Source organism: Pseudomonas panipatensis, assembly GCF_900099785.1.
GTDB lineage: Bacteria > Pseudomonadota > Gammaproteobacteria > Pseudomonadales > Pseudomonadaceae > Pseudomonas > Pseudomonas panipatensis.
In genome coordinates this window covers 112913-198211 of sequence record NZ_FNDS01000010.1, presented here as the reverse complement: position 1 = coordinate 198211, position 85299 = coordinate 112913, and the positions used below count along the sequence as shown (strand labels likewise).

The 85299-nt window shown below is 67.6% G+C and carries 66 protein-coding genes (1 of these 66 running past the window's edge); 29 read left to right on the top strand and 37 right to left on the bottom strand.

Annotated elements, in window-relative coordinates; genetic code table 11:
- The 4 genes from BLQ74_RS27585 to BLQ74_RS21995 form a co-directional block, all read left to right on the top strand.
- Positions 1–197 (top strand): hypothetical protein (locus BLQ74_RS27585; RefSeq protein ID WP_212633157.1); only part of this gene is annotated, 197 nt, incomplete at its 5' end.
- Between the two features lie 63 nt (positions 198–260).
- Positions 261–851, top strand: a complete 591-nt coding sequence (locus tag BLQ74_RS27185) for a hypothetical protein (RefSeq protein ID WP_139199101.1) — start codon at positions 261–263, stop codon at positions 849–851.
- Between the two features lie 383 nt (positions 852–1234).
- Positions 1235–2956 carry an ABC transporter permease gene (locus tag BLQ74_RS22000; protein WP_090266415.1) on the top strand — a complete coding sequence of 574 codons (1722 nt, stop codon included), beginning with the start codon at positions 1235–1237 and terminating at the stop codon, positions 2954–2956.
- 9 nt (positions 2957–2965) lie between these two features.
- Positions 2966–4264, top strand: coding sequence for an ABC transporter ATP-binding protein (locus BLQ74_RS21995; RefSeq protein WP_090266412.1), 1299 nt, complete (start codon positions 2966–2968; stop codon positions 4262–4264).
- Positions 4265–4280: 16 nt separating this feature from the next.
- Here the strand turns inward: BLQ74_RS21995 and BLQ74_RS21990 are convergent, their stop codons facing one another.
- The 12 genes from BLQ74_RS21990 to BLQ74_RS21935 all read right to left on the bottom strand — a co-directional run bounded on the left by BLQ74_RS21990 (position 4281) and on the right by BLQ74_RS21935 (position 25833).
- Complete coding sequence (locus BLQ74_RS21990) at positions 4281–5018, bottom strand: substrate-binding periplasmic protein (protein ID WP_090266409.1); 738 nt, start codon at positions 5016–5018, stop codon at positions 4281–4283.
- A gap of 72 nt (positions 5019–5090) precedes the next feature.
- The gene (locus BLQ74_RS21985) at positions 5091–9581 is read right to left on the bottom strand and encodes a PAS domain-containing hybrid sensor histidine kinase/response regulator (RefSeq protein WP_090266456.1); all 4491 of its coding nucleotides are present in this window, start codon (positions 9579–9581) and stop codon (positions 5091–5093) included.
- A 54-nt stretch (positions 9582–9635) separates the two neighbouring features.
- Positions 9636–11348 carry a putative bifunctional diguanylate cyclase/phosphodiesterase gene (locus tag BLQ74_RS21980; RefSeq protein WP_090266406.1) on the bottom strand — a complete coding sequence of 571 codons (1713 nt, stop codon included), beginning with the start codon at positions 11346–11348 and terminating at the stop codon, positions 9636–9638.
- Between the two features lie 157 nt (positions 11349–11505).
- Positions 11506–12438 carry an NAD-dependent epimerase/dehydratase family protein gene (locus BLQ74_RS21975; protein WP_090266404.1) on the bottom strand — a complete coding sequence of 311 codons (933 nt, stop codon included), beginning with the start codon at positions 12436–12438 and terminating at the stop codon, positions 11506–11508.
- Between the two features lie 101 nt (positions 12439–12539).
- Positions 12540–13586: an HlyD family secretion protein gene (locus BLQ74_RS21970; protein ID WP_090266401.1), complete on the bottom strand. Its 1047-nt coding sequence runs from the start codon at positions 13584–13586 to the stop codon at positions 12540–12542.
- 7 nt (positions 13587–13593) lie between these two features.
- Positions 13594–15720: a TolC family protein gene (locus tag BLQ74_RS21965; RefSeq protein ID WP_090266398.1), complete on the bottom strand. Its 2127-nt coding sequence runs from the start codon at positions 15718–15720 to the stop codon at positions 13594–13596.
- Between the two features lies 1 nt (position 15721).
- A complete protein-coding gene (locus BLQ74_RS21960) occupies positions 15722–17050 on the bottom strand; it encodes a glycosyltransferase family 2 protein (RefSeq protein ID WP_090266395.1) in 1329 nt (442 codons plus the stop codon).
- Positions 17051–17057: 7 nt separating this feature from the next.
- Positions 17058–18320 (bottom strand): TackOD1 domain-containing metal-binding protein, encoded by a 1263-nt coding sequence (locus BLQ74_RS21955; RefSeq protein WP_342028964.1) that lies wholly within the window; start codon positions 18318–18320, stop codon positions 17058–17060.
- Positions 18321–19056: 736 nt separating this feature from the next.
- Positions 19057–19458 carry a hypothetical protein gene (locus BLQ74_RS21950; RefSeq protein WP_090266388.1) on the bottom strand — a complete coding sequence of 134 codons (402 nt, stop codon included), beginning with the start codon at positions 19456–19458 and terminating at the stop codon, positions 19057–19059.
- 199 nt (positions 19459–19657) lie between these two features.
- The gene (putA, locus tag BLQ74_RS21945; protein ID WP_090266386.1) at positions 19658–23596 is read right to left on the bottom strand and encodes a trifunctional transcriptional regulator/proline dehydrogenase/L-glutamate gamma-semialdehyde dehydrogenase; all 3939 of its coding nucleotides are present in this window, start codon (positions 23594–23596) and stop codon (positions 19658–19660) included.
- A gap of 441 nt (positions 23597–24037) precedes the next feature.
- Positions 24038–24919, bottom strand: a complete 882-nt coding sequence (locus BLQ74_RS21940; RefSeq protein ID WP_090266383.1) for a DMT family transporter — start codon at positions 24917–24919, stop codon at positions 24038–24040.
- Between the two features lie 245 nt (positions 24920–25164).
- Complete coding sequence (locus tag BLQ74_RS21935) at positions 25165–25833, bottom strand: alpha/beta hydrolase (RefSeq protein WP_090266380.1); 669 nt, start codon at positions 25831–25833, stop codon at positions 25165–25167.
- Between the two features lie 159 nt (positions 25834–25992).
- Here BLQ74_RS21935 and BLQ74_RS21930 point away from each other — a divergent pair, with 159 nt between their 5' ends.
- The 5 genes from BLQ74_RS21930 (at position 25993) to BLQ74_RS21910 (ending at position 29252) form a co-directional block, all read left to right on the top strand.
- Complete coding sequence (locus BLQ74_RS21930; RefSeq protein WP_090266377.1) at positions 25993–27054, top strand: DMT family transporter; 1062 nt, start codon at positions 25993–25995, stop codon at positions 27052–27054.
- A gap of 316 nt (positions 27055–27370) precedes the next feature.
- A complete protein-coding gene (locus BLQ74_RS21925) occupies positions 27371–27559 on the top strand; it encodes a YgaP family membrane protein (protein WP_090266375.1) in 189 nt (62 codons plus the stop codon).
- Between the two features lie 38 nt (positions 27560–27597).
- Entirely contained in the window at positions 27598–28038 is a 441-nt protein-coding gene (locus BLQ74_RS21920) for an OsmC family protein (RefSeq protein WP_090266372.1), read from the top strand.
- Between the two features lie 161 nt (positions 28039–28199).
- A complete protein-coding gene (locus tag BLQ74_RS21915; protein WP_090266370.1) occupies positions 28200–28433 on the top strand; it encodes a metal-sensing transcriptional repressor in 234 nt (77 codons plus the stop codon).
- 279 nt (positions 28434–28712) lie between these two features.
- A complete protein-coding gene (locus BLQ74_RS21910; RefSeq protein WP_090266368.1) occupies positions 28713–29252 on the top strand; it encodes a cysteine hydrolase family protein in 540 nt (179 codons plus the stop codon).
- 122 nt (positions 29253–29374) lie between these two features.
- Here BLQ74_RS21910 and BLQ74_RS21905 read toward each other — a convergent pair whose 3' ends face one another.
- From BLQ74_RS21905 to BLQ74_RS21890, 4 genes are all read right to left on the bottom strand, one after another.
- Positions 29375–31960 carry a sensor domain-containing protein gene (locus tag BLQ74_RS21905; protein WP_090266366.1) on the bottom strand — a complete coding sequence of 862 codons (2586 nt, stop codon included), beginning with the start codon at positions 31958–31960 and terminating at the stop codon, positions 29375–29377.
- 379 nt (positions 31961–32339) lie between these two features.
- Entirely contained in the window at positions 32340–34538 is a 2199-nt protein-coding gene (locus tag BLQ74_RS21900; RefSeq protein ID WP_170842842.1) for a putative bifunctional diguanylate cyclase/phosphodiesterase, read from the bottom strand.
- Between the two features lie 254 nt (positions 34539–34792).
- Positions 34793–35881: a hypothetical protein gene (locus BLQ74_RS21895; protein WP_090266361.1), complete on the bottom strand. Its 1089-nt coding sequence runs from the start codon at positions 35879–35881 to the stop codon at positions 34793–34795.
- 81 nt (positions 35882–35962) lie between these two features.
- On the bottom strand, positions 35963–37372 hold the full coding sequence (locus tag BLQ74_RS21890; RefSeq protein ID WP_090266451.1) for a DUF2252 domain-containing protein: 1410 nt from the start codon (positions 37370–37372) through the stop codon (positions 35963–35965).
- A gap of 361 nt (positions 37373–37733) precedes the next feature.
- Between BLQ74_RS21890 and ppk2 the strand changes: the two genes are divergently transcribed.
- Both ppk2 and BLQ74_RS21880 read left to right on the top strand, forming a co-directional pair.
- Complete coding sequence (ppk2, locus tag BLQ74_RS21885; protein ID WP_090266358.1) at positions 37734–38564, top strand: polyphosphate kinase 2; 831 nt, start codon at positions 37734–37736, stop codon at positions 38562–38564.
- 123 nt (positions 38565–38687) lie between these two features.
- The gene (locus tag BLQ74_RS21880) at positions 38688–40433 is read left to right on the top strand and encodes a SulP family inorganic anion transporter (RefSeq protein ID WP_090266356.1); all 1746 of its coding nucleotides are present in this window, start codon (positions 38688–38690) and stop codon (positions 40431–40433) included.
- A 9-nt stretch (positions 40434–40442) separates the two neighbouring features.
- On the opposite strand, the gene BLQ74_RS21875 is transcribed toward BLQ74_RS21880, so the two are convergent.
- Positions 40443–40634: a hypothetical protein gene (locus BLQ74_RS21875; RefSeq protein WP_090266353.1), complete on the bottom strand. Its 192-nt coding sequence runs from the start codon at positions 40632–40634 to the stop codon at positions 40443–40445.
- A gap of 102 nt (positions 40635–40736) precedes the next feature.
- Entirely contained in the window at positions 40737–43022 is a 2286-nt protein-coding gene (locus BLQ74_RS21870; RefSeq protein ID WP_090266351.1) for a heavy metal translocating P-type ATPase, read from the bottom strand.
- A 247-nt stretch (positions 43023–43269) separates the two neighbouring features.
- Here BLQ74_RS21870 and BLQ74_RS21865 point away from each other — a divergent pair, with 247 nt between their 5' ends.
- Both BLQ74_RS21865 and thiM read left to right on the top strand, forming a co-directional pair.
- Positions 43270–44400: a hypothetical protein gene (locus BLQ74_RS21865; RefSeq protein ID WP_212633156.1), complete on the top strand. Its 1131-nt coding sequence runs from the start codon at positions 43270–43272 to the stop codon at positions 44398–44400.
- An 89-nt stretch (positions 44401–44489) separates the two neighbouring features.
- A complete protein-coding gene (thiM, locus tag BLQ74_RS21860; protein ID WP_090266349.1) occupies positions 44490–45353 on the top strand; it encodes a hydroxyethylthiazole kinase in 864 nt (287 codons plus the stop codon).
- A 4-nt stretch (positions 45354–45357) separates the two neighbouring features.
- Here thiM and BLQ74_RS21855 read toward each other — a convergent pair whose 3' ends face one another.
- From BLQ74_RS21855 to BLQ74_RS21835, 5 genes are all read right to left on the bottom strand, one after another.
- Positions 45358–45813 (bottom strand): cell division protein, encoded by a 456-nt coding sequence (locus BLQ74_RS21855; protein ID WP_090266347.1) that lies wholly within the window; start codon positions 45811–45813, stop codon positions 45358–45360.
- A gap of 21 nt (positions 45814–45834) precedes the next feature.
- Positions 45835–46176 (bottom strand): FKBP-type peptidyl-prolyl cis-trans isomerase, encoded by a 342-nt coding sequence (locus BLQ74_RS21850; RefSeq protein WP_090266345.1) that lies wholly within the window; start codon positions 46174–46176, stop codon positions 45835–45837.
- Between the two features lie 88 nt (positions 46177–46264).
- Complete coding sequence (locus tag BLQ74_RS21845) at positions 46265–46621, bottom strand: YajD family HNH nuclease (RefSeq protein ID WP_090266342.1); 357 nt, start codon at positions 46619–46621, stop codon at positions 46265–46267.
- A gap of 57 nt (positions 46622–46678) precedes the next feature.
- Positions 46679–47083: a YbaN family protein gene (locus BLQ74_RS21840; RefSeq protein WP_090266339.1), complete on the bottom strand. Its 405-nt coding sequence runs from the start codon at positions 47081–47083 to the stop codon at positions 46679–46681.
- Between the two features lie 387 nt (positions 47084–47470).
- Entirely contained in the window at positions 47471–48331 is an 861-nt protein-coding gene (locus tag BLQ74_RS21835; protein ID WP_090266335.1) for a LysR substrate-binding domain-containing protein, read from the bottom strand.
- A 142-nt stretch (positions 48332–48473) separates the two neighbouring features.
- On the opposite strand from BLQ74_RS21835, the gene BLQ74_RS21830 reads away from it, so the two are divergent.
- From BLQ74_RS21830 to BLQ74_RS21820, 3 genes are all read left to right on the top strand, one after another.
- Positions 48474–49589: a 2-aminoethylphosphonate--pyruvate transaminase gene (locus tag BLQ74_RS21830; protein ID WP_090266333.1), complete on the top strand. Its 1116-nt coding sequence runs from the start codon at positions 48474–48476 to the stop codon at positions 49587–49589.
- A gap of 58 nt (positions 49590–49647) precedes the next feature.
- Complete coding sequence (phnX, locus tag BLQ74_RS21825) at positions 49648–50475, top strand: phosphonoacetaldehyde hydrolase (protein ID WP_090266331.1); 828 nt, start codon at positions 49648–49650, stop codon at positions 50473–50475.
- Positions 50476–50610: 135 nt separating this feature from the next.
- Positions 50611–52158, top strand: a complete 1548-nt coding sequence (locus tag BLQ74_RS21820; RefSeq protein WP_090266329.1) for an alkaline phosphatase D family protein — start codon at positions 50611–50613, stop codon at positions 52156–52158.
- 12 nt (positions 52159–52170) lie between these two features.
- Here BLQ74_RS21820 and BLQ74_RS21815 read toward each other — a convergent pair whose 3' ends face one another.
- Positions 52171–52761 carry a helix-turn-helix domain-containing protein gene (locus BLQ74_RS21815; RefSeq protein WP_244507242.1) on the bottom strand — a complete coding sequence of 197 codons (591 nt, stop codon included), beginning with the start codon at positions 52759–52761 and terminating at the stop codon, positions 52171–52173.
- Positions 52762–52813: 52 nt separating this feature from the next.
- Between BLQ74_RS21815 and rhtA the strand changes: the two genes are divergently transcribed.
- The 3 genes from rhtA to BLQ74_RS21800 all read left to right on the top strand — a co-directional run bounded on the left by rhtA (position 52814) and on the right by BLQ74_RS21800 (position 55552).
- Positions 52814–53707 (top strand): threonine/homoserine exporter RhtA, encoded by an 894-nt coding sequence (rhtA, locus tag BLQ74_RS21810; RefSeq protein ID WP_244507241.1) that lies wholly within the window; start codon positions 52814–52816, stop codon positions 53705–53707.
- Between the two features lie 231 nt (positions 53708–53938).
- Positions 53939–55081, top strand: coding sequence for an AI-2E family transporter (locus BLQ74_RS21805; RefSeq protein ID WP_090266322.1), 1143 nt, complete (start codon positions 53939–53941; stop codon positions 55079–55081).
- Between the two features lie 21 nt (positions 55082–55102).
- Positions 55103–55552 carry a potassium channel family protein gene (locus BLQ74_RS21800; protein ID WP_090266319.1) on the top strand — a complete coding sequence of 150 codons (450 nt, stop codon included), beginning with the start codon at positions 55103–55105 and terminating at the stop codon, positions 55550–55552.
- Between the two features lie 78 nt (positions 55553–55630).
- Here the strand turns inward: BLQ74_RS21800 and BLQ74_RS21795 are convergent, their stop codons facing one another.
- From BLQ74_RS21795 to BLQ74_RS21765, 7 genes are all read right to left on the bottom strand, one after another.
- Positions 55631–56527 (bottom strand): LysR family transcriptional regulator, encoded by an 897-nt coding sequence (locus BLQ74_RS21795; protein WP_090266318.1) that lies wholly within the window; start codon positions 56525–56527, stop codon positions 55631–55633.
- Positions 56528–56619: 92 nt separating this feature from the next.
- A complete protein-coding gene (locus BLQ74_RS21790; RefSeq protein ID WP_090266315.1) occupies positions 56620–57522 on the bottom strand; it encodes a hydroxymethylglutaryl-CoA lyase in 903 nt (300 codons plus the stop codon).
- Between the two features lie 141 nt (positions 57523–57663).
- Entirely contained in the window at positions 57664–59622 is a 1959-nt protein-coding gene (locus BLQ74_RS21785; RefSeq protein WP_090266312.1) for an acetyl/propionyl/methylcrotonyl-CoA carboxylase subunit alpha, read from the bottom strand.
- Between the two features lie 74 nt (positions 59623–59696).
- Entirely contained in the window at positions 59697–60497 is an 801-nt protein-coding gene (locus tag BLQ74_RS21780) for a gamma-carboxygeranoyl-CoA hydratase (RefSeq protein WP_090266310.1), read from the bottom strand.
- Between the two features lie 10 nt (positions 60498–60507).
- The gene (locus BLQ74_RS21775) at positions 60508–62115 is read right to left on the bottom strand and encodes a carboxyl transferase domain-containing protein (protein WP_090266308.1); all 1608 of its coding nucleotides are present in this window, start codon (positions 62113–62115) and stop codon (positions 60508–60510) included.
- Between the two features lie 106 nt (positions 62116–62221).
- A complete protein-coding gene (locus BLQ74_RS21770) occupies positions 62222–63385 on the bottom strand; it encodes an isovaleryl-CoA dehydrogenase (RefSeq protein WP_090266305.1) in 1164 nt (387 codons plus the stop codon).
- Between the two features lie 88 nt (positions 63386–63473).
- Positions 63474–63872 (bottom strand): MerR family transcriptional regulator, encoded by a 399-nt coding sequence (locus BLQ74_RS21765; RefSeq protein ID WP_090266302.1) that lies wholly within the window; start codon positions 63870–63872, stop codon positions 63474–63476.
- Between the two features lie 244 nt (positions 63873–64116).
- Here BLQ74_RS21765 and BLQ74_RS21760 point away from each other — a divergent pair, with 244 nt between their 5' ends.
- Genes BLQ74_RS21760 through qhpG form a run of 4 tightly spaced genes read left to right on the top strand, consistent with a single transcriptional unit; the run spans position 64117 to position 69746 of the window.
- Positions 64117–66021 (top strand): sigma-54-dependent Fis family transcriptional regulator, encoded by a 1905-nt coding sequence (locus tag BLQ74_RS21760; RefSeq protein ID WP_090266300.1) that lies wholly within the window; start codon positions 64117–64119, stop codon positions 66019–66021.
- Positions 66021–67757: an ABC transporter ATP-binding protein gene (locus tag BLQ74_RS21755; RefSeq protein ID WP_090266297.1), complete on the top strand. Its 1737-nt coding sequence runs from the start codon at positions 66021–66023 to the stop codon at positions 67755–67757. The genes BLQ74_RS21760 and BLQ74_RS21755 overlap by 1 nt, the downstream gene beginning before the upstream one ends.
- Positions 67747–68418, top strand: coding sequence for a subtilisin-like serine protease QhpE (gene qhpE / locus BLQ74_RS21750; RefSeq protein ID WP_090266295.1), 672 nt, complete (start codon positions 67747–67749; stop codon positions 68416–68418). Before BLQ74_RS21755 ends, qhpE begins: the two co-directional genes overlap by 11 nt.
- Entirely contained in the window at positions 68415–69746 is a 1332-nt protein-coding gene (qhpG, locus tag BLQ74_RS21745; RefSeq protein WP_090266293.1) for a flavin-dependent monooxygenase QhpG, read from the top strand. The genes qhpE and qhpG overlap by 4 nt, the downstream gene beginning before the upstream one ends.
- 97 nt (positions 69747–69843) lie before the next feature.
- Here qhpG and BLQ74_RS21740 read toward each other — a convergent pair whose 3' ends face one another.
- Positions 69844–71229, bottom strand: coding sequence for an NAD-dependent succinate-semialdehyde dehydrogenase (locus BLQ74_RS21740; protein WP_090266291.1), 1386 nt, complete (start codon positions 71227–71229; stop codon positions 69844–69846).
- A gap of 160 nt (positions 71230–71389) precedes the next feature.
- Here BLQ74_RS21740 and ptrR point away from each other — a divergent pair, with 160 nt between their 5' ends.
- Positions 71390–72310 carry a putrescine utilization regulator PtrR gene (ptrR, locus tag BLQ74_RS21735; protein WP_244507240.1) on the top strand — a complete coding sequence of 307 codons (921 nt, stop codon included), beginning with the start codon at positions 71390–71392 and terminating at the stop codon, positions 72308–72310.
- Here ptrR and BLQ74_RS21730 read toward each other — a convergent pair.
- The 4 genes from BLQ74_RS21730 to BLQ74_RS21715 form a co-directional block, all read right to left on the bottom strand.
- On the bottom strand, positions 72278–73243 hold the full coding sequence (locus BLQ74_RS21730; protein ID WP_244507239.1) for an FAD:protein FMN transferase: 966 nt from the start codon (positions 73241–73243) through the stop codon (positions 72278–72280). The two genes, ptrR and BLQ74_RS21730, sit on opposite strands and share 33 nt — an antisense overlap.
- The gene (locus tag BLQ74_RS21725) at positions 73227–75404 is read right to left on the bottom strand and encodes a PepSY domain-containing protein (protein WP_090266289.1); all 2178 of its coding nucleotides are present in this window, start codon (positions 75402–75404) and stop codon (positions 73227–73229) included. The genes BLQ74_RS21730 and BLQ74_RS21725 overlap by 17 nt, the downstream gene beginning before the upstream one ends.
- A 17-nt stretch (positions 75405–75421) precedes the next feature.
- Complete coding sequence (locus BLQ74_RS21720; RefSeq protein ID WP_090266287.1) at positions 75422–75892, bottom strand: DUF2271 domain-containing protein; 471 nt, start codon at positions 75890–75892, stop codon at positions 75422–75424.
- A gap of 89 nt (positions 75893–75981) precedes the next feature.
- Positions 75982–77547 carry a nucleobase:cation symporter-2 family protein gene (locus tag BLQ74_RS21715; RefSeq protein WP_170842841.1) on the bottom strand — a complete coding sequence of 522 codons (1566 nt, stop codon included), beginning with the start codon at positions 77545–77547 and terminating at the stop codon, positions 75982–75984.
- A 428-nt stretch (positions 77548–77975) separates the two neighbouring features.
- On the opposite strand from BLQ74_RS21715, the gene BLQ74_RS21710 reads away from it, so the two are divergent.
- The 3 genes from BLQ74_RS21710 to BLQ74_RS21705 all read left to right on the top strand — a co-directional run bounded on the left by BLQ74_RS21710 (position 77976) and on the right by BLQ74_RS21705 (position 80202).
- A complete protein-coding gene (locus tag BLQ74_RS21710; RefSeq protein WP_170842840.1) occupies positions 77976–78980 on the top strand; it encodes a DUF2860 family protein in 1005 nt (334 codons plus the stop codon).
- A 125-nt stretch (positions 78981–79105) separates the two neighbouring features.
- Entirely contained in the window at positions 79106–79510 is a 405-nt protein-coding gene (locus tag BLQ74_RS27755) for an antitoxin Xre-like helix-turn-helix domain-containing protein (RefSeq protein ID WP_244507238.1), read from the top strand.
- Positions 79504–80202 carry an RES family NAD+ phosphorylase gene (locus BLQ74_RS21705; protein WP_244507237.1) on the top strand — a complete coding sequence of 233 codons (699 nt, stop codon included), beginning with the start codon at positions 79504–79506 and terminating at the stop codon, positions 80200–80202. The genes BLQ74_RS27755 and BLQ74_RS21705 overlap by 7 nt, the downstream gene beginning before the upstream one ends.
- 114 nt (positions 80203–80316) lie before the next feature.
- Here the strand turns inward: BLQ74_RS21705 and BLQ74_RS21700 are convergent, their stop codons facing one another.
- Positions 80317–81810 carry an aldehyde dehydrogenase family protein gene (locus BLQ74_RS21700; protein WP_090266278.1) on the bottom strand — a complete coding sequence of 498 codons (1494 nt, stop codon included), beginning with the start codon at positions 81808–81810 and terminating at the stop codon, positions 80317–80319.
- A gap of 428 nt (positions 81811–82238) precedes the next feature.
- Between BLQ74_RS21700 and peaA the strand changes: the two genes are divergently transcribed.
- Together peaA and peaB are read left to right on the top strand one after the other, a co-directional pair.
- Positions 82239–83816, top strand: coding sequence for a quinohemoprotein amine dehydrogenase subunit alpha (gene peaA, locus BLQ74_RS21695; protein WP_090266274.1), 1578 nt, complete (start codon positions 82239–82241; stop codon positions 83814–83816).
- A 77-nt stretch (positions 83817–83893) separates the two neighbouring features.
- Positions 83894–85299: the 5' portion of a quinohemoprotein amine dehydrogenase maturation protein gene (gene peaB, locus BLQ74_RS21690; protein WP_090266271.1), read on the top strand. Its footprint extends 25 nt past the window's final position; only the first 1406 of its 1431 coding nucleotides appear in the window; it begins with the start codon at positions 83894–83896; its stop codon lies off the right edge, out of view.

Sequence of the window (85299 nt, the reverse complement as noted above, 5' to 3'; positions counted from 1 at the left end):
CATACGATCAAACTACAGGCGAACGGTCCAGACGATTCCAAGGCCTCGGCTTCTGCCTTACCGATCAGAAGCAGATTCTCTGTGGCGTTAGCGAAACGGTCGGCTATGTGGCTTACCCCAAAGCATCAAGCCTGCCGCAAGTGCTCAAACTGCTGGAGAGCATAGAGTTCCTTGAGCCTGCCGCCAAGTCGCCATGATTATCGATGCCTTTGGTGGCGAGCATAGGTAACTGGAAGGCTATGTGCCAAGGAAGATCTAAAATGCTACGTCTTTCTTCAGTTGTCATGCTTTGGGGAATTGCAGTTGGTAATGCCTGCGCGGCTCCTACTAAAGCCATTGTCCATGAGGTGGAGTTCAATGGTTGCCGTTTCAAAATTATGGATAGTTATGGAGGGTCGCTAAAGGTAAGTCGATACTCGCCCCCTAAAATGGCTTTTTATAATTACCCACCGAATCCCAATGCTCGCCACGCGGTTGAGGTTTCAATTCGCTTCACTTGTGACACCAAAGATGGTTGGCGTGCATTTACTGAGCTTGGCTTTGATAAACAAAATGGCAAATGGAAACTCCTTCCGAATAAGTATGACCCGGAAAATAGCGCGAAAGTGAAGTTATATCCCCTGACTGGGAAGGGCACTGACGGTGCAGCATCGACTGACGACCAAACCACGGGAGATGAGAGCAGGCGGACTCAAGGATTGGCATTTTGCCTTACTGACCAGAAGCAAATTCTTTGCGGTACTAGCGAAGCGGTCGGCTATGTGGCTTACCCCAAAGCATCAAGCCTGCCGCAAGTGCTCAAACTGCTGGAGAGCATAGAGTTCCTTGAGCCTAGCGCCACGTCGCCATAAGCCGCAGGTACTGGCGGGCAGCAGGCGGGTGGATATCCGCCAGCCTTGGTGGTTCGGTCGGGCGGGCATCCAGGGCAGTGGTGGCGAACGATAAGACGCTCCGCGCGCGGGCTCGCCGAGGCCCTGCGGCAGCGCGTACTCAGGCCGCGTTTGTCTTCGCCGTGGTGGGCGGTTGCAGGCGTGGGCGTGGTTCGGCCGGGCTGGCATGGGGTAACATTGCCGCGCCTTAAGTCGGGCTTAATCCGCTTCCGGTACTTACACGCCGCCCCGGCGATGCCGGCAGCCTGCGCGGCCGTAATGGCACGGTAAGCTGGCTAGGCCATACTCCTCACCGATTTCGCCCCCCCGAATGCTCGTCCCAGGCTGACGCTAAGAGAGTTTGCATGGCATTCCTATTTTCGAGTTCGTCTGGTATTCGGGACGTCGCGCCCAACCGTTGGGACTGGATTCTGCTGCCGCTGGTGCTCGCGCTGCTGGTGGCCGCCGCCTATGGCGCCACGCAGATGAGCCGGCCGTTCGTGGTCGGCGAGGCGCTGCCGATCTCGCTCGATCCGGTCTACCTGCCGTACTACCTGTTGCGCACCATCCTGCGGATGTTCACCGCGCTGGGTTTCTCGCTGCTGTTCGCCTTCCTCTTCGCCGCCATCGCCGCCAAGTACCGCGCCGCCGAGAAGGCCATGATCCCGTTGCTGGACGTGCTCCAGTCGGTGCCCATCCTCGGCTTCCAGGCCATCGCCATCGCGCCCTTCATCGCGCTCTTCCCCGGCAATCTGCTGGGCGTGGAGTGCGCCGCGGTGTTCGCCATCTTCACCTCGCAGGCCTGGAACATGGCGCTGAGCCTGTATCAGTCGTTCCGCAACGTGCCGCCCGAACTCAACGAGGCGGCGCGTATTTTCCAGCTCTCGCCGTGGCAGCGCTTCTGGCGCCTGGAGCTGCCGTTCGCCATGCCCGGGCTGCTGTGGAACATGATGATGTCGATGTCCGGCGGCTGGTTCTTCCTGGTCGCCGCCGAGGCGATTTCGGTGGCCGGGCAGGACATCAAGTTGCCGGGGATCGGTTCCTATATCGCGGTGGCCATCGATGCGCGCGACCTGACGGCGATCCTCTGGGCCATCGGCGCCATGCTCACCGGCATCCTGCTCTACGACCAACTGTTCTTCCGCCCGCTGCTGGCCTGGGCCGACCGCTTCCGCTTCGAGGAGTCCCAGGGCGATACCGCGCAGCGTTCCTGGGTGCTCGACTGGGGACGGCGCACGCGCTGGCTGCGCTCGCTCAGCCTGCGGGCGATCGGTCTGTTCCAGCGCTGCATGGGCTGGTTTGGCCAGCGCCACGACGGCACCCGGCCGCGCCGCCGCTGGCTGCGCATGCCGGTGTGGTGGCCGCGGGTCTGGGATGTGCTGCTGGTGCTGATCTGCCTGGGCGCCTTCGCCCGGCTGGCGCTGTTCGTGCGCCAGGACGTGGGCTGGGGGGAAACCCTGCACGTGATCGGCCTGGGCGGCATCACCCTGCTGCGGGTGATGCTGTTGATCGCCCTGGCGTCGATGATCTGGCTGCCGGTGTCGATCTGGATCGGCCTGCGCCCGCGCTATTCGCAGAAGGTCCAGGCGCTGGCGCAGTTCCTCGCCGCGTTCCCGGTCAACCTGCTGTTCCCGCTGGTGGTGGTGGCCCTGGTGAAGTACCAGTTGAACCCGAACATCTGGCTCAGTCCGCTGATGGTCTTCGGGACCCAGTGGTACATCCTCTTCAATGTGGTCGCCGGCGCCGCGACCATTCCCAACGAGTTGCGCCTGGCCGCCGACAACCTCGGCCTGCGCGGCTGGCTGAAATGGAAGCGGGTGTACCTGCCGGCGGTCTTCCCCAGCTACATCACCGGGGCGATCACCGCCAGCGGCGGCTCGTGGAACGCCAGCATCGTCGCCGAGTACGTCACCTGGGGCGATACCTCGCTGTCCGCCAACGGGCTGGGCAGCTACATCAAGCAGATGACCGATAGCGGCGATTTCCACCGCATCGCCCTGGGCATCGGGGTGATGTGCATTTACGTGATGCTATTGAACCGTTTCTTCTGGAGCCGCCTGTATCGGCTGGCGGAAACCCGGCGCTGAGGTTTGTCGATGAAAGCAAGTCCGCTGATTGAACTGAAGGCCGTCGGCAAGGCCTTTCTCACTTCCGACGGCACCCCGCGCAACGTGCTCGAAAACGTCGATTTCTGTCTCTACGAGCAGGAGATCGTCGCGCTGCTGGGGCGCTCCGGCTCCGGCAAGTCCACGCTGTTGCGCATCATGGCCGGGCTGGTGGCCGCCGACCACGGCGAGGTCTGCTATCGCGGCCAGCCGATCTACGGGCCGGTCAGTGGCGTGGCCATGGTCTTCCAGTCCTTCGCCTTGTTCCCCTGGCTGACGGTGCAGCAGAACGTCGAGCTGGGCCTGGAGGCGCAGGGCGTGCCGCCGGCCGAGCGCGAACGGCAGGCCGACGCGGCGCTGGAGCTGATCGGCCTGGCCGGCTTCGGCGGCGCCTTGCCGCGCGAGCTGTCCGGCGGCATGCGCCAGCGCGTGGGGATTGCCCGGGCGCTGGTGATGAACCCCGAAGTGCTGCTGATGGACGAAGCCTTCTCGGCCCTCGACGTGCTCACCGGCGAGACTCTGCGCGACGACATGCTCGAACTCTGGGAAGAGCGCCGCATCAGCACCAAGAGCATCCTGGTGGTGTCGCACAACATCGAGGAGACGGTGATGATGGCCGACCGTATCCTGCTGCTCTCCAGCGACCCCGGGCGGGTGCGCTCGGAGCTGCGCATCGACCTGCCGCGTCCGCGCAATGCCGACTCGCCGGAGGTGCGCGCGCTGATCGACCAGGTCTACGAGCTGATGACCCAGCGCCCCGAGCAGGTGGTCGCCAAGGGCGCGCCGCTGGCGGTGGACCTCGGCTACCGCCTGCCCGACGCCGATATCGCGCGTATGGAGAGCGTGCTCGAACTGGTCGCCGGCGAGCCCTTCAATGGCAAGGCCGACCTGCCGCACCTGGCCGAAGAGACGGAGCTGCCCGACGAGGTGCTGATCCCGGTCTGCGAGGCGCTGAGCCTGCTCGGCCTGGCCCAGGTGGTGGCCGGCGACATTCGCCTGACCCGCCAGGGACGCATCTATGTGACCGCGCGCCAGGCGCGCCGCCAGGACCTGTTCGCCCGCCAGTTCCGCGGCCGGGTATCGCTGGCGGCGTTCATTCTCGACAGCCTGAAAACCACCGGCAGCCTCACCGAAAAAGCCGTGCTGGAGCGCCTGGAGGAATTCATGGACGCGGAGGAGGCCGAGCGCGTGCTCAAGGTCGTCATCGAGTGGGGGCGCTATGCCGAACTCTTCGAGTACGACTTCCACACCCGCCGCCTGACCTTGCCGGAGCCGGAAATGCCGGCCTGAAGCCGGCGCGGGGAGATCAGGGCAGCGCCGCCTCGTAGCGACGCAGGATGGCCGCGTAGGCGGGGTCGCGGCGCATGCTCGCGGCGGCCTCTTCGAGGGCGGCGCGCAGGTCGGCCGGATAATTCAGCGGGCCGGCGAGGTAGACGACCTTGCGCTCGCCGATCGGCGGACCGACATGCACCCGCGCCGGGTCGATGCCGCTGGCCTGCAGCAGCGGGCGCAGGGCCAGGTCGGCGACCAGCCAGGCGTCGATACGGCCGAGCATCAGCTTGTTCACGTTGAGGTTTTCGAGCGTCACCGGCTCGACCCGCGGCAAGCCGAGGGCGGGCAGCTCCGGTTCGATGGCATTGCCTTTCAGATAGCCGATGCGGCCCTGGCGCAGGCGTTCGAGCGGCCAGTCGGCGCGCTCCCCGGTGGTCGCCAGGACGAAGCGGTAGGCATACAGCGGAACCAGCCAGGAGTAGTGCGCGCGGCGCTGCTCGGTGAGCGACAGCGGCACGATCAGATCATGCGCGGAGCGTTGCGTGTTCAGTTGCGCCCGCGCCCAGGGGGACTCGCTGAACGTCAGTTTCAGGCGGCCGTCGCTGTGGCGTTCGAGGAGCCTGACCAGTTCCGCGGCGAGGCCTTCGACCTGGGCGTTTTCGCTGAAGATCAGCGGTCTGAGGTCCGGGTGGTTGACCCGGATCGTTTCGCTGGCGCTGAGGCCCGCGAGGGGCGCGATGGCCAGCGCCAGGGCAAGGCAGTAACGAAGCATCGATGATCCTTTCAGACCCGTGTCGCCAGCGCCGGTCACGGCGTTCGACGGTGCCCATTCGCCGGGGCTGTCTCACGGGTGCAGTTCCTTGAGCAATTCCTGTCCGACGCGCAACGCGGCGCGAAAATCCAGGGACTCGATCAATGCGCTGAATTGCGCGAAGTGTGCCGATTCGGCCATGGCCCTCTGTTGCGCGAGGCCTTCGCAATGGCCGATGGCGTCGAGATTACCGGTTTCCAGCAATAAAAGTATGTCAGCCAGGCGCTGGCGAATCTCCGGCTGGCTGAGGTGCCCCGCGCCGGCGCCGTCCGGGCGCAGCGGCGGGCTGTCGAACATGTGCGTCAGGGCCAGGCTGCTGGCAGCGAGCAACTGGCGGAACTCGTCCAGCCGCACGCGGCCCAGGGCCTCCGCCGGCTGGCTGGCGTCGCACTGCGCGAGGTCGGCCTCCAGGGTCGCGGCGCGCGCAGCCAGTTGGCGCGCGCCCATGGTGCCGGCGCTACCCTTGATGGTGTGCAGGGTGGCACCCAGGGCGCGCAGGTCGGCGCTGTCGATCAGCGCTTCCAGGCGTGCGAAATGCTGCTGCATTTCCGGCGCGAAGCTTTTCAGCACGCGGTGGACCAGCCGCAGGTCGCCGCCGAAACGGCCGAGGATGCTGTCCCGCGGTTCGACCAGCGTGGCCGCGCCGTTCGCCGCCTGGGCCGGGTCGGCGGGGCTCTGGGGAATACCGAACTGGTTGAGCAGGCGGCCGACCAGTTGTTCCTTGTCGATCGGCTTGGCGAGGTGATCGTTCATCCCGGCGTCGAGGCAGGCCTGGCGATCGGCCTGGGAGGCGTTGGCGGTCATCGCCACGATGGGCAGTTCGGCGAAGCGGCTGTCCGCGCGTATCCGCCGGGTCGCTTCGAGGCCATCGATGTCGGGCATCTGCATGTCCATCAGTACGGCGTCCAGCGGCGGCTCGGCCTGCATCACCTGGCGCACGCCTTCCAGGCCGCCTTCGGCGAGCAGCACGCTGGCGCCTTCCCCGGCGAGCAGTTCGGCGGCGACCTGGCGGTTCAGCGCATTGTCCTCGACCACCAGCAGGCGCCGCCCGGCCAGGCGCTGGGTCGCGCTGCCGCGCCGAGGCGGGCGTGTCTGCTGCGCTTCGTGGCCGATCGCGCGCTGCACCGAGTCGGCCAGTTGGCGCGGGGTCACCGGCTTGGTCAGGAAGTCGACGAAGGGCGGGGTCGGGCTGTCCTGCTCGTCGGCCAGAATCTCGCGGCCGTAGGCGGTGATCATGATGATCATCGGCGGCGTCGGCGTCCGCGCTTCCTGGCGGATCAGCCGCGCCGCGCTCAAGCCGTCGAGGTCGGGCATGCGCCAGTCCATCAGCACCACGTCGTAGCTCCGGCCCTCGCGCAGCTCCTGGCGGAAACGCTCCACCGCGAAGGCGCCGCCGCCGACCACGTCGGCCTGCCAGCCGAATGCCTGGCAGGTGCGCAGCATCAGCTCGCCGGCGCAGTCGTTGTCGTCGGCCACCAGAATCCGCAAGGGCTTGCCGAGGCCACGGCAGCCGGCGCGCAACGACTCGGCGCTGGCGATTTTCAGCGGGATGTCGAAGCAGAAGCGGCTGCCCACGCCGAGGCTGCTCTCCACCCGCAGTTCGCCGCCCATGAGTTCCACCAGGCGCTTGCAGATGAACAGGCCCAGCCCGGTGCCGCCGAAGCGGCGCGAGGTCGAGGCCTCGGCCTGGGTGAAGCCCTCGAAGATGCGCTGCAACTGATCGGCGCCGATGCCGATGCCGGTGTCGCTGACGCTGACGCGCAGGCGGATGCTGTCGTCGAGGCGCTGCACCTGCTGCAGGCTGACCACCACCTGGCCGTGGCTGGTGAACTTGAGCGCGTTGCCGGCCAGGTTGATGAGAATCTGCTGCAGGCGCAGGCGGTCGCCCTCGACCACGTTCGGCAGCTCGGTATCGAGGTCGAAGAGCATCTCGACATCCTTGGTCCCGAGGTTGCCGGAGAGCACCACGGCGAGGTCTTGCATCAGGCTTTCCAGCTCGAACGGATGCGGTTCCAGGAGCAGCTTGCCGGCCTCGATCTTCGAGTAGTCGAGGATGTCGTTGAGCAGCCCGAGCAGGGAGGTGGCGGCCGAATGCGCCTTCTGCACGTAGTCGAGCTGGCGGCCGTTCAGCTCGGTCTGCTGGACCAGGTGGAGCATGCCCAGCACGGCGTTCATCGGCGTGCGGATCTCGTGGCTCATGTTGGCCAGGAACGACGACTTGGCCGCGTTGGCGGCGTCGGCCTGCGCCTTGGCCTGGCGCAGGGAGGTCTGCAGCTCCTGCTCGCGGGTGATGTCCAGGTTGGTGCCGGTCACGCGCCGGGCCTTGCCGTCGGGGCCGCGCTCGACCTGGGCGTTGGCCTGGATGTAGCGGGTCCGGCCGTCGGGCAGGACGATGCGGAAGACCGCATTGAAGGTGCCGCGTCCGTCCACGGCGTCCTGCATGCAGGCGAGGGTGGCGTCGAGGTCGTCGGGGTGCAGGCGCGCGACCCAGTGCTGGAAGGTCATGCCGGTGGCGCCGAGCGCCGGCGGGTATTCGTACAGCTCGAACATCCGCTCGTTCCAGTGCAGCGAGTCGTCGTCGGTGTGCCAGGCCCAGATGCCCAGGTCGGCGATGCCGGCGGCCAGCATCAGCTGGTCGCGGGCCTGGCGCAGCCGGTCTTCGGCGGCCTTGCGCGCGGTGATGTCGACGGCGATGCCGAGGTTGCCGGCGATCTGCCCGTTGTCCTCGCGAATGGTGGTGACCACCAGGCTCACCGGGACGCGCGAGCCGTCCTTGCGCACGTAGGTCCACTCGCGGGTCTCCGCGCCCTCGCGCTGCGCCTTCTCGGTGAACACCCGGAAGCCCTCGATGGGCTGGCCGTACTCGGCGCTGAGTTCGACGCCGCGCGCGGCCACTTCGGCGTCGACGTGGATCAGCGCCGGGGTGGCCTTGCCGACCACCTCCTGTGCCGAGTAGCCGAGCAGGCGCTCGGCGCCACGGTTGAACACGGTGATGCGGCCGTCGGGATCGGTGGCGATGATCGACACCTCGGAAGCCGATTGCAGGACGCTGCCGAACAGCATGTTGAGCTGGCGCAGCTCGGCGGTGCGCTCGGCCACCTGTTGTTCCAGGTTGCTGTTGAGTTCGCGGATGCGCGCCTCAGCGGCCTTTTGCTGGCTGATGTCGCGAACCGTCTTCGAGGCCCCGACCACGCGGCCGTGGGCGCCGAGAATGGGCGAGACGGTGACGGACACGTCGAGCAGCCGGCCGTCCTGGTGGCGGCGGCGCGTCTCCAGGCTGGCGACGTTCTCGCCGCGGGCGATGCGCGCCAGGATGTCGCGCTCCTCGGCGACCAGTTCGGCGGGCACCAGCAGCTCGACGACGCGCTTGCCCAGCGCCTGTGCTTCGCTGTAGCCGAAGAGCTTCTCGGCGCCGGCGTTCCAGCTGGTCACCACGCCGTCGAGCGTCTTGCCGATGATGGCGTCGCCGGAGGACTCGACGATCGCCGCCAGGCGCGCTTGGTCGTCGATGATCTGGCGGCGCCGCTGGCGGCTCACCTCGGTCACCGCCAGCAGGGTGGCGAGCAGCGCGCTGAGCAGGCAGCCGACGCCGAACAGGAGGTTGGGCGACAACTGTTGCAGGCGCTCGATGAACAGTGGGCGTGCGCTCAGCGCCAGTTGCCAGCGGCGGCCGAACACCTCGCGTTGCACGGTCTGGGTATAGCGTCCGGGGCCGGCCTGTTCGTCGCTGCGGTAGAACGATTGCGGCTGCTCGCCGGTGATATCGCTCAGCTCGAACTGCACGGCCTGGTTGTCGATGTCCAGGCCGTTGAGCACCTCGCTCATCATCAGCGGCGCGACGCTCCAGCCGAACGCCAGGCGCTCGCGCTCGGCGAGGCTCCGTGGCGTGATGCCGCCGCGATAGATCGGCAGCAGCATGAGGAAGGATTGCTGCGGCTTTTCCGTTCCCTGCACCAGGGTGATCGGCGCGGTCAGGCGCGCCTGGCCGCTCTGCACGGCGGCCCAGGCCGCGGCGCGCCGGTTGCTCTCCGAGGCGATGTCCAGGCCCAGCGCGGCGAGGTTGCGTTCTTCGGGTTCGAGGTACTGGATGACGAAGCGCTCGCCGTCCTGCGGCGTCAGTTGCTGGATGCGCAAGTCCGGCGCGCCGTCGGCGCGGGCGCGGCGGAGGAACTCGGCCTCTTCGCCGGGCGCTACCCGGCGCACGAAGCCGAAGCCGCGCGCGCCGGGAAACTCGCGGGCGATGTCGCGGGTCAGGCTGTAGCGGCGGAACAGCTCGCGGCCGATGTCGTGTTCACCGGCGATCAGCACGGCGCCGCGGGTGCCGCGCAGACCGTACTGGTACAGCTGCAGGCGCGCGATCACGCTGTCGCCGACGCGCCGCGCCTCCTGCGCCACGGCGGCAATGGCCTGGCGCTCGTTGCCGCGTTCGAGCAGCCAGGCGCCCAGCCAGGAGCAGGCGATGCCCAGGAGCAGCGCGGCCCAGGCGGCGCTGGGGAGGAAAATGCGCGGTTTCTTCACGTTCAGCCAATCCCTTCCGTTGTCGTGAAAATTCAAACCTTCCGGGGCCGCCGGAGGCGCTTACGGCAGAGGCGCCGACAGCGCGACCGGCACGCCCTGTTCAAGCAGCTCGGTCATCTTCGCGCAGGGCAGCGGGCGGCAGTACAGATAGCCCTGCATCACCTTGCAGCCCAACTGCAGCAGGGCGCGTTCCTGGGCGCAGGTTTCCACGCCTTCGGCGACCAGTTCGAGGTCGAGCGCCTGGCCGAGCTTGATGATCGTCTCGACGATGGCCGAGTCGCTGCGGTCGGTGAGCATGTCGCGGACGAAGCTCTGGTCGATCTTCAGCACGTCGACCGGGAAACGCTTGAGGTAGGCGAGGCTGGAATAGCCGGTGCCGAAGTCGTCGATGGCGATGCGCACGCCGAGGCCGCGCAGGGCGGCGAGGGTCTGGCGGGCGCCCAGGCTGTCGCTGGCGAGCACGCCCTCGGTGATCTCCAGCTCGATCAGCCGCGGATCGACGTGGGCTTCGGCGAGGATGGCGGCGACCTGGGCGACGAAGTTTTCGTCGCGGAACTGCACCGCCGAGATGTTCACGCTGACCGCGATGGCATGTCCGGCGTCGTGCCAGGCCTTGGCGTCCTGGCAGGCGCGCAGGAGGATCTGCCGGCCGATGGGCAGGATCAGCCCGGTTTCCTCGGCCAGGGGAATGAATTCGGCCGGCGATTCCAGCCGGCCCTCGCCGTTGCGCCAGCGGATCAACGCCTCGACGCCGACGATGCGTTGATCCGCGGCCTCCACCTTGGCCTGGTAGAAGACCTCGAAGACGCCGTTCTCCAGCGCCTGGCGCAGATGCCGTTCGAGCATCTGCCGGGCGCGCATGCGGTTCTCGATTTCCGCGGAGAAGAAACAGAAGCCGTTGCGCCCGGCCTGCTTGGCCTGGTACATGGCCGAGTCGGCATGGCGGAAGAGTTCCTCGGGGTCGTTGCTGTCGTCGGGGAACAGGCTGATGCCGATGCTCGCCGTGAGGTGGTAGCGGTCCGCGCGGATCAGCAGCGGCTCGGCGATGTCCGCCAGCAGTTGCGTGGCCAGGTCGCTCACCGCTTCGAAGGAGGTCACCTCCTGCAGCAGCAGGATGAACTCGTCGCCGCCGGGGCGGCTGATGCTGTCCACCAGGCGCCCATGGCCGAGCAGGCGCTGGGCGACGCTCTTCAGGATGGCGTCGCCCACCGAGTGGCCCTCGGCATCGTTGATGGCCTTGAAGTTGTCCAGGTCGAGCAGCAGCATGGCCACCCGCTGGTGGCTGCCGCGCGCGCTGTCGATGGCCTGGTCGATGCGCTCGGCCAGCAGCGCGCGGTTGGGCAGGTTGGTCAGCGGGTCTTGCTTGGCGAGGATGCGCGCCATCTGCCGCAGGCGCACATGGGTGCGGATGCGCGCGCGGGCCACTGGCACGTTCATCGGCTTGGAGATGAAGTCGACGCCGCCCAGGTGCAGGGCGCGCAGCTCATGGGCGACCTGGTTGTAGGCGGTGACGAAGATGATCGCGGTGTCGGCGAGCTTGGGATCGGCCTTGAGCTGCTGGCAGACCTCGAAGCCGTCCATGCCGGGCATCTCGATGTCGAGCAGCACCAGGTCCGGGCGGATGCGCTTGGCCAGGGCGATCGCCTGGGGCCCGTCGGAGGCGAAATGAATGATCCCCAGGCCTTCCGCAGCCTTGCCCAGCAGGCGGATATCGCTGGCCTGGTCATCGACGATCAGTAACACCGACTCATCGTTGAACGCCTGATACTGCATTCCCTCGCTCCTACAGACAGATCCTTCAATCGACATCTAATTTGCAGGAGGCTAGACCATTGCTGGCGATTTGCCTGGGCGCGCCGGCTGTTTCTGGCCCGCGACGGGCGCGCCGAGCGGGCCGGGCCGCCGTCCAGGGCCTGCCGGCGGCGCGGGATCAGAGGCTCTTGAGCAGCCGCGAGAGGCCCTCCGCCAGGCTGGTCGGCGAGTTCAGGCTGAAGTGTTCGAGCAGGCGCCGGTTGTCCGCGCGCGAATGGCGGATGTCGCCGGGGCGCGGCGACTCGAACTGGAAGCTCAAGGTCTTGCCCAGCGCCACGCTCAGTTCCGCGATCAGGTCGTTGAGGCTGATCGACCGGCTGAGTCCGACATTGATCGGCTGGCTGAGCGGTTGCGGCTGCTCCAGCGCCTGGATCAGTATCTTCACCAGGTCGCCGACATAGACGAAGTCGCGGGTCTGTTCGCCATCGCCGAAGATGGTGATGGGCGCATCGTTCCTGGCCCGTTCGCTGAAAATGCTGATCACCCCCGAGTAGGGCGACGAGGGGTCCTGGCGCGGGCCGAAGATATTGAAGAAACGCAGGATGGTCGGTTCCAGGCCGTGCTGGCGGCGGTAGAAGTCCAGGTAGTGCTCGCTGGCCAGTTTATCGGCGGCATAGGGCGTCAGCGGGGCCTTCGGCGTGTCTTCGTGGACGGTCGCGCCTTCGCCGTTGTTGCCGTAGACGGCGGCGCTCGAGGCGAACACCAGCCGTTTCACATTGGCCTGGCGCATCGCCTCGCAGACGTTGACGGTGCCGATGAAGTTGCTCTGATGGGTGCGCAGCGGGTCCTCGACGGAGGCCTGGACCGAGGCGACGGCGGCCAGGTGCACGACCGCGCGGCAGTCGCTCATCGCCCGCTCGACCATGCTGGCGTCCGCCACGTCGCCCACCACCAGGCACAGATTGGGGTTGTCGACCGGCAGATTGGTCAGTTTCCCGCTCGATAGATCGTCCAGCACGCGAACGCTGTAGCCCTTGTCGAGCAGCGTTTCGACGACATGCGAACCGATGAAGCCCGCTCCACCGGTTACCAGAATTCGTTCAACGCTCATGGCAGGTCACTCCAACAGACACAGAATCGTGCACGCCGCCGCGTGGGCGGCGTGTTCATCCCGATTGCCTCGGGTTTAGCGAATGGGCCGTTCGCCCGGCCTCAATGCGACAGCCCCAGCAGGCGCAGCCAGTCGCTGGGAAAGCGCACGCTCAGCGGCAACTGGTCGATGCGCCAGCGCGCCGGCAGGGGTTGATCGAAGCGGGCGGCGACCTGCAAGCCGATTTCGCTGGCGGCGAAGGGGCCGCGCAGAACCACCGGCGTGCGACTGGCGCTATCGACGGCCTGGACGACGTGGGCATCGCGCCATTCGCCATCCGGCATGCGCACTTTCAGCGGCCGGCCGATGCCGGCGTAGCTGATGTTGCGCGGCTCCAGATACACCCAGAGCAAGGGCTCGGCCTGTAGCTCCAGGCGCATCAGCAGCGTTCCCGGGCCGACGTTTTCGCCCGGATTGACCAGCACTTCGGCGACGCGCCCGGTCTCCGGCGTGCTGATCGACAGGGCTTGCAGGCGCGTTTTCAACCATTGCTGCTCGGTGTTCTGCTGGATCAGTTCGCGATCGATGCGGTCGGGCGATTGGCGGGCGATCTGCTCGCGCCGCTCGAAGGCCAGCAGGTCGGCGCGATAACCATCGCGTTCGGCCTGCGCCGCCTGCACCTCGCCACGGGTCGCCGCGCCTTGCTGTAGCAGGCTTTGCAACTGCGCGACGCGCTGTTCCGCACGGCCCACGCGGGCGCTGAGCACCTGGCGCTCCTTGAGCACCAGGCTGGCGTCATCGGCGCGCAGCGATTGCGTGGGCAGGGCGGCCAGTTGCAGCAGGCGGGCCCGCCACTCCGGGTTATCCAGGTCGAGCAGCGGCTGCTGGCTGTGCACCTGCTCGCCGACCGTGACGAAAATCCTGTCGACCCGCCCGGCATCCCGGGCGCGCACTTCCTGGATCGGCAGGTGCAACTGCGCGGGGGCGTCGATCAGCACCAGGCCGTAGACGAAATTGCCGACCAGCCAGATCAGCGGGCTGGCGACCAGGAACAGGATCAGATACCAGCGCAGGCGAAAGGCCATGCGCTTGCCGGGCGCGTAGAGCACATGGATGCCGTTTTCCTGAGTAGGGTTGCGCTCTTTGCCGCTGTCGAAACGAATTTTCATGAGCCGCTCACCGTTTGGGGTAGTCGCGCCAGGCCTGCCAGTCGATGCCGGTCATGCCCAGCGGTTGTAGCTGCGCGCGCCAGGCCGTGCCCTGGCCGCGCAATTGTTCGGCGGAGGCGCCGGCCCAGCTTTCGCTGGACGGCAGTTGCGCTTCGGCACTCTGTGCCAGGCGGAATTGCAGGTCGGGCCAGCGTTTGGCGATCTCCGCGGCCAGTTGCGCGCTGCGTTGCGGGTTGCGCGTATAGATCATCAGGCTGACCCGACGCACGCCGACCGAGGGCAGCGCGCAGGGCACGCAGGGGCGTCCCGGGCTCGCCTCGGCAAACCAGCGGTGGTGGCTGGAAATCTCCACCGGCCACTGGCTGGCGGATGCCGCCGCATGCAAGGTGTCGAGCCAGTCTCTCAGGCGCTGGTCGGGGACCGGCGTGCCCAGTTGCTCCACTTCCAGGTCCAGGTGCAGGCTGGCGAATCCCAGGCCGCGAAGCTTGCCCAGCAGGTTGGTCAGTTGCGCGCGCTGCGCGGGTTCTATCCAGCTCGGATCGCCGAGCAGCAGGCTGACCTGCAGGCCGCTGCGGGCGGCGTCGGCGAGCAGCTGTTCGAGGCGCTGGCGGGTCACGCTCAGGTTGGCCACCTGGGCGGCGTCGAGGCCGAGGTAGATTTTCTGCATGCCGGCATTGCGCAGGGCCTGCAGTTCCGCCGGCCGCTCGCGGGGATCGAGCAGGGCGGCGCTGTTCCAGATATAGGTGGCTTGCAGCCATTGATCCGGCGCGCTCGGCGTTGCCTTGCCCGTGCTCGCAAGGGGCGGGTCGCCATCGGGCGGAGACGCTTGGGTCTTCAGCATCGGCGTCCACTCCATGCGCTCGTCACCGAGCAGCTCGGCGAACTGCGGGCTGTCCTCGGTGAACAGGTTCAATTCGGCCTGGCGCAGCCAGGCGGCATGCCAGGCGGCGATGTACTCGAATCCTGACTGGAAATAGATGCGCTCGGTGCTCAACAACGCGTCGAGGTTGCCATCGGCGCTCAGCCTGCCGCGGCTGTCCTCCTCGTTGAGCGCCAGGGCGGCGGTGCGCCATTGCTGGCCGCGCAGCCTGATCGAGGCTTGCGCGGCATTCTGCGCGCGCAGCGCCTTGCTCAACTCCAGTTGCAAGGATTGCTGTTCGGCCTCGACCCGCTCGGAGGCCGCTTCGTAACGCGCATCGGCGACCTGCTGGCGCGCGCGGGTGTCGCCGACCAGGTCGAACGGCGCCGAGATGACCAGGCTGGCGACCAGGCCGCTACCGGCCTTGTCCGAGCCGCTGCGGTACTCGCGGGTGGCGGCCAGGATCACGTCGGAGTCGATGGCCGAATACCAGGGTTGGTCGCGTTGCTTGTCGGCCAGCTCGCGCAGGCTCTGCTTTTCCACCACGCGCGGATGCTGACTCAACGCGATCCGCCACTGATTCGGCGTTTGCGGCCGGGACGCCAGCGGCTCGGCCACGGCCTCGGCATCCGCCGGTATCGAGGTCTTGCTCAGGTTCGCCAGGTCGTCGCGGACTTCCGCCTCGATGGCGCTCAGCGCCTGGCATTGGTTGGCCAGTCCTTCCCACTCGTTCATCTGCAACTGGCTTTCGGAGGTGCGCGACAGGCCTTTCTTCATGCGCAGGCGAATCGCCTCGGCGGCCTTCTTTGCCGAGGGCTGCAGCGTCGCGCAGAGCGCGACCTCCTGTTGCGCGCGCCACCAGTCGGCGTAGGCGCTGCGCAGGGCCAGGCGTTGGCTGGCGGCGGCCAGGGCGAGGAGCGCCTGTTGGCGCTGGCGCTCGTAATCCTTGGCTTGCAGCAGGTCCAGTTGGCGCTTCAGGCTACCCAGCAGTGGGTGGCGCAGACCGACGCTGAGGTTGCGCCCGTAGTAGTCGTCGCGAATGCTCTGCGTCACCAGTTCGCGGTAGCGCCCCATCCCGCCGCCGGCGACCCACTGCCAGCCGGCGGCGTCCTCGGTGATCTTCGACTCGGCGTCTATGGCGCGAAGTTCGGCCTCGCCGGCGCGCAGCAGCGGGTTGGCCTGTTGCTTGTCGATCAGGGTTTGCAGTGGCAGCGGCTGTGCCAGCACGGCAGCGGATGACAGGGCCAATGTCAGGGTCAGAAGCACCGAGCGCATGTCAGAACCTCGTGGCTTTCTTCAAGACCCACCAGGGCGCCATGCTGGTTTCCTCATGGCCGCGCCGGAACATTTCGTTGAGCATGGCGACTGCGCTCCAGCAGCGCATGAACAGCATGAACAGCGGGTAGATCGGCAGCAGTATGGCGAGCGGTAGGTCTTGCCGTGGCCGGTCGCAGACCATGAGCAACAGGTTGACGAACAGAATGACGGTGATGCTCAGATACAGCAGGTACACCAGCGAGAACAGAATCAGCAGCGTCGAACCGGGCAACAGCACCACTGCCAGCACGGTGTAGCCGACGATGATGAACGGCAGCACCAACTGGAAGAAGAAGCCACTGATCAGGACCATGAGGAACCCGCGCCAGCCCAGCAGGCGCGGGTTGATGCTGTGGCTGTGCTTGCGCACATAGAGGAAGAACAGGTCGCCGTCCCAGCGCAGCCGCTGCATGAGGAAATCGCGGAACTTCACCGGCGCGTCGGTGTGACCGACGGCTTCGGGCTCGAACGGAATGCGCAGGTTGTGGCGGCGGAAGTAGCTCTTGATGCGCAGGGTCAGGTCGAGGTCTTCCGCGGTGTGGGTGTTCCAGCCGCCGATCTTCACCAGGAAGCTGCGGCGGAAGGCGCCGAAGGCCCCCGAGACGTTGTTCACCAGGTTCCATTCGGCCAGGCCGATCTTCGACATATGGATCGACAGCAGGTACTCCAGCGCCTGCATCGCCGTGGTCAGCGAACTCCAGGTATTGCGCACGCGCAGGCTTCCGGCCACCGCCGGCACCGAGGGGTCGGCGAAATTGCGCACGATGGCGCCGACCATGTTGTTGTCGAACGAGGTGTCGCCGTCGAGGGCCATGACGATCTCGCCGCTGGCATGTGCCAGTCCGGCATTCAACGACGACACCCGGCCACCCCGTTGCCACTTGGCGATCGGCCGCAGGTGCCGCCGCGGGTACAACTGCGGATCGACGCGGAAACTGCGCACGGCATCCAGCGTCGGGTGATTCACGGTTGCCCCATCGACCACCGGAATCATCTCGATGTGCCCGGGGTAGGTCTGCTCGCAGAGACTCAGCAGGGTCGTCTGCACGTCCATGCCTTCGCTGTAGCAGGTGATGATGCACGAGACCCTGGGCTGGTAGAGACTCCGCTGCGGAACGGCCGAGCGGCGCCGCACGAACCAGCGCAAGACCCCCACCAGCACCAGCAGGTTGAGCGGCAACTCGAAGAGCAGGAAGAAGGGGAACAGCATGTAGAACAGATGGCTGAGGCCATCCTGCCCGCCCAGTTGGGCGAGGATGTTCTGCACTTGCTCGAAAGGAAGGCTCATCTCGACCTCACGCCATTTCGCTGGCGAGGCGGGCCAGCAGAAGCTCGCCGGTTTCCTGCTCGAGCAGATCCTCGGGCGCGGTGAAGCTGACGATGCGCAGTGAGATCTCACTGACCTCCGGCGAGGAAAACAGCTCGGCGACCTGGCTCAGGCGCTGTTTGACCACGAGCAGCCCGTCCGCATCGGTATGCGGCAGCATGAGCCAGAAGAATTCCTCGGTGCTGCGCGTGCAGCGGTCGGTCTCGCGGACCGCTTCCTGCAAGCGATCGACCAGGCTGTCGACGAACGCATGCCCGCTGTGTTCGCCGAGGCGAACCAGGGTTTCGGTCAGATTGACGAAACGCAGGCCGATCAGCGAGAAGGACGGTTGCCGATAGCGGCGCACCAGTTGCAACTGCCAGCTCAGCAGCTCGTAGAAGTCCTTGCCCGCCAGCAGGTTGAGCCGGCCGAACTGATTGAGTCCGGCGTCCTCGTTGCTGAACCCCTGGCGGCAGCGCAGGCGCCCCGCTTCGCTCAGGCGGAAGTGGCGGATTTCGCGGATGCGCAATTTGTCGGGCGCGTGCGCCGATCCGCAGTCCAGGCAGCGCGCCTCCACCTCGGCGTCGACGAAGAATGCCTGGCAGGAACGGCAACGGTAGTTCTCCAGCGGGCGATCGTAGTCGCTGCCGATATGGCGCAGGCGGTTCAGGCAGTTGGGGCAGAGCAGCATGCCATCCTTGAGGAAGGTTTCCTGAGCGCCGACGTGGCCGCAGGTAAAACAGTGCAGCGACGGCTGGCGGGCGATATCCAGCGTATGGCATTCCGGGCACACATCGACGTAGTTCAAGCGTCCCGAGCCGCAGTCCGCGCAGAGGCGGATGCGATCGACCAGGACGCCTTCCTCCAGCCATTTCTGCTCGGTCATCAGCTTCAGCCAGGCGAAGGTGTTGACCTTTTCGTCCTCGGCCAGGACTTCCAGCAAGGGGTAGCGGTAGTGCTGAGGGACTTCCGGGGCGCGCAGCGCATGCACTTCGGCGCTGGAGCGCAGCCACAGCCAGGACAGTACCCGGCTCTCGAAGCGATCGGCGGTGCCGCTGCGATTGAACAGGCTGAAGCGCGCCTTCCACAGGCGCCAGAGCGGCGCGATCTCCTTCATTTCGGAGGGTGGGGCGCCATCTCCCAGCGCCTCGCACCAGGCGTCCAGATCGCGGCAGCAGTAAATCAGGCTGAAGCGGTAGACAGTGCTCTTGCGTAGCCGGCGAAGTGCCTGTCCCGCACTGCTGCCGGACATGTCGAGCAATAAGACATCGAAGGCCGGCGCTTGCAGAAGTGTATTCAGATCACTGAAGCGGTTTAACTCGGGCAGACCCAGTCCAGAAGTAAAGCTGCCGAGGACTGCAACTCTGGGATATTGGCTTGACATGATGGGGTCCCAAAGGTCAGAAGTGGCGTCATTTCCATGTAAGACCGGGAACAGTAGCAGCGCGCCAGTAGATCGTCCATTTTGCGAAAAAGCGCTTTTGGGGGACTGAAAGAGCCGGAAATTTGGCTTTTTGCAGGGCGGGCATCGATTTCTGATGTCGGCGTTTTGCCGGGTAGTTGTCTGTGTTTTTTGCGTATTTTCAGCGGCGTTTGCCTTTATTTTGCCGGGTTGGTCGGTGCCTTTTGCCGTCGGCAATCTGCCGTGAAAGCGTCGATCAGGGACGGATGACCGTACGTCAGTTTGCTATGTCGTTTTGCACTATCAATTATTCCGCGAAAGAAGAAGTGGGATATCGAATTTGGCTTTGAGTAAACAGGATGGGTGCCGTTTATATGGCTGCTGATTATATAAACGAAACATTATTTTGAGTCTTTTAGTGTGGGGTGGTGTTGTGCGTATTGTTGTTGCTGGCGGTTGTTTAATATCGATAAAGCATTGTCGATTAATTGATTGATGCCTTCTCCGAAGTGCAAAGGATATGCGCTTAAACAAGGAGATATGGACTGATGTTGCAGTCGATTGTGGCGTCGCGTCGGGCGGCGACTCAGGCATCGCGCAACAGGTCGTGGGCGTCGAGCAGGCGCCAGGCGATTTCCGGGCATTTTTCCAGGCCCCGGCGGATCGCCGCCGGGATGTTCTGCCGGGTCTTGCGGCAGAGGCCCGGCAGTTCGTCGATCTGGATGGCGATGCCACGCATGCTGCGCACTTCGTTGTGGCTCGGAGCGATGCGCAGGCGCAGGCCGAGTTGCTCGTACAGGCGCTGCTGCAAGTGTTCGAGATCGGCCAGGCTGTGCAGATTCTCCAGGCGTTCGAGCAGGCGCAGCTCTTCCTGGCGCGTCAGCAGCAGGATGCGCACATCGGCGCCTGGGGTATCCAGCAGGCGTTCACGGTCGCAGGTGCAGGCGCCGGGCGGGCAGGGTTGGCGGAGCGGGGGTGTGGGTGTCATGGCTAGCGATCATAGCCATAGCCGCAGGCCCTTGCCCATGGGCTGCGGAAAACGACCGGCGGGGCTGGTGGCCCCGCCAGTGGCGCCGCCGTGGCGGCCGGCGCCGGGTGCGCGGATAGGCGCTGCGGAAAAACCGCGCCGCCGTGGCGGGTAGCCGCTCCGTCAGGGGAGTGGCGGCGCAGGGTGCCGGGCGGGTGGGTCAGCCGATGGTCATCAGGCTGGCGTTGCCGCCGGCGGCGGCGGTGTTGACGCTCAGGGCGCGTTCGATCAGCAGGCGCTCCAGCGGGATGTCGGTTTCCCCGCGGTTCAGCCCGCAGACGCTGACGATGGCGCCCTTGCGTTGCGCCGCCTGTTGGCAGACCAGGCGCAACTGGTCGGAGTCACCGTGATGGAGGATGGCGTCGAACGGGCTGTCGGTCGCAGTCCAGTCGGCGATCAGGTCGATGCGCTGGCGCGCCGCCTTGGGCAGGCTGGCGATCAGCTCGCTGTGGCTCTGCAGGCAGAGGACGCGGCTGCCCACGCTGAGCGCTGCGGCCAGTTGCGCGAGCAGGTCGGCGCGTTCTTCGGCCAGGCACAGCACCTGTTCGCGCGGCAGCAGGCTATAGCTGTTGCGCTCGCCGGTCGGGCCGTTGAGCACCTGGCTGGTGTAGCTCTGCGACAGCTTGCGATAGTCGGCGATCAGCGCGGCCAGCGCCGGTTCCTGCTGGGCGGCCCACTCGCTGAAGGCGTCGAGGGCTTTCTGCGCCGCCTCCGGGCGTGCCACCGGCTGCGCGCCGTCGCCTTGCAGTTGGCGCGCCACCGCATCGTGCGGACGGGTCGCCAGCAGGCGATAGAGGTACAGCGGGCCACCGGCCTTGGGACCGGTGCCGGACAGGCCTTCGCCACCGAACGGCTGCACGCCGACCACCGCGCCGACCACGTTGCGGTTGACGTAGAGGTTGCCGACCTTGGCGCTGTCCACCACCTGGCCGATGGTCTCGTCGATGCGCGTGTGCACGCCGAGGGTCAGGCCGTAGCCACTGTCGTTGATTTGTTGCAGCAGCTTGTCCAGGTCGGCGCGCTCGTAGCGCACCAGGTGCAGCACCGGGCCGAAGATCTCGCGCTTGAGTTCGTCGAAGCTGTCCAGTTCGATCAGGGTCGGCACGACGAAGGTGCCGCGCTTGATTTCCTCGGCATTGCTGCGCGCGCCCTGGAACACCTTGCGGCCTTTGTCGCGCATGGCCTGGATGTGTTGCTCGATGCCGGCCTTGGCGTCGGCGTCGATGACCGGGCCGATGTCGGTGTGCAGGCGCTCCGGCGAGCCGAGGTTGTACTCGCTCATGGCGCCCTTGAGCATGGCCACCACGCGGTCGGCGACGTCGGCCTGCACGCACAGCACGCGCAGCGCCGAGCAGCGCTGGCCGGCGCTGTCGAAGGCGGAGTTGAGCACATCCACCACCACCTGTTCGGCGAGCGCCGAGGAGTCGACGATCATTGCGTTGAGGCCGCCGGTTTCGGCGATCAGCGGAATGGCGCGGCCCTGGGCGTCGAGGCGTCCGGCGATAGTGCGCTGGAGGATGCCGGCGACTTCGGTGGAGCCGGTGAACATCACGCCACGCACGCGCTCGTCGCCGACCAGGCGGGCGCCGACGGTTTCGCCGCGGCCCGGCAGCAGTTGCACGGCGCCGGCGGGCACGCCGGCTTCGAGCAGGATGCGCACGGCCTGGGCGGCGATCAACGGGGTCTGCTCGGCGGGCTTGGCCAGCACGGTATTGCCGGCGGCCAGGGCGGCGGCCACCTGGCCGGTGAAGATCGCCAGCGGGAAGTTCCACGGGCTGATGCAGACCACCGGGCCCAGCGGGCGGTGGCTGTCATTGGCGAAGTGGTTGCGCACCTGGGCGCCGTAGTAGCGCAGGAAGTCCACCGCCTCGCGCACTTCGGCGATGGCGTTGGCGAAGGTCTTGCCCGATTCGCGCACCAGCAGGCCCATGAGCTGCTGGGTTTCCGCTTCCATCTGGTCGGCGGCCCGTTCGAGGATGGCGGCGCGTTCGGCCGGCTGGGTCGATTGCCAGATCGGCGCGCTGCTCAGCGAGCCGAGGATGGCGCTCTTGATGTCGGCTTCGCTGGCCTCGTGGACGTGGCCGACCAGGTCGCGGTGGTCGGCCGGGTTGCGCACCGGCTCGGCCGCGCCGGGCGCCGGCGTGTCGTAACCGAGGATCGGTTGGGCCAGGTAGGCCTGGTTGGTGCTGCTCAGCAGCGCCGAGGACAGCGAGCCGAGGCGGTGTTCGTTGGCCAGGTCGATGCCGGCGGAGTTTAGCCGGGCCTTGCCATAGAGTTCGCGCGGCAGCGGGATGCGCGGGTGCGGCAGGCCGAGGGTGCCTTCCTGGGCGGCCATCTGCTCGACCTGCTGCACCGGGTCCTGGACCAGTTCCTTGAGCGAAATGGAGTGGTCGGCGATGCGATTGACGAAGGAGGTGTTGGCGCCGTTTTCCAGCAGGCGGCGCACCAGGTAGGCGAGCAGGGTTTCGTGGCTGCCCACCGGCGCGTAGATGCGGCACGGACGGTTCAGCTTGCCGTCGGCGACCTTGCCCACCACCTGTTCGTAGAGCGGCTCGCCCATGCCGTGCAGGCACTGGAATTCGTACTGGCCCGGGTAATAGTTCTGCCCGGCCAGTTGGTAGATGGCCGACAGCGAGTGGGCGTTGTGCGTGGCGAACTGCGGGTAGATGGCTTCCGGCACCGAGAGCAGCTTGCGCGCGCAGGCGATGTAGGACACGTCGGTGTAAGGCTTGCGCGTGTACACCGGGTAGCCTTCCAGGCCGTTGACCTGGGCCAGCTTGATTTCGCTGTCCCAGTAGGCGCCTTTCACCAGGCGGATCATCAGGCGGTGGCGGCTGCGCTTGGCCAGGTCGATGACGTAGTCGATCACATACGGGCAGCGCTTCTGGTAGGCCTGGATGACGAAGCCGATGCCGTTCCAGCCGGCCAGCGCCGGGTCGAAGCAGAGGCGTTCGAGCAGGTCGAGGGAAATCTCCAGGCGGTCGGCTTCCTCGGCATCGATGTTGAGGCCGATGTCGTAGTCCTTGGCCATTTTCACCAGGCCGAGCACGGTCGGGTACAGCTCGTCCATCACCCGGTCGTACTGCGCGCGGCTGTAGCGCGGGTGCAGCGCCGAGAGCTTGATGGAAATGCCCGGGCCTTCGTAGATGCCGCGCCCGTGCGAGGCCTTGCCGATGGCGTGGATGGCTTGTTCGTAGGACGCCAGGTAGCGCTTGGCGTCTTCCTCGGTCAGCGCCGCTTCACCGAGCATGTCGTAGGAGTAGCGGAAGCCTTTGCTTTCCATGGTGGCCGCATTGGCCAGGGCCTCGGCGATGGTCTCGCCGGTGACGAACTGCTCGCCCATCAGGCGCATGGCCATGTCCACGCCCTTGCGGATCAGCGGCTCGCCGCTCTTGCCGATGATGCGGTTGAGCGACGAGGACATGCCGGCTTCGTTGTGCGTCGATACCAGCTTGCCGGTGATCAGCAGGCCCCAGGAGGCGGCGTTGACGAACATCGACGGGCTCTGGCCGAGGTGCTGGCTCCAGTTGCCGTTGCTGATCTTGTCGCGGATCAGGGCGTCGCGGGTGGCCTTGTCCGGAATGCGCAGCAGGGCCTCGGCCAGGCACATCAACGCCACGCCTTCCTGCGACGACAGCGAGAACTCCTGCAGCAGGCCCTGGACCAGGCCCTGGCGGCCGCTGGCGTTCTTCTGGTTGCGCAGCTTCTCGGCGATGCCCAGGGCCAGCTTGTTGGCCGCCTCGGCCTGCGCCTTGGGCAGTCGGGCGAGGTCGAGCAGCATCGGCAGCGCCTCGGTTTCCGGGCGGCGGTAGGCGGCGGTGATGGCGGCGCGCAGCACCGACTGCGGCAGGATGCTCTCGGCGAAGTCGAGGAACACCTGCAGGCCTTGTTCGCCCAGGGCTTCCAACGGCTCCTCGCCGACCGCGGCGGCCAGGCCGGACAGTTCCGGCGGGGTCAGGCCACCCTCGACACGCTCCAGGTAATTGAAGATCGCCTGCTTGATCAACCAGTGCGGGGTACGGTCGAGCAATTGCGCGGCCTGCTTGAGGCGTTCGCGAGTGGCGTCGTCGAGTTTTACGCCGAGCGTGGTGGTAGCCATGGGTAATCCTTTGGAAGGGGTGGCGCAGAAGCATGCAAGTTGGCGCAGAGAATAATCTGCCGACGCTCTTGGGTGCAACCAGGTGCAACCCTTGCTTCGCGGCTTTTTTCAGCGCGGGCGAAGGTGCACCGTGGCAGTGCGAAAAGCCGGGTTTTGGCGGGCTTCGTGCAGCGAAATGGCGCCATTCTCAGGTAATCACAGGGCAGGGTGCGCCCGCCGGACGGGCACGCCAGGGTGCTATATGCCGCTGTGGGAAGCCGCTGGATGGCATTGGGTTGCACCCGCTTGCCCGCGAGTTCTCAGCATAGATTCGCCGGGGCGAACTGTCGTCGCCCCGGCACCGATTTCATGCAGAGGCTCAGCTCTGGCGGGGCGGGTGCAACCGCGTCTGCACGGTCGCCGAGGCAACGCCGTTGCCTGCCGTGCCTTTGGCGGAGCGGATCAGGCCTGCGCCTTGGCGCGCAGCGGCAGCAGGTTGAGCACCAGCGCGCAGCCGCAGAGGATGATCGCCGCGCCGCCGATCTGGACCAGCGACAGGCGCTCGTGCAACAGCCCGGCACCGGCCAGCACCGCGACCACCGTGACCACGAACTCCACGCTGATGGTGCGGGTCGCGCCGATCCGCGTGACCAGGCCGAAATAGATCACGTAATTGAGTGCGCTCATCACGCTGCCGGAGAGCACCAGGTAGAGGTAATCCAGCGCGCTCGGTGGCGCCGGCGGTGGCACCCAGAACAGCAGTGGCAGGGTCAGTAGGCCGCCGACCAGGAAGGCGCCGCTGGTGACTTCCCAGGAGCCCGCGGTGCGCAGGCGCAGGCTCGCGTAGTTGCTGCCGAAGGCCGCGCAGACGGCGCCGAACACCGAGGCGGCGCAGCCGAGCAGGAATTCGTCGGTCACCGGTACCGCCGGGAAGCCTACCAGCAGCAACATGCCGGAGAAGCCCAGGAGCAGGCCGGCCAGGCCGCTGAGGCTGATCCGCTCCAGCCCCCAGAAGCGCCCGATGAGCATGGAGAACAGCGGAATCGCAGTCACGAAGATCGCCGCCATGGCCGTGCCGATGCGCGGCGTGGCGTAGCACAGGCCAATCAACTGCCCGGCCACGGTGGTCGCGCCGACCACGCACAAGGGGCGCCACAGGCCCTGGAACGACAAGCGCCGGCCACACAGACGCGCCGCCAGCAACAGGGTGGCACTGGCGACCAGGGCGCGAAAGGTCACTGCCCCGACCCAGCCGAAACCGGCCACCACCTTCAGCAACACCAGGAACGACAGACCCCAGGACAGCGCGAGGAACAGGTATTCGGCAATATCGCGGGGCTTCATGGGGCTCCTGGAGCGGCAGTCAGGCGAGGGCCGACTATCTTGGCCGAGCCGGCGAACGCAGGGAAGGGCGCGGCCCGTAGGATGGCGTTGAGCGCAGCGATACCCATCGCGTCGCGCCAGGCGCATGGGTTTCGTTCCTCACCCACCCTACGAGACGCGGCAGGCCGCCGGCGGCGCTATGCCGCCTGCCGCGCACGAGGCTTCGCGTTTATGTCCGCGCGCTCATGATGGAGAAGGCTGGAGGCCTAGGCGCTCGTGTCGACCACTGAAGTTGCCTGCGCCAGATGCAACTCGACCGTGTCGATCACTCTGTCGAGGCAGCCGCGAAAGAAGTGGTTGGCGCCTGGATACAGCAGGACCGGGCGCGCGTCCGGGCGTGCCCAGTCGAGCAGGTTGGACAGTGGGGCGATGTCGTCTGCCTCGCCGTGAATCACCAGTGCCCGCTGCGGAACCGGCATGCCGGGATATTCCCGGCCGGCCGCGACGATGCCGACCGGCATGCCCATCAACACGATCGCCTCGACCGCTTGCTCGTGCTCCAGCGCGCAGGCGGTGCGCGCGTAGACGTAAGCGCCGAAGGAAAAGCCGACCAGCGCCACGGGCAGGCCCGGATGGCTGTCGCGCATGGCACGGACCACGCGGAGGCTGTCTTCGGCTTCGCCCACGCCCGCGTCGTACTCGCCCTCGCTGCCCTCGACACCGCGGAAGCTTGGCCGCACGGCTATCCAGCCGGCATTGCGCAAGCGCCTGGCCAGGGCGGTCGGCAGCGGGTGCCGGGGGCTGCCGCCGAGCAACGGCTGCGGGTGACTGATCAGTGCGATGCCCCGCGCGGCGCCGACCGGCAGGTCCAGGGTTAGCTGAATGCGGCCGGCGGCGCCCTGAATGAAATGCAGTCCTCGTTCCTGTTGCACCATGTCGTTGCTCTCGGTGGGCTGTGTCTTCGCCTGCGAAGTTTGCCCGCAAGCCTGGTTGCAGACAAAGCGTGCGAGCGACGGAGTCGGTGCACCAGTCATACGCCACCTGCCGCACGCGCGTAGAATTCCCGGACTGCCCCTGCCTTCAGGTTCTATGCCATGCGCACCCTTCATCACGCCGCCCTCACGGCGCTTCTCGCCGCCGCGCTGTTCGGTGCTACCACGCCCCTGGCCAAGGCATTGCTGGGCTCGTTGTCGCCGTTCATGGTCGCCGGCTTGTTCTACCTGGGCAGCGGTATCGGCCTGGCTCTGTGTATCGGCGTGCTCCGCCTGCGTCGCAGCGCCGCCGAACGACGCAACGAAAGCCGCTTGCACCTTGCAGAGTTGCCCTGGCTGCTCGGCGCCATCGCCGCCGGCGGGATTGCCGGGCCTGCCTTGCTGATGCTCGGATTGAGTTCGACCGCGGCCGCCAGCAGCTCCTTGCTGCTCAATCTCGAAGGGGTGTTCACCGCAGTGATCGCCTGGGTGGTGTTTCGTGAAAACGTCGACCTGCAGATATTCCTCGGCATGCTCGCCATCGTCGCCGGTGGCGTGGCGCTGTCCTGGCAACCGGGCAGCGCGAGCCTGTCGGTCGGCGCCTTGCTGATCATCGGCGCCTGCCTGGCCTGGGCCATCGATAACAACCTGACACGCAAGGTCTCGACCAACGACGCCATGGTCATCGCCTGCGTGAAGGGGCTGGTGGCCGGTAGCGTGAACCTCTGCATCGCTCTGCTGCTCGGCGACCGGCTGCCGGGGATCGCCGGGATGGCGGCGGCGATGGGCACTGGCTTCGCCGGTTACGGGGTGAGTCTGGTGTTGTTCGTCGTCGCCTTGCGTAACCTCGGCTCGGCGCGCACCGGGGCTTACTTCTCGGTAGCGCCGCTCTTCGGTGTCGCCCTGTCGCTCGTCCTCTGGCCGGAGGTGCCGTCGCTGTTGTTCTGGCTGGCCGCCGCGCTCATGGCTTTGGGCGTCTGGTTGCACATCCGCGAGCGGCATGAGCACCAGCACACCCACGAGGCGCTGGCGCACACCCATCGCCATCGTCACGACGAGCATCACCAGCACGAACACGATTTCGACTGGGATGGCGAGGAGCCGCATACCCACCCGCACCAGCACGCCCCCATCACTCACACCCACGCGCACTTCCCGGATATCCATCACCGCCATTCGCACTGAACGCCGCTAACGCGGAAAGGGCGACGGATCGGGGCGCCGCTCCTGGCGCCGAGGCTGCGCCGCAGGTGCGCACGCCCGTGACCGTCTCGCGCTTTTCGCCGCGCTCGGCCAGCGGCGGAAAGCGGCGTGAGTCGAATCGCTGTCGCACTGCTTCGGTCGTCTCCGGGTTCTTGCCCGGTGCGGCAATCGAGCACTCGCCAGGCGGTTGCCTTTATACCCCGCAGGGTATATCTAATCAGTCAGCGGGCGCTGCGATTTGCGGCTCGCCACTGCGGCTACTGGAGCGCCGAATCGGCGTTCACCTGAGGAGAGCCTTATGAAAGCGAATATCGGAAACGTTGATCGGCTCCTGCGCATCGTGCTGGGCGCGCTGCTGATCCTGCTGAGCCTGTTCGGTGTGATCGGCTGGTGGGGGTGGATCGGTGTCGTGCCGCTGGCGACCGGGATCGTTCGGGTTTGCCCGGCCTACTCGTTATTGGGTTTCAATACCTGCAAGCGCTCCTGAATGGAGTGGCTTGCGTTGACTGCTAGAGGGAGTGCGGTATGAGTTTGAAGACCATCAGTGTCCAGGGGACGCTGGGATCGGCGTTTGCCGTCGAGGTGGACTGCGGTACGCACCGGGTTGTCATGGATCAGCCCACCACCGCGTTCGGCGAGGATTCCGGGCCGACCCCCTTGTTGCTGATTCTGGCCGCGCTGGCCGGCTGCTTCGGCACCATCGGGCGCTTCCTGGCGCACCAGCGCAAGATCGAGTTGCGAGGCATGAGTTTCGCCGTCGAGGCGGACTATGACCCGGCCGGCCTGCTCGGACGCGATGCCTCGGTACGTCCGGGCTTCCAGGCGATTCGGTTGCGTGTCGGCATCGATGCGGAGCTGAGTCTTGAAGAGAAGCAGGCCTTCCTCGCCGAGGTGGAGCGCCGCTGCCCTCTGGCCGACAACCTTCTGCATGGCGCCCAACTGCACAGCGAGTTGCTGGCGGGCTGATCGGCTGCCTCGCCAGGGCCGCCACTCGGCAGTGCCGAGGGCATTCCTGGCGAGGTTGCATGGGGGCAACGGCATGCCGCTACGTTACAGCGGAACCGGCGTCGAGACGGGAGGCGAGCAGAGACTTGAGTAGAAAACGCGATATCACCCCGCAAGAGGCCATGCTGAACCGCCTGGCGCGGGTCGAGGGGCAGATTCGTGGCTTGCAGGTGATGATCCGCCGGGGCGACGAATGCGAGTCCATCGCGGTGCAATTCAGCGCCGCGCGCAAGGCCCTGGACAAGGCCTACCAGGAGATGCTCGCGTGCCTGCTGGAGGAGGCCTTGATGGAGCCGGAACAGGATGCCGGCGCGACGCTGAAGCGCGTGCGGACGATCTTCACCAAGTACACCTGAACCAGGCGCAGAGCGCTGCTCGGCCACTCACCACTCGCCGCCGGGGATATCTGCGCCAGTCACCGCCAGGGCGCCCTGCGGGGCGCCAGCCGCCTTGCCGGTGGCATGTCGCGGGTGGTGGTCCCAAGCCGCCAGGCACTTCTATAGTATTCACGCAATGCCACCGCCATCCGCCATTGCCGCTTTCAGCGCCTGGGCGGAGGCCTCCGGCCGCCGCGTGCCCAGCTCGTGCGGTGTGCCGGTGTGGATGCGCCTTCGATTGCCCGAGGAAGCCCGATCATGTCCACCGCGCTGCTGATCATCGACGTACAACAGGCCCTTTGCGCCGGCGACCAGGCCGCGCACGACATCGACAAGGTCGTGCAACGCATCAATGCGCTCAGCGCTCGGGCGCGCGCGGTCGGTGTGCCGGTGGTGCTGGTGCAGCATGAGGAGCCGAGCGGCGATTTCCGACTCGACAGCCCTGGCTGGCAACTGGCCGAGGGACTGGCGGTGGCGCCGGAGGATCTGCGCCTGCGCAAGGCCACGCCGGATTCGTTCCTCGGCACCGGGCTGGATGAATGGCTGCGCGCGCATGGCGTCACGGCGCTGGTGATCTGCGGCCTGCAGACCGATTTCTGCGTCGACACCAGCGTGCGCCGTGCCCTGGCCGAGGGCTATGACGTGGTGCTGGTGGCCGACGCCCACTCGACGCTGGATAACGCCGTGCTTCCGGCCGCGCAGATCATCGCCCACCACAACGCCATCTTCACCAGCATGAGCAGTTTCCCGTCGCGCCTGGCGGTGCTGCCCGCCGCCGAGGTCCGCCTCGGCGACTGAGCGGGCTGCTCCGCGTCGACGCGGCCCCGGCCGCTCAGGTCTTGGCGGGCCAGAGGCTGCGTGGCGAGTCGCCCGTGTAGCGCACCGTGCCGCCGTTCGGCGGGCGGCGGGGACGCAAGGGATCAGCAGGCGGTGTCCGCGTCCTGTGCCTGCCTCCATTCGCCGAGCCAGTGTTCCAGGGCCGCCGGCGCGAGGGGCGGCGAGAACAGGTAGCCCTGCGCCACTGGATAGCCTTGTTCCTGCAGGCGGCAATTCTGCGTGTCGGTCTCGACGCCTTCGGCGACCACCGTCAGGTGCAGGCTCTTGCCGATTCCCAGGATGGCGCTGCTCAGCGCGCGGGCGGCCTCGTCGTGTTCGAGGTCGGCGACGAAGCTGCGGTCCAGCTTCAGTTCGGAAACCGGCAGGCGGCGCAGGTAGCTGAGGCTGGAGTAGCCGGTGCCGAAGTCGTCCATCGACAGGCGGATGCCCTGGGCGTGGACTTCCTCGATGGTCTTCATCGTGCTGGGGTTGGTGTCCAGCAGGATGTTTTCGGTCAGTTCCAGGGTCAGGTCTTCCGGTGCCAGGCGATGGCTGCGCAGGGTATCGGCGATCATGCGCGGCAGGTCGAGGTTGTGGAAGCTGGTCGGCGACAGGTTCACCGCTACCGCCGGCACCACCAGGCCCTTGGCGCGCCAGTCGGACAGTTGCCGGCAGGCCTCGCGCAACGCCCAGCGGCCGAGATCGGCGACCAGTCCGCATTCCTCCGCCAGCGGGATGAAGCGCGCCGGCGAGATCTCGCCGAGTTGCGGGTGGGTCCAGCGCGCCAGCGCTTCCACGCCGTACAGGCGGCCGCTGTTCAGTTCGATCTGCGGCTGGTAGTGCAGGTGCAACTGGTTTTTCTGCAAGGCTTCGCGCAAGGCGGTTTCCAGCGCCAGGCGCTCCTGCGCGAGCTTGTTCATCTCGCCGCTGAAGAAGCTGAAGCAGCCGCGGCCGCTGCTCTTGGCCTGGTACATGGCCATGTCGGAGCGGTGCAGCAGGGTCTCCATGTCGCGGCCATCCGAGGGGTACATGGCGATGCCGACGCTGGCCGAGATCGACAGGTTGGTCTGGGCGATGCTGATCGGCTGGCTGAGCAGCGCCTGGATGCGCTCCACGGTATCGGTGGCGTGCTCGGCGTCGCATTGCGGCAGCACCACGACGAACTCGTCGCCGGACAGCCGCCCGGCGATGTCCGAGGCCCGCAGTTCCTGTTGCATGCGCGCGGCCACCTGGCGCAACAGCTCATCGCCGGCGGGGTGGCCAAGGGAGTCGTTGACCTGCTTGAAGCGATCCAGGTCGATGAACAACACCGCCAACTGCTCGTCGTTGCGCGAAGCGGCGGCGATGGCCTGGTCGGCCTTGGCCTGCAGCAGGCTGCGGTTGGGCAGGCCGGTCAGGCCATCGTAGAAGGCCAGCTGGCGGATGCGTTGTCGCGCGTTTTCCCGCTCCAGCGCCAGCGCGCAGAGGTGCGCGCAGGCATCCACCAGACGCTGGTGGAAAAGTTCGTAGGCGGCATTGCGCGGCTGGCGGAAATAGAAGGCGAAGGTGCCGATGGGGCGGCCCTGGCTGTTGCGGATCGGCGTCGACCAGCAGCCGATGATGCCCACTGGCAGCGCCAAGTGGAGGAAATCGGCCCACAGCGGGTCCTCGGCGATGTTGTCGACCCGTACCGCTTCGTTGCGCCAGGCCGCGGTGCCGCAGGAGCCGACCGCCGGACCGATGCTCAGCCCATTGAGCTGCCGGCTGTATTCCTGGGGCAGGCTGGGCGACGCCAGGGAATGCAGCAGGCCCTGCTCGTCCACCGCGAGAATCGAGGCGGTGATCTCCGGGGCGATGCGCTCCACCTCCAGGCAGATCAGTTCCAGTATTTCGGTCAGCGGCTGTTCCCGCGCCATGGCTTCCAGCACCTGGTGCTGCAAGGCCTCGTGCATCTTCGCCTGGGTGATGTCGGTGAGCAGCGTCACCGTGTGTTGCAGGCGGCCGGCGTCGTCGAAGATCGGGTTGCTGGTGATCTTCGCCCAGTAGCGCTGCCCCTGTTTGCCGGTGACGATCTCCTCGCGCTGCAGCGAGCGGCCGCCATAGAGTTCGGCATGCAGTTGGGCAATGCTCTGCGCATCCAGTTGCGGCGCCAGCAGTTCGACCGGATTGCGACCCTGCACTTCGTCGTCGCGCCAACCGAAGGTCCGCTCGAAGCCGGCATTGGTATAGGCGATGCGGGCATGCGCGTTGCAGATCACCACGGCGGTGTCGCTGACGTCGGCCACCAGCGAGAGGAGCTTCAGGCGCTCCTGCTGGGCGCGTTGCTGTTGCAGGCGCTCCGTGATGTCGGTGGCGATCTTCAGCACCTGCACCACCCGCCCGCCCTCGAACACCGGCGTGTAGGTCGCCTCCAGCCAGCAACTGCTGCCGTTGCGGCGCACGCGTTCCTCGATGCCGGAGCGCGACGCGCCGTCGCTCAGCAGCGACCAGAATTCCGCATAGGCGGGACTGCGCACCAGTGACGGCGGACAGAATGTGCTGTGGTGACGCCCGCGAATCTCTTCGTCGGCGTAACCGAGCAGCGACTGATAGTTGCGGTTGGCGTGCAACACCGTGCCATCCGGAGTGAACTCGGCGATGGCCATGACCCGGTCGAGGGCGGCGAGTTGCGCTAACGAGGTTTCGGTGGAGCGGTTACCGTGGGGCGTCATGGTCTACTCAACGGGGTCCGGCCCACGGGGGGACCGGAGAAAGACAGAGGGCGTGCCTTCGCTGAAGCGGAAGGGGCGGGCGAAGCGCACCGACCGCTCATGCGGACTGATGCCGGCATGATATTGCGCGGCTGAGCGAGGGGTCCATGCAGGGGCGGGAGGCGGCTGCGGCGCGAAGGCGCTGGAGGCGATTTTTCGAATTCGGTAACTCATTGAAATAAATACGTTTTGTTTAGAAAAGCTAAGCGATCGATCGGCTTTATGCGGTTCTCGCCGCTCAGTGGATGCGACCAAAGTCTAATCGTCGAAGCGGCGCTAGCGCTGGATGCCAAGTGCCGTCCTGCGCAGGCATCCACCGCCGACTCCTGGGGGCGCCGCTTCAGGCGGACTGGATGCGTTCCGCGCGGCCGACGTGCAGCAGCGCGGGAATGGCCGCGGGCGGCGCCGGACGCGCCAGCAGGTAGCCTTGGCCCAGGTGGCAGCCCAGGCGCAGCAGTTCGTCGGCGGTGAGCTGGTCCTCGATGCCTTCGGCCAGGGTGTCCAGGCCCAGCGAACGGGCCATGTGGATGATCGCTTCGACGATGGCGTGGCCGTCGGCGGCGGAGATCATGCCGCGCACGAAGGATTGGTCGATCTTCAGGATGTCCACCGGCAAGCGGCGCAGGTAGGCCAGGGAGGAATAGCCGGTGCCGAAGTCGTCGATGGACAGCTTGATGCCGAGCGCCTTGAGGTTGGCCAGGGTGGCCAGGACCTGCTCGGTGTCGGCGATCAGGCTCGACTCGGTCAGCTCCAGTTCCAGCGCCGCGGCCGGCAGGCCGGCGTCGCTCAGGGCCCGTTCGACCACCGCGGTCAGCGAGTGGTGGTGCAACTGAACCGGCGACAGGTTGACCGCGACGCGGGGAATCGCCAGCCCGCTGGCGCGCCATTGCGCGGCCTGCTGGCAGGCCTCGCGGATGATCCAGTCGCCCATCGGCACGATCAGCCCGCTTTCCTCGGCGGCGGGAATGAACAGCGCCGGTGAGATCAGGCCCTGGGTCGGGTGTTCCCAGCGCACCAGTGCTTCGGCACCGACCACCCGGCCGCTGCCGAGTTCGAACTGTAACTGGTAGTGCAGGACCAGCTCCCGCTGCTCGATGGCCTGGCGCAGGCTGTTGAGCAGTTGCAGGCGTTCGCTGACTTCCGCGTTCATGGTCGCGTTGTAGTAGCGCCAGGTCTTGCGGCCCGCCTGCTTGGCCTTGTACATGGCCATTTCGGCGTTGCGCAGCAGATTGTCGGGGTTGTCGCCGTCGTCCGGGGCTACGGCGATTCCGATGGAAACCGAGGCGGCGATCGTCTGCCCGTCGATCTGGAAGGGCGCCGCCAACTGGTCGAGGATGATCTGCGGGATTTCCGCGACGTGCTCGGCGCTGGCCAGGCCGGGCAGCAGGATGGCGAATTCGTCGCTGCCGTAGCGGCACACGGTGGCGGTCTCCGGCAGCCCGCGGAGCAGGCGCTCGCCGATGGCGCGCAGCAGGCGGTCGCCCTGGGCATGCCCCAGGGAGTCGTTGACCAGCTTGAAGGAGTCGACATCAAGGAACAGCAGGGCGACGTGGGTGTCGTCGCGGCGCATGCCGACCAGCGCTTGCCGCGTGCGGTCCTGCAGCAGCGCCAGGTTGGGCAGGCCGGTGAGGCTGTCATGGAAGGCCATGACCTCGATGCGCTTCTCCGCCGCCTGGCGGTCGGCGATTTCCACGGCGAGGCGCTCGTAGGGCTCGCGCACGCTGGAAACGAAGACGAAGCGGTAGATCAGGCAATAGGAGATGACCTTGTACAGGTGGCCGAGCAGGCTGTAGAGCTCGTGGACGTTGCTGTAGGCGGTGAAGCACAGCTCGGCGAGGATGGAAATCAGCGCGGCGGCGAGCAGGCCGCTGGCATCGTATGACAGGGTGCGCCGGCGCGCCTGCCAGAAACGCACGGCGGCAATGGCCAACAGGCCGATGATGACCCACTCGGCGCCGATCTTGAACGGCGTCAGGCCCAGCCCGTCGATGAAGGTGTGCGGCCAGGCGTCGGTATGGAACAGCCCGAGCACGTAGATCAGCGCGACTATCGCCAGGGTCGCGCCGAGCATCAGCAGGCGCGGCGTCGTGCTGCTCAGCGGGCGCCAGGGGCGGATCGAGATGAGCAGCAGGGTGGTGGCGAGGAGCACGCGCGACACCAGCCAGAAATTGATCGCCTTTTCCGGCGAGGCGGGTGTGAAGAACACCGGCATCCCCCGGTATGACAGGGTATGCGCCAGGTCCAGCAGGGCGATGGCGAGGAACGCGCATCCCAACAGCAGCAGGTTGGTCGGCTGCGCCGGCCGGTAGCTGTGCCAGGTGATGGCGAAGACCAGCACGGCAACGGTGAGGGCGAAGATTTCGCTGACCGAATGCACCGCCGCCGGGAACCAGAGGGAATTGCGGTGGACTTCCTCCGGCGCCAGCCAGGCGAGGAACAGAAGCAGCCCGAGCGCGCCAGCCAGGACCAGGCTGGCATTCAAGCGCGGCTCGGGAGCGATGCGGGACAGGGTCGAGGCGAAGCGGCTCTGATCAGTCATAGGTGCGTATAGGCTGTACATCCAAAGGCCGGTGAGATCAGCCGCGGGCGAATCCAATCTATAGGGCAGTATGGCTTAAAGCCATGACTTGTGTAGGTTTATTGGCACAAAGTTATGAACGGTAGGTGGCACCCGAGGCGCAGGTCGACGTCGCGCTGGGGGCGCCGGCGCGCGGGTGCGTCAAGCGGTCGCTGGCTTGAGTGCGGCCGCGCCGGTTTCCGCCCGGTGGCGCCGCCGGCGTTCCGTGCGCCGGACTACTGCGCGGGAATGGTGATCAGCGGCAGCTTTTCGTTGTCTCCGGTTTCCGCCAGGGTGAAGAAGAAAATCGCCGCGCTGAGCGCACGCTTGGCTGCCAGGTTGCTGTCGTCGATCCAGAACCAGTAGTCGCGGTAATACACCGCGGTGTAGGCGTGCTTGGGCTTGGTCTTGCCGCTGCGGATGAGGATGCGTGTTTCCGGTCTGTCGATGTCACCGTTCTTCAAGGACGGCAAGGCACTGTGGTCTTCGAGGTGCTCGGCGGGGATGTCGACGAAGCTGGAGTAGGCCGTCATGATCTGCAGCATCGAGCGACTGCTGACCGCCAGCTCGTTGTCGTCGCCGCGCACCGGCGAATAGCGCAGCACGAACTGCTGGCGCCCCTCCGGTAGATGCAGCAGGCGGCGCACCTCTTTCTGCTTGAGCAGAATCTCCGGCTGGATGTCGTTGCTGCGCATGAAGAGCACGGCGGTCTTGCCCTTGTCCTTGTCGGTCTCCACGCGCATGCCCACGGCGCCGGCGGCCTGGATTTCCCGCAGCAGTTGCAGGGCGCGGATGAACTCGGGGTCGGCCTCGCGGACGATGCCGGCCACCGCCGAGCGATTGCGCACCCCGTTGAGCGCATCGACGGTCAGGCCGAGGACGAAGTCCGCCGCATAACCCGACTGCAGCATGGAGAAGATGTTTTTCGGATCGATCGGTGTGAGCAGCCCGGCAAGGAATTTCTGTCCGGTCAGCGGCACATAGGTGATGGTCGGGCGGTCGGTGTATTTGCCGCTGGCGCCCAGCAGCACGCTGTTGCCTTGTATGGCATCGGCCGAGGAAATCTGCCCGGCCAGGCTGCCGGCGGTTTCCAGCGAGTAGCCGGCGACGATCGAGGAGACGTCGATGAACACCGGCAGGTCCATATAGCGCAGCTTGACGATGTTCAGCAGCAGTTGCTCCTTCCACGACTCGGCGATCGTCGAGCTGTAGTCGAAGCGGTCCACGGTCACGGTATCGGGACCGATGTGGCTGCAGCCGGAAACGCTCACCGCTGCGGCCAGGACGGCCAGTTGCAGGCAGCGCCGGGGGGCGATGAAGGGCATGATCCGCTTCCTTAGCGTCATCGACTGAAAGTCAGGCATCGATGGGATGCGCTTGTCCATCCCCGATCCTCATGGGGGCGGCTATTCCTCTTCGATGAGCGCCTCCAGGTGCCCGGATCTGACCGCCTTCACCAGCGCCGCGTGGTCGCGCACGGTCTGCCTGGCATAGGCGATGGCGAAGTCGCCCAGCGCCTCGTCGAAGGCATCCCCCTTGCCCAGGTAGCCGCTGATGGTGGCGGCATCGCCGGACTTGGCATGGGCGCGGGCCAGGGTCTGGCCACACATCGCGCCGTAGCGTTTGAACTGGGCCAGGGTCACGCTCTCGATGGGGATGGAGAGCTTCATGTCGCGCAACTGGCGGACGAAAAAGTCGCGTCCCGAGCGACCGCGCGCCCAGCCGAGGAAGATATCGCTGGAGGATTGCATCAGCCGTTGGCCCATGACCACGCGCTGGCCCTGGTTGGCATAGCGGCTCTTGCCCGCGTAGGGAGCGAGCACCGAGCGGCAGGATTCCTTGATCTGCAGAATCAGCGGGTGGTTTTCTTCGGAGAACATCAACGCGATCAAGCAGCGCGTGCCAACGCTGCCGATCCCGACCACCTTCAGCGCGGCGTCCACCAGGCGATAGCGGTCGAGCAGCACACGGCGCTCATCGGAGAGCGTCTCACGGTAGGCGTCGATGCCTTCCTGGATCTTCTCCATGAAATGCGGATCGGAAACGTGATAGAGCACCGGCGGCTGGTCGACGATGCGCGGGTGCCCGGCGACGTGGCTGGCGATCTTCGGGAAGACATTCTCGACCACCCGCTCGCGGGCCCTGTCGGCGAACTGCTGGCGATACTTTTTCACCTTCTCATCGGGCGCGTTCTCGATCAGCGTCTGCGCATCCAGCCGCGAGTACCAGACTTCCAGCGGATTCATCTTCGAGTATTCGCGCAGGTTCTCCCGATAGCTGCGGACGCAAGCGATCGCCGCCGCGCGTGCCTGCGCGTCGCTGAGGCGATTGTCGTAGGCGGCCACCGCGAAGCTCGCGGCGAGGCGCTTGATGTCCCATTCCCAGGGCGCGGGGAGGGTTTCGTCGAAATCGTTGAGGTCGAACACCAGGTTGCGTTCCGGGGTGGCGAACAGCCCGAAGTTCAGCAGGTGACAGTCGCCGCAGGCCTGCACGCGAACGCCGATATGCGGCGTGCTGGCCAGGTCGCAGGCCATCAGCGCCGCCGAGCCGCGGAAAAAGGTGAACGGGCTGCGCAGCATGCGCCCGTAGCGGATCGGCACCAGTTCCTTGAGCCGGTCCTTGTTGGATTTTTCCAGGATGGCGATGGGGTCGCGGCTCTTGCCCGGCGACTTCCAGATCGCGTGGCTTTCCCGCGGCACCTTTTCCCGCAACTGCCGACCGGCTTCGATGCGCTCTTCGCGGGAGCGGAACACCGGCTCTGCCTTGGCGGCCTTGGTTGCCTTGTGCTTGCCGCTGGTCTTCTTTCCGGTTGCCATGATCGCCTCTTCATCGCTGTCGCACAGCGTCCGCCCCATCCGGGGATCGTTCGCCGTCGCCGTTGAAATTGCCGTCCCGTTCCCACAATGAAAGCGGCTCTCGGTACTTTCCGCACGCTGGTGCAGGACACCGGTGCGCGGCGCCGGCCCGACCCTCGCCGCTACGCAAATGCCCTGCCACGGGCGTTCGCCCGGCGTAGCGCGGCCTGGCAGATGGCACATTGGGCATAAGCGCGTCGGCATTCTTTGTTGTAGATCAAACGCGCCCATCCTGCGCGGCCTGCAATTCCGCCAAGGCTGGCTATCGTCTGTAGAGGGGCGCCGAGCGCCGATCGCATGCAGGCAGGGCAGGGGGAATCCGATGGCCAAGGGGGCGAAGAAGAAGGACAAGCACGGCAAGGGTTCGGAGGCAGCCGGCCGGCTCGATCGACGGACCTACGAGCAGGAACTCAAACGGCTGCACGTGGAGCTGGTCAAGTTGCAGCAGTGGGTGGTGCGACAGGGGTTGAAGGTCTGCGTCATCTTCGAGGGCCGCGACGGGGCGGGCAAGGGCGGCACCATCAAGGCGCTCTGCGAGCGCGTCAGCCCGCGGGTGTTCCGTGTCGTCGCGCTGCCGGCGCCGACCGAGCGGGAGAAAACGCAGATCTATGCGCAACGCTACCTGGCGCATATGCCGGCGGCCGGGGAAGTGGTGATCTTCGACCGTAGCTGGTACAACCGCGCCGGTGTCGAGCGGGTCATGGGCTTCTGTAGCGAGGAACAGGCGCTGAAGTTCCTCAGTGTCGCGCCGCTGTTCGAGCGCATGATGGTCGACTCCGGGATCATCCTGATCAAGTACTGGCTGGAGGTCAGCCCGGAGGAACAGCGGCGGCGCCTGGAAGACCGCATCAACGACGGGCGCAAAATCTGGAAGCTCTCGCCGATGGACCTGAAGTCGTTCAGCCGCTGGGACGAGTACACCCGCGCGCGCGACGATATGTTCGCCGCCACCGACACGCCCTGGGCGCCCTGGTTCATGGCCCGCTCCGAGGACAAGCGGCGGGTGCGCCTGAACATCATCAGCCATCTGCTCAGGCAGATTCCCTACGAAGACCTCACCAAGGACCAGGACATCAAGCTGCCCAAGCGCGGCGGCATCGGCCGCTACCAGGCGGCGCCCTATCCGTACAAGATGGTCGAGGAGCATTTCTAGCCAGCGGCCGCCGAGCCGTGGCGCGCCTCGCGTCCCTCGACCGCGCGCCGCCGGCAGCCGCCGCCATGGCTAGCGCCGCCCCGCGTCCAGGACGCAGGGCGTGCCGGGAACGAGGAGGGCAGCATGCAACCCAGCAGCGATAGGTCCGACCCCGCCTCAGCGGCGCCGAACGCGGCGGGATGGCTGCGCTGGCTGCCGGGCCTGCTGATGCTCAAGCGCTACCGCCTGGCCTGGCTGCCCAACGACCTGGCCGCCGGCCTGGTGCTGACCACCATGCTGGTGCCGGTCGGCATCGCCTATGCCGAGGCCTCGGGCGTGCCCGGCATCTATGGCCTGTACGCGACCATTGTGCCGTTGCTCGCCTATGCGCTGTTCGGCCCCAGCCGGATTCTGGTGCTGGGGCCGGATTCGGCGCTGGCCGCGCCGATCCTCGCGGTGGTGGTGCAGGCGGGCGCCGCCGATCCGGCGCGGGCCATCGCCCTGGCCAGCATGATGGCGGTGGTCTCCGGCATCGTCTGCCTGCTCGCCGGCCTGCTGCGCCTGGGCTTCATCACCGAGTTGCTGTCCAAGCCGATCCGCTATGGCTACATGAACGGCATCGCCTTCACCGTGCTGATCAGCCAGTTGCCCAAGCTGTTCGGCATCTCCCTCGACAGCCGCGGTCCGCTGCGCGATCTCTGGCACCTGGCGCAGGCGATCCTCGCCGGCCAGGCCAACGGCTACAGCGTCGCCGTCGGTGGCGGCAGCCTGGCGCTGATCCTGCTGCTGAAACCCTTCAAGCGCCTGCCGGGAATTCTCATCGCGGTGATTCTGGCGACCCTGGCGGTGAGCGCCTTCGATCTGGCCAGCGTCGGGGTCAAGGTACTGGGTGAGTTGCCCCAGGGCTTGCCGCACTTCGCGCTGCCATGGCTCAGCGACGTCGACCTGACCCAGGTCGTGCTCGGCGGCTGCGCCGTGGCCCTGGTGTCCTTCGCCGATACCAGCGTGCTGTCGCGCAGCTATGCCGCGCGAACCCGCAGCAGCGTCGATCCCAACCAGGAAATGCTCGGCCTGGGGGCGGCCAACCTCGCCGCCGGGCTGTTCCAGGGCTTTCCCATCAGCAGCAGTTCTTCGCGCACGCCAGTGGCCGAGGCGGCCGGCGCGAAGACCCAGTTGACCGGGGTGATCGGCGCCCTGGCGGTGGCGCTGCTGTTGCTGGTCGCGCCCAACCTGATGCGCTACCTGCCCACCAGCGCGCTGGCGGCGGTGGTCATCGCGGCGGCCATCGGCCTGTTCGAGTTCACCGACCTGATGCGGATTTTCCGCCTGCAGCAGTGGGAGTTCTGGCTGTCGATCTGTTGCTTCGTCGGGGTCGCGGTGTTCGGCGCCATACCCGGCATCGGCCTGGCGGTGGTGATCTCGGTGATCGAATTCCTCTGGGATGGCTGGCGCCCGCACTTCGCCATCCTCGGGCGGGTCGACGGGGTGCGTGGCTACCATGACCTGGAGCGCTACCCGCAGGCGCGGCAGGTTCCCGGCCTGGTGCTGTTCCGCTGGGACGCGCCGCTGTTCTTCGCCAACGCCGAGCTGTTCCAGGCGCGCATCCTGCAGGCGGTCGAGGCATCGCCGACGGCGGTCCGCCGCGTGGTGGTGGCCGCCGAGCCGGTGACCAGCATCGATATCACCTCCGCCGACATGCTCGGCGACCTCAGCGGCACCCTGCGCGAACGGGGCATCGAGCTGCATTTCGCCGAGATGAAGGACCCGGTCAAGGACAAGCTGATCCGCTTCGAGCTGCTGGAACTCTTGGGTGAGCGCATCTTCCAGCCCACCGTGGGCGCGGCGGTGGATGCCTACCTGGCCGATCACCGGGTGGACTGGAAGCCCTGAGCGGCTGGGCTAGCGGCCTGGCATCGGCAGCGACTGAACGCGCGGTTGAATCTGTTGCGAGGGCACCATCTGGTAGCCGGAGCGGGGATTGTCGGCTGCGGGCGGCTGCTTGCCGCTGTCGCTGCCGTAGTCATGGCATGACGAACCGCCGATGGCGATACAGGCGGCGAGCAGGATCGGCGGAATCAAGTGTCTGCGCATTGACGTGCTCCCAGGCGGCGAGCCAGCGGACGTTTGGTCTCGGCATCCTTGAGCCTAGCCGATCGCTGCGCGCGCCCCACGACCGGCCATCCGCTGCCGGCCTCAGCGCTCGTCGAGGTTGTGGTACAGCTCGTCTTCCTGGGCGAAGTGCAGTTCGAGGACGGTATCCAGTTGCAGCAGCAGTTGCTGGAGTTCCTGCGGCGAGATCGCCTTGACCCGCTTGTCGAGGTCGGCGCTGATGCGCTCCAGCAGGTGCACCAGGCGGAAGATTTCGCGGTGGGTATGGCTCATCGCCGAGAGCGGGTCATCGCCGCGCAGGTGAGTGGCCAGTTGCGGGTAGAGCTGGTCTTCGTCGTTGCGCTCATGGGGCAGCAGGTGCTCGCGCAGGTCGCTGACCAACCCGGCCAGTTGCTGCCGCGTCTGCTCGGCGCTGAGGCTGGCGATTCGCGTGGCCAGGTCGTGGACCCGCTCCAGCAGCGGCGCCAGGTCGTCGTGTTCATGGCGCAGGCGATCGACGCTGTCGCCGCCCAGGGCGATGGCGCGGTCCGCGCGCAGGCCGCCGCCGAGGGCGCGCAGGGCATTGAAGATGACCGCCACGTCGATGACTTCCTGGAGGATGGCGCCGGCCAGCGGCGGCAGGTAGCCGAAGGCCGCGACCAGCATGGCCAGCAACGACAGGCCCATGCCGGCGATCACCCCTTGCTGCGCGATCCGCCGCGAACGCCGGGCGATGCGCAGGGCCTCGGCGACCCGGTCCAGGCGATCCACCAGTAGCACCACGCCGGCTGCCTCCGACGATGCCGAGGCACCGCTGGCGCCCAGGGCGATGCCGACGTCGGCGGCGGCCAGGGCCGGGGCGTCGTTGATGCCGTCGCCGACCATCAGGGTGATGCCGTCGGCGCGGCCGGCGCTGACGGCGGCCACCTTGCCGGCGGGATCGAGGGCGGCGCGCACCTCGTCGACGCCGGCGGCGGTGCCGATCACCTGCGCGGTTTCCGCGCGGTCGCCGGTGAGCATGACGATGCGCCGGATGCCGCTCTGGCGCAGTTGGCGCAGCGCGTGGGGCGACTCCAGGCGCAGGCGGTCGGCGAACAGCAGGGCGCCGGCCATTTCGCCGTCCACCGCGATGAAGCTGCCGCCGACCACCTGGTAGTCCATGCGCCGCAGGGCTTGCTCGCTCCAGTGCTGTGCGCTGACCGCGCGCAGCACGTAGCCGTGGCTGCCGAACAGCACCAGGTGGCCATCGACCCGGCCTTTCAGGCCGGCACCCGGCTGCTCCTCGACGTCCTGCGGCAGAGCCAGCGTCAGGCCGGCCTTGTGCGCGGCGGCGACGGCAGCGAGGGCGATCGAGTGCGGCGAGGCCTGCGCCAGCGACGCCGCCAGGTAGAGCAGGCGCTCGCGGGAGTAGGCGCCGGCGCTCTCCACGGTGAGCACGCTGGCGCGGCCGCTGGTCAGGGTGCCGGTCTTGTCGAGGAACAGCACTTGCGCGCCGGCGAGCGCTTCCAGCACGGCGCCATCCTTGACCAGCACGCCACGCCGCGCGCAGCGCGAGATGCCGGAAATGATCGCCACCGGCACGGCGAGGATCAGCGGGCAGGGCGTGGCCACCACCAGCACGGCGAGCGCGCGCAACGGATCGCCGCTGAAGAACCAGGCGAGGCCGGCCAGCGCCAGGGTCAGGGGAATCAAGCCCAGCGCATAGCGGTCGGCGAGGCGCACGAAGGGCGCGCGGCTGCCACTGGCGGCCTCGACCATGCGCACGATGCCGGCATAGGTGCTTTGCGCCGCGACGCGGCTGGCGCGCAGCTTGAACGGCGCGCCGGCGTTGACGCCGCCGCTGCGCAAGGTGTCTCCGGCGTGCCGGTGGACGGGCAGCGATTCGCCGCTCAGCGCGGACTCGTCGAGGGTGGCGTCGCTGTCCAGCAGGACGCCGTCCACCGGCACGACTTCGCCCAGGCGCAGCAGCAGTTGATCGCCCACCGCGACCTGCTCGACCGGCACCTGCTCCAGGCGCTCGCCCTGGTAGCGCCAGGCGACCCGCGGCGCGCGGTCGATCAGGCGGCGCAGTTCACGCTGCGCACGCCGCGCGCTATAGAACTCCAGGGTGCGCCCGCCGGCCAGCATCAGCGCGATCACCGCCGCCACCAGGGCCTGGCCGAGCAGCACCGCGCCGACGATCGAGAGCAGCGCGATCAGGTCCACGCCGACTTCGCGGCGCAACAGCCGGCTGACGATTTCCACGCCGAGGAGCAAGGCCACCGCGGCTGCGCCGCCTGTCCAGAGCGCATCGGCGGCCACGGCAGCGTCCCAGCCATGGGCGAGCAGTCCACCCAGCAGGGTGAACAGCGTCAGACCGAGCAAGGCGGATTCCAACCAGCCTTTGGACATGCGCTTGCTCCCTCCACGGTGTTCGGTTTGTCGAGCGCTACAGTGGCTCCGTGGGGCAAGCGTAGCCGCTCGTCGCGCGCCACGGGTGGGAAGTGCTCAGCCCGGCCAGCCGCCGCCGGGGCGTGGGTGGGGCGCCCTATACTTCAAGAACCCCTGGGCGTTTCCCCTGGCCAGGGGGACGGGGCCGGGCAGGTGAGGCGCCCCGTCGGGTGAAGCGTTGGCCGCAGTGGCCATGGAGCGAGCCGGTATGAGCGTGATCAGCCGCGCGGCGGGCCGCCCGCAAGCGGGCGGGCACGCGCCGCAGTGCCGCCAGGCGTGGGTGGTGGGATTGCTGCGTGCGGTGCTGCTCGGGCTGCTGCTGGCCCTCGGCGGGTGCGCCTCCGGGCGAGGGGGCGCGGGGCCGGCGGTGGAGGTATCGCCGGCGACCTGGGCGCAGGCCGAGCGCGACATGGCCGCTGCCTCGCAAGTGGCCAGGGGCAAGGCCGAGGACTATGCGCGCGAGGCCATGGAGCGTTGGATGGATCTGGTCTACCAGCGCACCGATAACGACTTCATTCCCTGGTTCACCAGCGGCTGGACCCAGCAATGGATGGGGGTCAAGGTCGCCTGGTACAAGTTCTCCGCCGGTTCCGAGCCGGCGGTGGAGCACCTGACTGCTTATATGCAGGAGCAGTACCAGCGCCGTGTGCTGGACCCCGTCGCCGAGCAGATCGACCCCAGCGCGGTGATGGCGGCGGCGACCGGCTATTACGTGCAGCAGCTCGGCGCACAGTTGCGCGCCATCCCGCCGCGCTATGGCATTCCCCAGGCGCAGTTCGACGAGCGCCTCAAGGCGATAGCGGCCATCGACCTGGCGCCGCCGGCGACTTATCGCGCTTCGCTGTATCAGCTCGTGCAGAGCGATCCGCCGACCCGCCTGCCGGCCTATGGGGCGCTGTTGGCGCGGGTGCACGACGCCGCCGGCAAGGGTATTGCCGCGCCGGCATCGGGGGTCTCGGAGGTGGCCAGGCGCACCAGCGAGAAACTGGTCACCGAGGTGACCGCGCGCAGTGCCGCCGGCGCGGTGGCAGCGGCGGTCGGGCGAGTCGCCGGACTGGTGATTTCCCTGGGCGCCACCAGCGTCAGCGCCATGGTCCGCGAGCACCAGCGAGCGGAGGTGGAAGCGCAGCTGCGGCAGAACCTCAACGCCGCGTTCGACGAGACCTGGCTGAAGTTGATGCGCGATCCCGACGGCGGTGTCCTCGCGGGGGTCTGGTATCTGTCCACGCAGATCGACCAACGACTGGCCGCGGACGCCGCGCCGCCGGCCACTCCCGAGGTGCCGAGCGACGGTCAGGCGCTACCGCTGCCGAGCAGCGATGCGCCGCCGGATCAGTAGGCCAAGGTCCACCTGCAGCGGATGGCCGCAGCAGGTAGATTAGGCGCATTGCGGCAGCCTGCCGTGCAACCGTTTCTCCGGAGTCATCGATGCCTTTCGCCTCCATTGCCAAGCGCCTACCGACCCTTGACGACATCGTCGTCGCCCATGCCGCGCTGCGCCAGCGACGGCCCCTGGTGCAATGCCTGAGCAACGTGGTCTCGGCCAATTTCATGGCCAATGTCCTGCTCGCCGCCGGCGCTTCGCCGGCGATGGTCGACAATCCCGAAGAAGCCGCCGATTTCGCCCGGGTCGCCGACGCCGTGCTGGTCAACCTGGGCACACCGACCAGCGCCCAGGTCGAAGCGATGCGCATGGCCGTCGCTGCGGCGGTGGACGCCGGCCGCCCCTGGGTGCTCGACCCGATCGGCGCCGGCGGCCTGGCCTGGCGCGGTGGCATCGCCGCCGAGCTGTTGCGCCTGGGGCCGGCGGTGGTGCGCGGCAATGCCTCGGAGATCATCGGCCTGGCCGGTCAGGGCGAGGGCGCGCCGGGGTTCGACAGTTCCGACGATCCGGCGGCGGCGGTGCCGGCAGCGGTGGAACTGCTGCGGCACAGCCTGGCGGTCTCCGCTTCGGGCGCGGTGGATCATCTGCTCGGCTGGGTCGGCGACGAGTTCGGCAGCGCTGTGCCGCGCATGCTGCGGATCGCCGGCGGCAGCGCCTTGCTGCCGCGGGTGACCGCCTCCGGTTGTGCCCTCGGCGCGCTGGTGGCGGCCTACGCGGCGGTCAGCGAGAACGCGTTCATCGCCCTGGCGGCGGCCCATGTGCATTTCGCCGTGGCGGCCGAAGCCGCCGAGCGCGGCAGCCGTGGGCCGGGCTCCTTCGTCCCGGCGTTCATCGACGCCCTGGATGCGCTGGATGCCGAGCAGATTCGCCGCCATGGCCAGTTGTTGCCGGTGCTGGCCAGCATCTGAGCGCTCAGGTGGCGGCCTGCGCTCGCCGATCGTGGGCGTAGAGCCAGGCCAGTGGCGGTAGCAGCAGGCACAGGGCCAGGCCGTCGGCCCAGAGGTGCGACAGCGCGCCCTGTTGCAGCGACAGCGCGATGTCCTGCGGCGCCCAGAGCAGGATACCGGCGATCAGCCAGGCCCAGGCCGCCGGTTTGCCGCTGCGGTTGCCAAGGTGAACCAGGGCGCCGAGGTAGACCGCGTAGGCCTGCAGGGTGGCGCCGAACAGGGCGAACCACCAGTGCTGCAGGGCCAGGCCGGCGGCCGGCGGGGTGTCGCGCCAGAAGGCGGCGGCGATGTCACGGTGGTAGGCGCTGAACAGCCCGCCGTCGCCGAGCCAGGTCATCGCCAGTCCCACCAGCAGGTGCGCGCCGGCGGCGGCGTAGAGCCAGCCGACCAGCCAGCGGCGGAGTGTCGAGCGGTGCGGCATTCCCTGGCCTCCGGGGCGTCGTCAGTCGTCGCGGGTGAGGACTTCGAGCAGTTCGATTTCGAAGATCAGGTTGGAATTCGGCTTGATGTGCGCGCCGATCTGGCGCTCGCCATAGGCCAGGTGCGCGGGGACGAACAGCTTGCGCTTGCCGCCGACGCGCATGCCCATCAGGCCCTGGTCCCAGCCCTTGATGACGCGCCCGGTGCCGATCACGCACTGGAAGGGCTTGCCTTTGTCGTAGGAGGAGTCGAAGACCGTGCCGTCTTCCAGGGTGCCCCGGTACTCGGTGGTGATCAGGGCGCCCTTGACCACGGTGCGGCCGTCGCCCAGGTAGAGGTCTTCGATGCGCAGTTCGTCGCTCATGGCTGCTTCTCTCGTCAGCGGCGGCCCGGTGGGGCCGCTTCCAGGGGCGGCGTTTTCGCAGGAATTCGCCCGCCTGGCAACCGCGTCCTCAGGATTTTTTCTGCAGCAGTTCGGCCAGCCCGGCCAAGGCCTTGTGCTTGACCTTGGCGCCTTGGCCGGCGCCGGCGTCGTTGCCCTGGTAATGCGCGTCGACCTGGCGCTGGTGCTCGTTGTCGTGGCAGTAGAGGCACAGCAGTTCCCAGTTGGAACCGTCCTCGGGGTTGTTGTCGTGATTGTGGTCGCGGTGGTGCACGGTCAGCTCGCTCAGGCGCTTGCCGCTGAACTCGCGGCCGCAGCGACCGCAGATCCACGGATACATCTTCAGGGCCTTTTCCCGGTAGCTGCTTTCGCGGCGCTGCTGGGCTTCGGCGAGCAGCGCGTCGACCTTGCTGGGGGGATTGCTCATGGCGGAACCTTTGGCGGGGATGGTGCCCCTCAGCATAAGCCGCCGTGCCGGCAGCGCCTAGCCGTGCGGCGGCGGTTGCGGCTGGCGGTCCGGGCGCGACCAGATCCACAGGTTGCCGATGGCCATGCCCAGCACCACCGCATACAGCCAGTAGCCGTGGGGCAGGGTGCTCAGCATGAGCGCCAGCGCCGCGAGCATCGCCAGGCTGGCGCCGATCTTGGCGCGCCGGGCAATGGCGCGGCCGTTGCGCCAGTTGGCCAGGATCGGCCCGAACAGTCGGTGGTTTTCCAGCCAGGCGCTCAGGCGCGGCGAGCTTTTCGCCGCCGCCCAGGCGGCCAGCAGGACGAACTCGGTGGTCGGCAGGCCGGGCACCACCAGGCCGACCAGGCCGACGCCCAGGCTCGTGTAGGCGAGCAGGAGGTAGAGCAGGCGACTGATGGGCGAAACGGGGGGCTTGAGCATTTCGGAAGCGGGGCTGACGGCGTTAGGCGCATCCTGGCGGCTGCCGGGATGCGCGTCAATCGCCGCTTCGGCGAGGGCCATGGCGCGCCCAGGGACAGCGGCGGGCAAAAAAAAAGCGAGGCCGCTGGAGCACGGCTCCGACCTTTCTGGCGCTGGTGAACGAAGACCTGGCAATGCCGCTCTGCGCGGGCGACCGCAGGGGGTTCGTGGACTCAACCCATCCTACGGGGTGCGCCATTGGCGCTGGCGGCAGATAAAGCGTGCCGCTTTATGCGCCCTACGGGGGGGACCAGGGGGCCGTAGGATGGCGTTGAGCGTAGCGATACCCATCGCCGTGGCTGGCGTTTGTCCGGGGGCGGCAGGGTCGGCCTGGCAACCCAGGGGCGCTCAGCCCTCCGCCAGTTCCATGAAGGCGCTGACCACGCGCAGGCCCCGGCGCCGTTCCAGGCAGCCGATGGAGTGGCGGTTGAGCAGCCCCTCGCCGAGCAGCGGCACGGCGCGCACCCGTGTATCGCGGCTGACTTCCAGCGACGAGACGATGCCGATGCCCAGTTCGGCGGCCACCGCTTCGGTCACTGCCTCGCGGCTGTCCAGCTCCAGCAGCACGCGAGGCTGTACCTGCTGGCCGGCGCAGGCGCGGTCGAAGGTGCGCCGGGTGATCGAGTCGGGCTCGCGCAGGACCATGATCTGCTGGTCCAGCTCGCTCAGCGGCACGCCTTGTTCGCGCTCGCTCCAGGGATGCGCGGCGGGCAGCAGGGCGCACAGGCGCGACTGCACCAGTTCGCGCAGGAACAGCCCGGCGCGCGGTTCCACCTCGGTCACCACGGCGATGTCGACGTGCTCGCTGAGCAGCGCATTGAGGGTTTCCTGGGCGTTGCCCAGGCGCAGGTTGACGGTGATGCCGGGGTAGCGCGCGCGCAGGCGGGCGAGCATCGGCATGACCAGGTGCGGGCCGTCGGCGGCCACTTCGATGCGCCCGCTGAGCAACTGGCGGTTGGCGTCGAGCAGCGTCTCGGCTTCTTCTTCCAGGGCGAACAGGGTGCGACTGATGGCCGCCAGGCGCGTGCCTTCCTCGGTCAGCTCGACGCTGCGCGCGGTGCGTCGGAACAGGTTGACCTGGTAGTGCTCTTCCAGTGCCTTGACGTGCCCGGTCACCGCCGGCTGGCTGATGAACAGGCGCTCGGCGGCGCGGGTGAAGCTGCCTTCGCGGGCGACGGCGTCGAAGGCGCGGAGCTGGAAAAGGTTCATTGGCTATATGTCCGACTTATGCCTGGGATCATGACAAACAATTTGAACGATAGATAAGCGCTGCGCAACCTATGCCCAGGCCCGGACGTCGGGCCCGCCAAGAACCTCCCGAGCACAGGTCTTCCCCGAAGAGGAACCGAGCATGAGCACTGCCGAGCGCGCGCCCGTACTACTGACCCCCGGCCCCCTGACCACCTCCTACCGCACCCGTCGAGCGATGCTGGTCGACTGGGGCTCCTGGGACAGCGACTTCAACGCCCTGACCGCCAGCGTCTGTTCGCGCCTGCTGGGTATCATCCATGGCCAGGCCAGCCACGCCTGCGTCCCCCTGCAAGGCAGCGGAACCTTCGCGGTGGAAGCCGCGGTGGGCACCCTGGTGCCGCGCGACGGCAAGGTGCTGGTGCTGATCAACGGTGCCTACGGCAAGCGCCTGGCGAAGATCTGCCAGGTCCTCGGCCGTGACTTCAGCACCTTCGAGACCGCGGAGGACGTGCCGACCACCGCCGCCGACGTCGAGCGCCTGCTCGCCGCCGACCCGCGCGTGAGCCACGTCGCGCTGATCCATTGCGAGACCAGCACCGGCATCCTCAACCCCCTGGAAGAGATCGCCAAGGTGGTCGAGGCCCACGGCAAGCGCCTGATCATCGACGCCATGAGTTCCTTCGGCGCGCTGGAGATCGATGCCCGCCGGGTGCCGTTCGACGCCCTGATCGCCGCCTCCGGCAAGTGCCTGGAAGGCGTGCCCGGCATGGGCTTCGTCTTCGCCCGCAGCAGCGCCCTGGCGGCCAGCGCCGGCAACTGCCACTCGCTGGCGATGGACCTGCAGGACCAGCACGCCTACCTGGCCAAGACCGGGCAGTGGCGCTTCACCCCGCCGACCCATGTGCTGGCTGCGCTGCACGAAGCGCTGACCCAGTACGAGGAGGAGGGCGGTCTGGCGGCCCGTCATCAACGTTACGCGGAGAACTGCCAGACTCTGCTCGCCGAGATGGCCGCGCTGGGCTTGCGCAGCTTCCTGCCGGCGCCGATCCAGGCGCCGATCATCGTCACCTTCCACGCCCCGCGCGATGCGCGCTACCGCTTCGAGGACTTCTACCGGCGGGTGCGCGACAAGGGCTACATCCTCTATCCGGGCAAGCTGACCCAGGTGGAAACCTTCCGCGTCGGCTGCATCGGCCAGGTCGATGCCCAGGGCATGCGCGAGGCGGTGGCGGCCATCGCCGAGAGCCTCCGGGAAATGGAAGTCTTCGAGATCTGAACCCCATCCACGGCCGCGCCGGCCCGTCGCCGGCGCCCGTCAGCAAGGAATCCTCGCGATGAACTACGAACAACCCCAGCACCTGCAAGCCGCCGTCCTCGACTGGGCCGGCACCGTGGTCGACTTCGGCTCCTTCGCGCCGACGCAGATCTTCGTCGAAGCCTTCGCCGAGTTCGGCGTCGCCGTCAGCCTGGAGGAAGCCCGCGGGCCCATGGGCATGGGCAAGTGGGACCATATCCGCACCCTCTGCGACCTTCCGGCGATCGCCGAGCGCTTCCGGGCGAAATTCGGCCGCACGCCGAGCGACGCCGATGTCACCGCCATCTACGAGCGCTTCATGCCGCTGCAGATCGAGAAGATCGCCGAGCACTCGGCGCTGATCCCCGGCGCCCTGGAGGCCATCGCCGAGCTGCGCGGGCTGGGCCTGAAGATCGGCTCCTGCTCCGGCTACCCGGCTGTGGTGATGGCGAAGGTAGTCACCCTGGCCGCGACCAAGGGCTACGTCGCCGACCACGTGGTGGCCACCGACGAGGTGCCCAACGGCCGTCCGCACCCGGCCCAGGCCCTGGCCAACGTGATCGCCCTGGGCATCGACGACGTCGCCGCCTGCGTCAAGGTCGACGACACTTGGCCGGGCATCCTCGAAGGCCGCCGCGCCGGCATGTGGACGGTGGCGCTGACCTGCTCGGGCAACGCCCTGGGCCTGACCTACGAGCAGTACCAAGGGTTGCCGGCGGACACGCTGGAACAGCAGCGCCAGCGTATCGGCCGACTCTTCGAGGGTGCCCGCCCGCACTACCTGATCGACACCATCGCCGAGCTGCCGGCGGTGGTCCGCGAGATCAACGCGCGGCTGGCGCGCGGCGAGATGCCACAGGCCTGCTGAGGCTGGTGGGACGGGGCCAGGGACGGCACCGGCGGCCCACGGAGGGTGTTTCAGGCGTTGCCTGAATCGCCCCCTGCCTATACTCGAGCGGCCACACCCCAGGCCATCGATGGGCGTCATCAAGGAGGACAGCGCATGAGTCTGTTACTCGGACCAATCCTGCAGTTCCGCGGTATCCAGCAAGGCAACTACAGCGTTTCGGCGCTGGTCGTCACGCCGAACGATTCGGCGCCTTCCGTCAACGCACCGGCGCCGCTGCGCGCCAAGCCGCCGCTGGCCATCGCCGATGTGCCGCTGCTGGCGCCGCAGTACCGTGTCTGGCGGGTGCTGCTGGCGGTGCCGCAAAGCGCCGTGGATACCCGCTACCGCTTCACCATCGACGGCGTCGAGGCGAGCTTCACGGTGCCCGCCGCCGGCCGCTCGCCGCGGATGGCCTATGCCTCCTGCAACGGCTTCTCCGATCCCAAGTACATGGAGAAGGTCGACGTCAACAACGAGCGCTGGATCGACATGGACAGCGCCCACCAAGCGAATCCGTACCACCTCCTGCTGATGGGCGGCGACCAGGTCTACAGCGACGAGCTGCGCAGCACCGTGCCGAGCCTGAAGGCGTGGTTCCAGAAGTCCTTCGCCGAGCGCGCCAAGGCCGCCTACAGCAAGGACATGCGCCTGGCCCTGGACCGGTTCTTCACCCGTCTGTACCTGGAGCGCTGGGCGCAGCCGCCGGTGGCGCGGATGTTCGCCAGCATCCCGACCGTCATGATGTGGGACGACCACGACATCATCGACGGCTGGGGTTCCTATCCCGAGACGCTGCATTCCAGCCCGGTGTTCCAGGGCCTGTTCGACACCGCCCGGCACTACTTCCGCATCTTCCAGCAGCAGCTCATCCAGACCCACCCGGACCTGACGCCGTCGCGGGACGCGCATCCCTGCGCCATCGCCAACACCCAGGGCTACCACCTGGGCTTCACTGGCCTCGGCAGCCTCGCGCTGCTGGTGCCGGACTTGCGCAGCGAGCGCGCGCCGGACCTGAGCCGGCCGGCCGCGCAGGCCAGCCAGATCGTTTCCGCCGCCAGTTGGAACGGCATCTACGCCTGGCTCGACGGCGTTGCCGCGCACAAGCACCTGCTGCTCATGTCGAGCATCCCGGTGGGTTACCTGGACCTGCAGGCGGCGGAAAAGGCCCTCGACCTGGTCCCCGGCCAGCAGGAGCTGGAAGACGACCTGCGCGACCACTGGCGCAGCCCGCCGCACCGTGGCGAGCGCAAGCGCCTGATCATGCGCCTGCTGGATTTCGCCGCGGCCAAGCGCTGCAAGGTGAGCATCGTTTCCGGCGATGTGCACGTCGCCGGCGCCTGCGTCATCGAGTCGGAACTGGCCCAGCACCAGGCCGGCGGCGCCGGGGTGATCTACCAGCTGATCTCCAGCGGCATCGTGCATCCCTCGCCGCCGGGCATCGCGGTGTATTTCCTCGAATCGCTGGGCGGCAGCCGGGAACCGATCGACTACAAGATCAGCGCCAGCATGCTGCCGATCGCCGACCGTGGCCGTTACCTGGTCACCCGCCGCAACTGGCTGGCCATCGAGCCCGACAACGACGCCCGGCAGCGCCTGTGGGTCAACTGGCACCTGGAAGGCTCGGCGCATCCGCTGACCCAGGTCATCGACCCGGTGCGGTGAGCGGCCGGCCGCTCAGTTCACCACGCTGCGGATGAAGCGCACGCGTGTCTCGCCCTGGTTGCAGTAGCTGAACGGACGGTCGCTCTTGAACACATGGAAGCCGCCGCTTTCGATGCTCAGGCTCTGGCCGTCGAGCAGCAGGGTCAGGCGCCCTTCGATGACATAGACCATGTCATGCCAGCCCTCGGCGTCGGGTTCGGCGTCGTAGCGTTCGCCCGGCCCCAGGGACCAGTGCCAGAGTTCCGCCTGGCGCCGTGCCGGGGTGCTGGCGAGGAGGGTGCCGCGGCTGTCCGGGTGGGGGCCGGCCCAGGCCACCACATCGATGCGCGACAGATCGCCGGTGGCCGGCGCCCGGACCAGGTCGGCGAAGGTCACGCCGAGGCCGGCGGCGATGCGATCGAGGGTGGCCAGGCTGACGTTGGTGTCGCCGCTTTCGATACCGACCAGCATGCGCCGGCTGACCCCCGAGGCCTTGGCCAGGGCCTCCTGGCTCAGGCTGGCGTCGCGGCGCAAGGCCTTGACGTTGTCGGCGACGTGGACCAGGACACTGGGGCGTTCATTGGGGTTGGGCAGTATATTGCTCATTCGCTCGGCTTTGCGCATTATGTTGCGCATAAGAGTAAGCCAATAATCGCTTCATTTTTCAATCTGCCGGTTGCCTTCCATGTCTCGCTCGCGTTTCGCCACGCTGTTTTTCCCCGTTGCCGTGCTCCTGGTGTCGATGGCCTCGATCCAGATCGGCGCGTCCCTGGCCAAAAGCCTGTTCCCGCTGCTCGGCGCCCAGGGCGTGACGGCCGCGCGGCTGTTCTTCGCCGCGCTGATTCTGCTCGCCTTGCTGCGCCCGTGGCGCAAGCCGATCCCGCGCAAATCCTGGGTGTCGCTGCTGGCCTATGGCATCACCCTGGGCGGCATGAACCTGATGTTCTACATGGCGCTGCGCACGGTGCCGCTGGGCGTCGCGGTGGCGCTGGAATTCACCGGGCCGCTGGCGGTGGCGCTGTATTTCTCGCGCAAGCCCATTGACTTCCTGTGGATCGCCATCGCCGTTTCCGGCCTGTGGCTGTTGCTGCCCGTCGGCGACCTCGAACAGGGCGTCGATCCGCTGGGCGCCGGCCTGGCCCTGGCGGCGGGGGTGTGCTGGGGGCTGTACATCGTCTTCGGCCAGCGCGCCGGCTCCGACCATGGCACTCAGGGCGCCGCCCTGGGCGTGAGCATCGCCGCCGTGTGCGTCGTGCCCATCGGCATCCTGCATGCCGGCAGCGCGCTGCTGAACGTGCAGCTGCTGCCGGCGCTGCTCGCTGTGGCGGTGCTCTCCAGTGCCTTGCCCTACACCCTGGAAATGCTCGCCCTGACCCGTCTGCCGGCGCGCACCTTCGGCACCCTGATGAGCATCGAGCCGGCCTTCGGCGCGATCTCCGGGCTGGTGTTCCTCGGCGAGCAACTGAGCGTGCAGCAATGGCTGGCCATCGCCGCGATCATCGTCGCCTCGATCGGCACCACGCTCGGCAGCCGGCCCAAGCCCGCGCTGGTCGCGCCGGCGCCGGACTGAGGCGTCCGCCAGGCCACGCGCAATTCGGACGGCGGCGCGCAAGGCAGCGGCTATGCTCTGGAAGAGCCCGCACCTTTCATCTGGATACTGGCGGAACGCGCGGCTCGTCGTACCGTCCGCAGCGAACCTGCCGGATCGGGCCTGGGCACGGGTTCCGAGGCGACAGGCCGCTGCGTCCGCTGAATGAAACGGCTGTTCCGTTCTGGCCGCGGCCTGTGCAAGGAGAACACGATGTCGCCTTCCGCTCTTCCCGAAATTGTCCAATCCCGCCGCCTGCTCGACGTGCTCATCCGCGCCGGCCTGGTCACGGTACTGGCGCTCTTCTGCTACCGCGTGTTCCAGCCGTTTCTCAACCTCATGCTCTGGTCGGTGATCCTGGCGGTGACCTTCTACCCGCTGCATTGCCTGCTGAAGACGCGCCTGGGCTTGCGTGACGGCCATGTAGCGACGCTGATCACCCTGGTCTCGGTGCTGGTCCTGCTGCTGCCGGTGTCGCTGCTCGGCGCCTCGATCGCCGAGTCGGTGGACCGGGCCCTGGAACTGCTCAAGGGCGGCGATCTGCACATTCCGCCGCCGCCCGCTTCGGTGGCCACCTGGCCGCTGGTGGGGCAGAACCTGTTCGACCTGTGGCAGCAAGCATCCACCGACCTGACCAGCCTGCTGAAGAAAGTGCTGCCGCTGATGAAGGATTTCGGCGTGCCGCTGATGCGCCAACTGGCCGGCGTCGGCGCCGCCTTCCTGATGTTCATCGGCGCGCTGATCATCGCCGGGATCATCATGGCCTTCGGCGAATCCGGCACGCAGAGCGCGGTGCGCATCGCCGTCCGCCTGACCGGCGCGGAACGCGGGCCGCACCTGGTCGATCTGTGCTCCACGACCATCCGCGCGGTGGCCCAGGGCGTGGTCGGCATCGCCTTCATCCAGATGCTGCTGATCGGCGTCGGCTTCGTCGTCAAGGGCATCACCGGCGCCGGCCTGCTGGCCCTGGGGGTGCTGTTGCTGGGCATCCTGCAATTGCCGGCCACGCTGATCACCCTGCCGGTCATCGCCTATGTGTTCGTCACCGAAGGGGCGACGGTCGCCAGCATCGTCTTCGCCATCTACACCTTCGTCGCCGGTCTGGTGGACAACGTGCTCAAGCCGCTGGTGCTCGGCCGCGGCGTCGAAGTGCCGATGCCGGTGATCTTGATCGGTGCCCTGGGCGGCATGGTGACCGGCGGCATCATCGGCCTGTTCATCGGGCCGGTGTTCCTGGCGGTGGGCTACCAACTGTTCTGGCAGTGGGTCAACCAACCGCTCACGGAAGTACCGGCGGCCGGCGCCACGGGCGAGGAGACCGGCGAGGAAACCGGCGAAGAGACGCGCGGCGGATAGCGCGGCGCGGACGATCAGCCGATGCTTCTGCTCAGTCTTCTGGCCGGCTTGCCGGTGATGCTGCTCTGCCTGTTGCTGCAGGCCATCTTCCTGGCCCTGTGCCTGCGCGGCTACGTTTCCCTGCGCGAAGCCTGGACGGAGCAGCACGGGCTGCTCTCGAACACCGCGCTGCTGGCCATGGTGATGCTGCTGATGATGCTCGGCAACTTCATGCAGATGGCGATCTGGGCGCTGCTGTTCATGCTCCTCGGCGAGTTCGACGAGTTCGCCGTCGCGCTCTATCACTCGGGGGTGAACTTCGCCACCCTGGGCTATGGCGACATCGTTATGAGCCCGCGCTGGCGCCTGCTCGGTCCGCTGGAGGCGGCCAACGGCATTCTCATGTTCGGCGTGTCCACCGCGGTGATGACCGCGGCGGTGATGGACCTGGTCAAGCAGCACGCCGCCTGGTTGCTGCGCGAGAAATCCTAGCGCTGCCCCTACGCCCGGGTTCGCCAGCAACGCCCAGCGCGCGGCTGGCGTTGCCGCGGGACTTGGCGCGTCGGTGGCTCATGGCGCATCGAAGCGCAGCCTGTCCTGAATGAAGTCGAGGAAGCACTGGATGCGCAGGGCCAACTGCGAGTTGCGGTAGTAGACCGCGTTGATCGGCTGGCGCTGCTCGCGGACGGCCTGCGGCAGCAGCTTGACCAGGCGCCCGGCGCTGATGTCGCGACAGGTCATGAAGCCGGCCAGGCAGGCGATGCCCTGTCCGGCGAGCGCCAGTTGACGCAGGGTTTCGCCGCTGGAGGCGGCGAGGCTGGGGCGGATCACCAGGCTGTCGCCACCGGCATGGCGTACCGGCCAGAGGTTCAGGCTTTCCGGCTGGGTGAAGCCGAGCAGGCTGTGCCCGGCGAGGTCTTCGGCGCGCTGTGGCGTGCCGTGGCGTTCCAGGTAGGCGGGGCTGGCCAGCAGGTTCAGGCGACTGCTGCCGAGCGGGCGGGCGTGCAGGCTGGAGTCGCTGAGCGTGCCGATGCGGATGGCGATGTCGGTGCTCTGTTCCAGCAGGTCGATGTTCAGGTCGTTGCTGTTCAACTGCAGTTCGATGTCCGGGTAGCGCTGGCGGAAGGCATCGATGTGCGGCACCACCGCGTGCAGCATGAAGGGCGACGCGGCGTTGATCCGCAGGCGCCCGGACGGCTTCTGCCGGCGCAGCGCCAGGCGCTCTTCCAGGTCATCCATTTGCCCCAGGATGTGCCGCGCGCCGTCGAGGAACAGCGTGCCTTCCTCGGTCAGTTGCATGCGCCGGGTGGTGCGGTTGAGCAGCGTCGTGCCGAGCTTTTCCTCCAGCTTGGCGAGGCTGCGGCTGACCGCCGACGCGGTGAGGCCGAGTTGCTCGGCGGCGGCGGTGATCGAGCCGCTGTCGACCACTGCGGCGAAGGTGCGCAGGTCTTCGGATTGGACTTTCATTTTTGCGTCCGCTGAACGAATGGACGCTAGTTTAGTGAATTCCGCGATCGGCTGGCAGCCGTGCCCCTCAGCCAGGGCGCACGGCTGTTTCCTCAACCCCGGGCCAGGCGGGCGCGGGCCACGCGGGAGCCGTTGGGCTTGTCGAGCAGCGCGCAGATGCGCTGGCCGGCGGCGATCAGGGCGTCCATGGCGATGCCGCTGTGGATGCCCAGGCCATCGAGCAGGTAGAGCACGTCTTCGCTGGCGACGTTGCCGGTGGCGCCCTTGGCGTAGGGACAGCCGCCGAGCCCGGCGACCGAGCTGTCGAACACCGCGATGCCTTCCAGCAGGCTGGCGTAGATGTTCGCCAGGGCCTGGCCGTAGGTGTCGTGGAAATGCCCGGCCAGGCGTTCGCGCGGCACCTTGGCGGCGACCGTCTCGAACAGGCGGCGGGTCTGGCCGGCGGTGCCGACGCCGATGGTGTCGCCGAGGGACACCTCGTAGCAGCCCATGGCGTCGAGTTCGGCGGCCACGGCGGCGACCTGCTGCAGGTCCACCTCGCCCTGGTAGGGGCAGCCGAGCACGCAGGAAACGTAGCCGCGCACGCGGATGCCGTGCTCGCGGGCGGCGTCCATCACTGGCACGAAGCGTTCCAGGCTCTCCTTGATCGAGCAGTTGATGTTCTTCTGCGAGAAGGCCTCGGAGGCGGCGGCGAACACCGCGACTTCCTTGACCCCGGCGGCCAGCGCGGCCTCGAAGCCCTTGAGGTTGGGCGCCAGGGCGGCGTAGGTGACGCCGGGCTTGTGCTGGATGCCGGCGAACACCTCGGCCGAGCCGGCCATCTGCGGCACCCATTTTGGCGAGACGAAGCTGCCGACCTCGATATAGCTCAGGCCGGCGGCCGTCAGGTCGTCCACCAGACGCACCTTGTCGGCGACGCTGATCGGTTGTTTTTCGTTCTGCAGACCGTCGCGCGGGCCGACTTCGACCAGGCGCACGGATTGGGGCAGGGACATGGGGATTCCTCGTACGTTCGGGACGCGCAGGGCGGATAACGCAGCCGCGTTATCCGCCCCACAACCAACACATCGGCAACTTCGCGACTCGGCCAGGCCACGGCCTGGCGGCGCATGAGGCGGTGCCTTATACGCCCTGGCTCAGGCTGTCGCTTCCTCCAGCTCCACCAGCGCGGTGCCTTCGGCGACCAGTTCGCCTTCGCTGCATGACAGCGATTTCACCACGCCGGCGTGCGGCGCGCGAATGCTGTGCTCCATCTTCATGGCTTCCAGCACCACCAGGGCGGTGCCGGCCTCCACCGCCTGGCCGGGTTCGACCAGGATGCGCACGATGCTGCCGTTCATGGGCGCGGTCAGGCCGCCATGGTGGGCATGGGCGGCTTCGGCCTCGGCGATGGGGTCGAAGCGGCTGACTTTCAGCAGTTCGCCATGCCATTCCAGGTACAGGCTGTCGCCGTGGCGGATCGCCAGGTGGCGGCGGCGCAGGCCGTCGAACTCGACCTCCAGCCATTCGCCGATCAGCCGCGCCGCGCGCTGGCCGCCGACATGGCGCAGGCGCACCACCTGCGACTCGCCACGGGCGTTGAGGTGCAGGTCGGTCTCGCCGGGCAGGCCGCTGCGCCAGCCGTCCTGCGCCGACCATGGCGAATGGGCATCGTCGCCACGCACGCGGGCGGCCTCGCTCTGCACCCAGGCTTCGCCGGCCAGGTGCCAGAACAGCGGCGGCAGTTCGCCGCTGGCCGGCAGCAAGTCGTCCTGGTGGCGGCCGATGAAGCCGGTGTCCAGTTCGGCGGCGGCGAAGGCCGGATGGGCCAGCACGCGGCGGAGGAACGCCAGGTTGGTCTTGACTCCGCCGACGGCGGTCTCGACGAGCATCGCCAGCAGGCGCTGGCGCGCTTCCTCGCGGTTCTCGCCCCAGGCGATCAGCTTGGCCAGCATCGGGTCGTAGAACGGCGACACCTCGTCGCCCTGGCGGATACCGCTGTCGCTGCGGCGGCCGGGGCCGGCGGCGGGTTCGCGGTAGAGGTCGAGGCGGCCGCTGGCGGGCAGGAAGCCGCCCTCCGGGTCCTCGGCGTAGAGCCGCACTTCGATGGCGTGGCCGTTCAGCGGCACCTGCTCCTGGCTGATCGGCAGCGGCTCGCCACGCGCCACGCGAATCTGCCAAGCCACCAGGTCGAGGCCGGTGATGGCTTCGGTGACCGGGTGTTCGACCTGCAGGCGGGTGTTCATTTCCATGAAGAAGAATTGCCCGCTGCCTTCGTCGTAGAGGAACTCCACGGTGCCGGCGCCGACGTAGCCGATGGCCTGGGCGGCGCGCACCGCGGCTTCGCCCATGCCGCGGCGCAGTTCGGCGGAGAGGCCGGGGGCGGGGGCTTCCTCGACCACTTTCTGGTGGCGGCGCTGGATCGAGCAGTCGCGTTCGTTGAGGTACAGGCAGTGGCTGTGCTGGTCGGCGAATACCTGGATTTCCACGTGGCGCGGCTTGCTCAGGTATTTCTCCACCAGCATGCGCGAGTCGCCGAAAGCGGACTGCGCCTCGCGCTGGGCGGACGCCAGGGCCTCGGCCAGTTCGCTTTCGCGCTCGACCACCTTCATGCCCTTGCCGCCACCGCCGGCGGCGGCCTTGAGCAGCACCGGGTAGCCGATGCGCGCGGCCTCGCGCTGGAAGGTCGGGTAGTCCTGGGCCTCGCCGTGGTAGCCGGGCACCAGCGGCACGCCGGCGTCTTCCATCAGGGCCTTGGCCGCCGATTTGCTGCCCATGGCGTCGATGGCGCTGGCCGGCGGGCCGAGGAACACCAGCCCGGCCTCTTCGCAGGCGCGGGCGAAGCCGGCGTTCTCCGAGAGGAAGCCGTAGCCGGGGTGGATGGCCTGGGCGCCGGCGGCCTTGGCCGCGGCGATCACGGCGTCGCCGCGCAGGTAGCTTTCCGCCGGCTTAGCGCCGCCCAGGTCGATGGCGATGTCGGCTTCCTCGACGTGGCGGGCGTGGCGGTCGGTGGCGCTGTGCACGGCCACGGTGGTCAGGCCCAGGGCCTTGGCGGTGCGCATCACGCGGCAGGCGATCTCGCCGCGGTTGGCCACCAGAAGCGTGGTGATGGTCATGGACGGGCCTCCAGGCAGGGTAGGTTGGGTCGAGCTTGCGCTAGCCGACGGCAAAGGGTGGGAAGGTCGATGATTCATCGATTGCCTCCCTGCCAGGCCGGTGTGCGCTTTTCCAGGAAGGCGCGCAGGCCTTCCTGCCCCTCGGCGCTGATGCGGATGCGGGCGATGGCGGCCTCGGTGTAGCGGCGCAGGTTGGGGCTCAGCTCGCCGCTGCCGATTTCCTGGAATAGTGCCTTGCAGGCCACCAGGGCGGCCGGGCTGTTCTGCAGCAGATTGGCGATCCAGTCCGCGACCTTCGCCTCCAGCTGGTCGGCCGCGTAGCACTCGTCGAGCAGGCCCAGCTCGCGGGCGCGGGCGCCGCCGAAGCGTTCGGCGGTCATGGCATAGCGGGTCGCCGCGCGCTGGCCGATGGCCTTGGTCACGAAGGGTCCGATGGTCGCCGGGATCAGCCCGATGCGCACTTCGGACAGGCAGAATTGCGCCGCCTCGCTGCCCAGGGCCATGTCGCAGCAGGCCACCAGGCCGACGCCGCCGCCGAAGGCCGCACCCTGGACCACCGCCAGGGTCGGCGTCTTCAGCTGGTGCAGCTGGTGCAGCAGTTCCGCCAGTTGCTGGGCGTCGGCCAGGTTGCCGGCGTAGTCGAGCTGCACCGCCTCCTGCATCCAGGCCAGGTCGGCGCCGCCGCAGAAGTGCTTGCCGCGGCCGCGCAGGACCAGCAGGCGCACGCGCGGGTCGGCGGCGACGGCGTCCAGCGCCTGGATCAGCTCGGCGATGGTGGCGGCGTTGAAGGCATTGTTCTTGTCCGGGCGGTTCAGCCAGAGGCTGGCCACGCCGCGCTCGTCGATGTCGAGCTGGATGTTCTGAAAGTCAGTCATGCTGGCGGCCTTACATGCGGAATACGCCGAACCGGGTCGGCTCGATGGGCGCGTTGAGCGAGGCGGAGAGGGCCAGGGCGAGGACTTCGCGGGTCTGCGCCGGGTCGATCACACCGTCGTCCCACAAGCGCGCGCTGGAGTAATAGGGGTGGCCCTGGTGCTCGTACTGTTCGAGGATAGGCTGCTTGATCTTCGCTTCCTCCTCGGCGGACAGCGTCTGGCCGGCGCGATCGGCCTGCTCGCGCTTGACCTGGGCGAGCACCCCGGCGGCCTGTTCGCCGCCCATCACGCCGATCCGCGCGTTGGGCCACATCCACAGGAAGCGCGGATCGTAGGCGCGGCCGCACATGCCGTAGTTACCGGCGCCGAAGCTGCCGCCGATGATCACGGTGAACTTCGGCACCTGAGCGCAGGCCACCGCGGTGACCAGCTTGGCACCGTGCTTGGCGATGCCGCCGGCCTCGTACTTCTGGCCGACCATGAAACCGGTGATGTTCTGCAGGAAGACCAGCGGGATGCCGCGCTGGCAGGCCAGTTCGATGAAGTGCGCGCCCTTTTGCGCGGCCTCGGCGAAGAGGATGCCGTTGTTCGCCAGGATCGCCACCGGGTAGCCGTGCAGGTGGGCGAAGCCGCAGACCAGGGTGGTGCCGAACAGCGCCTTGAACTCATCGAATTCGCTGCCGTCGACCAGCCGTGCGATCACTTCGCGCACGTCGTAGGGTTTCTTGCTGTCGGCCGGGATCACCCCGTACAGCTCCTCGGCGGCGTACAGCGGCGTGCGCGGAGGCCGCCGCGTGAGGCTGCCGGCCTTGCGCCAGTTGAGGTTGGCGATGCAGCGGCGGGCGATGGCCAGGGCGTGCGCGTCGTCCTCGGCATAGTGGTCGGCCACGCCCGAGGTCTTGCAGTGCACGTCGGCGCCGCCGAGATCCTCGGCGCTGACCACCTCGCCGGTGGCGGCCTTCACCAGCGGCGGGCCGGCGAGGAAGATGGTGGCCTGGTTGCGCACCATGATGGTCTCGTCGCTCATCGCCGGCACGTAGGCGCCGCCGGCGGTGCAGGAGCCCATCACCACGGCGATCTGCGGGATGCCCTGGGCGCTCAGGTTGGCCTGGTTGAAGAAGATCCGTCCGAAGTGCTCGCGGTCGGGGAACACCTCGTCCTGGCGCGGCAGGTTGGCGCCGCCGGAGTCCACCAGGTAGATGCACGGCAGGCGGTTCTGCTGGGCGATGGTCTGTGCGCGGATGTGTTTTTTCACGGTCAGCGGGTAGTAGCTGCCGCCTTTTACCGTGGCGTCGTTGCCGACGATCATGCATTCCACGCCTTCGACGCGGCCGATGCCGGCGACCACGCCGGCGGCGGCGACATCCTCGCCGTACACCGCGTGGGCGGCGAGGGCGGAGATTTCGAGGAACGGCGAGCCGGGATCGAGCAGGCGGTTGATGCGCTCGCGCACCAGCAGCTTGCCGCGTGCACTGTGCTTGGCCTGGGCGGCGGCACCGCCGCCTTGGTGGATGCGGCCGAGCAGGGCGCGCAGGTCGTTGACGCTCTCCAGCATGGTCGCGGCGTTGGCGGCGTATTCCGGGGAACGGGTGTTGAGTTGGGTGCCGAGGATGGTCATGGCGTCTCCACGAGCGTGTGGGGAACGTAGGATGGGTTGAGCTTGCGAAACCCATGCGGTCGATGCCGGGTTTCGCGCGGAGCCCATGCTACGAAGTCAGTTAGGTTCAGCGGGTCTCGTTGAACAGCTCGCGGCCGATCAGCATGCGGCGGATTTCGCTGGTGCCGGCGCCGATCTCGTAGAGCTTGGCGTCGCGCAGCAGGCGGCCAGTGGGGAACTCGTTGATGTAGCCGTTGCCGCCGAGGATCTGGATCGCGTCCAGGGCCATCTGGGTGGCGCGCTCGGCGGTGTAGAGGATCACCCCGGCGGCGTCCTTGCGGGTGGTCTCGCCGCGGTCGCAGGCCTGGGCCACGGCGTACAGGTAGGCGCGGCTGGCGTTGAGCTGGGTGTACATGTCGGCGACCTTGCCCTGGATCAGCTGGAATTCGCCGATGCTCTGGCCGAACTGCTTGCGGTCGTGGATGTAGGGGACGATCACGTCCATGCATGCCTGCATGATGCCGATCGGCCCGCCGGCCAGCACCACGCGCTCGTAGTCGAGGCCGCTCATCAGTACCTTGACGCCGCCGTTGAGCGCGCCGAGGACGTTCTCTTCCGGCACTTCCACGTCATCGAAGAACAGCTCGCAGGTGTTCGAGCCGCGCATGCCCAGCTTGTCGAACTTGTTGCCCCGGCTGAAGCCTTTCCAGTCGCGCTCGACGATGAACGCGGTGATGCCGTGCGCGGCCTTTTCCGGCTCGGTCTTGGCGTAGATCACGTAGGTGTTGGCGTCCGGACCGTTGGTGATCCAGGTCTTGCTGCCGTTGAGGACGAAACGATCGCCGCGCCGTTCCGCGCGCAGCTTCATCGAGACCACGTCGGAACCGGCGTTGGGCTCGCTCATGGCCAGCGCGCCGATGTGCTCGCCGCTGATCAGCTTGGGCAGGTACTTGGCTTTCTGCGCGGCGTTGCCGTTGCGGTTGATCTGGTTGACGCAAAGGTTCGAGTGGGCGCCATAGGACAGGCCGACCGAGGCCGACGCGCGGCTGATTTCCTCGATGGCGACGACGTGGGCCAGGTAACCCAGGTTGGCGCCGCCGTACTCCTCGCTGACGGTCACCCCGAGCAGGCCCATGTCGCCGAACTTGCGCCACATGTCCATGGGGAACAGGTTGTCGGCGTCGATCTGCGCGGCGCGCGGCGCCAGTTCGGCGGCGACGAAGCCGCGCACCTGGTCGCGGAGCATGTCGATGGTTTCGCCGAGGCCGAAATTGAGGGAGGAGTAGCTCATGGTGTCACCTGTACTTGTCATTGAATGGTGAGGGCCGGGTAGGCCGCGGCGGGCTGCCGCCGGGGCCGGTCGTGGTGTCGCTGGCGCTTCAGCTCGTCGCGCGTTGCTTCTTGTCGGTCTCGGCCATGGCCGCCAGGCAGCGTTCCTCGGCCGTGTCCAGTTCCAGTTTCATCTGCTCAATGTCCAGCAGTTGCTGTTCCAGCTGCTCGCGGCGGGCGGCGATCTTGTCCATGAAGGTTTGCAGCTGCTTGCGGTTGCCGCTGCTGGGGTCGTAGAGGTCGATCAGTTCCTTGCACTCGGCCAGCGAGAAGCCGATGCGCTTGCCGCGCAGGATCAGCTTCAGCGCCACCAGGTCCTTGGGACTGTAGATACGCTCCTGGCCACGGCGCTCCGGGCTGAGCATGCCTTGCTCTTCGTAGAAGCGGATGGCGCGGGTGGTGACGTCCAGTTCGCGGGCCAGATCGGAAATGCTGTAGGTGGTCGGCATGGGCTTGCTCGTTTGTTTACCTTTACGTTAACGTAAACCTGCCTTGGGTCACTGTCAACACAGCCGTGACACGCCGGAGCGCTGCCGCGAGGGGAGGACTGGCGCGAGAATTGCCTTACAGGGGGATACACGGTTTCACCCGCTCAGCCATCCTCTTTACTGTCGGATGCCACGGGTGTAGACATCCCTGACCAGCCTGCGAGTTCGGCGCCCGATGGCGGCGCGGAACCTACCGGAGCGATGTATGAGCCCAACAAGAACAATAAGCAGCGACGCGCTGCATGAGGCCAGCCAGGCCCGCGAACGCCTGCAGCGCGAGGGCGACGTGCCCCATGGTGTGCTGCGCGAGGAAATCGATGCCTCCTGGCGGCGCAGCCTCGGCCACGGCCTGGATTGCCACCGCGACAACGATCAGGCGCTCGAAGGCCGCGCCAGCATCGAGTTGCTGCTGGAGAACAACCGCCTGCTGCTCGACGCCGCCACGCCCGATCTCGACTACCTGGCCCAGCGCCAGGGCCACGATGGCCTGATCATCCTGGCCAACGCCGACGCCACCATCCTCTCGGTGGAGGGCGCGCGCGAGCGTCTGCGCCACAGCAGCCTGGAGGACATCACCCTGGGCGCCTGCTGGAGCGAAGCGGCGCGCGGCACCAATGCGCTGGGCACGGCGCTGGTGGAAGGGCGCGCGACGCAGATCGACTGCGGCGAGCACTTCCTCGAACGCCTGAGCCCGTTCTCCTGCACCTCGGTGCCGATCAGCAGCCCGCAGGGCACCTTGCTCGGCGTGCTCGACCTGACCCGCGAAGGGCCGCTGGCCGGCCCGCGCGAAAGCCTCAGCCTGCTCAACCTGGCCGCCTGTCACATCGAGGCGCGGCTGTTCGCCGCCAGTTATCCGGGCCAGGTGGTGCTGGCCTTCCACAGCCGCCGCCAGTACCTGGATTCGCCCTGGCAGGGCCTGCTCGCGCTGGACCTGGAAGGGCGCATCCTGGCGCTCAGTTCGCCGGCCTGCCAGTTGCTCGGCGCCGAGCGCGAGCGCCTGCTCGGGCGCCGTTGCGAGGAGCTGCTCGGCGCCCGCGGCGAGCAGTTGCTCGGCCGTCTGCACACGGGCGCCATCGGCAGCCTGCAGACCTCCAAGGGCGAGTTCTTCTACAAAGTCCTGCAAGCGCCGTTGCGTAGCCACGCCGTCGCGGTGCCGGCGCGCACGCCGGCGCGGGCGGGGCAAACCCCGCCGAACCTGGAGGCGCTGGCCGGCAACAACCCGCGCTACGCCCGTGCCCTGCGCATGGCGCGCCAGGGCCTGCTCAACGAGCTGCCGGTGCTGTTGCTGGGCGAGACCGGCAGCGGCAAGGAAGTGCTGGCGCGCGCCTTGCACCAGTCCAGCGCGCGCGCCGACAAGCCGTTCGTCGCGGTCAACTGCGCGGCCATCCCCGAGGGCCTGATCGAATCCGAACTGTTCGGCTACCGCGAGGGCGCCTTCACCGGCTCGCGCCGGGGCGGCATGGTCGGGCGCCTGCAGCAGGCCCACGGCGGCACCCTGTTCCTCGACGAGATCGGCGACATGCCGCTGGCCTTGCAGGCGCGCCTGCTGCGCGTGCTGCAGGAGCGCAAGGTGGCGCCGCTGGGCGCCGGCGAGGAACAGGACATCGACGTCGCGCTGATCTGCGCCACTCACCGCGACCTCAAGCGCCAGGTGGAAGACAAGCTGTTCCGCGAAGACCTCTACTACCGCGTCAACGGCATCAGCGTGCGCCTGCCGGCGCTGCGCGAGCGCGAAGACCTCGGTGAGCTGGCCGCCAGCCTGCTGGCCAAGCTCGGCGCGCCGGGGGTGCAGCTCAGCGACGAATTCGCCGCGCTGCTCGGCGAGTACCACTGGCCGGGCAACATCCGCCAACTGGAAATGGTCCTGCGTACCGCCCTGGCGATGCGCGAGGAGGGCGAGCGCTGCCTGGGCCTGGAACATCTGCCGGACAGCACCCTGGACGAACTCAGCGCCGGCGAGCGGCAGCCCTGCGGGCGCATCCGCGAGAACGAACTGGAGCTGATCCGCCAGTCCCTCGACCGCCACCAGGGCAATGTCTCGGCCGCCGCCGATGCCCTCGGTATCAGCCGGGCGACCCTCTACCGCAAACTCAAACAATTGAGAAACTGATGTTCTTCTCTCGCCTGATCGACAGTGACGACCCCAAGGCACTGAAGGACGCGCTGCACTGGCTGTACGGCTTCATTCGCCCGCAGCGCATGGCCATCCTCGGCCTGCTCGGGCTGTCCTTCCTCGCCTCGTTGCTGGTGTTGGCGCAGCCCTGGCTGACCAAGCTGCTGATCGACGACGGGCTGCTCGCCAGGGACTTCCCCATGCTGCTCCTGCTGGCTGGGGCGATGATCCTCGCCGGGCTGCTCGGTACGGCGCTGTCCGGGCTCAACCGCTACCTGCACACGCGCCTTTCCGGGCGCATCCTGTTCGCCCTGCGCGATGCCCTGTACCGCCACCTGCAGACGCTCTCGCCGAGCTTCTTCGGCCGCCGCCGCATCGGTGACCTGATGTCGCGCCTGGACGGCGATGTCGCGGAGATCCAGCGCTTCGCCGTGGATTCGCTGTTCTCCGCGGTGTCCAGCGTGATCGGCCTGGTCGGCGCGCTGGCGCTGCTGCTGGCGCTGTCCTGGCAACTGTCGCTGCTGGTCGCCGTGCTCATCCCGCTGGACGTGCTCTGGCTGCGCTGGATGCGCCGCAAGGTCGAGCGTGAGGCGCGCAGCCTGCGGGAGCGCTCGGCGGACATGTCGTCGTTCTTCGTCGAGACCTTGCCGGCCATGAAGTTCATCCAGTCCGCCGGCCAGCAGGCCTGCGAGGCGCGGCGCCTGGAGGGCCTGGGGCAGGGCTACATGGGCCAGTTGCTGCGCTTGCAGCTCACCGAGTTCTTCACCCAGGCGGTACCGGGCACGCTGATGTCGCTGTCGCGCGCCTGTGCCTTCCTGGTCGGCGGCTACTGGGTGGTGCAGGGCAGTTGGCAGCTCGGTTCGCTGATCGCCTTTTCCACCTACCTGGGCATGGCCATCGGTCCGGTGCAGAGCCTGCTCGGCCTCTATGTGGCGCTGCAACGCATGACCGTCAGCCTGGGGCGGGTCATGGAGCTGCGCGGCGAGCGTGCCGAGGTGCAATCGCCGGCCGTGCCGCGGCCGATGCCGACCACCGGCGAACTGCGCCTGGAGCGGCTTTCCTTCCGCCACGCCGGGCGCAACCAGCCGCTGCTGTGCGAACTGGACGCCTGCATTCCCGCCGGCCTCAAGGTGGCCCTGAACGGGCCGTCCGGGGCCGGCAAATCGACCCTGATCGACCTCTTGCAGCGTTTCTACGATCCGCACCAGGGGCGCATCCTGCTCGATGGCGTGGACCTGCGCGACCTCGACCTGTTCGCCCTGCGCCGGCGCATCGCCGTGGTCAGCCAGGAGCTGGTGCTGTTCCGTGGCAGCCTGGCCGACAACCTGGCCTACAGCGCGCCCGAGGCCAGCCGCGCGGAGATCGAACGGGTCGCTGCGCTGGCCCAGCTCGACAGCCTGATCGCCAGCCTGCCGGAAGGCCTCGATAGCCCGCTTGGCGAGCGCGGCCAGCAGCTTTCCGGCGGGCAGAAACAGCGCATCGCTATCGCCCGCGCGCTGTTGCAAGACCCGCTGATCCTGGTGCTCGACGAGGCCACCTCGCAGGTCGACGAAAGCACCGAACGCGAGGTGATCGCCGCCATCGACCGGCTTTTCGCCGGGCGCACGCGCATTCTCATCAGCCACCGGCCCTCGACCCTGGCCGAGGCCGATCTGCGCCTGGAATTGCTCGACGGCCGCCTGACCGTCGGCGTGGCGCAGGCCGCACAGGTGGTGGGCGGCCATGCCGGTTGAGCTGCAGGTTGGCGTGGTCGATAGCGGCCACGCAGCGGAACAGGCCAGCTTGCTCCTGGCCGGGCGGCGCTTTTTCCTGACCGATGCCGGCCTCGGCGAGGGGCCGTTGCTGGCTGACGCCCTCGGCCATGGTTCGGCGGTGCTGCACGCCATTGCCACGCGCGCCTCGGCGGCGCGTTTCAGTGTCGCTCAGGTGTTCGACGCGCGCGGCGTCACCAGCCCCTTGCAGATCGCCGCGGCGCTGCACTGGCTGCGCGAACGCGGCGTGCGCCTGGTCAACCTCAGCCTGGGCGTGCGCCAGGATCGGCCGATCCTGCGCGAGGCGGTGGCCGCGCTGGTCGCCGACGGCGCGCTGGTCTGCGCCTCCAGCCCGGCGCGCGGCGAGGCGGTGTTCCCGGCGGCCTATCCGGGCGTGCTGCGGGTCACCGGCGATGCGCGCTGCGCCGAGGGCCAATGGTCCTGGCTGGACAGTGCGCAGGCGGATTTCGGCGCGCCGCTGCGGGTCGCCGGGCGGGCGGGGGCCAGCCTGGGGTGCGCGGCCTTCTGCGGCTATCTGGCGGCCTTGCTGATCGAGCGGCCGGAGCTGTCGAACGAGCAAGCGCTGGCCATCATGCGTGCGCGCGCGGCCTATCGGGGCATCGAGCGCAAGGTGGGGCCATGAGCGAAGTTCTCATCCTGGGCGCCGGCCCCGCCGGCGCGGCGGTTGCCCTCGGCCTGCGCCACCTCGGTCATGCGGTCAGCGTGGTCAGCGACTGGCGCCGCTTCGCCGCGGTGGAAGGCGTTTCCCAGCGCGTCCTCGACGGCCTGCGCCATGCCGGGTTGAGCCATGCCCTGGCGTGCGCCGCGCCGCCCTCGCAGCGCCAGGTGGACTGGAACGGCGCGCGCACCGCGCAGAACGTCGAATTCCTCATCGACCGGCCGCTGTTCGACCAGGGCCTGCGCGAGGATTTACGCCGGGCCGGCGTCGAGGTCCTGGAAGACCGCGTGCTGGACGTGGCGTCGAACCAACAGGGCCACCGCGTGCGCCTTGAAAGCGGCCGCTCGTTGTCCGCCGCGTTCCTCGTGGAGGCCCGTGGCCGCCAGGCGCCGCTGCATCTCAAGGGGCACGCCGGCAAGGCCCGCCGTGGCCCGGAAACCCTCAGCCTGCTGAACCGCTGGCAAGGCGCCCCGGGGGTGCTGGCCAGCGCGGTGGAAAGCCTCCCCGACGGTTGGGCCTGGATGGCCCGGCTGGCCGATGGCCGCTGCTACTGGCAACTGACTCTGGACGTCGCCAGCAGCGACCTGCCGGCCAAGGAGCGCTTGCTCGATTACTGCCGCCAGCGGCGCGGACAATCGGCGCTGGCCGGCGCGTTCTTCGGCGCGCAGGGCGAAACCGAGCTGGCGCTGCATGCGCGCAGCAGCACGGCGATCCTCAGCCTGGAGGCCTGTGGCGACAATTGGATTCGCGTCGGCGATGCGGCCATGGCGGTCGATCCGCTCTCCGGCAATGGCATCTTCCAGTCGCTGTCCTCGGCCCTGCAGGCGCCGGCGGTGATCAACACCCTGCTGCGCGCGCCGCAGCGCGCCGAACTGGCCAAGCGCTTCCACCAGCGCCGGGTGGAGCAACTGTTCCTGCGTTTCGCCCGTGTCGGCCGCGACTTCTATGGCGAGGAACGGCAATGGCCGCAGCGGCCGTTCTGGCAGGCGCGGCGCGCCTGGCCGGATGCCGAGCCGAGCCACGCCGCAGCGGACTTCGCCGCGCTGCGCATCGAGCGCGCGCCGGTATTGCGTGACGGCCTGGTGGACGAGGCCGAGGTGGTGATCAGCGCGGACCAGCCGCTGGGTATCTGGCACTTGCAGGGCCTGGAGCTGGCGCCCTGGCTGCGGCGCCTGCGCAGCGAGCCGGAACGGCAGGTGCTGGCCGATCTGCCGGCCGCGCAGCGCCGCGTGTTCCAGGGCTGGCTGCTGGCGCAGGGCTACCGACCGCAGGGGCAGGCGGCGCAGGACTGAGCGCCCGCGCGCAGGAAAAGGCGCCGGACGAAACAGACGAAACCCCCGCCCGCGTGACGCGGACGGGGGTGGCTGCGGTTCAGGCGGGCGCCGTGGCTCAGCGGCGGTCGATCCACACGGTCTGCGCGTTGAGGAACTCGCGCACGCCGAAGTGCGACAGCTCGCGGCCGAAACCGCTCTTCTTCACGCCACCGATGGGGACGCGCGGGTCGGAGGCGCTGAAGCCGTTGATGAACACGCCACCGCTGACGATGCGGCGGGCCAGTTGCTTGGCCTTCTCCCGGTCCGCGCTCCACAGCGCGCCGGCCAGGCCGAATTCGCTGTCGTTGGCGATCTCGATGGCGTGCTCGGCGTCGCGGGCGACGATCAGCGAGGCCACCGGGCCGAAGATTTCCTGGCGGTAGCTGGTCATCCCCGGCTGCACGTTGCCCAGCACGGTCGGCGCGTAGTAGTTGCCCGCGCCCTCCAGCATGTGGCCGCCGAGCAGCAGGGTGGCGCCTTCGGCGATGGTCTTCTGCACCTGCTGGTGCAGCTCTTCGCGCAGGTCGGCGCGGGCCATCGGGCCGACGAAGGTGTCGTCGGCCAGCGGGTCGCCGATCTTCAGCGCCTTGACCGCGGCCAGCAGTTTCTCGGTGAAGGCCTCGGCGATCGGCGCTTCGAGGATCATCCGCTTGGCGGCGATGCAGACCTGGCCGCAGTTGCTGAAGCGGCTGGCGACGGCGGCTTTCACCGCGGCGTCGAGGTCGGCGTCGGCGAGCACGATGAACGGGTCGGAACCGCCCAGCTCCAGTACGCACTTCTTCAGCGCCGCGCCGGCCTGGGAGGCGATGGCGGCACCGGCGCCGACGCTGCCGGTCACGGCGATGGAGGCGATGCGCTCATCGGCGATGGCCTTGGACACCAGCGGCGGCTCGACGTTGAGCACTTCGAACACGCCTTCCGGCAGCCCGGCGTCACGCCAGGCCTGTTGCAGTTGGTAGGCGCAGCCCATGACGTTCGGCGCGTGCTTGAGCACATAGGTGTTGCCGCCGAGGATGATGCTCACCGCCCCGCGCATCACCTGCCAGGTCGGGAAGTTCCACGGCATCACCGCCAGCACCGGGCCGAGCGGCAGGTAGGCGATGTAGGCGCCTTCGACGCTGGTCGGCTCGTCGTCGAGCATGGCCGGGCCGTGTTCGGCGTACCACTCGCAGAGGTTGGCGCACTTGTTGATTTCACCGCGTGCCTGGCTTACCGGCATGCCCATTTCCTCGGCTTCCATGCGTGCCATCGGCTCGACCCTGGCGCGCAGCACCTCGGCCATCTTGCGCAGCACGGCGACGCGCTCGCTCAGCGGGGTGTCACGCCACTGGCGGAAGCCGCGATCGGCGGAGGCCAGCACGGCTTCCAACTGCTCGGCGTCCTGGAACGGGTAGCGGGCCAGCTCCTGGCCGGTGGCGGGGCTGCGCGAGATGGCAGCGGAAATAGCAGCGATCTGGTTCATGGGAAGTCCTTGCACGGGCAGGTGAGGTGCGCCGCCGTGTGTCGGCGGCGTTGGCTGTTCCGGCCGGCGGCACTGGCGCCGGCATGGGGAAGAAATTAAGGTGGGTGCCTATTCATGGCAAATGAATAATTCTGAAAGAATCATTCTCCCGGAGAGAAAAGTGGACCTGACCCAACTGGAGTTCTTCCGCGCCGTCGCCCAGGACGGCAGCATCACCGCCGCCGCCGGGCGTCTGCACCGGGTGCCGTCGAACCTGACCACGCGCATCAAGCAGTTGGAGAGCGAGTTGGGCGCCGAGTTGTTCATCCGCGAGAAGTCACGTTTGCGCCTGTCGCCCACCGGGCGCAGCTTTCTCGACTACGCCGAGCGCATCCTCGATCTGGTGGAGGAGGCGCGGCAGGTCGCCAGTGGCGTCGAGCCCCACGGCAGCTTCTCCCTCGGCTCCATGGAAAGCACCGCGGCGGTGCGCATCCCCGACCTGCTGGCGCGCTACCACCAGCGTTACCCGAAGGTGCAACTGGACCTGTCCACCGGCCCCTCGGGGGACATGATTGACGGCGTGCTCTCCGGGCGCTTCATCGCCGCCTTCGCCGACGGCCCGGCGAACCACCCGCAACTGGACGGCTGCCCGGTGTTCCGCGAGGAACTGGTGCTGATGAGCGCGCAGGGACATCCGCCGGTGCATGACGCCCGCGACGTGGCCGGCGAGACGGCGTTCGCCTTCCGCGACACCTGTTCCTACCGCAAGCGCCTGGAGAACTGGTTCGCCGAGCAGCGTGTGGTACCGGGGAAGATCATGGAGATGGAGTCCTACCACGGCATGCTCGCCTGCATCGCTGCCGGTGGCGGTGTGGCGATCATTCCGCGGGCGATGTTCGAGAGCCTGGCCGGCGGCCGCAACGTCAGCGTGCATCGCCTCGATCCGGCCCATGCCGATGCCACCACCTGGCTGTTCTGGCGGCGCGGCACCGATACCCCGGCGCTGCGCGCCTTTATCGGTCTGTTGGAGCCGTTGCCCGTGGGCCAGGCGCAGCAGCCGGCCCGAGCGTCAGGACTGCGGCTGGCCGTCGAGAATCCATAGCTGGCGGATCTGCTCGCCGTCGCGCAGCAGGAAGAGCGCGTCCATGCCGCGCTGGCAGGCCAGCGCCGGGCCCTGTTCCGGGCCGAGCACCATGAGCGCGGTGGCCCAGGCGTCGGCGAGCATGCAACTGGGCGCCAGTACCGAGACCGAGGCCAGGCCTTCGCTCAGCGGCGCGGCGCGGCGCGGGTCGATGGTGTGGCTGTAGCGGCGGCCGTCCTGTTCGCGGAAGTGCCGGTAGTCGCCGGAAGTGGCCAGGGCGGCATCGGCGATTTCCAGTGCGCCGAGGGCATCGCGCACGCCGGCCAGGGGCTTCTCGATGGCGATGGTCCAGGCTTGCCCGTCGGGCTTGTGGCCACGGGCGCGCAGTTCGCCGTCGATGCTCACCAGGTAGTGCTCGACGCTGTGCTGGTCCAGGCAGCGGGCCAGCTGGTCGACACCGAAGCCCTTGGCGATGCCGGCGAGGTCCAGGTGCACGGCGTGGCGCTTGCGCACGCGGCCGCCGGCGAAATCGAACTCCAGGGCGCGGCTCGCCGTGCTGCGCGGCTGCGCCGCCAGCGCGGCGCGTTGTTCGGCGTCCACGGCCTGCTCGGCGGGGCCGAAGCCCCAGGCACGCACGACATCGCCAACGCCGATGTCGAAGGCGCCGCCGGACTCGGCGCAGACCTGCACGGCGGTCTGCAGGACCCAGATGAGGTTTTCCGGCAGGTCCATCCAGCGCTCCAGCGGTTGCGCGTTGAAGCGCATCAGCGCCGAGTCCGCGCGCCAGTTGGACATTTGCCGATCGACCTGGTCGACGGCCTCGAACAGGGCCTCGCCGAGTGCCGTCTGGTCCAGGCCGGGCGGCGCATAGAAGACCGCGCTGTAGCGGCTGCCCATGGTCGGTCCGTTGAGGCTGTAGCGCTGCAAGGCCAGCGCCTCAGAACAGGTCTTCACGGTAGCGGCCCCCGGCGCGCAGGTGGTCCACGCTCAGCGCCAGCGGCGCGAGCATCTCGTCGAAGGCATGGCGCACGCCGTCGGCCATGTTGCGCCCGCCGCAGACCAGCACCTGGGCGCCGGCCGCCACCAGGTGGCGCAGTTCGTGGGCGTCCTGGCTGAGACGGTCCTGCACATAGGCGCGCTGCGGGCCGGCGGAGAAGGCCGTGCGCAGGTCGCTGAGGCGGCCGTCGGCGAGTGCCTGGTCGAGATCGCGATCGAAGGGCACGCCGGCTTCCGGCACGCGGCCGCCCCAGTACAGGTAGAGCCGGCGCTGGCGGGCGTTGCGGCGGATGAAGCCGACCAGCGGGCCGATGCCGCTGCCGGCGCCGATCAGGATCAGCGGTGCGCTGCCCGGCTCCGGGCGGAATTCGCGATGCGGCTGGACGAAGCCGCTGACCCGCGCGCCGGCTTCGAGGCCGTGCAGGTAGGTCGAGCAGAGGCCGCCGTCGCACAGGCGCACGCAGATTTCCAGGACGCCGTGGTCGCTGTCGCTGGCCAGTGAGTAGTAGCGCGGCGTTTGCGCGCCGGGCGCCTGGATCGCCAGCAGGTCGCCGGCCTGGTACTCGACCGGCTGGCCGAGCGGCGCGAAGCGCAGCACCACCAGCGGGGTGTCGCCGGGGGCCTGGTGCAGGCGGCGTTCGATCAGTTGGTAGTCGCTGCAGGCGATGGGCTCGGCGCTGTGCACCAGGTTCAGGGTGATGCCGAGCCGTTCGCCGAGGTCCTGGGCCCAGGCCTGGAAGCTCGGGACCGAGGCGGCGTCTATGTCCTGGCGCGCCATCAGCGGCGCGAGACCGTGCGCCAGCAGGGCCGTCTCGACGTCCTTGGCGTACTGGCAGAAGCGTGGGAAGCGGCGGTCGCCAAAGCCGAGCACGGCGAATCGCGCGTCGTCCGCCAGGCGCAGGTCGTCGAGTTGTTCGAGGAAGCCGCGGGCCGATTGCGGCGCGCCGCCATCGCCATAGGTCGAGGTCAGCACCAGCAGTTGCCGGGCCGCCGGGAAGGCGCGCGTGCCTTGGTTCAGCGGCGCGCTGTAGACGCGCCGGCCGCTGTCCATCAGGCCTTGCTGCAGGGTCCGGGCGAAGGCCCAGGTGCCGTTGGATTCGCTGCCGACCAGAATCACGCAATCGGCCTCTTCCGGCGCGATCTTGGCGTCGCCATGGGTGACGCTGCGACGGCGGCGCAGGAACAGCACCAGGCCGGTGATGCCGAGCAGCGGCACGCCCAGCGCGGCCAGGCCGAGCAGGGGGCTGAAGACACCCAGCAGGTCGCCGGTGTGCAGTTGGTAAATGTATTCGTAGAGGTGACGCGCCAGGTCGTGCGGCTGGTAGCCGAGCAGGCGGCCGTCCACCGCGTCGACGTAGCCGTCGCCCTGGGCGGTGCGCAGGGTGTAGGCGTCCTGCGGGTTGTCCTGGGCCGGGAAGTCCAGTTCGCGCAGGTCGCTCAGGGCGACGTTGCGCAAGGCCGTCAGTTGGCCCGGGTCGACGCGGCTGCCCTGGCTGACGCTGGTGGGGAAGCTGGCATCGCTGTCCATGCCATCGCGCACCAGGCCGAAGGTATCGGCGGACAGGTAGAGACCGCTGGCGCCGATCAGGATCAGCAGCGGCAGCAACAGGCGGCTGACCTGGCTGTGCCAGCGCGACTGGCCGTTGCCGTGGATGCTGCCCAGCAGGTTGCGCCAGCCACCCTGGCGGCGCGCCAGCATGACCAGGCCGGAGAAGCTGAGCAGGAGCATGCCGATGGCGCCGACGCCGGCCATGGCGTGGCCCGGGGTGCCGATGAAGAAGGCACGGTGCAGGTCGCGCATCCAGGCGTAGGTCGGCGACGGCTGATAGGGGCCGAGCGCCGCGCCGCTGTTGGGGTCGATACGCACCGCGCCGCTGTCGGCGCCACGCGTATAGCGGGCGACGAGCATGCCGGAGGGACGCCGTTCGATACGCTCTACGCCTGGCACCTGATGGGCCACGCGAGAGGCCAGTTCAGCGACTTGGGTGGTTGGCGCGGCGGCTGGGGTGACCAGGCGTTCGGCCAGGGGCTGGGTGGACAGCACCGCTCCGCTGGTCGCCAGGACGATCAGCAGGAGGGCGAGGATCACACCCGGCCAGGCATGGAGTTGACGAAGCATTGCGCGTCTCCTTCCGATCAGAGGTCGTAGCGGAAGTTGCTGACGTAGCCGCTACCGGCGGTTTCCTTGCCGGAACCCTCGTGGGTCAGCGGGACCTTCACTTCGGCGCGGTTCTCATCGTGGTTTTCCACGGCGCTGTCGATGCGGATCTGGTAACCGGCGTCGATCAGGTTGTCCGCCACCTGGGCGGTCACGGTGAGGGTCTCGCCGGCACCGACGCTGGCGCCGCTCATGCCGTCGAACTCGGCGCGATTCATCCCGCTGCCGCGGGCCCAGTCGCCGAGGTGCTTGTAATACTTGGCTTTCTTGCCGGCGACCCACAGGGTGCGCTGATACTTGCCCTGGGCGTCGGTGAGGTAGATCGCCAGGTAGGCGTCGTTGCCGCGGAAGTCTTTCAGGGTGGTGGTCAGCTTGACTTCACCCGCCTGGGCGAAGGCCGGAGCGGCGAGGGCGCCGGCAACGGCCAGGGAAAGCGCGGTGATCTTCATGGAGGAAGCTCCTGATGGTGGAGGCTTCACTCTAGGCGCGCGTGCTTAATACAAACTGAAGGTAGCTGAAGCCGGCCTTCAGACTACCTTCAGGAAACTCTGCTAGGGGCGCTGCTGTCGCTGGTTTGCCGGGTTGCCTTGGGCGCGGCGCGATCAGCGTGGGCGTGCTCGCTGTCATGGGCGTGTTCGCCGAGCACCGGGACCTGGTTGCCGTCTTTGTCGTACAGCTTGCCGTCGAGGAAATAGTCGCCGTCGTTGAGCGCGGCGATGTCCTGGTAGCGCAGGGTGCGCTCGCTGGCGGCGACGAAGACCGACTGCTGGTCGGAGTTGCCCAGGGTGAAGTGGTTGAACAGCAGGTTGAGGAAGATGGCCATGATCGCCGCCGAGCTGATGCCGGAGTGGAAGATGGTGGCGAACCAGCTGGGGAAGTGCTCGTAGAAGTTCGGCGCGGCGATCGGCAGCATGCCGAAGCCGAGCGAGGTGGCGACGATGATCAGGTTCATGTTGTTGCGATAGTCGACCTTGGACAGGGTGCGGATGCCGCTCGCCGCCACGGTGCCGAACAACACCAGCCCGGCGCCGCCGAGCACCGCCGTGGGCACCGCGGCGATCACCCTGCCCATCACCGGCAGCAGGCCGAGGGTGACCAGGAACAGCCCGCCGGTGGCCACCACGTAGCGGCTCTTCACCCCGGTCACGGCGACCAGGCCGACGTTCTGCGCGAAGGCGCTCTGGGTGAAGCTGCCGAAGATCGGCGCCAGCAGGCTCGACAGCATGTCCGCGCGCAGGCCGTTGCCCAGGCGCTGGGAATCGACCTTGGTCTCGATGATCTCGCCCACCGCGAGGATGTCCGCCGAGGTTTCCACCAGGGTCACCATGATGACGATGCACATGGAGACGATGGCGGCGACGTGGAAGGTCGGCGCGCCGAAGTGGAACAGCGCCGGCAGGGCCAGCAGCGGGCCGTCGCCGACCGTGGAGAAGTCGGCCATGCCCAGGGCCACGGCGAGCAGGGTGCCGATCACCATCGACAGCAGGATCGACAGCCGCGAGATCGAGGCGCTGCCCAGTTTGCTCAGGAGCAGGACGATGACCAGGGTGACCGCCGCCAGGCCGATGTTGGCCATGCTGCCGAAATCCGCTGCGTGGCTGTTGCCTCCCATGGCCCAGCGCGCCGCCACCGGCATCAGGGTCAGGCCGATGGTGGTGATCACCACGCCGGTGACCATGGGCGGGAAGAATTGCGTGATGCGTGAGAACACCGGGGTGATCAGCAGGCCGATCAAGGCTGCGGCCATCACCGCGCCGAGCACTGCCGGGATACCGCCGCCGTCGCCGGCGCCGAGGATGGCGATCATGGTGGCGACGCCGGAGAAGGACACGCCCTGGACCAGCGGCAACTGGCAGCCGAAGAAGGGCAGACCGAGGGTTTGCAGCAGGGTGGCGAGGCCGCCGGCGAACAGCGAGGCGGCGATCAGCAGGCCGATCTCGCTGGGCGACAGAGCGGCCGCCTGGCCAAGGATCAGCGGCACCGCGACTATCCCGCCATACATGGTCAGGACGTGTTGCAGGCCATAGGCCAGGTTGGCACCGATTCCGAGATTCTCGTCTTCCGGGCGTTGCCCGGCGGACGCTACAGCTGAACGCGTATTCATGGCTGGAGGACTCGCTTGTTGTTTTTGTGCGAGCACTGTAGACAGTTTGTTGGATGTATGGCTACTGCTTTGTATACAAAAAATCGTTCATCTGTCAGAGATGGCTGAATTGCCAGGAAAAATAGTCGGTGCCGAGGCACCTGCGGAAGCGCCTCTGCAGGCCAATGGCGTGGCGGCGAGGAGCCCTCGGAGCGACGGCATGGCTATCGCGCTTCGCGCTCGACCTATCCCTCGGGGCTTCGAGCGGATAACGCCGCGGGTGCTATCCGTCGTTGTCCATCATTCCGGCCATGCGCCGCAGCGGCTGCCGCTATCGGTGGCGAGCCGGGCGGGCACGGGGCAGAGCCTTTCGTCGAACACTTAATCGATCCTTCAGCTTTGTATCGCAGGTTCGGCTCTTCTTCATGACCATTCAGGAGCCGGACAGCATGCGCAACCTCTTATTCATCCCGCTGGGGGGCGCCATCGCCCTGAGCGCCCAGGCCTATGACCAGATTCCCACCGAGGACGGCCTCGGCGGCAGCCTCTACCTGGGCGTCACCAGTGACCAGATGAAAACCAACCAGATCGCCACTGTCAGCGGCACCCATGTGTCGGACAAGCAGATCGACTCGCTCGGCGGCAGCCCGGACAACAAGAGCTACTCCAAGGTGATTCCGGGCTTCTCGCTGTCCTACACCCTGGCCGGCAGCCGCACCCAGTTCTTCGGCGCCACCGTGCTGGAAGACTTCATCACCGAGGACAGCGTCATCGACCTGGGCTTGCGCCAGGGCATCGGCGAGGCCGGCAACCTGCGCTTCAGCCTGCTGGCCTCGACCCCGCAGGAGACCTGGAAGGATCCCTACGTGGTCGGCGCCGACCGCCAGACCACCCGCCGCACGAGCAATGGCTACCGCCTGGGCTGGGAGAACATCTTCCAGTCGGACTTCGACGTCACCTACACCCAGCGCAAGATCGATATCGGCCATGAGCACAGTGGCGCCGCGCTGGGCCTGAGCGCCGACCAGCAGGACCAGCTCGACCGCAACGGCAAAGACAAGAAGCTCGACATCAGCTATCGCTGGCAGCCCAACCAGGACCATGTGCTGACGCCGATCGTCAGCTACATCAACCGCGACCTGGATGGCAACGCGATGAAAATGGACGGCTACCAGCTCGGCCTGGGCTACACCTACCTCGGCCTGAAGGGCTGGGAGTTCGGTGCCGACGCCCTGGGCGGCCGCCTGAAGAGCGATCACTACAACCCGATCTATGACAAGAAGCAGGACGTCAATCGCTATGGCGTTTCCCTGTCCGCCACCTACCTCGAACCCTTCGGCCTGAAGGACTGGAGCGCGCGGGCGGCGGTCAGCTATGGCGAGGAGAACAGCAACATCGATTTCTACGACACCCGCCTGGGCAGCGTCAGCGTCGGCATGTCGTACAACTTCTGAGCCAGGCCGCGTCGGCGCCGATGGCGGGCGCCCGGGCCGCGGATGGGCGTTGCGCGCCGACGCATTGCTCTACAGACGCATTTCGACTAGATTTGCGTCTGTAGAGCAATATTGAGGGGCAGGCGATGAGCATCGCTATCCAAGCTCAGGACTTATCGAAAAGCCAATGCATGGCCGGCCTGCGTGCGGCGCTGAACATCCTGGACAAGTGGAAGGCTTCCTGCGAGCAGGCCTGCCGGGTCTTGCGCATCTCGCGCAGCACCTACACCCGCGCCAGGAAAGCCGATTCGCAGTGGGCCGTGGGCCTGGACGCCGATCAGATGCAGCGCATCAGCCTGGTGCTGAATATCCACGCGGCGCTGCGCCTGGTGTTCGACAACCCGGAAAACGTCTATGGCTTCCCCGCGATGGAGAACCGCAATGCGTTCTTCAACGGGCGCGCGCCGCTCGACATCATGGCCCAGGGCGACATGATCTCGTTGTACGAGACCTTCCGCCGCATCGATGCGCTGCGCGGTGCCCAGTGGTAACGCTGGGCAGCCTTGCCAGCCTGGATGGCGAGGAGCTGCAGGCCTACCGCCTGGTCAACTCCAAGTTCCCGCCGATCGACTTGTTCGATGACGTCGCCGACGCCGCCGACTTCGAAGCGCTGTATCAGCTCCAGGCACTGACCAATCCACGCTTGCTGAACGAAGTCGGCCGGCTGGAGCTGATTGCCCGCGAGGAGATTCCGTTCGGTATCCCCGGCTGTTCCTACGCGACGGCGCCCTTTACCCATGTGAACGCGGATGGCTCGCGCTTCAGCGATGGCAGCTTTGGCGTGCTGTACCTGGCCGACGGAATGGACACCGCGATCGCCGAGGTGCGCTATCACCAGGAGCGCTACTGGTCGAACGTGGCGGGCCTCAACTACGAGCGCTTTGTCTTCCGGGGACTGACCTGCCGTTTCAGCGATGCCGGGATGCGCGACGCGACGGCGCTGCCGTTGAGCGACCCGATCTACGCCCCCGACGATTACGCGGCGGCGCAGCGCCTGGGCCGCGACCTGAAGCGGGCAGCCTGTCCGGGCCTGCGTTACAACTCGGTGCGTTCGCCGGGCAACCACTGTTGGGCGCTGATGACGCCGCGCCCAGTGACCTCGATCATCCAGGCGGCTCACTACGAGATGATCTGGAGCGGCCAGATCATCAGCGTGAATCGGATTGCGACGCTGATGGCCTGAGGGTTTCCGCGGCCGCTGCACGCGGCCGGCGGCAGGCCAAAAAAATCCCCCGGACGCAGCTGCGACGGGGGATTGCGTCACCGGCAGGGGAAGCCGGTGGCGCCAGGCGTGGGTTCAGAGGCGGATCAGTACCGACTTCAGCTCGGTGTAGTGCTCGATGGCCGCGGCACCCATTTCGCGGCCGACGCCGGAGAGTTTGTAGCCGCCGAAGGGCAGGGCCGGGTCGAGGGCGCTGTGGCAGTTGACCCAGACCGAGCCGGACTTGATGCGCGGGATCATCCGGTGCACGGCGCCGAGGTCGTTGGACCAGATGCTCGCGCCGAGGCCGTAGGGGCTGTCGTTGGCCAGGCGCACGACTTCGTCGATGTCGTCGAAGGGCATGGCCACCAGTACCGGGCCGAAGATTTCTTCCTGCACCACCGGGCTCTGCTGGTCGACGTCCACCAGCACGGTCGGCTTGACGAAGTAGCCGGGGCCGAACTGTTCGCCGCCACAGGCGACGGTGGCGCCTTTTTCGCGGCCCAGCTCGATGTAGTTGTAGACGCGCTGCTGCTGGCGCGCCGAGATCAGCGGGCCCATGTCCACGCTCGGGTCGAGGCCGTTGCCGAGCTTCATGCCGTTGGCGATGCCGGCGATGTCGGCGACCACGTTGTCGAAGTGCTTGCGTTGCACGTACAGGCGCGAGCCGGCGCAACACACCTGGCCCTGGTTGAAGAAGATCGCCTGGGCGGCGCCGGCGGCGGCGCTGGCCAGGTCGGCGTCGGCCATGACGATGGTCGGCGATTTGCCGCCCAGTTCCAGGGTCACGCGGGTCATGTGGTCCATGGCCGCCTTGCCGATTTCCTTGCCCACGGCGGTAGAGCCGGTGAAGGTCAGCTTGTCCACCAGCGGATGGTGGGTGAGGGCGGCGCCAGCGTTGACACCGGTGCCGGTGACGACGTTGAAGACGCCCGCCGGATAGCCCGCTTCCAGCACCAGCTCGGCCAGTTTGAGGGCGCTGAGCGGGGTCTCGTCGGCCGGCTTGAGCACCACGCTGCAGCCGGTGGCCAGGGCCGGGCCGAGTTTCCAGCAGGCCAGCAGCAGCGGGAAGTTCCAGGCGACGATGGCGCCGACCACGCCCACCGCCTCGCGGCGGATGAAGCCGTGGAAGTCGTCGTTGGGCATCAGCGGCATCGACACCTCGACGCTGGCGCCTTCGATCTTGGTCGCCCAGCCGGCCATGTAGCGCAGGAAGTCGATGCCCAGTTGCACGTCCATGACCCGCGCCACGGCGGCGCTCTTGCCGTTGTTCAGGCATTCCAGTTCGGCCAGCAGGTCGGCGTCGCGCTCCATCAGGTCGGCGAGCTTCCACAGCAGGTTCTGCCGTTCGCGCGGGCGCATGCGGCTCCAGGGGGAATCATCGAAGGCCTGGCGCGCGGCGCGCACGGCGCGGTCGACATCGGCTGCGCCGGCCGAGGGAACCTGGCACAGCACGGCGCCCGTGGCGGGGTTGCGCAGGTCCATGAGGGCGCCATCGGCGGCGCCGGTCCAGTCGGCGCCGATGAGCATAGTCGGCGCGCGGTCGAGGAAGGCGCTGGTAGCGGGCTTGATGGGCAGGGAAGCGGACATCTCGGGTGCCTCTTGTTGGGGTATGCGGCTGCCCATCGCAACCGCTGTGCCAACCCCGCCTTTGTTATGTAACGTAATGAAATATAAGTATTTTATTTTTATCTTGCGGGCGTCCCGGAGGCCCTGGCTGTCGCAAAGTGCGACAGCGCTGAGACGTTCGCACACAGGCGGCGGACTGGCGCTTTCGCGCCGATGTCTCAGACTGTTACAGCTGTCGCGAAATTGAACGCGACAGCCTGCCGCAGGGGCCCTCGAAATCCCCATGGAAAACACGCAAGTAACTGATTTTCTGAGGTTAATGTAATTTTGGCACGCAACCTGTATTGACCAGCGCAGGCGCTCGCCGGTTGCCCTCCGCGGAAGGGGATGGAGGCGGGCTCGAATAAAAACGACCAATAAGAACGAGCAAGGTGGGAGGTCCGAGATTGATGAAGAGACGACTCCGGCAAGGCGTGACCAACGGCATGCTGGCCATTGCAGCCTGTGCGGCGCTGCACGCGAGCGATAGCTTCGCGCGTGATGCACAAACCATCCTCAAGGAGACCTGCGCGGCGTGCCATACGCCGGACGCCAAGGGCGAGCTGAGTCGCATCGGTCTTCAGCGCAAGACGCCCGAGGGCTGGCTGATGACCATTGGCCGGATGCAGACCATGCACGGCCTGCAGATCAGCGACGAAGACCGGCGCACCCTGGTCAAGTACCTCGCCGACACCCAGGGCCTGGCACCCAGCGAGACCGATGGCGTGCGCTACGCCCTCGAACGTCGTCTGAACACCGTCGAGAACTTCGATAGCGGCTTCGAGCAGATGTGCGCCCGTTGCCACTCGGCCGCGCGCATCGCCCTGCAGCGGCGCCCGGCGTCGGAGTGGGAGAAGCTGGTGAACTTCCACCTCGGCCAGTGGCCGTCGCTGGAATACCAGTCGCTGTCCCGCGACCGCGACTGGTTCGACCTGGCGAAGAAAGACATGGTGCCGCTGCTGGCCAAGCGCTTCCCGCTCGACAGCCAGGCCTGGAACGACTGGCAGAAGGCGCGGCCGAAGGCCGAGTCGCTGGTCGGCGAATGGAGCTTCAGCGGCCATATGCCGGGCAAGGGCGATCTGTCCGGCAGCATGAAAGTGGCCAGCGCCGGCGGCGACCAGTTCAAGGTCGAGGTCAAGGGCCAGTACGCCGACGGCAGCCCGTTCAGCGGCGACGGCAGCGCCATGCTCTACAACGGCTATGAATGGCGCGGCAACGTCAGCATCGACGGCGTGACGATGCGCCAGGTGTTCGCCGCGAAGAAAGGCGAGCTGGAAGGCCGCATGTTCGACAAGGCCCACGACGAGCGCGGTCTGGACTTCATCGCCGCCAAGCAGGGCAGCGCCCGCGTGCTGAGCGTGCAGCCGGCCTACGTCAAGGCGGGCGAAGAGACCGAGGTCAGCGTGATCGGCAGTGGCCTGAAGGGCGCGCCGAACTTCGGCAAGGGCGTACAGGTGCTGTCCATCGTCGAACAGAGCCCGGAACGCCTGAAGGTCAAGATCAAGGCCGCCGCCGATGCCGCCGCTGGCATTCACGCGGTCAGCGTCGGCTCGATCAAGGGCGGCAGCCTGGCGGTGTACGAGCGTATCGATGCGGTCAAGGTGGTGCCGGAGTTCTCGGTGGCGCGCATCGGTGACAACGGCGGCTCCACGCCCAAGGTCCAGGGCCGCTTCGACGCCGAGGCCTGGGGCAAGGGTGCCGACGGCAAGCCGTACCGTATCGGCGTGTTCCCGGCCAACTGGTCGGTGGACGCCTTCAACGAGCAGGCCAAGGCCGATGGCGACGACAAGTTCGCCGGCAGCATGGCCGCCGATAGCGGCATCTTCACGCCGGGCGACGCCGGGCCGAACCCGCAGCGCAAGATGATGACCAACAACGCCGGCAACCTGAAGGTGATCGCCGAGGTCAAGGATGGCGAGCAGTCGCACAAGGGCGAAGGCCACATGATTGTTGCCGTGCAGCGCTGGAACAACCCGCCGATCCCATGATTGCCCGGGATCGGATGAACTGAACGCGTGAGCCCCGCCCGCGGGCGGGTTTACCAAGCAAGTTCCGGGAGGTCGCCATGGGCGCCATCTTGAATCTGGTCGAGCGTAACCTGCACGAAGTGCGGGTCGACGCCGAACGACTGTTGTTCCACATCCCCAGTTCGTCGCTGTTCGCCAGCGATGAGCTGACCGGCGGCATCATCGATGCCCTGCGCGGCAGTGCCTGCTCGCCGGACGAACTGGCGCAGCGCCTGGCCGGGCGCTTCGCCGCCAACGAAGTCGACGAGACCCTGCGCGAGCTGATCGCGCTGGAACTGGTCAGCGACGGCTCGCCGCTGACGCCGGAAATCGGTATCCAGCGGGTCGAACGCACGGCACTGAACACCGTGGTGCTGAACGTCAACACCGGGTGCAACCTGAGCTGCACCTATTGCTACAAGGAAGACCTCGACAAGCCTTCCGCCGGCAAGAAGATGGGCGCGGAGACCGCCGAGGCCTCGGTGGAAATGCTGCTCAAGGAGTCGCCCGAGGAGCAGCGCTACACCGTGGTGTTCTTCGGTGGCGAGCCGCTGTCCAACCGCCCGCTGATCGAGCACATGGTCGATTACTGCGAGCGCCGCTTCGGCGAGCTGGGCAAGCAGGTGGATTTCGTCATGACCACCAACGCCACGCTGCTCACCGAGGACATCGTCGACTACCTCAACGCCCACCGTTTCGGACTGTCGGTGAGCATCGACGGGCCGAAGACCGTGCATGACCGCAACCGTATCACCGTGGGCGGGCAGGGCACCTACGACGTGGTGCGGCGCAAGGTCGACATGCTGCTGTCGCGCTACCACAGCCGCCCGGTGGGCGCGCGGGTCACCCTGACCCGTGGCATCACCGATGTCGAGACCATCTGGAACCACCTGTTCAACGAGCTGGGCTTCGCCGAAGTCGGCTTCGCGCCGGTGACCTCCGGCGACCTGGCCGATTTCAACCTCACCGGCGATGAGCTGCTGGAGGTCTTCGGCAACATGAAGGCGCTCGGCCGGCGTTACCTGGAGGCGGCACTGGAAGGTCGCAACATCGGTTTCTCCAACCTGCACCAACTGATCACCGACATCCACGAAGGGCAGAAGAAGGCCCTGCCGTGCGGCGCCGGATTGAAGATGCTGGCGGTGGACCACAAGGGCGAACTGAACCTCTGCCACCGCTTCACCGGCTCCTCGCTGCCGACCTTCGGCAACGTGCATGAAGGCGTGAAGCAGGCCGAGCTCAACGACTTCCTCTCGCAACGCCTGGATCGCGCCAACACCGGCTGCGCCAGCTGCCGCATTCGCAACCTCTGCTCCGGTGGCTGCTATCACGAGAGCTATGCGCGCTACGGCGATCCGGCGCACCCCACTTACCACTACTGCGAACTGATGAGGGACTGGGTCGACTTCGGTATCGAGGTCTATAGCCGGATCATGGCCGCGAACCCGGGATTCATCGACCGCCA

Bases quoted from the DNA above. Each gene is read 5' to 3' on its own strand.
- BLQ74_RS21790 (WP_090266315.1), bottom strand. From the start codon at position 57,522: ATGTCCCTGCCCCAATCCGTGCGCCTGGTCGAAGTCGGCCCGCGCGAC.
- BLQ74_RS21920 (WP_090266372.1), top strand. From the start codon at position 27,598: ATGAGTTTGAAGACCATCAGTGTCCAGGGGACGCTGGGATCGGCGTTT.
- BLQ74_RS21700 (WP_090266278.1), bottom strand. From the start codon at position 81,810: ATGTCCGCTTCCCTGCCCATCAAGCCCGCTACCAGCGCCTTCCTCGAC.
- BLQ74_RS21835 (WP_090266335.1), bottom strand. From the start codon at position 48,331: ATGAACCTTTTCCAGCTCCGCGCCTTCGACGCCGTCGCCCGCGAAGGC.
- BLQ74_RS21720 (WP_090266287.1), bottom strand. From the start codon at position 75,892: ATGAAGATCACCGCGCTTTCCCTGGCCGTTGCCGGCGCCCTCGCCGCT.
- BLQ74_RS21800 (WP_090266319.1), top strand. From the start codon at position 55,103: ATGCTTCTGCTCAGTCTTCTGGCCGGCTTGCCGGTGATGCTGCTCTGC.
- putA (WP_090266386.1), bottom strand. From the start codon at position 23,596: ATGGCTACCACCACGCTCGGCGTAAAACTCGACGACGCCACTCGCGAA.
- BLQ74_RS21725 (WP_090266289.1), bottom strand. From the start codon at position 75,404: ATGCTTCGTCAACTCCATGCCTGGCCGGGTGTGATCCTCGCCCTCCTG.
- BLQ74_RS21830 (WP_090266333.1), top strand. From the start codon at position 48,474: ATGAGCACTGCCGAGCGCGCGCCCGTACTACTGACCCCCGGCCCCCTG.
- BLQ74_RS21855 (WP_090266347.1), bottom strand. From the start codon at position 45,813: ATGCCGCACCGCTCGACACTCCGCCGCTGGCTGGTCGGCTGGCTCTAC.
- BLQ74_RS21780 (WP_090266310.1), bottom strand. From the start codon at position 60,497: ATGACTGACTTTCAGAACATCCAGCTCGACATCGACGAGCGCGGCGTG.
- peaA (WP_090266274.1), top strand. From the start codon at position 82,239: ATGAAGAGACGACTCCGGCAAGGCGTGACCAACGGCATGCTGGCCATT.
- BLQ74_RS21915 (WP_090266370.1), top strand. From the start codon at position 28,200: ATGCTGAACCGCCTGGCGCGGGTCGAGGGGCAGATTCGTGGCTTGCAG.
- qhpG (WP_090266293.1), top strand. From the start codon at position 68,415: ATGAGCGAAGTTCTCATCCTGGGCGCCGGCCCCGCCGGCGCGGCGGTT.
- BLQ74_RS27755 (WP_244507238.1), top strand. From the start codon at position 79,106: ATGAGCATCGCTATCCAAGCTCAGGACTTATCGAAAAGCCAATGCATG.
- BLQ74_RS21765 (WP_090266302.1), bottom strand. From the start codon at position 63,872: ATGCCGACCACCTACAGCATTTCCGATCTGGCCCGCGAACTGGACGTC.
- BLQ74_RS21950 (WP_090266388.1), bottom strand. From the start codon at position 19,458: ATGACACCCACACCCCCGCTCCGCCAACCCTGCCCGCCCGGCGCCTGC.
- BLQ74_RS21805 (WP_090266322.1), top strand. From the start codon at position 53,939: ATGTCGCCTTCCGCTCTTCCCGAAATTGTCCAATCCCGCCGCCTGCTC.
- BLQ74_RS21905 (WP_090266366.1), bottom strand. From the start codon at position 31,960: ATGACGCCCCACGGTAACCGCTCCACCGAAACCTCGTTAGCGCAACTC.
- BLQ74_RS21940 (WP_090266383.1), bottom strand. From the start codon at position 24,919: ATGAAGCCCCGCGATATTGCCGAATACCTGTTCCTCGCGCTGTCCTGG.
- BLQ74_RS21850 (WP_090266345.1), bottom strand. From the start codon at position 46,176: ATGAGCGACGAACTGCGCATCGAAGACCTCTACCTGGGCGACGGCCGC.
- BLQ74_RS21870 (WP_090266351.1), bottom strand. From the start codon at position 43,022: ATGTCCAAAGGCTGGTTGGAATCCGCCTTGCTCGGTCTGACGCTGTTC.
- BLQ74_RS21975 (WP_090266404.1), bottom strand. From the start codon at position 12,438: ATGAGCGTTGAACGAATTCTGGTAACCGGTGGAGCGGGCTTCATCGGT.
- BLQ74_RS21925 (WP_090266375.1), top strand. From the start codon at position 27,371: ATGAAAGCGAATATCGGAAACGTTGATCGGCTCCTGCGCATCGTGCTG.
- BLQ74_RS21960 (WP_090266395.1), bottom strand. From the start codon at position 17,050: ATGAGCCTTCCTTTCGAGCAAGTGCAGAACATCCTCGCCCAACTGGGC.
- BLQ74_RS21900 (WP_170842842.1), bottom strand. From the start codon at position 34,538: ATGACTGATCAGAGCCGCTTCGCCTCGACCCTGTCCCGCATCGCTCCC.
- ppk2 (WP_090266358.1), top strand. From the start codon at position 37,734: ATGGCCAAGGGGGCGAAGAAGAAGGACAAGCACGGCAAGGGTTCGGAG.
- BLQ74_RS21785 (WP_090266312.1), bottom strand. From the start codon at position 59,622: ATGACCATCACCACGCTTCTGGTGGCCAACCGCGGCGAGATCGCCTGC.
- BLQ74_RS21740 (WP_090266291.1), bottom strand. From the start codon at position 71,229: ATGAACCAGATCGCTGCTATTTCCGCTGCCATCTCGCGCAGCCCCGCC.
- BLQ74_RS21965 (WP_090266398.1), bottom strand. From the start codon at position 15,720: ATGCGCTCGGTGCTTCTGACCCTGACATTGGCCCTGTCATCCGCTGCC.
- BLQ74_RS21710 (WP_170842840.1), top strand. From the start codon at position 77,976: ATGCGCAACCTCTTATTCATCCCGCTGGGGGGCGCCATCGCCCTGAGC.
- BLQ74_RS21880 (WP_090266356.1), top strand. From the start codon at position 38,688: ATGCAACCCAGCAGCGATAGGTCCGACCCCGCCTCAGCGGCGCCGAAC.
- BLQ74_RS21895 (WP_090266361.1), bottom strand. From the start codon at position 35,881: ATGCCCTTCATCGCCCCCCGGCGCTGCCTGCAACTGGCCGTCCTGGCC.
- BLQ74_RS21755 (WP_090266297.1), top strand. From the start codon at position 66,021: ATGTTCTTCTCTCGCCTGATCGACAGTGACGACCCCAAGGCACTGAAG.
- BLQ74_RS21935 (WP_090266380.1), bottom strand. From the start codon at position 25,833: ATGGTGCAACAGGAACGAGGACTGCATTTCATTCAGGGCGCCGCCGGC.
- qhpE (WP_090266295.1), top strand. From the start codon at position 67,747: ATGCCGGTTGAGCTGCAGGTTGGCGTGGTCGATAGCGGCCACGCAGCG.
- BLQ74_RS21815 (WP_244507242.1), bottom strand. From the start codon at position 52,761: ATGCGCAAAGCCGAGCGAATGAGCAATATACTGCCCAACCCCAATGAA.
- BLQ74_RS21955 (WP_342028964.1), bottom strand. From the start codon at position 18,320: ATGTCCGGCAGCAGTGCGGGACAGGCACTTCGCCGGCTACGCAAGAGC.
- BLQ74_RS21990 (WP_090266409.1), bottom strand. From the start codon at position 5,018: ATGCTTCGTTACTGCCTTGCCCTGGCGCTGGCCATCGCGCCCCTCGCG.
- BLQ74_RS21910 (WP_090266368.1), top strand. From the start codon at position 28,713: ATGTCCACCGCGCTGCTGATCATCGACGTACAACAGGCCCTTTGCGCC.
- BLQ74_RS21980 (WP_090266406.1), bottom strand. From the start codon at position 11,348: ATGCAGTATCAGGCGTTCAACGATGAGTCGGTGTTACTGATCGTCGAT.
- BLQ74_RS21840 (WP_090266339.1), bottom strand. From the start codon at position 47,083: ATGCTCAAGCCCCCCGTTTCGCCCATCAGTCGCCTGCTCTACCTCCTG.
- BLQ74_RS21875 (WP_090266353.1), bottom strand. From the start codon at position 40,634: ATGCGCAGACACTTGATTCCGCCGATCCTGCTCGCCGCCTGTATCGCC.
- thiM (WP_090266349.1), top strand. From the start codon at position 44,490: ATGCCTTTCGCCTCCATTGCCAAGCGCCTACCGACCCTTGACGACATC.
- BLQ74_RS21970 (WP_090266401.1), bottom strand. From the start codon at position 13,586: ATGAAAATTCGTTTCGACAGCGGCAAAGAGCGCAACCCTACTCAGGAA.
- BLQ74_RS21845 (WP_090266342.1), bottom strand. From the start codon at position 46,621: ATGAGCAATCCCCCCAGCAAGGTCGACGCGCTGCTCGCCGAAGCCCAG.
- BLQ74_RS21865 (WP_212633156.1), top strand. From the start codon at position 43,270: ATGAGCGTGATCAGCCGCGCGGCGGGCCGCCCGCAAGCGGGCGGGCAC.
- BLQ74_RS21930 (WP_090266377.1), top strand. From the start codon at position 25,993: ATGCGCACCCTTCATCACGCCGCCCTCACGGCGCTTCTCGCCGCCGCG.
- BLQ74_RS21715 (WP_170842841.1), bottom strand. From the start codon at position 77,547: ATGAATACGCGTTCAGCTGTAGCGTCCGCCGGGCAACGCCCGGAAGAC.
- BLQ74_RS21820 (WP_090266329.1), top strand. From the start codon at position 50,611: ATGAGTCTGTTACTCGGACCAATCCTGCAGTTCCGCGGTATCCAGCAA.
- BLQ74_RS27185 (WP_139199101.1), top strand. From the start codon at position 261: ATGCTACGTCTTTCTTCAGTTGTCATGCTTTGGGGAATTGCAGTTGGT.
- BLQ74_RS21760 (WP_090266300.1), top strand. From the start codon at position 64,117: ATGAGCCCAACAAGAACAATAAGCAGCGACGCGCTGCATGAGGCCAGC.
- BLQ74_RS21770 (WP_090266305.1), bottom strand. From the start codon at position 63,385: ATGAGCTACTCCTCCCTCAATTTCGGCCTCGGCGAAACCATCGACATG.
- BLQ74_RS21795 (WP_090266318.1), bottom strand. From the start codon at position 56,527: ATGAAAGTCCAATCCGAAGACCTGCGCACCTTCGCCGCAGTGGTCGAC.
- BLQ74_RS21995 (WP_090266412.1), top strand. From the start codon at position 2,966: ATGAAAGCAAGTCCGCTGATTGAACTGAAGGCCGTCGGCAAGGCCTTT.
- BLQ74_RS21775 (WP_090266308.1), bottom strand. From the start codon at position 62,115: ATGACCATCCTCGGCACCCAACTCAACACCCGTTCCCCGGAATACGCC.
- phnX (WP_090266331.1), top strand. From the start codon at position 49,648: ATGAACTACGAACAACCCCAGCACCTGCAAGCCGCCGTCCTCGACTGG.
- BLQ74_RS22000 (WP_090266415.1), top strand. From the start codon at position 1,235: ATGGCATTCCTATTTTCGAGTTCGTCTGGTATTCGGGACGTCGCGCCC.
- BLQ74_RS21890 (WP_090266451.1), bottom strand. From the start codon at position 37,372: ATGGCAACCGGAAAGAAGACCAGCGGCAAGCACAAGGCAACCAAGGCC.